We start from the raw sequence: 115,343 nt of genomic DNA on the forward strand, positions 1-115,343 counted from the left end.
GACGAGCTTCTGAGAAACGTGGTGGTGGTTGTGTGAAATGTTGTTTTGGTTCAATTTCTAAACTTTTCACTATATCCCCTTTTTCCATTGGAGGCAAAAGTTTATCTTTTTCTTCTTTTTGATCATCAGAGCCTTCAATGTAAAGTTTCATAAACCCAGGAAATTTCACATTCGAACCCGATGCTCGGAATATAATTTCGCCATTAAGTAAATCTGCTGTTACCGTGTCTAATATCGCCGGTGCCATTTGACTTGCTACAAATCGATCCCAAATTAGACGGTATAAACGCAATTGATCTCTCGATAATACAGCCTTCAATTGATCTGGATGACGCAAAGTACTAGTTGGACGAATTGCTTCATGGGCATCTTGTGCATTTTCTGATTTCTTTGCTTGTTGATTAATTAATGTTGTATATTCTTCACCATAATTTTGCTCAATGTATTCATGTGCTTCCTTTTTAGCTGTTTCAGAAATACGAGTAGAGTCTGTACGCATATATGTGATTAAACCGACTGTACCTTCTTTTCCAATATCGATACCTTCATACAACTGTTGAGCAAGCATCATTGTTTTACGTGCTCGGAAGTTTAATTTCCGAGCTGCTTCTTGTTGTAATGATGAAGTGGTAAAAGCAGGTGAAGCATTTCGTTTACGTTCACGTTTAACAACTTTTATAACTTCAAAATCTTCCCCTTTTAGCTGGTTAAGAATTTGCTGAACTTCTTGTTCATTCGATAATTTAACTTTTTCCTTTGTATTACCGTAGAAAACCGCATCAAATGGTTTGCCTTTTTGGAAGTTACCATCGATTGTCCAATATTCTTCTGGTTGGAAGTTTTTAATTTCGATTTCTCGGTCAATGATTAGACGTAATGCAACCGATTGAACTCGACCTGCTGATAAACCCTTTTTGACTTTCTTCCATAGTAATGGGCTAATGTTATACCCTACAAGACGATCTAATATTCGTCTTGCTTGTTGTGCATCTACTAAATCGATATCAATTGGACGTGGATGCTTAAATGACTCTTTTATCGCATCTTTTGTGATTTCATTGAACACTACACGACAATCTGATTCAATATCGATATTAAGTGCTGTTGCTAAGTGCCAAGCTATTGCTTCCCCTTCGCGGTCTGGATCGGCTGCGAGATAGATTTTTTTTGCTTTTTTAGCCGCTGTCTTTAAATCTTGCAATACAGGTCCTTTACCACGAATTGTAATATATCTTGGTTCGTAATTATTTTCTGTATCAATACCCATTTGACTTCTTGGAAGATCACGAACATGACCAATAGAAGCCTTTACTTTATATTTTTTTCCTAAGTATCGCTCGATTGTTTTTGCTTTTGCGGGCGATTCCACTATAACTAAATAATCCGACATTTAAGTTCCCCCTTATAGAGGTGAAGTTTCATTTTCCAAAAGAAATACCTGTTGCAAAATGTATAACAGAAATCTAAAATTTGCAACCCTTTTTCATTTAGAAAGTAAAAATCCTTCTATTTCTTCAATAATTTGATAGCCATTCCATACTGGTGTAGCGCCTTCTAAAAGTAACTTATGTGGTCCTTTAGAAAGCGGTTTCGTAATATCACCAGGTACAACGAATATATGCTTACCATTTTCTAAACCATGTTCAATTGTACTTAAAGTTCCACTTTTTTCTGCTGCTTCAGTAACAAGTATTCCTTCAGAGAGTCCGCTAATTATACGGTTTCGCATTGGAAAATACCATTTTTGAGGTTTTACATAGGGTGGATATTCGCTAATAAGTAAATGTTCTTGCTCGATTATTTCTGCAAGCTTTCGATTTTCTTTTGGATACAAGTGGAATAAGCCATGTCCTAATACCGCAATCGTTTGACCAGCATAACGAATAGCCGCTTCGTGAGCCATTCGATCAGCGCCTTTAGCTAGCCCACTGACAATGATATAATCATGCTCTATTAATGGCGGTACAACATAGTTTAATATTTTCTCAGAATAACTTGTAGCTTGTCTCGATCCGACTATAGCAATTCTACGCCAATTCTTTAAAATATCAACTAATCCTTTTGTATAAAGTACAACTGGTGGGTCGTATAATGCAAGTAATTTGTTGGGATACATTGGATGATGAAAAGGAATGGGGAAGATATTATGAGCTTCGTACGCTTGTTTTAATGGGGATATGAGCGTATTGGCATAGTTTTCTTGTAAGCGTTTTGATTTTTCGACAGATATATTCAAATATCGCGCAATTTCTTGAACTGGCATTTGCTCTAGCTTTTGCAAGTCAGGATCTGCTTCAAGCAATGGTTGTAACCTGTTTAGGGGAACAGGAAATACATAATGTAGAGCAAGTAGCCTTTCTGTAAATTTCACATCTAACATGACTTCCCTCCATTATAATAGAATGATTAATATAAAGAAAAAAAGTGCAGTACTAGTAATTAGTACTACACTTTCATTTTAATGGGTTTTACACTTGTCGTACAAGCCTTTTTCTTTTATGACACGAATAAAAGTTTCACCAATTACTGCTGGTGTTTCAGCAACTTCAATACCACACGCATTCATCGTTTTAATCTTCTCAGCTGCTGTACCTTTACCACCAGAAATAATAGCCCCTGCATGGCCCATACGTTTTCCTGGAGGCGCAGTTTGACCTCCAATGAATCCAATGACAGGTTTTGTCATATTTGTTTTAATCCATTCAGCGGCTTCTTCTTCTGCAGTTCCACCGATTTCACCAATCATAATGACACCATAAGTTTCCGGATCCGCTTCAAATTCTTTTAATACATCGATAAAATTTGTACCGTTAACAGGATCACCACCAATACCAACTGCTGTTGATTGGCCAATTCCTTCCACTGTTAATTGATGGACAGCTTCATAAGTTAATGTTCCAGAACGAGAAACAACCCCTACATGTCCTTTTGTATGAATATATCCAGGCATAATACCGATTTTACATTCATCTGAAGTAATAACACCTGGACAGTTCGGGCCAATTAAACGTGTTTTCTTGCCTTCCATATAACGTTTCACTTTTACCATATCAAGAACAGGAATATGTTCTGTAATACAAATAACCATATCTAAATCCGCATCAACTGCTTCAAGAATAGCATCTGCTGCAAATGGTGCTGGGACATAAATAACAGATACATTTGCTCCTGTTGCATTAACTGCTTCAATAACCGTGTTAAATACTGGTACACCTTCTACAAATGTACCTGCCTTTCCTGGCGTTACACCTGCTACAATTTTAGTTCCATATTCTAGCATTTGTTTTGTATGGAAAAGAGCTGTCGAACCTGTAATACCTTGTACCATTACTTTTGTATCTCTGTTGATATAAATACTCATCCCGATTCCGCCTTTCTTAACCTACAAGTTCTACAATTTTTTGAGCACCATCAGCCATTGAATCCGCAGCAACGATATTTAAGCCTGAATCGTTTAATAATTTTTTGCCTAGATCAACATTCGTACCTTCAAGTCGCACAACTAATGGCACATTTAAACCTACCTCTTTCGCAGCTACGATTACGCCTTCTGCGATTACATCACATTTCATAATGCCACCAAAAATGTTAACGAAAATACCTTTAACATTTGGATCAGAAAGTATTATTTTAAATGCTTCTGTTACTTTTTCTGCAGTTGCACCACCGCCAACGTCCAGGAAGTTAGCGGGACTACCGCCATAGTAACTAATTGTATCCATTGTAGACATAGCAAGACCAGCACCATTTACCATACAACCAATGCTACCATCCAAAGTAACATAGTTTAAATCGTATTTTGAAGCTTCAATTTCTTTTTGATCTTCTTCATCAAAATCTCGAAGTTCTACGATATCTTTATGGCGATATAATGAATTGCCATCAAAATTAAATTTTGCATCTAACGCTTGTACTTCTCCATCACCTGTAATAGCAAGTGGATTAATTTCTAGAATAGATGCATCTTTTTCTGTAAACGCTTTATATAATCCTAGCATTAGATTTGCAGTTTTATTAATCAAATTATTGGGAATATTCATATTAAAAGCAAGACGTCTTGCTTGGAATCCAGTTAAACCTAAAACTGGGTCTACTACTTCTTTAAAAATTTTCTCAGGCGTTTCTGCTGCTACCTCTTCAATATCCATGCCACCTTCTTCAGAGCCCATTACAGTTACTCTTGAAGTTGCACGGTCTACTAAAATACTAAGATAGTATTCTTTCTTGATGTCTGAACCAGCCTCTATGTATAGGCGTTTGACTTCCTTACCTTCTGGGCCTGTTTGGTGAGTGACAAGTACTTTACCCAGCAATTCTTTAGCAAAAGATCGTACTTCCTCTAAATTCTTTGCGATTTTGACACCGCCTGCTTTCCCACGACCACCTGCATGGATTTGTGCCTTTACTACCATAACTTTGGAATCTAACTCTTTCGCAACTTTAACTGCTTCTTCTGGTGAGAAAGCAACTCGACCAGTAGGAACCGATACCCCATATTGACGAAGAATTTCTTTTCCTTGATATTCATGGATATTCATCCTTGTTCCTCCCATCTTAATTTCATAATATTATGAAATACAAATATATTGTATAAAATTCACACAATAATGTCCATAGCTTACTTTATGGCATTTTTTTAATGAAAAATGCCGTATTATTCTAATATCAAAAAAAACACTAATTTTCTGTAAGAAAGATTAGTGTTTTTCATTTGGAAATTTTTCATGTAATTGATCTAGACGATAGATAAAAGCAAATACCTCTGCTACTGCTTGATATAGTTCTTCAGGAATCGATTCATTTAAATCTAATTGCCCTAATAATTGGACAAGACTTGCATCTTCTTGTATAGGTATATTATGAATCTCTGCTTGTTCCAATATATTTTCAGCAATTTGCCCTTTTCCTTTTGCAATCACTTTTGGAGCATTTGAATTTATCGGATTAAACGATAGTGCAACTGCTTCTTTTCTTGTTTGTTTTTCATCGGTCATATACGAAGATCTACTCCTTTATTTTGGTCTACAGTTGTAGTTTGAGTATTCGTTTTTAATGACACTGGTTGTTTTGAATAATTTTTTATAAATAAGCCAGATAGTTGATAATCGTGTTGTGATAATCCGTGTTTAAGAGCAGCTTTTAACGGTTCCGCTAATGCGGTTAGCCCAGCAGTTTCGTTATACAAAGTAACTGTGACCACTCTACTTTGTACTTGCATATCAATAACGGTTTCCTTCAATGAATTTAGCTGTAAATAAAATAATATACGTGCATAATCCGAATCGATTTTACCATTTTTTTTCATTCGTCCATTCCATTGCAACGTCGCCTCTGTTTTTTTGCCAAAAAACTCTAGTGGTACTTGCATAACAAGTTGATGTTGTGGACCATTTTCACCTGATAAATACTGCATGCCATTCATACGCGCCACAACTTGTTCTGCTACGCTTTTTGTCGTACTCGATACTGAATCATCTTGTAATAAGCCTAGTAGCTGCGGCTTTAATTGTTGTGCTAGTTGTTGAATATCAGAAGATTTGTCCAACAATTTTGCTTCATAGCTAAGTCCTAAATTCCCTAATGTTTGTTTGATTGCTGTTTCAAACGCTTTACTATCAAGATGTTGTGCTAGTTGTTGCTCTGTTTGCTCAAGCATTTGTTGAAGTACTGGTGAATTTGAATTCATTGCCAATTGAGTAAGCTTGCTAAATAGTTGTTCATTTGCTGATTGCCCTGCATTTAACATGAGCATCATCTGCTGTTTTGCAGATATCCCTTGTGAATCTGACTGGAAAGGCTGTAATTGTGTTGATTCACTAAAAACTTTTAATAATTGTCCTTGTAAGTCTTTTGCCAAAGCTTGAATTGACTGTGGTGTACTATTTGCTATATCAAACTTCTCCAATGTTTGGAGAAGTCCTTCTTTCTGAGTTGCAGATAATAGTGATTGACCCTGAATAGCTGATTTAAGCTGTGGTAATAATGCACTCATATCTTTTGGTGATGCTAATTGCAGACTATTCAATAATTTGGCAGGTGAATTAATAGACTGCTGTTGCATTTGAATAGCTTTTTCAATCACTTGGATGTTCTGTGCATTTGGTTGAGCAATAGCTTTTGAGATTGCTTGTTGTAACGTTATTCTTTGTGCATCTGAAAGTAGTAGGTTTTGTTGCAATGATTCTTTTACTTGTGGTAATAATGATGCAACTTCCTTTGAATTACCTACTTGAATTTGAGATGTAAGTTGCTGTAATAAGTTATTTTCGTTCGTATTTGTTGTTACACCCATATTCCAGTTAAATAAATTGGTATTCTTCGGCATGATCCCTGCGTCTTTTAAAAGCTGCAAAATAGTTAATTTATCTGCCGGTGATGATGCTGAGGCTGATAAATTATCCAGCATTTTCGCAAATAACACGCCACCCGTTTCTACAGCAAGGGGTTTACTTACCATTTGTAATTGATTTAATAGCTGTTCACGCATCGCCTGTGGAATGGATGTATCTTGTTGCAAAAGTTGTTGTAGACTTCCTAGAGTGTCTGTAAAGCCTTGTTTCATACTTCCTTGTAAAACAGCCTGGAAAGTATTTTGCTGTATAGGTAGTTTTAGTTCAATTAGCTTTTGCAAAACGTTTAGCGCTTCTTTTGTAGTGACGTTTTCTGGTAGCGACTTCATAATTTGCTCTGCTTGTTGCAATTGTTCTTTAGACAGAGGCAAATCATTTTTTAAAAAATAGGTTGCTACTTGTTTCATCTCATTAGTTTGCGGTAATTGCATAGAGTCGAGTAATTGGGTTACTTGCTGTGACATAGATGCTGATGGCGCCATAGGTCCTGATACAACTTTTAGTTGTAAATCTGGTTCTACCCCTGATACTTGGAAGTAATGAGAGTTTCCTGTTTGGAGAGGCACTTCCAGTTTCGCCATTAAGCGTTGTCCACCGATTTGAATTTCTGCCATTTGGTCTGGAAATAGTTGTTTAATGGTGCCATGAATGACTTGTCCTTGTTTTAGAGCTAATGGTTGCTGATTCATTGCTCCATTCGACTGTAGAAGTTGAACTGATGATAATGAAGGATAATTCAACTTTATTCACCCTTTCTGAAGGATCATGGATTTAATTGGTTCGAATGATGTGCGATGGATTTCTGTAGGACCGTATTGATTAAGTGCCTCTAAATGCTGTTTTGTACCATAACCTGCATGTTTTTCAAAACCATATTCCGGATATTTTTTTGCCATTTCTTCCATATAATCATCTCTCGCTGTTTTCGCTAGAATAGATGCTGCAGCGATTGCTAGACTTTTTGCGTCCCCTTTGATGACGGATTCCTGTGGTATATCAATAGGTAGCTTCATTGCGTCTGCTAACACAAAATCCGGCTTCTCAGAAAGTGATTCGATAGATGCTACCATCGATTGTTTCGTTGCTTCGTAAATATTTATCTCATCAATAACACTTGCAGGTTGAAAATGGATGGCAGTGGAAATTGCACATTGTTGGATTTTTTCAAAGTAGCTTTCTCTTACCTCTTTTGATAGTTGTTTAGAATCATTTAAGCCTACTAATGTAGGACAATCCTCTGGTAAGATTACAGCTGCTGTGACAACAGGACCTGCTAATGGACCACGTCCCGCTTCATCCGTACCTGCAATAAGCGCATGCTTAAACGTTCTATATGATTCGTCAAACTCTAGTTTTTTCTTATGCTCTGATAATAGATGGTCGTATTTTTCTTTACGATGATGCCACTGTATTAATGCATTTTTGACTCCTTGTCGCGTATCCTTTTCGAGCTCAGCCATCCAAGGTTGCCATTCTGTTTCTTTTAGTAAAGCTTGTTTCACTTCTTTGATCGTACTCACACAAATTCTTCCTTTCAATATCCTTTTTATCGGCAATCTTTTTTTAAACTCCAGAAAAAAACCTTTTTTACCGGATGGTAAAAAAGGTTGATTTTTTAAGAGGCAAAATCTTCTACGAAATCAAATGTTAGCTTACCAAGCTGTTGTCCTCTTATATCACGTACGATTAATTCGGCTACTTGGTCATAATCAACTTCTCCCCCGGAAATATAAACGCGTCGTAATTTCCCAATATGATCAAATGTCTCTACAATTTCTTCACTCAAATTAGAGACTTGATAGCGTTCTTCCATTCGGCCAGGATAATGCATGCTTAAAAATTTCAAACCAAAAATAGCTAAGTCGTCCATATTCGTAATTGTATCTTTTATAGCACCTGTTAATGCTAGTTTATAACCTACCTCTTGGTCTTCAAACTTAGGCCATAAAATCCCTGGTGTATCAAGTAGCTCTAATTCTTTTCCAACTTTTATCCATTGTTGCGATCTAGTGACACCAGGCATATTACCTGTTTTTGCAACATTTTTCTTTGCTAAACGGTTAATAAGCGTGGATTTACCTACATTCGGAATTCCTACAATCATTGCACGAATAGCACGAGTCTTTAAGCCTTTCGCTTTCATACGTTCCCATTTATCCGCTAGCAACTCTTGTGCAGCTTTCGTTACTTGTTTTAATCCTTTTCCGTCTAAAGAATTGATGGCAATTGCTTTATGACCTTGTTGTTCAAAAAAAGCTATCCATTTTTTGGTTTGTGCTTCATCTGCCATATCAGCTTTGTTTAATATTAATAATCTTGTTTTTTGATGAATGACTTCGTCAAGCATCGGATTTCTTGATGACATGGGTAGACGCGCATCAATTAATTCGAAAATAATATCGACAAACTTTAAATTTTCCGTTACTTGTCGGCGTGCCTTGGCCATATGCCCTGGAAACCATTGAATCGTCATTTTGTTCACTCCTATTTGTTAATGCACTTTGCCCATTTGATCGAGTGGCCAAAAGACAACATTTGTTTTTCCTATAATTTTATCAACAGAAACGATACCTATATGGCGGCTATCCTTACTGTAACGGCGATTATCTCCCATGACAAATACATAGCCTGGCGGAATGGTATCACCATGTACACTCGGAATATCCTTTAGCGAAAAATCTTCTGTTAAGGTACCACCATCAGTAATTTCAGCTTTGAATTTTTGTAAATATGGTTCAGCAATTGCTTTTCCATTTATATATAATTGATCATTTTTATAAACTAATTTATCGCCCGGTAAGCCAATTACTCGCTTAATATAATCCTTTTTTTCTGGTGCATGGAATACAACAATATCAAAACGATGGATATCACCTATACGGTATCCCAGCTTATTTACAATCATACGATCTCCATTTTCAAGTGTAGGCATCATCGATTCACCATCTACCACAATAGGCGTAAATAATAAGTATCGAATTCCAGCTGCAAGTGCAAATGCAATAATCAGAGCTTTCGTCCATTCCCACAACTCATTCTTTTCCTTTTTTGCTTTTTCCATAATCGATGTCCCCCTTGACTATTCTACTTATTATTGTACAAGGATTTATTGCTTCAGGCAAAAAGAAAGAGAGCTTGAAATGCAAGCTCTCTTTTCTTCCAAAATAAGCTTATCGAATTTCTTTAATACGAGCAGCTTTACCACGTAAGTTACGTAGGTAGTATAATTTAGCACGACGTACTTTACCACGACGAGTAACTTCTAATTTAGCGATTTTTGGAGTATTTACTGGGAATGTACGTTCAACTCCAACACCATAAGAGATTTTACGAACTGTGAAAGTTTCGCTAACACCGCCACCACGACGTTTGATTACTACTCCTTCGTATACTTGGATACGTTCGCGAGTACCTTCGACTACTTTAACGTCGATTTTCACTGTATCACCAGCACGGAATGCAGGGATATCAGTACGAAGTTGTTCTTTAGTGATTTCTGAAATAATGTTTGACATTGTTTTCTCTCCTTAGACAGATGTTCTTGCAGGTCACGCGGTTGCTACAGCGGAACACCGTAATACGGCATTTTCATAGAAATGCATCTCAAATATTAGCATAGATTGTTACCTGTTGCAAGTGTTTATACTTTACAGCTTTTTAAGTTTATTTAAATACTTTTGTTGTTCTGGTGTTAATTCGATATGCTCAAGTAAATCCGGTCTGCGATCAAATGTACGCTTTAGAGTTTGTTCCATGCGCCATTGTTCAATTTTCGCGTGATTTCCTGATAATAATACATCAGGAACCTTCATGCCACGAAAATCTGCCGGACGTGTGTAATGTGGATGTTCTAGTAATCCTGTAGAAAAAGAATCTAATACTGGTGAATCATCATTTCCCAGAACTCCTGGTAATAGTCGGACAACACTATCAACGATTGTCATGGCTGCTAATTCGCCACCAGTTAATACGAAATCCCCAATTGATAGCTCATCCGTCACTAAGGATTCGCGTATACGTTCATCATAGCCCTCATAATGGCCACAAACAAACACTAGATTTTCTTCTTGAGCTAATTCTTCCGCTTTAGCTTGTGTATAGCGTTCTCCTTGTGGACACATAAGAATGATGCGGGGTTTCTTTCCATCTGCTACAAGAGCTTCTACGGCGTTAAATATAGGTTCAGGTTTTAATACCATTCCCGCACCTCCACCGTACGGATAATCATCTACTTGAGCATGTTTATTATTTGAAAATTGCCTAAAATCAGTAACAGATAATTTTACTGCTTCTTTTTCTTGTGCCTTTTTTAAAATGGAGGATCCAAACACACCTGAAAACATCTCAGGGAATAAAGATAGTACGTGAATATTCATCATGATAATAAACCTTCTATTACTTCTATAACGATTTTCTTTGCATCAATATCAATTTCTTTGATAAATTCATCTACAACTGGAATGTAATGGTCTTTACCATCTATTCCTTTCACAGTCCACACATCGTTTGCAGCTGTTTCAAAAATTCCCTTTACTTGACCAATTTCTTTTCCATCTTGGTCGTAAACAGTACATCCAACAATTTCGTGATAGTAGAATTCATTATCTTGTAATTTGTCATCTTCGAGTTGTTTTTCATTTACTTTTAATATTCCGTCGCGGAAGGATTCCACATCATTAATGTTTGGATAACCTTCAAATGATAGAAGAATAAAGTTTTTATGACTACGTGAAGAAGCAATTGTAAGTAGTAAAGGCTTTTTCTCACCTTGTTTAAAAAGACCTAATTGTTGACCAACCGTATACCGTTCTTCTGGAAAATCTGTTTGAGAGATTACTCGTACTTCTCCACGAATACCATGCGTGTTGACAATTTTACCTACGTTATACCATTCCATATTGTTCACCTCTTTAAAATAGGGGCCCACAGAATGTGGGTCAAATAGTCGTTGCTCCTGCGATTACTCGTCGCAGAGAAAGATTGCTCCTGCGATTACTCATCGCAGAGAAAGATTGTCGCAGGACGCGACGCTTTTAGCTATCATCATTAATCCGAGCCGTTCCGCTTTTATTCTATCCAGGTTCAACAGCTAGACCATCGAGTCAATACCCTTTTAATTCGAAAGTCTTTGTGGTGATTTCCGGATCTGAACTAGCCGCTTCAGCTTATATATATAAAAAAGGAAGGAACGTTTGCTCCTTCCTAGTTTTAACTAATCTAGAATATCGATATAAGTCTTTTTTTTGTGATGGCTGCCTGCTGCTGAATAAACAATTGTACGAATTGCTTTTGCAACACGTCCTTGCTTGCCAATGATCTTTCCGATATCACTAGGATGTACAGAAAGTTTATAAACAATACGATTGTCGTTTTCGTCAGTAATAATTTTTACTTCGTCGGGATAATCGACTAAAGGTTTTACGATCGTCTCAATCAGCTGCTGCATAAAGCCACCTCCGATTACTTACCGATTTTAGAGTTATGGAATTTTTCCATGATTCCTTGTTCTGAGAACAAGTTACGTACTGTATCAGATGGTTTCGCACCATTTGCTAACCAAGCTAAAGCTTTAGCTTCGTCAATTTTAACTTCTTCTGGAGAAGTTAGTGGATTGAAAGTACCGATAGTTTCGATTGAGCGACCGTCACGTGGTGAACGTGAGTCTGCTACTACGATACGATAGAAAGGAGATTTTTTAGCTCCCATACGTTTTAAACGAATTTTTACTGCCATTGTTTAATTGCACCTCCGAATAGTTTCACACAAGATAGTATAATAGCAAGCTTTGGATTGTTTGTAAAGTGTTTTTTCTTAACACACTATATTTTAGCGTATTTTTTTTATTTAAACAAGGAATCTAAGCCAGGAAGTTTCATTTTCTTTTTCCCTTTTTGCGCCATACCTGTCATTTGTTTCATCATTTTTTTCATATCTTCAAATTGTTTAATTAGACGGTTTACTTCTTGAACAGATGAACCGGACCCTTTTGCAATGCGTTTTTTACGGCTTGCATTAATAATTTCAGGATTTGTTTTTTCAGCTGTAGTCATTGATAAAATAATGGCTTCTATATGGCCAATCTGTTTATCGTCGATTTTTGCATTTTCTAACCCTTTAATTTTGTTTGCACCTGGTAACATTTTCAAGATTTCATCTAATGGTCCTAGTTTTTTCACTTGTCCCATTTGTTCAAGGAAATCATCTAATGTGAAGCTTTGCGTTTTGAATTTTTCTTCTAATTCTTTCGCTTTTTCTTCATCTACTGTTGCTTGTGCTTTTTCAATTAGCGACATGACATCGCCCATGCCAAGAATTCGAGACGCCATACGTTCTGGATGGAATGGTTCAAGAGCATCCATTTTTTCACCCATACCAACAAATTTGATTGGTTTTTGGGTGACAGAACGAATAGATAATGCTGCTCCACCACGTGTATCACCATCAAGTTTTGTTAAAATTACACCTGTAATACCGACTGCTTCATCAAAGCTTTCAGCAACATTCACAGCATCTTGCCCTGTCATTGAATCGACAACTAGGAATACTTCGTCTGGTTCTTTTAATGCACGAATATCTTTTAACTCTTGCATTAATTTCTCGTCAATATGTAGACGACCAGCAGTATCGATCAATACAACATCATGATGTTCTTCTTTTGCTTGTTCTAGAGCTTGCCGTACGATTTCAACTGGTGAAATATCTGTTCCTAATGAAAATACAGGTAATGATAATTGTTTACCAAGTGTTTGTAATTGTTGTACCGCTGCTGGACGATATACGTCGGCTGCTACTAGTAATGGCTTACGGTTATATTTCTTACGTAATACATTTGCTAGTTTACCTGTAGTTGTTGTTTTACCAGCACCTTGTAAACCGACCATCATAATAACAGTAGGTGGTTTTGTAGCAAATTTAATCAGACTTTGCTCTCCGCCCATTAGTTCTGTTAACTCGTCTTTTACTATTTTAATAACTTGTTGTCCAGGTGTTAAGCTTTTCATAACTTCCTGACCTACTGCACGTTCGCTAACTTTTTTTATAAAGCTTTTTACGACTTTCAAGTTAACATCAGCCTCGATTAAAGCAAATCGAACTTCACGCATCATTTCTTTTACGTCTTGTTCGTTTACTTTCCCTTTGCCTTTAATCTTGTTAATCGTCCCTTGGAGTCGCTCCGCTAAACCTTCAAACGCCATGCATGTCGCCTCCTAATCACATTGCTTTAACTGTTCAATAAGTGCCAACTGATCTGCTTTTTCTGATTGAACATCAGTTATACTTTCTGTAAGCTTTGCAAGTATTTGCTGTCTGTTTTGGAATTTTTCAAAAAGTTGAAGTTTTTCCTCGTATTCTTCAAGCATTGTTTCTGTTCTACGAATGTTGTCATAGACTGCCTGACGAGATACATCATAGGCCTCTGCAATCTCACCTAGTGAATGATCATCTAGGTAATAGAGTTGCATATAACTACGTTGTTTTTCTGTCAATAATGCTTGATAAAAGTCAAAGAGAAAGTTCATGCGTGTTGTTTTTTCAAGTAGCATATCGAAACCTCTCCTCTTTTTTACATATTCTTCTGTATCATAAAGATAAATGCAATTTCTGTCAAGTAAAAATACTTGTCTATTTTATCAAGCGTTCTCTCTCAGATTCCTGGATCAGATTGCCATTACGACTGAGTTCACTCATCACAGAAAACATCTTCCACACGACATAGAAAACTTAGGAAAACTCCTTTCGACACGTTACAAATAAGACGCTATACTACTCTCCTTACACAAAGCACGTGAAAGCTTTGTGTAAGGTGAATGAGAGCTACCTGAGACTGAACTGTGTAAGACAACGTAGCTGGATCATGCTTTTTGTAGACTTAGCGTGATGGTACTTTCGATAAAATATCAACAGTCCCCTTAACAATAGCCCAATAAAAAAGCGATTCGTAAAAATTCTACGAATCGCCTTCTGCCTTTAATATTAGTCTTTCGAATTGGCTAATTGCTCGTCTAATGCATCAGCAAATAAGCCATATACATAACGCTCTGAATCAAATGGTTGTAAATCATCCATTTGTTCCCCAAGACCAACGAATTTCACTGGAATGTGCAATTTGTTACGAATAGCAAGCACAATACCACCTTTTGCAGTACCGTCTAATTTTGTCAAAACAATCCCTGTAACATTTGTCGCTTCTTTAAAGATTTGCGCTTGTTGTAGCGCATTTTGTCCTGTTGTTGCGTCAAGTGCTAGTAAAACTTCGTGTGGTGCCGACGGAATTTCCCGGGAAATGACACGATGGATTTTTTCAAGCTCATTCATCAAATTGACTTTATTTTGTAAACGTCCGGCTGTATCACAGATTAAAATATCTGCGTTGCGGTTTTTAGCTGCACGAATAGCGTCGTACATAACTGCCGCTGGATCTGATCCTTCTGATTGTTTAATAACTTCAACACCTACACGGTCTCCCCAAACTTGTAATTGATCGATCGCGCCAGCACGGAAAGTATCACCGGCTGCAAGTAAAACATTTTTACCTTGTTGTTTGAAACGATGTGCTAGTTTTCCTATCGTAGTTGTTTTACCTACACCATTTACACCAACAAACAAAATAACAGTTAATTCGCCTTCTTGAATATTTATCTCCGTAATATCAGCTTCGCCTTGTTCGTAAATTTCTACTAGTTTTTCAGAAATTAACGCTTGAATACCTTCTGTATCTTTAATATTTTTGCGTTGTACTTCAAAACGCAACTTTTCTGTTAGTTCCATAACCGTTTCGATACCAACGTCTGCTTGTAAAAGCAAATCTTCTAGCTCTTCAAAGAATTCTTCATCTACATGGCGATAACGAGCGACTAAATCATTCACTTTTGAAGTAAATGAATTGCGAGTTTTTGCTAAACCTGATTTGAATTTTTCTGTGATTGAAAATGCTGAGAAGCCACGTTTTGGCTTTTCCGCTTTTTCAGGCTCAACTTGTGCCTCTTCAACTTCTGGAAGTGTTTCCTCTATTTCTTCATGTTGATCTGGATGTATAGCCTCTGTAGTTGTTCCTAGTGGCGCTTCTTGTGAAGTTTCATGAACTACTTCTTCAGTAGGAGACTCTATAGTTGGCACTTCAACTTCTATTTCTTCTAGACCTTCTTTTTGTTCCTCTACCTTTTCAACTTCTTCTTCTGGCTTGGGACCACCCATTAACTTTTCTTTCATACGCTTTAAAAAGCTCATGTTATTTCGCTCCTCTGTCCTAGGATGGAACAGGTTCTTCCTGTTCTAATTTAACGGATACAAGTTTAGAGACACCTGATTCTTGCATAGTAATACCATATAAAACATCAGCGCCTTCCATCGTTCCTTTACGGTGAGTAATGACGATGAATTGTGTTTCTACACTAAACTTTTTCAAATATTGACTATAACGAGCAACATTTGATTCGTCAAGAGCTGCTTCAACTTCGTCCAAAATACAGAATGGGACTGGGCGTGTTTTTAATATCGCAAACAATAATGCAATAGCTGTTAATGCTCGTTCTCCACCTGACAATAGACTAAGTCGTTGAAGTTTTTTACCTGGAGGCTGTGCCACAATCTCAATACCTGTTTCAAGTATATTATCTGGATCGAGCAATTCTAAATCTGCATGACCACCACCAAATAATTCTCTGAATACTTTTTGGAAGTGTTCACGAATCTCAAAGAATGTCTCGCTGAAACGATTAGTCATTTCTTCATCCATTTCACGAATAGCTTCATGTAATGTTTCTTGTGCCTCCATTAAATCACTACGTTGACTAGATAAGAATGTATGTCGTTCTGAAACAGTAGCATATTCTTCAATTGCGCTGACATTGACTGTTCCTAACTCAGCAATAGATTGTTTTAACAATTTAACTTTACGTCTTGCTGTATCCACATCCATATCAAGTGAGGGTTCAAGTAACGCTTCTTCGAATGAAAGTTCATAATCTTTTTCAAGTTGCTTTGCTAAATTTTCATGCTCTACATCAAGACGATTTAGTTTCACTTCATAATTACGCAATCCATCAAGGAGACCTTGATGTACACGCTGTAATTCTTTTAATTCTAGATCTGTTGAATCAACCTTTTGCTGAACATCAGTACGATGCCCTTTTGTTTGTTCAACAGTTTGAACAAGCTCATCTCTTCTAGTTTGTAACTCTAAAATTTTAGCAACGATTTCTTCCTCAGTTGGTCCATTTAGATCGCCGCCATTCGTTAGCCATTCAATTTCTTTCGTAATGTTTGCAACATCTTCAATTGCTTGCTCAAGTTGAGAATTGGCATCTAATACAGCTAATCTAAGCTGAGAAACTTGTTCATTAAGAACTGCTAAATCAGAGCGTTTCAGAGCATACTGTTCTTGTAAAACATCACGTTCAGATTCACTTTGTTGTTTTAAAACATTTAGCTCTTCAACTGTTTGATTAATCTTAGTTAACTCTTTTGCAAGTTCTTCCTTACGGCGATTGAAATCTGCCAATTGAGCTTCTAAAGATGTTTTACGACCAGACGCATCTTGTTGTTCATCACTAAACATAGAGACACGTAATGATAAACGTTTTGTCGTTGCTTCTAACTCACGATGACGAGCACTTAACTCTACCTCTTCCGCACGGATTTCTTCACCTAGTACTCGCAATTGTTCAAGTAGTGCAGACTTTTCTGTAACTTGTTCTTTCCATTCAGCTACAACTTTTTCCGCTTTCTCAATAGAAGATTGCATTTCGGAAAGTTGTGCAGTTAAACCTTCAAGTTCTGCTTTACGGCTAAATAATGATGCTTGCTGTTTTACAGAACCCCCTGTTAATGAACCGCCCGTATTTACTACATCACCATCTAAAGTAACGACACGATAACGATAGTTACAAGCTTTTGCGATTTGAGAAGCCCCTTGTAAATCTTTTGATACAAGTACATGCCCAAGCAAGTTTTCAGCGATTGTACGGAAAGCAGGATCAAATGTTGCTAGTTCATCAGCTGTATTGATAAATGATGGGTGGTTTGCAACTGTTTGTAATACATTAGCAGGTATTTTACGAGATTTCATTACATTCTTCGGCAAAAATGTTGCTCTCCCTGCATGTTGTTGTTTCAACCATGCAATAGCCTTACGTGCATCAGCATCTGTTTCTGTGACAACATGTTGCATCGCAGCACCGAGAGCAGTTTCAACAGCTCTTGCATACTCACCATCGACATGAATTAGTTCAGCCACTGCACCATGTATACCTTGTAATTGTTGGTTCTCACGTGCAACAAGGACAGCCTTAACCCCTTGATAAAATCCTGAAAAATCAGCTTCAAGTTCAGCAAGTGTTTCCTGACGTGACTTCATCTGTTGTAAATGTTGGTAACCTTTGAATAGCATTGCTTGTTGATCATCATATTGCTTTCTAGCATGCTGTACATCTTGTTGGCACTTTTTATATTCTTCAAGTTTATGTGCAACTTGCTGTTCAACTTTTTTCAGTTTTTCAGCTACAAGTTGTTGTTCATGTTGTAATTCTTTCAGCTCTGTGATCATTTCAGTCGATTGACTTGAAATTTTCACTGAGTTTTCAGCCTGTTCAGCTAATTGCTTTGTTATATTTTTCACTTCATTTTTAACAGTTGCTTCTTCATTTAATCGGTCGATATAAGTATCTTTCCATTTATCGATTTCTGCTTCAATCTCAGAAGTTGAGCGATTTAAGTTATCTTCTAACTGTTTCACTGCTTTTTTCAAATTTTGTAGTTCATGCTGACGTTCTGATAATTGCGCTTCTTTATCTGTATTTATTTGCTGCCAGCTGTTGCGGGAAGTGATTGCTTTATCAAGTGATTGTTGAAGTTTCGTAAGTTGTGTTGTTGCATTCATGCGTTTTTCAGCCATTAACACTTTGCGACCTTCAAAACGCTCAGCTTCTGCACTCACATCTACTAATTGATGCTGAGATTCATCTAGTAAAGTATCCAAATCACTTAATTGTTTTCGAAGCATTGTAATATTAGATTCTTTTTCAGCAATTTGAGTTGCGTGAACCTGTTCTTTTGAAAAAAGTTCTTGTTTCTCTTTTACAATTTGCTCCATTGAGCGATTTAGATTTTCTATATCCTGAACTAATACAGCAATATCAATGCCTTTTAATTCATTTGTCATTTTCAAGTAATCTTCAGCCGCAGATGCTTGAATATGTAATGGTTCGATACGTTTATCTAACTCATGTAAAATATCAAGCACACGATGCAAATTATCATCAGTTTCGAATAATTTATGCTCTGCTTTTTTACGGCGTTGTTTATATTTCAAAACGCCTGCAGCTTCTTCAAATATTGTACGTCGATCATCTGGACGGCTATTTAGTATTTCGTCAACTCGTCCTTGAGAAATAATCGAGAAAGCTTCTTTTCCTAAACCTGAGTCTAAAAACAAATCTGTAATATCTTTCAACCGGCATTGCTGTTTATTGAGCAAATACTCGCTATCCCCAGAACGATAGACACGACGAGTAACGCTTACCTCGTTATATGGAATCGGTAAGCGTTCGTCTTCATTGTCTAAAATTAACGATACTTCTGCAAAGTTAAGCGGTTTGCGCGAATCACTTCCGGCAAAAATGATATCTTCCATCTTTGCACCACGAAGGGACTTAGCGGATTGTTCTCCGAGTACCCATCGAATCGCATCTGTTACGTTACTTTTGCCACTACCATTTGGGCCAACAACTGCTGTAACGCCTGGTACGAAGTCTATACCTATTCGATCGGCGAAAGATTTAAAACCAATCACTTCAAGCCGTTTAAGAAACAAAATTAACCCTCCTGATCATTCGCTAATTGTGCTTTCAACGCACGCATAGCGCATTGTGCTGCTTTTTGTTCTGCTTCTTTTTTAGATTTACCGTTACCTACTCCAAGTTCCTTGTCATTTAACATTACTTGAGAGACAAATGTACGATTATGTGCTGGGCCATTTTCTTTAATGATTTCGTATTGTAGTGTACCAGAATTATTTTGTTGTACTATTTCTTGTAATTGACTCTTGAAGTCCATAACATGTGAAAATGCACCGAGCTCAACTTTTGGGAATACAACCTTTTCCAAAAAGCAAACAACTGTTTCTAAACCTTGGTCTAAATATAAAGCACCTATAAATGCTTCAAAACAATCCGCAAGTAATGCAGGACGTTCACGACCGCCTGTAATTTCTTCCCCTTTGCCTAGCAACACGTATTCGCCAAAGTTTAACTCGTTGGCAAAAACCACTAGAGATGGCTCACAAACCATTGCTGCACGCAATTTTGTAAGTTCACCTTCACTCATTTTAGGGAATTTTAGGAATAAAAATTTAGAAACAGTTAGCTCAAGTACAGCGTCTCCTAAAAACTCAAGACGTTCATTATCTTCAAATAATTTACGACGATGCTCATTCACAAATGATGAATGTGTAAAAGCATTGTATAACAAATTTGCATTATCAAAATACAAACCTAGTCGATCCTGTAATTCAGCAAATTTAAGCCGTGCTTGCTCTGAAATTGCGCCATTTTTTTGTGAGAGTCCTTGTATTCTCATCTTTATCAACCTTCTTATTTTCCATTTGGTACATCCTCTAGTTTACCTTTTTCTTTCACATTGTGCAAAAATAAAAAGATAACTTCCTCCGCAATCATTGCAGAGGAAGTCCTAAGTATTGTATGTTATACGCTAAATTAGTCGACTTTGCTTGAGATAAAGTTAACTGCATCACCTACAGTTGCAATTTTCTCTGCATCCTCGTCATCAATTTGCATATCAAATTCTTCTTCTAATTCCATTACTAATTCTACTACGTCTAATGAATCCGCACCTAGATCATCACGGAAAGAAGCTTCTAGTTTCACTTCGCTTTCGTCAACACCTAAACGGTCAACGACAACTTTAGTTACACGTTCGATTACTGTTGCCAAATTGTTCACCTCCCCTCAATGATTATACAAAAATAATGTTTGTATTAATAGTAAAAAACTACATAACCATTCCACCGTCTACATGTAATGTTTGGCCTGTCATATAGCTTGCATCATCAGAGGCTAAAAATGCAACTACTTTTGCTACATCTTCTGGTTTACCCAATTTAGCTAATGGAATTTGAGAAAGCATTTGAGCTTTAATGTCTTCAGGTAATTCTTCTGTCATTTCAGTATCAATAAAGCCGGGAGCCACCGCATTGACGAAAATATTACGAGCAGCTAATTCTTTTGCAGCCGTTTTTGTAAGACCAATAACACCTGCTTTTGCAGCAACATAATTTGCTTGACCCGCGTTTCCTGCAACACCTACGATTGAAGCAATATTAACAATACGACCTGAACGTTGTTTCATCATTTGGCGTGAAACTGCTTTTGTACAAAGGAAGACACCTTTTAGATTAGTATTCATTACAGCATCCCAATCTTCTTCTTTCATACGCATCAATAAATTATCCCGTGTAATTCCAGCATTGTTTATTAAAATATCAAGAGAGCCATATGTTTCAACTGCTTTCTTCATAAGCATTGAAACCTCATCTGAATCAGATATATTCGCCTGAACAGCAATAGCAGCTCCTCCATTTGCTTCGATCTCAGCTACAACGGCTTCAGCTCTTGCTTGACTACCACTATAGTTTACGACTACTTTGGCTCCTAGATTGGCTAAATGTAGTGCGATTGCTCGTCCAATACCTCTTGATGCACCTGTAACGACTGCTACTTTACCTAATAAATCTGCCATTTAAGCCCACTCCTTTGCCGCTTCTAAAACTTGCTCAAATGTTGCTTCATCATATACACAGTATGTTTTCACTTTACGATCTACTTTTTTTACTAAGCCACTTAAAACTTTTCCTGGACCGCATTCAACGAAGACATCTACGCCTTCATCTAGTAATGTACGAACTGAATCTTCCCATAATACTGGTGAATATAATTGTTCAACAAGTAGATTTGGAATAGCTTCTTTTGATGTAACAGGTTGTGCATTTACATTTGCAATAACCGGTACATCTGCATCGTGCATTTCAATTTCAGCTAGCATTGCTTCGAGTTTATTTGCAGCCGGACGCATTAACTCTGAGTGGAAAGGACCACTAACAACTAAAGGAATAGCACGTTTAGCACCTGCTTCTTTTGCTTTTACAGAAGCTTCTTCTACGCCTTTAGCTGTACCAGAAATTACAATTTGACCAGGACAATTTAAGTTAGCAAGTTGGACTACTTCTCCAGTAGCCGATACTTCATCTGTTACTTGCTTTAAAGCTTCACGGTCTAAGCCTAAAATAGCAGCCATTGCACCAAGACCTGCTGGTACGGCTTCATTCATATAATTACCACGATTATGTACTGCTTGTACTCCATCTGCAAATGACATAACACCTGAAGTGACAAGTGCAGCATATTCACCTAAACTATGGCCTGCAGTAAAATCTGGTTTAATCCCTGCTTGTTTTAACTTTTCAGCAATCATCACACCTGTAGTTAATAATGCGGGTTGTGCATGGTAAGTTAATGTTAGTTCTTCTTGTGGACCTTCTAACATTAATTTTGATAATTCGATTCCTAATAGTTTGTCAGCTTCATCATAAAATTCCTTACATGTAGGTTCATTAGAAACAAATTCTTGTCCCATTCCTACAGTTTGTGAACCTTGCCCAGGAAAAACAAAAGCAATTTTCGTCATTTTTTTCATTCCCCTTTGTATAAAACAATTAATGATTTTTTATTATTGTTCATTTTGCATATCTTTGCTAATAGTTGCATCAATTGTTGGAATTACATTATGTTCAACCATTTTACGCGCTTGGCGAATTGCACTTGCAAATGCTCTAGCACTTGATGAGCCATGTGCTTTAATCACTGGTGCTTTTAAACCAAATAACGCTGCACCACCATATTCTGTGTAATCCATTTTATTTTTTAATTCTTTTAAATTATTTTTCATTAATAGCGCAGCTACTTTTGATTTTGTAGAAGCCATAAATGCTTCTTTCATCATTTTGAAGACACTACCTGCTGTACCTTCAATTGTTTTCAATACCATATTACCTGTAAAGCCATCTGTTACGACAACATCCGCAACATGATTTAATAGTTCACGTGCTTCAACATTCCCGATAAAGTTGATTGGTGCATCTTTTAATAATGTGAATGCATGTTTTGTAAGGTCATTTCCTTTTTTATCCTCAGTTCCGATGTTTAATAAACCAACTGAAGGGTTTTTAATACCTCGAACTTGTTGTGCATAAATGCTTCCCATTATTGCATATTGCACTAAATTTTCTGGTTTCGCATCGGCATTTGATCCTAGGTCTAACATATCAAAGCCACTACCATCTAAAGTAGGTAATGTTGTTGATAATGCAGGACGATCAATACCTTCAATACGATGGACAATGAATAAACCAGCTGCCATTAGTGCTCCTGTATTCCCTGCTGAAATACAAGCATCTGCTTCACCGTTTGTAACAGCTTGTGCCATTTTAACCATAGAAGCATCTTTTTTACGGCGTACAGCACGTACAGGTTCGTCTGTACCTTCGATTACTTCTTGACAATCAATAACAGTAATATGACTTAAATCTTTCAAATATGGCTCCATTTTTTCTTTTTGGCCATATAGTAAAATTTCTAAATCATTAGATGCTTCTAATGCTTGATATATTCCTTCGATAATGGCTTGTGGGGCATTGTCTCCACCCATACCATCAACTGCTAATTTCATTTATATTTCACCTTTACCTTTCGTTCGATACATTTCAAATTGCCCTGTAAAAACGGTATTACCTTCAACGGTTGAGGTAACTGTGACAAACGTACGATTCCGATCATTGTCTTTACCAGTAACAATCGCTTTTGAAACTACACGGTTTCCTGCTTTCACTGGTTTCAAAAAATGAATATCAGAATGGACAGTTAAAGCTAATTCATCGTTGATAACGGCAACTGCTAAAGAATTCGCTTGTGCAAACAAGTGATGTCCCCTAGCAATTCGGTTTCGTTGGAAAACATGTTCTTCTCCAACATCAAAGATTGATAAAGCACGTTCATCCAATTCAATATCAATTATTTCACCAATGATTTCATCTATAGGTAAAGTTTTAACTTCATTTTCAAAATTATTAGCGGCAACGTCCTTTATTCGCTCACGTAGTTCTGGAATGGACAATTCCATACGATCAAGCCTTATCGTTTGAACGCTTACATTAAACTTTGTAGCAAGCTGTTCATCCGTGACGAATGGGTTTTGTTGAATCGTTTGCTGCAATAATAGTTGTCGTTCTTTTTTAGAGTACTTCATATTATTCATCGTCGCCCCTTAATATTAGCACTTGGTACTAATATCAGTATATAAATTTAAAAAAGAGAATGCAAGTGTTGTTTTTCTAAGCACTCCTGCATCCTCTTATATTAATCGATTCTTTCCCCATCAAGAGCGCCTGATGACTGAAGATTATGTCGTAATACTTTATAATCTTCATCATGCCAAAATGTATCAGACTCGATAAGTTTAACCGCATCCTGTCTAGCCACTTCTAATACTCTATAGTCATGAACAAGATCTGCCATTTTAAATTCTGGTAAGCCACTTTGTTTTTTTCCAAAAAAATCACCAGGTCCGCGAAGTTCTAAATCTTTTTCTGCTAATCGAAAACCGTCATTTGTTTCCGTCATCGAAATCATTCTTTCTTTGCCTTCTTCACTTTTCGGATCTGCGATTAAAACACAATAAGATTGATGTTCTCCCCGTCCTACACGTCCACGTAATTGATGTAGTTGTGCTAATCCAAAACGTTCTGCATCATAAATAACCATAAATGTTGCATTTGGAACATTTACGCCTACTTCCACCACTGTCGTAGATACTAATACATCTAGCTTCCCTTCACTAAACGCACGCATTACTTCATCTTTTTCATTTGCAGGTAATCGGCCATGCATCAGTCCGACTTTGAACTTCCCTTTAAACAAAGTCGCCAACTGTTGATAAACGTCTACAGCATTTTGTACATCAAGCTTATCTGACTCTTCAATTAATGGACAAATCACGTATGCTTGACGACCAGCTACAAGTTCTTTCCCCATCCGAGAAAGCACTTGATTAAATTGTTCATTTTTCACCCAGAGCGTTTCAATTTTTTTTCGTCCTGCTGGCATTTCATCAATGATTGAGACATCCATTTCACCAAAAGCAGTTATTGATAATGTTCGTGGGATTGGCGTAGCAGTCATAAAAAGCACATCTGGACTTTCACCTTTTTCACGTAATATCCGACGTTGTTCAACGCCGAAACGATGTTGTTCATCAGTAATGACAAACCCTAATTTATGGAACGTTACATCTGGTTGAATCAATGCATGCGTTCCAATCACTACATCTATTTCACCATTAACCAATCTTTCTACTAATTCTCTTCTCGCTTTTGCTTTTATAGAGCCAGAAAGCAATGCCACTTCTACACCAAAAGGTTTTAGCCATTCATCGAGTGATGCAGCATGTTGTTCTGCCAAAATTTCTGTAGGAGCCATTAAAGCACCTTGAAATCCCGCTGTCACAGCTGAATACAATCCAATTGCCGCAACAACCGTTTTCCCTGACCCTACATCACCTTGAAGTAGTCTATTCATACGATGTGGAATTAATAAGTCCCTTGATATTTCATTAACAACGCGTTTTTGTGCATTCGTTAATTCATACGGCAAAGAAGAGATAAATTCTCGAACCTTTTGTAGATCATAGCGAATGACAATTCCTTGTTCCTCTTCACGCCGTGTTTTCCGTAATGCTTGAATTTTCAATTGGAATTGTAATAATTCCTCATAAACAAATCGACGTCTGGCCTGTTTTGCATGATTTGCATCCTTTGGAAAATGGACACCTTCTAATGCTTCCTGTAAGTTTAACAATTTATAGTCACTTCTTAGATGATTAGGCAAAGACTCAGGAAGTGCATCTTTCAACTCATCTAATGCTTGTCGCATAAATTGGCGGAATTTCTTTTGTGTTAGCTTTCCTTTTATACTATATACTGGCTCGAAATCAGCTTGATCTGTTTTTGGACCAAATGTTACATTACTTCCGTTAATCACTTGACGTCCTCTATCCCATTTACCAGTTACCGTCACTATCGCACCGGGGATAAGTTTATTACGTAAGTATCCTTGGTTGAAAAATACAAGTTTAATAAGATGACGTCCTGCTAGCATTTGCACTTGTAATCGTGATTTGTTTTTACCTAAGTATAGGACTGCTGGTTCACTTTCAATTCGTCCTTCCACTGTCACTCTTTCGTTATGCGGCGTTTCCGCTAAATCTTTTAAACGAAAATCTTCATGACGATATGGAAATGTCCAAATTAAATCATCTAGCGTTTCAATGCCCATCGTGTGCATCACTTCAGAAGATGATTTTCCTACTCCTTTTAAATCAGTTACTTTCTGCAATAAATCAGTCACGATGCAACACGGCCCCGCCGAAGATTTTCGCTTCAAGTGCCTTTCCTGTTGGTGTTGCCGCTAAGCCACCTTGTGCAGTTTCTTTTAATGCTACTGGCATCGTTTGTCCGATGCGGAACATAGCACCGATTACTTCATCAGTTGGTATTCGGCTTGTAACACCCGCTAACGCCATGTCTGCAGCAACCATTGCATTAGCAGCTCCCATTGCATTACGTTTCACACAGGGCACTTCAACCAATCCTGCTACTGGGTCACACACGAGTCCCAGCATATTTTTTAAAGAAATAGCAAAGGCATGTGAGCATTGTGCTGGTGTACCACCAGCCATTTCAACAATTGAAGCTGCAGCCATAGCGGCAGCGGAACCTACCTCTGCCTGGCAGCCACCAGCTGCCCCTGAAATTGATGCATTATTTGCTACTACAAAACCAAATGCACCAGCCGTAAATAAGTAACGAATCATTTGCTCTTTTGTTGGATTCAATTTATTTTTGACCGCAAAAAGCGTACCAGGAACAACGCCTGCAGAACCTGCTGTAGGTGTTGCGCAAATTGTACCCATAGCAGCATTAACTTCGTTTGTTGCAACAGCCTTACTTACAGCATCTAACAAAAAGTCTCCGGATAAACCTTTACCTGATTGAATATATTTTTGTAGTAAAACAGCATCTCCACCAGTTAAACCTGTAACTGAGTGTACACCGTTTAAACCTCGTTCTACAGCTTCTTCCATCACTTTAAGGTTGCGCGACATTTGTTCCATAATTTCTTCTCGGCTGCGTTCTGACATTAATATTTCTTGTTCTATCATAATTTCAGAGATTAGTTTATTTTCTCGTTCAGCACGTTCTACCAATTCTCTCACATTACGAAACAATACTTCCATCTGCTATACCTCCTAGTTTTTAATACGAGTTACCTTCGTAATATTCGGTAGAAGTTCTATTTCTTCTAAAATTGAATGGTCGATATTTTGATCAACCTCTATTACCATCAACGCCATATTACCCCGTTCTTTACGTGAAACTTCCATATGACCAATATTAATATTATGCTTAGCAAGACTATTTGCTACATTTGCTATACAACCTGCTCGATCATCGTGAACAACTAAAATAGCTGGCATACCACCTGATAAACGAAGTGGGAACCCATTTAGTTCTGTAATTTCAATCGAGCCTCCACCTATTGAAATACCAACCATCGACATTTCCATGTCATCATCCCCAATTACAATCCTTGCTGTATTCGGATGATCTGTATGGTCCGTTTCTGTAATAAATTCATATGTTAAGCCTGCATCTGCGGCATTTTTAAAAGCAGTTTTAATTCTTTCATCAAAAGTATCATAATCGAGTAGTCCTCCGATTATAGCTACATCAGTTCCATGACCTCTATACGTTTCAGCAAAAGAGCCATATAAGTGAATTTTAGCCCATTTAGGTTGTCTTCCAAATAAATCTCTAGCAACACGACCAATTCGAGCAGCACCAGCAGTATGGGACGAAGAAGGTCCAATCATAACAGGACCGATAATATCAAAGACGGATGTAAATTTCATAATTTCCCCCCACGCATTTCTAAATAATATCTACAAGTATTCTACACGATTTATATTCTAAATAAAAATAAAACAGGCTAAGAATAACAATTCTTGCCTGCCTAGACTTCCTATTAAATACTTCTTGCTTTTTTCTCTGCCTCTTTTGGAAGCGCAGTTGGTTTTACTTTGTTAAATTCTGAATAATTTCCGTCTACTTGAATCTTCATATCTACTACTTCATCTTGTATTTTTCCATTCAAAGTAAAATTAGACTTTATTTCGAGTACATCAAATGTTTGCTCATCAATAGAAATCTCATATTCTACATCTTTAAAGCTTGTATCTTCAACTGTATACCCCGGTTGATTTCCCAATGCTTCTGTTAACTGCTGATTCACTATTCCTTGTAAAAAATCATTAAACTTTTTACTTTCTTTTTTTACATAAATACGATAATAAGTCCCTTTTTCTTCCACATCAAATTCACTACTATATTTCCTTTAAATCTTTATATGGAGTCAGATACTTCTATTAATTCTCTAAGCTCTAATGACACATTAAACTTTAATACCAAATCATATATTAGTGATAAAGGGTTTTACATAAATGAGGAAAATACAAAACAATGGGTAAAGTATAATGATAGTGATTTTAAACGTATGAAAGCCCAACTATCAAAGAGTTTAGCTGATCAATTAGTAGAATATAATTGTTTCATTTTGATTTGCTTGTGCTGATTTATCTTTTGACGATTTACTAACCGTATTGCATCCAACTAACATTACAACTAAAACAATCGCCAAAAAGTATAATCTTGATTTCCCCTTCATTTTATGCCCTCCACTCTATATTCTATATTTTACAATCTAATTAATAACTTTTTAACTATATATTCACATTTATTCTAAAAAACTACTTAAGAAGCAAAAAATGTTATAACCATTCGTTGCATATTCACTATCGAAAAGCATGTCAATGACAATTTATTACTTATAAATGATATAAATAATGCATCCATATCTCTTTTGATAAAACAAAAAGCCCTAAGAAAGAATACTCTTTCTTGGGCTCCTAAAATAAGATGTTATTCGACAGAAATAATATAAGGATATAATGGTTGTTTACCATCATGAACTTCAACTTCAACTTCTGGATATTGCTCTTCGATAAATTCAATATATTCATCCACTGTTTCTTTTTCTACATCTTGACCATAAAGAACTGTAACAATTTCTGAATCTTCATCAATCATGTCACTAACAAGTAATTCAGAAGCTACTTTTAATGAAGGAGTTGCTTGAATAATACTACCATCTTTAATAGCCATGAAATCATCTTTATGAATTTCTACCCCATCGATTGAAGTGTCACGTACTGCAAATGTAATTTGCCCTGATTTCACATTGGCAAATGCATCTGTCATATGTTTTTTGTTTTCTTCAACTGAAAGTTCAGGATTGAATGCAAGAATTGCAGACAAACCTTGTGGAATCGATTTAGTTGGCACGACAGCTGCGTCAATATCTAATAATTCAGCGGCTTGTTCAGCAGCCATTACAATATTTTTGTTATTTGGTAAAATTAATACCTTTTCGGCTCCTACTTCCTTAATCGCATTAACGATATCTTCAGTAGAAGGATTCATTGTTTGACCACCTTCGATAACGTATGAAGCGCCAACACTTTCAAGTAATTTTGCAACACCTTCACCCATTGCAACTGTGACGATTGCATATGGTTGCTTTTTCACTTCTTTATTTGGAGTGTTTTTAAAGTCTTCTTTATGATGTTCTTCTCCCACAATCGCAGTGTGTTGAAGACGCATATTATCTACTTTTACTTTTACTAAGCTTCCATATTGGTGACCATAAGAAATAACTGCTCCTGGTGTTTCAGAGTGAACGTGAATTTTTACAACTTCATCATCGGAAATGACAAGTAATGAATCACCGAATCTACTCATATCTTCTCGGAACTCAGCTTCGTTAAATGGCTTTTTACCTTCTTCAAAACGGACCATGAATTCTGTGCAATATCCGAAAACGATTTCAGAAGTATCCATAAAATCTTGAACTTTATGGTGTTCTGCGTTAACTAAGTCTTCAATTGATTCTACTTTTGTAGCAGTTGGAATTTCTTCACCTTTTAATGCTGCAATAAAACCTTCATATACAAATACTAAACCTTGACCACCACTATCAACGACTCCAACTTCTTTTAATACTGGAAGTAAGTCTGGGGTTTTAGCAAGAGCTTCTTTTGCAGCATCTAATAGTTCTTCCATAACTACAACAATATCTTGCTCCGTTTTTGCAACTTCTACTGCCTTTTCAGCAGCAACTCGTGCAACTGTAAGAATTGTACCTTCAACAGGCTTCATAACCGCTTTATAGGCTGTTTCTACACCATATTGTAATGCTTGTGCAAATTTAACCGCATCTAATTCATTTTCTTTTTCGACAGCTTTACCGAATCCTCGGAATAATTGAGATAAGATAACGCCTGAGTTACCACGAGCTCCCATCAATAAACCTTTTGATAACGCTTGAGCTGTTTTACCGATACTTTCGCCCTTATTAGCAACAGTTTCTTTTGCACCTGATGTCATCGATAAATTCATATTCGTACCTGTATCACCATCCGGTACAGGGAATACGTTTAACGAATCGACATAATCTGCATTTTGAGATAAATGGCTTGATCCAGCTTGCACCATTTCCGCGAATTTAATCCCGTCTAACGACTTCATTTGAATGAGTTCCTCCTCTTACACGTTCGCTACGCGAACACCTTGCACATAGATATTAACTGAATCGACAGCCATTCCTAGTGTTTTATCTAGTGTATATTTTACTTTTGATTGGACTTGATAAGCTACTTCTGAAATTTTAGTGCCGTAACTAATCATGACATACATATCGATATGTAAACCTTCGCCTTCTTGACGTACGATTACCCCTTTTGCAAAATTTTCTTTGCGGAGTATATCTGTTAAACCGTCACGAATTTGATGCTTGCTAGCCATACCGACAATACCGTAACATTCGATTGCTGCTCCACCTGCAATTTGTGCAACAACATCATTAGAGATATCAATACGACCGAATTCGTTTTTCAATTCTACTGACATAAGAATGCCCCCTGATTTTCTTTTGACTATCTCCTATTGTACTATACAAATTTTGATTATAAAAGAAAACCTATCATTTCGTCTAGTTATAGACTGTAAAGGTTTTTTTCTTGAAAGTCTTTCAAAATCAGTTGCAATGACGAAAAGTGTGTGTTAAATTATTAAAGTATGTGAAATACCGAAGTGAAATCATGAATCTTTCAACTTCTTTATGAGGAGGGAATTAATATGCCAAAACAATGTGTCATTACTGGACGTAAAGCTGTGTCTGGTAACAACCGTTCTCACGCAATGAATGCTAACAAACGTACTTGGGGTGCTAACCTTCAAAAAGTTCGTATCTTAGTAAACGGTAAACCTAAACGTGTATGGGTTTCTGCTCGTGCATTAAAATCAGGTAAAGTTGAACGCGTTTAATTTGTTCATCTAAATAAAACGACAGGCTGACTATTGTCAACCTGTCGTTTTTTCTTTTCCCTTTTTCTTTTTTGCAGTTGCATTTTTTGGATCTGCAGGATCATTTGTAACCATTTGTAAACAAAAACGAGCAAAGCTACTAACTACTTTTGGTAATTGAAATGTGTATACTTTCACCTGGTCACTCCTTATCATCGATACTTCTTATCATTAAACATATGCCATTAGAAAATGAAATAGACGCATATTCACCTATTATTTCATTACTAGTAAAACGAGTAGTCCCTATATCAATTATTTCATCTGTTGTTTCATATTTCACATTTCGTAATGTCACATTTTTCACTGCATCACCAAATGCAAAAAAGGATAAATATTTGAAATAACGTTCTGATACTATTCTATGTTGTCCCGGCCATAAAAATTGCAAACAATTCAAATTATTTATCATTTTTATTTCAATAGATGGATGCATTTTTTGTATACGATATAAAATGTGTAAATTAGCCTCGTAATGATCAAGCCTACCACCAGTAACACCAGTTAAAATAATTTCAGTCGGTTCATAATCTAAAGCTTTTAAAATCGCTAATTCTGTATCTGTTTCGTCCTTTTCTGGAATATGGCGTTCAATTTTAGGTACGCGCTCTTGTACCAATTGCCATTCCTCATTCGTGAGTGAATCGAAATCACCGACAGCTAAATCTGGTGTAATTCCTTTGTTCAATAAGTACATTGCGCCGTGATCTGCACCGATAAATATAGCATCATCGAAAGAAAGGAGGAAATCGCTTGAAACGACTTCCTCCTCTGGACCTCCTGCACAAACAAATACGACTGTCATCGAATTGCTTGTTCTCCAGCCTCTAGAATACTTTGTAATGCTTCTTTGCGATTTTCTTTACCATAAATAGCAGATCCCGCTACAAAGATTGTAGCACCTGCTTGAGCGCATGGTACGATAGTTTCTGTATTGATGCCACCATCAATTTCTATTTCAACATTTAAGTTTTTTTCTTTAATTAATGCCGAAAGTTCTGCAATTTTTGGTACTACAGAATGAATGAACTTTTGACCACCAAAACCAGGATTCACTGTCATTAATAATACTAGGTCAACATCTTCTAATATATGTTTAATCGATTCAATCGGTGTATGTGGATTTAATACTACTCCCGGTTTTACACCAAAAGAACGTATAAGTTGAATTGTACGATGTAAATGACGACAAGCTTCTACATGTACTGTGATGTAGTTAGCACCTGCTTTTGCAAAATCTTCAATATATTGATCTGGATTTTCAATCATTAAATGGACATCTAAAGGTAGTGTTGTTTCAGGACGTAATGCTTCTACAACAATTGGTCCCATTGTTATATTTGGTACGAAATGGCCATCCATTACATCTATATGAATTAACTTCGCGCCTGCTTCTTCTACTTCTTTTACTTCTGTTGCTAATTTTGAAAAGTTAGCAGCTAAAATAGATGGTGCAATTTGAATCATAATTAGTACCTCGGCTTTCTATCAGTAATTTCTTGTAAGAATTGCAAATAATGGTCATAGCGATATTGTTCAACTGTCCTATCTTCTACTGCCTGTTTTACTGCACATTTTGGTTCTTTAAGATGCAAACATCCTCGGAATTTACATCCTTCTGATAAGGAGAACAATTCAGGGAAACATTGTGTCAATTCTTCCTTTTCTATCGTATCAAAATCAAATGAGCTAAAGCCAGGGGTATCCGCTATTAGCCCGCCTGCTAATTCAATAAGTTCCACATGGCGAGTTGTATGCTTCCCACGTCCAAGCGCCTCAGAAATAATGCCAGTTTTTAAGGCTAATGATGGCATTATTGTATTAAGTAAAGAAGATTTTCCAACACCAGATTGCCCTGCTAAAACGGTTGTTTTCCCTTTTAATAGAGGTGCCATTTTCTCCAGTATATTAGGATCTTCTTTATACGTTTCAATCACTTTATAACCAATTGCTTCGTATTCGGCTCTGTACTTTACAATTTTTTGTTTTTCTTCATCGTTCAGCAAATCTGTTTTTGTCAAACAAATAATTGGATGCACTTGAAATGATTCCAATACCACTAAAAAACGATCAAGTAAAATCGTATTAAAAGCTGGCTCTTTTGTTGAAAATACAAGAATTGCTTGATCAATATTTGCAACTGGTGGGCGCACAAGCTCATTTTGGCGTTCTAAAATGTTTGTAATTGTCCCATCATTATTTCCCTCTACTTCGTATTCTACATAATCTCCTACAAGAGGTGTTATACCTTTATTACGGAAGACGCCACGACCACGACATTGGATGAAGTGCTCACCGTCTTGGACATAATAAAAGCCACTTAATGCCTTACGAATTTGGCCTTTTGCCATGCCTTTCCTCCTTAATTTAAATCGTCATAAGATATTGTTTCATCAATAATAATTTTATCGTCTCGAACAACTCGGTAAATAGCCTTTTGTCCTTTTTCTATTTCAAATTGCAATCGTTTTTCCTGTGTTGAATACAATTGGAATTCTTGTTCAATATCAGCAATTGAATGTGTACGGTCTTGAATATAAATGCGAACTTGTTGCGGTTCACCATCTACTTCTGGTTCATATGGAATTTTAATTGATTTTACATAAGTTTTAACTGGTTTTTCCTGTACACCTTTAGATAAGACAACTTCAATTGTGCTCCCAACATTCACAGTTGCACCAGCTTTTGGAGATTGAGAAATGACTTGTCCTTTCGGAACTGTATCAGAATATTTTTCACTACTAATACGGATATTAAACCCTGAAGTTTTTGCATACGTATGTAACGCATTCTCATTATAACCAAGTAAATTTACGACAGTTGCTTGCTCGACACCTTTACTCACAGTAAACGTAATTGTCGTATCTTTTGGTATAACTTTTTCTCCCTCTTCAGGCGATTGTTTAATAATTGTTCCTTCAGTTTTTTCAGAAAAAGTCTCATCTATTTTGATATCTTTAAAACCTTGTTTTGCGAGAAGTTCTTTGACTTGATCAATACTTTGCCCTGCATAATTTGAAATATCCACCTTTTTCGGACCATCACTAACTATAAGATCTATCTCCGTCCCTTTTTTCCGCTCTCTTCCGGGATCAGGTGTTGTCGCAATAACATGATTTTCTTTTACATCTTCTGACTCTTGTTTTGTTTGGTTGCCAATGACAAATCCAGCATTTTCTAATGTACTAATTGCCTTTTCTACCTTTTGATTTGTTACATCAGGCACAACCAATTTCTTTTCATCAAATAAATCTGGGAAATAAAATAAAACAATTAAAAAAATAAATAATAAGCTCAAGAGGATTCCTACAAAAATAAGTGCTTTATTTTTCTTTTTGCCTTTTTTCTTGTCGTTTTTTTCCTCATTTTGCTCTTTATCCTTTATAGGCATTGCTTTCGTTTTCTGTAAATCCTGTTCATGTTCAACTTCTTGTTCTTTTATAACTGGTATGAGCTTTGTTACATCATCGTCAATCGGTGGTCGAAATTTTGATTCATGACTTCGTTGTTCAGACAATACAGTCTCTAAGTCCTCAGACATCTCCTCCACTGATCGATAGCGATGTTCTGGATCTTTTGCTGTAGCTTTTAATACAACATTTTCTAAGCTTTGTGGAATGGCTGGAACGATTGCACGAACTGATGGCGTTTCTGATTGCAAATGCTTTAACGCGATGGCAACTGCTGATTCTCCTGAAAATGGCAGCTTACCTGTCAATAACTCATACAGCACAATTCCTAATGAATAAATATCCGATTTTTTTGTAGCTGTACCACCACGAGCCTGTTCTGGTGATAAATAATGAACTGTACCTAACACCGAATTGGTACGTGTAAAGGAAGTGTCTTCCAATGCCATAGCAATACCGAAATCAGTAATTTTCACATTTTCTTCTTCGTCCATTAAAATATTCTGTGGTTTAATATCTCTATGAATAATTTGATTTTGATGAGCATGGGCAATTGCAGAAGTCAATTGTTTCATGATATTCACGCATTTTGTAGGTGCTAGTGGGGCATAATTTTGTATGTATTGTTTTAACGTTTGCCCTTTTACGTATTCCATTACTAAATAATGCATATCACCATCTTCACCGACATCATAAATACTGACAATATTCGGATGTGTAAGGCTAGTGGCTGACAAAGCCTCTCGCTGAAAACGCCGATGCATCTCTTGTGCATTTGAAAAATTATAATGTAAAATTTTTATCGCTACATCACGATCTAAAATCATATCATGAGCTAAGTAGACATTAGACATACCACCGCCACCAATGACGTCGAGAATTTTATAGCGTCCACTGATTCTTTTTCCAACGAGCATTCTTACACCTCCTCAGAATCTTTTGATAATAGGATGAGAGTGATATTATCTTCTCCACCGTAATCATTTGCTAATTGCACAAGTTGATTGCCTTTTTCTTCTATAGTCGATTCCTGCATTATAATATTGTGCATTTCTTTTATTGAGATTTTATTGCTTAAACCATCCGTACAAATTAACATAAAGGAACCATCTACTAATTCAACTTTATAGCTATCAGGTTCAATAGTAGATTCTGTTCCTAAGGATTTAATAATATAGTTTTTCTTCGGATGACTTGCAGCTTCTTCCTCACTAATTTCACCATTATCTACGAGAATATTGACATACGAGTGGTCTCTTGTGACTAAACGAATTTCTTCCTTGGTAACAAAATACACACGACTATCACCCACATGGCAAATGGTTGCATTATTTCCATCAAAAAGAACTGCAATAAGCGTTGTACCCATGCCTTGGCAATCCTCATGCGTTAATGAGTAATGATAAAGCGTTTTGTTGAGTTCTTTTACTGTTTCAACTAACCATTCTTCGATCGATTCATTAGACATAAAATGGGCAGCATCGGCTTGCAAAAATAACTCTTCAAAATGTGTAACGGCCATTCGACTTGCAACATCACCCGCATTATGACCACCCATACCATCTGCTACTATAGCCAGCTGGTATGAATCGTCACGGGAGATAAAAGTTGCCGAATCTTCATTTACTGCTCTTTTCTTTCCAATATCACTTACAACTGTATATCTCACAACGTATCACCTCATTAGTGGGTTGTCTCTTCTTTTCTCTCCTTCGCACGTAATTGACCACAAGCTGCATCAATATCAGAGCCGTGCTCACGACGAATTGTAGCGTTGACACCATGTTTTTTTAATGTTTTCTCGAAATCGAAAATCTTATTTCTTGGTGTACGAACATAGTCACGTTCTGGTACATAGTTTACTGGTATTAAATTGATGTGACATTTAATCCCTTTTACAAGATGGGCTAATTCTTCTGCATGTGCAACAGAGTCATTTACACCTCCAAATAAACCATATTCAAAGCTAATACGACGGCCTGTCTTTTCAGTATAATACTTTACAGCTTCTATTAATTCTGGTAATTTGTATGCTTTTGCAATAGGCATTAATTGTTGACGTAATTCTTGATTTGGTGCGTGTAATGATAATGCAAAATTAATTTGCAATTGTTCATCTGCGAATTTGTAAATTTTCGGGATAATACCACTTGTTGAGACGGTAATATGGCGAGCACCAATATTTAAGCCTTTTTCGTGGTTAATCACTTTTAAGAATCGCATCATAGAATCGTAGTTATCAAATGGTTCACCAATCCCCATAATAACAACTGAGCTTACGCGTTGCTCTTTTTCATCTAAAGCTTGTTGAACTTTCACAACTTGTTCAACGATTTCACCTGGTAAAAGGTGGCGTTTTAAACCACCTAATGTAGATGCACAGAAAGTACATCCAATCCTACATCCTACTTGAGTCGTTACACATACAGAATTACCATAATCATGGGCCATTAATACAGTTTCGATTGAATATCCATCTTGTAATTGGAATAAAAACTTGATGGTACCATCTTTTGACTCTTGTTTAACTAAAGTATTTAGTGTGCTGAATGCAAATTCTTGTTGTAATTTATCACGCAAGCCTTTTGAAAGGTTTAACATTTCATCAAAACTTGTGACGCGTTTTATATATAACCAATCAAAAATTTGAGCAGCTCTAAATGGTTTTTCACCATGTTCTTTTAGCCAATTTTGTAATTGATCAGGTAAAAGTGAATAGATTGATTCACGAAGCTGGGGTTTTTCTTTTTTTACACTTGCTGGGGTTTTTATTTCTTGATCCATTAGTTTTTGGATCCTCCTTTTTTTCTGAAAGCAGCAACAAAAAATCCGTCGCTACCAAAATCGTGTGGAAAGACTTGCATCATGCCTTCTGTTTTTAATGCTTGTAATGGTTCCGGTACTTCTTCTACTTTGGATAATTCCATATCAGGATGAGCTTGTAAAAAGGCATCTACAGTACCGTTGTTCTCCATTTTATCAATTGTACATGTACTGTAAACCATTTTGCCTTCATTTTTTAATAAAGTATATGCAGAATTTAATAATTGAAGCTGAATTTTTTGAAGTGTTTCAAAATCCTCTTCTTTTTTTGTGTATTTAATATCCGGCTTACGTCGAATAACACCTAGTCCACTACAAGGTGCATCTACCAAAATTCGATCAAACGATTCTGCATCAAATATTGAAGTTGCTTTTCTTCCATCTAAAACTTGAGGATGAATAATTGATAAACCTAGACGATCAGCATTTTGCTGAATTAGTTTTATCTTATGAGGATGTAAATCGGTTGCAATTAGTTCCCCTTCGTTATTCATCTTTTCGGCAATATGTGTTGTTTTGCCTCCTGGTGCCGCGCACATATCCAATACTCTCATACCAGGTTTAACTTCTAATGCATATGCCGGTAACATAGAGCTCTCATCTTGAATGGTAATAAGCCCTTCTTTAAAAGCTGTAGAACGGGCCACTTGTCCCTCAAGGATGTGCAAGCATTCTGGCATCACTGTACTTCGTTTTACTGAAAATTTCTCATCCCATAAACTTCGAAGGGCTTCGTCTACGGTTGCTTTCGCTGTATTTACACGAACTGTTTGCAATGGTGGTAGATTGTTTTCATACAACATATCTGTCGTTTTTTCTAATCCAAAGCCATCAATATAACGACGGACAAGCCATTCTGGGTGACTTGTTTCGATTGCTAAACGTGTTGCATTATTCTCAATTCCCGTTGTTTCTCGAATGCCGTCACGTAAAACGGAACGTAGTATCCCGTTTACAGTTGCACTAACTCCTCGATGGCGAGCACGGTGTTTTGCGATTTCAACGGCTTCATTTACAGCTGCATGGTCAGGAATCTTCGTTAAGAAAACAATTTGATATAAAGACAAACGTAATAACCATCGAACCCAATCTTCTATTCTCCCACGTACATAGGGCTCTAAATAGTAATCAAGCGTCATTTTATATTGCAATGTACCGTACGTGATTTCTGTTAGTAAGCCACGGTCTTTTGCATCAATTTTATATTTTTCAATGGTTTGATGTAACAATAAATTGCTATAAGCTTGTTGTTTATCAACAGCAAGCAGAATCGTAAGTGCTGCATCACGGACATTTCCATTCCAAATTGGTGCTACATTTTTATTTTTACTCATTCAAAATGGTCCCCAATCTGTAATTTAGAACCTACACCATTTAAGTAATTGACAGCTTCCATCCGTTTTTTACCTGCTGGTTGTAAATCTAGAATATCAATTGCTTGTCCTTCACCAGTTGCAACTGTGAAGAATTTTTTTGAAATCCCAATAACTGTTCCAGGCTTTTCGTTATGTTTAGTATTAGATTTTCTTGCCCACCAAATTTTGACGTTTTGGTCATCAAGTGTTGTATATGCGATCGGCCATGGATGTAAGCCACGGATTTGATTGTAAATATCTGTATTATTTTCTGACCAATCAATGCGTTCTTGTTCACGTGAAATATTATGAGCAAAAGAAACTTTTGCCACATCTTGTGGAATACGTTGATTTGTACCATCAATAATTGAAGGTAATGTAGTTTTTAATAAATCGCGACCAACGATGCTTAATTTATCAAATAATAGGCCAGTATAGTCCTCTGCTTCAATTGATAGTGGCTGTTGAGCGATTATATCACCTGCATCTAACTTTTCAGCCATATACATGATCGTTACGCCAGTTTCTTTTTGACCATCGATTACTGCTTGATGGATAGGAGCTCCACCACGATATGCAGGTAGTAATGAGGCATGGACATTAATACAACCAAGTCTTGGTGCATCAAGAAGTTCCTTAGGTAAAATCTGACCAAATGCTGCTGTTACGATTAAGTCAGGATTTAGGGAAATAATTTGCTGTAATTCCTCAGAACCTTTTAAACGTTCCGGTTGGATAACTTGTAAACCAAGTTCCACTGCAGCTGCTTTCACAGGAGGCGGTGTTAAAACATGTTTACGACCAACTGGACGATCTGGTTGGGTAACAACAGCTTTAATATTATAGCCTTCTTCATTTAACATTTTTAAGACGGGTACAGAGAAATCAGGGGTTCCCATGAAAACAATCGAAATCATTGTTCTTCATCCTCCTCTGCATACATTTCTTCTATTTCTTCAAGCGTGTAGATTTTTGTGATTTTTTTATCAAATAAAATGCCCTGTAGATGATCTACTTCATGTTGAATAACACGTGCATCATAATCATAAGCTTCTAGTTCATATAGTTCGCCATTACGATCCTGTGCTTGTACTTTCACATATAACGGACGCTCAACATCTCCATATAAATCCGGAAAACTTAAGCATCCTTCTATATCCACTCCTGTATCGGCAGAAACTTCAACAATAACAGGATTAACTAGTTCTAAAACTTCACGTTCTTCTCCCAGTTCTACTACTGCAGCTTGAATACTTTTATTTACTTGCGGGGCTGCAATCCCAACACCATCATTTTCAAGCATTGTTTCATACATATCATCTAGTAATTGTGCTAATTCAGCGTCAAAACTAGTGACTTCAGTTCCCTTTGTTTCTAATACTTTAGCAGGGTTTTTTACAATTTCTAATAATGCCATTTTGGACCTCTTTCCTAGTCGTACGAATTAGATGGATGAAGGGTCTAAATCAACGGTTAGTTGAATACCTTTTTTAATCCATTCCGTACGATACATCCGAATAAGTTGTTGTAATGTTTCCGTTAAATTCGGTTCTTTTTTATATTTTATCAAACATTGATAACGATATCGATTTTGGACTCGACTAATGGAAGCTGCCGTAGGTCCGATTAAACCAACTTGTGGAGATAATTTAAGTTTTAACCAATCCATTGCTTTTCCAGCATACTCAGCTGCCATCATAACATCTTCATGTGATATTTGAATAAGGACAACATAGTAATATGGCGGGTAAGCAAATTTATGTCGCATCGCCATCTCTTGCTCATAGAATGGTTCATAATGCTGTTCTTTTGATAATTGAATCGCATAGTGTTCAGGTGTATAGGTTTGGATAATTACTTCACCCGGTAGATCATGGCGACCAGCACGACCACTTACTTGTGTTAACAATTGAAAAGTTCGTTCTGCTGCACGGAAATCAGGAAGATTCAATGAAGTATCTGCACTTAATACGCCCACTAATGTGATTCTCGGAAAATCAAGTCCCTTGGCAATCATTTGAGTGCCTAGTAAAATATCTGCTTTTCCTGAACCAAAATCATCCAGTATACGTTCATGGGCACCCTTTTGTCTTGTTGTATCGACATCCATTCGTAAGACTCTTGCTTCCGGAAAGACTTTATGAATCTCTGCTTCAATTTTTTGCGTGCCCGTACCAAAAAATCGGATATATTCACTATGACATTCAGGACATTCTGTTGGAACATGTTCTTCATAGCCACAATAGTGACATTTCAACATTTCCATAGAACGATGATAGGTCATAGAGATATCACAATTTTTACATTGTACAACCGTTCCACAATCACGGCATAAAACAAAAGATGAATAGCCTCGGCGGTTTAAAAATAGAACCATTTGTTCTTTTTTCTCAAGCCTTGCTTGGATTGCATCAGCTAATGCTGTAGAAAACATGGACCGATTCCCACTATGAAGTTCTTCACGCATATCTACAACTTGAACAGAAGGTAATGATTGTTGTTTCGCTCTTTTGGATAACGTTAATAAAGCAAATACGTTTTTCTTTGCACGTGCAAAAGATTCTAGAGAAGGTGTTGCACTACCTAAAATAACCGGACAATGATGAAATTGACTACGCCAAATTGCTACATCTCTAGCATGATAGCGAGGTGTATCTTCTTGCTTATAAGTTGATTCATGTTCCTCATCTAAAATAATAAGTCCTAAATTCTTAAAAGGAGCAAAAATAGCGGATCTAGCCCCAACTGCTACTTTTACTTCACCACGACCAATCTTTCTCCATTCATCATACTTTTCACCTTTCGATAATCCACTATGCATTACCGCCACTAAATCACCAAATCGTGCACGGAAGCGTTCCGTCATTTGAGGGGTTAATGAAATCTCAGGTACTAAAACAATAGCCTCTTGTCCATTTTCAATTGCTTCTTGAATAGCTTGTAAATAAACTTCTGTTTTTCCACTTCCTGTTACACCATGTAATAAGAAGGTTGTTGCTTGCTTCGCTTTCATCGATTTTAAAATTTGTTTAAGCGATATATCTTGCTCGTCTGTTAAAGCAAGTGCTATAGACTTTTTTGCATCTTTTGCAAAAGGATCACGATATACTTCCTCTTGAAAATATTGTGCTGCTCCCTTTTCTACAACCGCATTTAATACAGCTAATGTAATGTCTAGTGTCTCACAAAGCTCTTGTGGGATGAATTCTTCTCCAGCATGTTCGACCATCCATTCTGCTACTTGTACTTGTTTTTTTGCCCGTGCGGATATAGATGTAGCAATTTGTTGCAATTTAAAAACATCATCTATTACTTTCACCTTGCGAACAGCTTTTACTTGCCCTTGTTGTTTGACAATTGTTTTTTGCTCTACGAAACCTTGCTTCATACAATATTTAAGCGGCCGTAATAAATTAGCCGCTTCAACTTTTTTATATGGAATCATTTCTTTTTGACCAAACAAAGCCTGTAGCTCAGCAGGTAAATTAGAAAGCTCTGTCGTTAGCTTAATCGATTTCTCATATTTTGCTCGTAAAGCTGATGGTAACATGACTTGTAGTGCATCGATTTCATAGCATAAAGTATGAACTGTCATCCATTTGGCAAGCTCTAGCATTTCTTCTGTTAATACGGGTTCGATGTCTAATACTTGAGCAATTGGTTTAATCTTATCGATTGGTACATCTGTTTGTTCTTTTAATGCAGTGATAAAACCAAGGACATTTCTTGGACCAAATGGAACTTTAACACGACAGCCTACTTCTACTAATTCTTGCAACTCCTCAGGAACTGTATAATCAAAAGGTCTGTCCACTGGATAAGCAGAGACATCGACAATGATTTTTGCAATCATTACTACATACCTTCTCTTTTTAAGATGGTAGTGAATAGTTCAAAAGCAAGTTCCTCTTTTGGAAGATGGACAAATGCTTGCTGGAAGTCTTCTTTACCTACTAATGTCACCGTATTTATATCAGTACCAAAACCACGATCTGATTTAGAAACATCATTAGCAACGATATAATCTGCATTCTTTTTGTCTAGTTTTCCCTTAGCATAATTCAATACATCATTTGTTTCTGCTGCAAAACCAATTAATAATTGATGTTTTTTACTTTCACCTAAAGTAAGCAGAATATCTGTTGTACGTTCAAGCTCAATACTTGAATCTCCAGCTTGCTTTTTCATTTTTTGAGAAGACTGATTTTTTGGTCGATAGTCTGCTACTGCTGCCGTTTTTATCACGATATCTGCATCGTCGTATTCTTTTAAAATAGCTTGTAACATTTCTTCGGCACTTTCCACTGGAACTACTTTTACCCCTGCTGGCGGAGTCAACGACACTGGACCTGAAACAAGAATTGTTTCTGCACCAAGCTTTTGTGCAGCAGTTGCCATTGCATATCCCATTTTCCCAGAAGAAAAGTTTGTTAAATAACGTACTGGGTCAATTCTTTCTCTCGTTGGCCCGGCAGAAATAACCACTTTCTTCCCTCGAAGTGGTAAATATTTAGGTTCAAAAAAACCTTCTACTAAAGAAACTATTTTCTCAGGTTCTTCTAATCGACCTTTACCTACATAGCCGCATGCCAAAAATCCTTCTTCCGGCTCGATAAATTCATAGCCATCTGAAGCAAGGCTTGCAATATTCCGTTTAACTGCCGGATGTTCATACATATGAACATTCATAGCTGGGGCAATCCAAACTTTAGATGTTGTAGCAAGTAAGGTTGTTGTTACCATATCATCAGCTATACCATTGGCAAGCTTCCCTATTATGTTAGCTGTAGCAGGGGCTACGATTACAAGATCTGCCCAATCCGCTAAATCAATATGTGCAATAACTGCGGAATCCTTTTCATCAAAAGTATCTATATATACATCATGTTTAGACATGACTTGAAAACTTAAAGGATTCACAAAACGGGTTGCAGATTCTGTCATCATTACTTTCACATGTGCACCTGCTTGTGTAAGCTTACTAACCAATGCAACTGCCTTATAAACTGCGATACCGCCTGATACACAAAGTAAAATGTTCTTATTTGCAATCATGTTTTTCTTCCTCTCAAAACAACACAAGCCCCCAAAGAAAGGAACTTCTCTGGGAGCTTCTGCGTCGTTAGTAAATCAATTACGCCTCTGCGTAATTGCGCCCAGATTTTAATCGAATTTGCTCGATTAATTCCTCTTAAAAATCTGTGGCTTTAATCTAATTCAACGGGAGCACTTACGCCCTCTGAATTAGATTAAACTTCATCTTCGTAAACTTTTGTTTCGTCTTGTTCTTCTTTAGTAAGAACGCCAGCAGCTACTTCTTCAAGTGCTTTCCCTACATTTTTATCAGAAACATATGAAGATAAATGTTCTGAACTACCTTCTTGCATAGCACGTGCTCTTTTAGAAGCAAGACTCACAAGTGAATATTTTGAATCAATTTTAGTTTTTAATACGTCAACAGATGGATATAACATCTATTATTCTCCTCTCAACATAGCTAAATATTGTTTTTCTACACGTTCGCGTCTACAATGTTCAGCAAGAACAATTGCATTGACACGTTCACAAGCTAATTGTACTTCATCGTTTTCCACGACATAATCGTACAAATTCATCATTTCCAATTCTTTGTTTGCAGCAGCTATACGTGTTGCAATCACGTCTTCTGTTTCAGTTCCACGACCTACTAATCGTTGTTGTAATTCAGAAAGACTAGGTGGCGCAAGGAAAATAAATAGGCCATCTGGCACTTTTTCACGAATTTGTTCTGCACCTTGAACTTCAATTTCAAGGAATACATCACGACCTGCATCTAATGTTGCATTGACATAATCAATAGGTGTTCCATAATAATTACCCACATATTGAGCATATTCAAGTAGTTTGCCTTTTTCAATTAGTGCTTCAAATTCTTCTTTACTTTTGAAGAAATAGTCTACACCATCCACTTCACCCTCACGTGGCTTACGAGTGGTCATGGAAATAGAATATTCATAATTCGTATCTGGTTGTGAGAATAATTCTTTCCGCACTGTACCTTTTCCTACACCGGAAGGACCAGATAAAACAATCAATAATCCACGTTCTCTTCTCATTAACTCTCCCTCATCGTTCCAAATAATAAATCATACAATAATTGATGCTATTATTCAATATTTTGAACTTGTTCTCGCAATTTCTCTAAGATTGTTTTTGCTTGAACGACAGCTGTGGCTGCTTCGACTGATTGGTTTTTAGAACCAATAGTATTAATCTCACGATGTATTTCTTGCATCAAAAAGTCGAGTTTCCGACCGATTGACGTATCCTCTTGTAGTGTTTCATCTAACTGTTTTAAATGACTAGTTAAGCGATCTAATTCTTCTGCGATATCTGCTTTTTCTGCAAAAATTGCTACCTCTATTATAAGGCGCTCTTCTAAATTATCTGCTTGACTAATTTCCTTTATACGTTCTACTAGTTTTTCACGATATTTTTCTACTGCTTGAGGCGAAACACTTTTAATAATGGCAATTTGCTCTTCTAAAGCCTTTTTATAGCCTTTAACTGCTTCTACTAATTCCTGACCTTCTCTTTTTCTCATTTGAATAAGAGCTGTAGCTGCCTCTTCGACCGCTTTGTCCACTGCATTTAAAATTTCTTCTTTTGGAAGTTCTTTTACTTGTAGTGTTAATGCTTGGTCAAGCTCTAAAATTTCCGACATTGACCAATGTTCATCAAGTGGAATTTGTTGTCTTAACTCTTCTCTTGCTTCTTTGTAAGCATTGACAAGAGGCCAATTGATTTGCACAACTTGTCCAAGCGGTGCTAATTCTTTCACACAGACGGATACATCTAATTTTCCTCTAGCTACTTTTGTAGAAAGTACTTTTTTTGCATATACTTCCGCTTCGGTCCAATCTTTAGGAAATTTAGTTGAAATTTCTAAAAAGCGGTGATTTACTGAACGGATTTCTACTGTTAATTGCAATTGATCCGTTGTTGTGACACCCCTGCCAAATCCAGTCATACTACGCACCAAGGTCAGTCACATCCTTCTTTGCATACTATTCATAAGTATAGCATAAGATATACGTAATTGCGTATATTGATTAACTGGTTATCTATCCATTGTACGCTAAAATTTTATTCCGTGCTGATTTTTTTTATAAAAAAAGAAGTTTTATGGTATCAAATATATCCTCTATATTATATGGAAGATGACATGAAATCCCTTTCGATTATATTGTGCGGATTGGTATTTTAGAATGTGTAAAAGACATATTCACATAAAAAAATGGTAAGATAGAACAAAACGCTTTGAAAGAGGAATTTACATATGGCATATGATGGCTTATTTACACTAGCGATGACCAAAGAATTACAACAACTTGTCACTGGTCGAATCGCTAAAGTGCATCAACCGAATGCACAGGAAATCATTTTAACAATACGAGCTAATGGCACTAATCATAAATTATTATTCTCAATTCATTCATCTTACGCACGTGTACATTTAACAGAACAGTCAGTTGAAAATCCTGCAGAACCACCAATGTTTTGTATGTTATTACGAAAACATATTGAAGGAGGTTTTATCGAATCCATCAAACAAATTGATGGTGACAGAATAATTATATTAACAATTACAAGTAAAAATGAAATTGGAGACCCGATTACTAGAGAATTACATGCTGAAATCATGGGGCGACATAGTAATCTCATTTTAGTAGAACAAGATACACAGAAAATAGTCGATAGCTTAAAACATTTACCACCTGCAATGAACAGTTATCGTACTGTTCTTCCTGGTCAAATCTATATAGCACCTCCTGCTCAGGACAAAGTAAACCCTACAAAAGTTACTGATGAAGAATTACAAACATATTTTGCTACTGAAAAGACAGCACAAGAGATCGTCCAGCATTTTACCGGCTTTTCTCCACTTCATGCCAATGAGTTTTTATATCGTGTGAGAGAAAGTAGCAAGTCTGAGATCAATCTATTCCCAGTATTCATCGAAGAATTTAACAATGGTGGTAGTCAACCAACTTTTATAGAAGTAAACGGTAAAACACAATTCTCACCAATTGCGCTATCTCATTTAGAAGGAAAGCCAACTACTTATCCAACATTAAGTACTTTGCTAGATCGAGTATTCTTTGCTAGAGCTGAACGAGACCGGGTGAAACAACAAGCTGGTGACTTAGAACGTTGGCTACAAAATGAAATTAATAAATTGAAATTAAAATTGAAGAAACTACGGAAGGATCTAGATCAAGCTTCTAAGTTAGATCAATATCAACTATTCGGTGAATTATTAATGGCAAATCTATATAATTTTGAAAAAGGTCAAAAAGAAATTACTGTTGTTAATTATTACGATGAAAATGGTGCAGTAGTGAAGATTCCATTAAGTGAACGTAAAACACCAATTGAAAATGCACAAAGCTATTACACAAAATATAATAAAGCAAAAAATGCACTGATCATGGTGCAACAACAAATCGATAAGACAAATGAAGATTTAACCTATTTTGAAATGCTTTCACAACAAGTACAACAAGCTTCACCTCATGACATTGAAGAAATTCGTGAGGAATTAGCAGAGCAAGGCTTTATGAAAATGCGTGCCTCAAAACGTCGCAAAAAACCTACAAAACCAGCTCCTGAAGAATTTATTTCTACTACAGGCACGCGTATTTCAGTAGGCAAAAATAATAAGCAAAATGATTATTTAACATTTAAAATTGCAAGAAAAGCTGAAATTTGGCTTCATACAAAGGATATCCCAGGCTCTCATGTTGTCATCCATGATTCTGAACCAGATGAACAAACTTTAAGAGAAGCTGCTACATTATCTGCTTATTTCAGTAAAGCAAGGGATTCCTCGTCAGTTCCCGTTGATTACACAGAAATTCGCCAAGTGAAAAAGCCTAGTGGTGCTAAACCTGGATTTGTGATCTATTTTGAGCAAAAAACAATCTACGTCACTCCAGACGAAGAACTGGTGATGAAGTTAAAGCAAGACTAATAAAACGATCAGATTACTTTATGGTAATCTGATCGTTTTTTGTGTTTGAATACAAAAAAGAAATGGGGGGAAAACTAACAGAATCAAATGAAAGGCGGTTTGGTCCTCATGAAGTATAAATTAGTTCGTAGCATGCTTGGTCACCCTAATAACACTGCCGATCAAAATATGACGAATACATTAGGAGATGCCTCGATTAAGAAGTTAAAGGAAGTAGCTAATCATGTAGATGACGTTCTTTTCAAGAATATCCCTACAATTGAAGGCGTCGTAACTGTTATTTACTCCACTTCGCTTGTGGAAAAAATGACAATGCAATCCATGGTATTTATTCCATTAGCTAATTATATAAATCAGATTCATCAAATTGGAGAACCGATAAAACTTGCTAATATGAAGAAGATAATTAATACGTTAAATTCTGGACAAACTCTTTTATATTTCCACGAAACCAAAACCTTGCTTCATATTGATACTTTTAGTGCTCCTGGACGAGCAATCACAAATACCGAAACTGAATCGACAGTTATTGGACCACAAGATGCCTTTACAGAATCATTAGAAACAAACATTTCCTTAATAAGAAGACGAATAAAAAATCCTCAGCTAAAAAATGAGAATCGTACAATAGGAACCGAAGTGGCTGTTAAAATTACTATTATGTACATGGAAGATATCGTGAATAAAGACTATTTAAATAGATTAAAAAAACGACTAAATGAAATTCATTTTCCAACGTTTATAGATATTTCTGAATTAAAACAGCTAATAGAAGATAATCCATATTCTCCATTTCCTCAATATTATATGACTGTACGGCCAGATAAAATTGACCACAGCCTTCTAGACGGTAGAATTATTGTTTTAATGGATAACAGTCAAGCAGCTATCGTTTGTCCTTCAACATTTTTTGAAATGTTCACTACAGTTGAGGATTATTATAACCGTTGGACGACAGCTTCCTTACTTCGTACTCTTCGGTTCTTTGGATTTTTCTTAACGATCATCATCACACCTACTTACATTTCTGCAATGACATTTCATCCAGAGGTTCTACCTTATGATCTCTTAGTAAATTTGCAGAAATCTAGAAGTAAAGTCCCTTTCAGTCCACTTTTTGAAGTATTGTTTATTGAGTTAATCATAGAAGTATTGAGAGAAGCTGGGTCACGATTACCAACAAAAGTTGGTCAAACGATCGGTATTGTTGGAGGTATTGTAATTGGTACTGCAGCAGTTCAAGCTGGATTGTTTAGCAATATTTTAATTGTATTAGTTGCAACTTCTGCATTACTTTCCTTCTTACCACCGATATTCTTAATGAGTAACGCCAGTAGATTTGTTAGATATATTTTTATCTTATCGGCAGGACTATTAGGTTTGTTTGGTCAAATGCTAGCATTTGCTTGGTTAATAGCGCATTTACTTCGTTTACAATCTTTAGGAACATCATACATGGCGCCTGTTATACCACGTAAGGCCACTGATTTGATGGATAGTGTTATTCGATTTCCAATAGCATTCTTAAAATCGAAATCAGGAATTTCTAAAGCACAAAAAAAGTAGATTGCTTTTTTCGAAAGTGAGATGTCTTAATTTGAGCACTAAAGATCAAAAACTTTTAAATAAATATCATGTAATTTTTTTGGCCCAAAGTTCAATGATTGGTACTGGTATACTCACTTTACCCCAAAAGCTAAGTTCTGTCGGTTATAGTCAAGCATTACTGCCCTTCTTTTTTGGAATCATTGCAAGTCTAACACTTGGACAGATGGTTTGGTTTATGTCAAAATATCCCAATAAAAATTTATTTGAGATTAATGAATTATTGCTAGGAAGGATATTAGGTAAAAGCATTAATGTTTTGATCGTACTTCAATTTACACTTTTTATTGCAGGTATTATTAGCGACTACATGCATCTCATACAAAGTACTGCACTACCAGAACACACAATTACGATTCCTGTACTTCTCTTCCTCTTAATACTTATATATATTACAAATGGTGGTATAACAACTATTGCACGTTTTTGTATAATGGCTTTCTTCATAACTATAGGGGTGTTTTATTTTTTGCATTGGGCAATGGAGAAAGGTGATTTAAGCCACATTTTCCCATTATTTAATTACAACAGATATGAGCTTTTTAATGCAGCAAAAAAAGGGTATTTTACAATATTAGGATATGAATTAATATTGTTTTATTTCCCCCTTATTAAAGATCAAAGAAAGGCATATAAACATGCTATGATTGGCGTTTGGATTAGTATAGCACTATATCTTCTAACTACTGTAGTAAGTGTTATGTATAACTCCGAATGGCAACTAAAACATATTGAATTTCCTGTATTGAATATCTTCAAAGCTGGTGGATTTACTTTTGTTGAAAGAATAGATATCTTCGGTATGACGCTATGGGTATTTTTGATTTTTTCTACAGCTTCAGTGTATTTATGGAGCGCAAAAAAAGGATTAGATATACTAACATCTAAAAGAAAAAATTATTATTTATATATCCTTGCCTTTGTTATTTTCCTTTTGGTGAAGATTCCATTTGATCAAGCAACCCAAAAAAAAATATTTTTAGTAAGCAATTATGGTGAATATATTTTAATTATTTGGCCGATATTTTTAGGCCTTTTATATTTTTTTAGAAAAAAGCAGGTGCAATGATGACTCGAAACAGCGTTTTTATTTCCATAGTTTTTTTATTACTTTTCATGTCAGGATGTTCTCAAGAAGAATCAAAAGTACCTTTAGAAGATGTTGCAATGGTTGGTGTCATGGCATTTGACTATATTGAAGAAAACAAAACAAAATTAACTGTAGTAATTCCACAGTATCAAAAAGCACAAAAGAATATACAAACGATTTCAGTTACTACTGATATAATTTCTAATGGCATTAGGAAAATAGGTAAGCTTTCTGATAGAAAAGTGGAATTAAATCAATTACGTGTTGTACTGATTAATGACGATTTTGCAAGACATGAAAAAGTAAAGGATATTATTGAGTATTTATACAGGAATCCTCAAGTTGGTAATAAAGTTTATATCGCTGTTGTTAAAGGGAGTGGTGAAGAATTATTAAAAGAAAAGTACCCCGATAAGCAAAGTGTTATCTATTATTTAAAAGATTTACTACAACCTAAAGTGACAACTGCCTTTAATCCAAATACTGACATTCATAGTTTTGTGTACACTTCAACAAGTCCAGTATTTGACCCAATTCTCCCTGTGTTAATCAAAAAGGGCAGTAATATTGATATTGAGAATGTCGCATTATTTAAAAACAATCATATGCATGAAACAATAACGCCAAACGAAGCACTGATTATTCAAGCTTTACAAGGAAAAAAAATCTGTCACCACTATATCTAAAGTTGAAGAATGGAGATACCGAGGAGAAAATCATGCTAAATTTAATTAAAAGTAAGGTGAAAATAAAGAGTAATAAAAACATGAATTCCCCAAGACTAACTATTACATTGAAAATTGAAGGAATTCTTAGTGAATATAAAGGAAGATTTAATAATAAATTGGAAAATGAACAAAATCTAACCATGCTTGAAAATGAAGTAGACAAACAAGTAGAAACAGATATTAAAGAATTTTTAGCGAAACTTAAAGAAATGAAAATTGATCCTATCGGTTTAAGTGAAAATTTCCGAATGTATTACAATGGAAAGTGGACAAAAGAAATGACAAAGCAAACAATTAGTAAATTAAACGTGGATGTTCATGTAGAAACTTCAATACTTAGTACTGGTACTTTAAAATAAAATAAAATAAAAGGAGTACTATCGTTCGTTGTATGTAACACTCCTTTTTATATTGACAACACTATTGTATCCCCTTTAAGAAGGCAAGACGATTACCACTTGGGTCAATAACCACAAATTTACTTTCTAACTCTTGCAAAGGTGTCCATTGTTTTACGTGATCTTTCATTTTTTCATACGCGTCTTTTGTTGGAAGTTTAAATTGAACTTCTTGTAATCCACTATGAATATCGAGTGGATGCGCAACATTACTTCCACTCCATGTATTTCCTGCAATATGGTGATGATATCCTCCCGCTGATATAAAGAACGCATCATTTAGGATAAGTTGTGATTCAAATCCTAATACTCGATTATAAAATGCTAATGTTTTTTCTATATCATCAATACGAAGATGCACATGACCAACCGATGTACCTTGTGGCAGTTTACCATCCGTATCAAATTGAGCAAGTTCCACTAGTTCTTTAAAGTTTAGTGGATTGCTACCTGCTGGATATTGATCCCACTCTTCTTTAGGGCGATCTGCATAAATTTCAATACCGTTGCCTTCAACATCAGATAGATAGAATGCCTCACTATAGCCATGATCACTTGCACTATCAAGTTTTGCTATTGGAATGATACGTTCGAAATGAGGAAAACGGTTAGCTTGTTCTAACGGACTATCTACTGTATTTTTGTTACGCAATATTTCAAAGAATTTCGTAGCAAAAGCTTCTCTACTTGGAACAAGAAATGCGATATGAAATAAGCCTGTACTTTTAGCTGGTTGTAATTTTTCAGCTGTTTTTCTTAATTCTAAAAGTACTTTTGTATCATTTTTTGCTCCTAGGTAAGCATAATCCTCTGTTTTATTAAGTACTGTTAAGCCCACAACTTGTTTATAAAAAGCGATTTGTCGTGTTAAGTCGACAACTCTTAAAACAACACGCGCTATAGATGTTTCCGCATCAATTGTATATTGCGGCAAAAATTCTTCTATTTTTTCAATCATCTATGAAAACCCCTTTTCTGTTAAATCCTTAGTTTATCAATAGGTTTTCTTTTATTTTAATACATAAATTAATAATTGACAAATTATAGAGGAAATTACTCATGAATTATTTAATTTAACACCTTTGATTTCCACTGCTAGCGGATGCTTTCCACGGGCGGGGCCTAGCCGCTTCCCTCGCTTTGCTCAGTCCAGGGTCTCGACTGTCCCACTGTTCCGGCTGGAGTCACCTCCTTCCGTTCCAATCAACTGAATACTATACGAACTATAAATTCTACTAAAACTATAGAATAATAAAAAAAAATTTAAAGACAACAAAAGAAAGATATCGCCAATCTTTTTTTATTGTAAAAGAAAAGACTGTAGGCAAACTCGAAATTCTTCGAGTTTATCTGCAGTCTTGAGATTTTCTGTATATTACAGAAAATCATTTTTTATCGATTTATTTTGTAAAGAGATATTATAATTTGCCAGCTTTTAAATCAGCATGCCATTGTAATAAGCCTGGAATATCTTCTTCTTGAATCGCACCATTTTCTTTTGCAGCTTCAACTAATGCTTCGAAGTTTGATAGACTTTTATATGATACACCAACTTGATTAAAGTTTTCTTGTGCGCGCGGTAACATGTAAGAATAGACTGAGACAACACCTAGTACTTCTGCTCCTTCACGGCGAAGTGCTTCTACTGCTGTAATACTTGAACCACCTGTTGAAATAATATCTTCCACAACGACTACTTTTTGGCCTTCGTGAAGTTTACCTTCTGTTTGATTACCACGACCGTGGTCTTTTGGTTTTGAGCGGACATATACCATTGATAAATCTAAAATATCACTCACCCAAGCTGCGTGTGGAATACCTGCTGTCGCTGTACCTGCAACAACTTCTGTTTCGGGGAAGTTTTCTTTGATTAATTCAGCAAGACCATTCGCAATTGTTTTACGTACTTTTGGATAAGAGATCGTTAGTCGAGTATCACAATAAATTGGTGATTTAATTCCTGATGCCCATGTAAATAATTCGTTAGGACTTAATTCGACTGCCCCTACTTCTAATAATCCTTTTGCTACTTCTTTTTGAATTGTCATGTTATTGTCCTCCCCATTGTGCTTGTACTGTGTGATACGCTTCTACTACATCATCCGCCTGGGTAATAGCTCGTCCTACAACGATATGTGTTGAGCCATTTTCTTTAGCAAATGCAGGTGTTGCCACACGTTTTTGATCATGTGATGCACCACCTGTTAAGCGAATCCCTGGTGTAACTTTTAAAAACTCTTTCCCACATACTTCTTCAATTGCTTTTGCTTCTAAAACCGAGCAAACAACGCCATCAAGTCCTGATTCTTTTGCAAGCTTGGCATAGTTAAGTACAGATTCTTCTAGTGTTGTTGCTATTTTTTGTTCGATTTGCATTTGCATTTCGGAAGTTGATGTAAGCTGTGTCACCGCGATTAATGCAGGACGTTTCTTGCCAGCCGGTGTCCCCTCTTGTAAACCTTCTAAAGCTGCTTTCATCATCGAACTTCCACCTGCAGCATGAACATTTACAACATCTACACCTAATTTTGCTAAACCTCTCATTGCTGATTTAACCGTATTCGGAATATCATGAAGTTTTAAATCTAGAAAAACTTCATGTCCTTGTTCTTTTATTTTTTTAATGATGGACGGACCCTCTTGTAAATAGAGTTCTAGGCCAACTTTCACAAATAATGGTTCATGAAATTGTGAGAGAAAGTTAAAGACATTCTCTTCTGATGGAAAATCTAATGCGATCATCGGCTTATTTGTCATTTATCGGTGGCTCCTTCCAATAATATCTGTTATTTTTTCACATGCTAATTCGTCTAATTTATGTGGTAGTTCATCAATGATATTTGGGCACACAAAAGGGTCTACAAAGTTTGCAGTACCAACAGCTACAGCACTTGCACCCGCAGATAAGAAATCAATAACATCCTCAGCATTTGTAATTCCACCCATACCAATTATCGGAATTTCCACTTGCTTGCTTACATCGTAAACCATACGAATGGCAACCGGTTTAACAGCTGGACCTGATAATCCTCCAGTTCCATTAGCGATAATTGGTTTTCCTGTGATAGGGTTTAGTCGCATTCCGATTAATGTATTAATCATTGTAAGACCATCCGCACCACCTGCTTCTACTGCCTTTGCAATATCTACAATATTTGTGACATTAGGTGATAGTTTTACATATACAGGAACACTTGATACAGCTTTCACAGCAGCTGTTAGTTCCCCAGCTGTTTTCGGATCTGTACCAAATTGGATACCACCACATTTCACATTTGGACAAGAGATATTTAATTCTAATGCTTTAACATTTGGTGCTGCTGAGATTTTTTCTGCGACAGCTACATAATCAGAAGTTTCTGTTCCAGCTACATTTGCAATAATCGGAACATCATATTGTTCAAGCCAAGGTAATTCATATTCCATCACATGTGCTAAACCTGGATTTTGTAATCCGATTGCATTTAACATTCCAGAAGAAGTTTCCGCTACACGAGGTGTTGGATTCCCTCTTCGTGTCTCCAAAGTTGTAGCTTTGATCATAATGGCACCTAGTTTAGATAAATCATAAAGGTTTGCATATTCTTGCCCAAAACCGAAGCAACCTGACGCAGGAATAATCGGATTTTTTAATGTTAAGCCGGGTAGTTCTACTTGTAAACGGTTCATAGTGCAACCACTCCTCTCGGGAAGACTGGGCCATCTGAACAGATCTTCAAATAATCCTGTGCAACCGCATCAGTTGTTTCGCATACACAAGCATAACAAGCACCCATACCACAGCCCATTCTTTCTTCAAAAGATAAGAATCCTTTTTTGTCTGGAAATGCTTGTTCCAACGCTTTTAACATCGGAATTGGACCACAACTATAGAAAACTTGAAAGTCTGGATTAAGCTGTGCTAATAAATCTGTTACGAACCCTTTTGAGCCGTAGCTACCATCAGCAGTGACAATATAGGTGTCACCTAGTTCAGTGAATTGTTTTTCATAAAAGACGTTATTGATTGATTGGAACCCTAACACATGTATTGTGCGAACACCTTTTGCATTAAGTTGTTTGGAAAGCTCGTATAATGGTGGTACACCAATACCCCCTCCGACAAGTAATGCTGTTTCACCATGCTCAGATTCTTCTACCGGGAAGCCATTCCCTAAAGGTCCAAGTACATCCACTTCATCTCCAGGCTGTTTTAAAGCAAGCATTTTGGTGCCACGGCCTCCAGCACGATAGAGCATCGTAAATTCCATATGTTCTGTATCAATTGAGCAAATACTTATTGGTCTTCTAAGCAACGGCTCATAACTATCTGAAACACGTAAGTGTACGAATTGCCCAGGTTGTTTCATTTCAAGGGCAAGCTGACCAATTAAGGTCAGCTCAAAAATATCGTCTGCAATTTGTTTATGACGAACAACTTTCATTCTTTCTTGTCGAATCATGCGTTCACCTCGAACTCTGCTTTTGGCATAGCAGTTGCTGTGAATGTCATAGATTCAATGACACGTAGAATTGCTTCTGCTGTATCTAGCGAAGTTAGACAAGCAACGCCATTTTCAACTGATTCACGACGAATTCTGAAACCATCACGCGCCGGTTGTTTACCTTTTGTAAGTGTATTAATTACTAATTGGGCATTACCATTTTGAATAACATCTAGCAATGTTGGACCATTAGAACCGATTTTATCCACGATTGTTGATTTGATCCCCGCTTGTGCTAAAGCTTCTGCAGTACCTGGTGTTGCCAATATTGAGTAGCCAATTTCAACAAAGCGTTTTGCAAGTGCGCTTGCTTCTTCTTTATCTTTATCTGCTACTGTCATTAATACTGCTCCGTGATCTTCAATCTTCATGCCTGCTGCTACAAAGCCTTTGTATAGCGCTTTTTCAAGTGTGCTATCTTTACCCATTACTTCACCTGTTGATTTCATTTCAGGTCCTAATGTTGTATCAACACGACGAAGTTTAGCAAAACTAAACACTGGAACTTTAACAAACACGCCATCCTTCTCTTGCGCTAATCCTGTTGGATAACCCTGCTCCGGAATTGATTGGCCAAGGATTGCTTTTGTTGCAACATTTGCCATTGGAATATTCGTAATTTTACTTAAGAAAGGTACTGTACGTGATGCACGTGGGTTCACTTCGATTACATAAACAACATCTTTTGAAATAACATATTGAATATTCATCAACCCTATAATTCCTAAACCTTTTGCAAGTCTTGTTGTGTAATCCACTAAAGTATCAATATGTTTTTGTGATAAGTTTTGCGGCGGATACACAGCTATTGAGTCACCAGAGTGAACCCCTGCACGTTCGATATGTTCCATAATCCCTGGGATCAAAACATTTTCACCATCGCAAATTGCATCGACTTCAATTTCTTTACCAGTTAAGTAACGGTCGATTAATACTGGGTGCTCAGGAGATGCTTCAACCGCATGTTCCATATAGTGTTTTAACTCATCTGTGTTATAGACAATTTCCATTGCACGCCCACCAAGTACGTATGAAGGACGAACAAGAACTGGGTAGCCGATTTCTTCTGCTATTGTGATAGCTTCTGGTGTATTGGTAGCTGTTTTACCCATTGGTTGAGGAATATCTATTTCGTGAAGTGCTTCCTCGAAACGATCACGTGATTCAGCACGGTCGATAGAATCCAGTGATGTACCTAAGATTTTCACACCACGAGCCTCTAATTTATCTGCAAGGTTGATTGCTGTTTGACCACCGAATTGAACAACAACGCCTTTTGGTTGTTCAAGGTCGATAATATGCATTACGTCTTCTATTGTTAATGGTTCAAAGTATAGTTTATCTGAGATTGAGAAATCTGTTGACACTGTTTCTGGATTTGAGTTGATAATGATTGCTTCGTATCCAGCTTCTTGAATTGCCCAAACTGAATGTACAGTTGCATAGTCAAATTCAACCCCTTGTCCGATACGGATTGGACCAGATCCAAGTACGATGACTGATTCACGATTTGAGCGAATTGATTCATTTTCATCTCCGTATGTGCCATAGAAGTATGGTGTTTCTGATTCGAATTCAGCTGCACATGTATCTACCATCTTGTAAACTGGGATGATACCGTACTCTTTTCGGAAGTCGTATACTTCTCCTTCTGTCATACCCCATAGTTTACCAATTGTTTCATCTGCAAAACCAATTTTTTTCGCATGACGTAATACTTCAATATCTCTAGGATTTTCTTTTAAAGTTGTTTCGTAATCGATGATGTTTTTAAACTTATCTAAGAAGAATAAATCGATTTTACTCCATTCATGGATTTGCTCGATTGTTACGCCTCTGCGAAGCGCTTCACCTAGGAAGAATAGACGTTCATCTCCTGCTTTTTTTACACGTTTTTCAATCCATGCATCCGATAGTTCTTCAGCATGTTTCATCTCAATATGTTTTTGTCCTATTTCTAATGAACGAACAGCTTTTAACATAGCTTCTTCAAAATTACGACCGATTGCCATAACTTCACCAGTTGCCTTCATTTGTGTACCTAAGTTACGTTTGGCAGTTTCAAATTTATCGAAAGGCCAACGTGGGATTTTCGCTACAACATAGTCAAGTGCTGGTTCAAAGCAAGCGTATGTTTTACCTGTTACAGGATTAATCATCTCGTCTAATGTTAAGCCAACTGCAATTTTGGCAGCTAGTTTGGCAATTGGATACCCTGTTGCTTTTGAAGCAAGCGCTGATGAACGAGACACACGAGGGTTTACTTCGATAATGTAGAAGTTGAAACTATCAGGATCTAGTGCTAGTTGTACGTTACAGCCACCCTCGATACCCAGGGCACGAATAATTTTTAAGGATACATTACGTAGCATGTGATATTCGCGGTCAGATAGTGTTTGAGAAGGCGCAACTACGATTGAATCACCTGTATGAATTCCTACTGGGTCAACATTTTCCATGTTACATACAACAATGGCATTATCTTTTGAGTCACGCATTACTTCGTATTCAATTTCTTTGTAACCAGCAATTGATTTTTCAAGTAAGCATTGTGTTACTGGGGAGTATTTCAAACCTGATTGTACAATTTCTTCAAGCTCTTGCTCGTTATTGCAAATACCGCCGCCTGTACCACCTAGCGTAAAGGCTGGGCGAACAATTACTGGAAAGCCAATTGTCTTTACGAAAGCTTCAGCTTCTTCTAAGTTATGAATGATTTCTGATTCTGGCGTTGGCACATCTAATTCATACATTAGGTTACGGAATAGATCGCGATCCTCAGCTTGATTAATCGCATCTAATTTTGTACCAAGAATTTCAATGTCTAGTTCATCTAGAATACCTGAGTTATGAAGCTCTATTGCCATATTTAAACCTGTTTGACCACCAAGTGTAGGTAAGATGGCATCTGGTCGTTCTTTTCGTAAAATACGTGAGACAAATTCAAGTGAGATCGGCTCGATGTAAACCTTATCTGCAATTTCAGTATCTGTCATGATTGTTGCGGGATTTGAGTTAATCAGAATAACTCGGTATCCTTCCTCTTTAAGAGATAGGCAGGCTTGAGTACCTGCATAGTCGAATTCTGCTGCTTGACCAATAACGATTGGGCCGGAACCGATTACTAAAATGGATTTGATATCGTGACGTTTAGGCATGTTGTTCTTGCTCCTCTCTAGTATTGTTATTCATTAACTCGATAAATTCGTCGAATAAGTGATTAGGATCTTCAGGTCCAGGTGAAGCTTCAGGATGATACTGCACAGTGAATACTGGGTATTTTTTATGACGTAAGCCTTCGCAAGTACCATCATTTAATGCAACATGAGTAACTTCTAAATCTGTTCCATCAAGTGAATCACTATCAATTGCATAACCATGATTTTGAGAAGTTAATTCTGTACGACCTGTGCGTAGATCTTTTACCGGGTGGTTTGCTCCGCGGTGACCAAATTTCAATTTGAATGATTTTGCTCCGCTTGCAAGTCCGAATAATTGATGTCCTAAGCAAATACCGAACATTGGCACTTTTCCTATTAGTTCTTTTACAGTTTCGATAGCCTCAGGTACATCTTGTGGGTTACCTGGACCATTAGATAACATGATGCCATCTGGGTGATAAGCTAAAATATCTTTTGCTGTTGTGTTATATGGTACAACAATGACATCACAGTCGCGCTTGTTTAACTCACGAAGAATACCATGTTTCATACCGAAGTCCATTAATACGACACGTTTTCCACGTCCTGGAGATGGGTAAGCACTTTTGGTCGAAACTTGAGCAACTTGGTCTGTCGGAAATGTAGTATTACGTAGACGATTCATTACTTCTTCAACATTTACTTCTACGCCTGCTTCTGAAAGATACCCTTTTACAGCACCTTCCTTACGAATTAAGCGAGTTAGTTTTCGTGTATCAATTCCTTCAATACCAGGAATATCTTTCAACTTGAAGTAATCATCTAATGTTCCTTCGTTACGGAAGTTTGATGGTGCTTTAGCTAATTCATGAACTACGAAACCTTTGATTGATGGTGAGATTGTTTCAAAGTCATCACGGTTAATACCGTAATTCCCTATTAATGGATATGTCATTGTAACAATTTGACCACAGAATGAGGGGTCTGAAAGTGTTTCTTGATAACCCGTCATCCCTGTTGTGAATACCACTTCACCATCTGATCCTTTGTCACTACCAAAAGCTTGTCCTTCAAATACTTCGCCTGTTTCTAAAATGAGTTTTCTTGTTGTCATTGTGCATCCTCCCATACAATATTGCCATTGTAGATTGTTAGTGCTGGCCAGCCAGTCGCTTTCCATCCGTTAAATGGTGTATTTTTTCCTTTTGATACAAATCCTTCAGCATCTACAACTTTTTCATTTTCTATGTCAATTAGCACTAGATCAGCTGCTGCTCCAACTTCTAATGTGCCATAAGGTAAATTGAAGAGTTTGGAAGGTTTAACTGTCATCCAATCAATTAGTTGTCGTAATGTCCATTTTCCTGTTTTCACAAATTGTGTATACAGTAATGGAAATGCTGTTTCAAATCCGACAATACCAAATGGTGCTCCAACCATACCGCAGCATTTTTCTTCTTTGGTATGTGGTGCGTGATCTGTTGCGATACAGTCGATTGTTCCATCTAGTAAGCCTTCATGAAGCGCTTTCCAGTCATCGTTTGCACGTAAAGGTGGATTCATCTTCCAATTGGCATCATCACTTGGAATGTCCATCTCCTCAAGTATTAAGTGGTGTGGGCAAACCTCAGCTGTCACATTAATGCCAGCCGCTTTAGCATCTCGTACAACGCGAACAGATTCTTTTGTTGATACGTGGCACACATGATAGTGAGCTCCAGCTGCTTCTGCTAAAAGCACATCACGTGCAATTTGAACAGATTCACAGATCGAAGGGATCCCTGGAAGCCCTAATTCTTTATTGCGTTTTCCATCGTGCATTACCCCATCATAGATGAGTGAGTTATCTTCACAATGGGCTACAACCGCCATGTTAATAGCAGCTGCATCCTTCATTTGTTCAAACATTGTTGAAGCTTCTTGAACGCCTACTCCATCATCTGAGAAGGCAACTGCCCCATGCTCTTTTAATGCTTTTAAATCTGTGCGAGCATCACCTGATTGCGCAACTGTTAATGAGCCATATGGCAACACGCGAATAACTGCACTTTTTTCGATTAAGCCATTAATCATATCTAGATTTTCAACTGAGTCTGGTACTGGTTTTGTGTTTGGCATTGCACAAATAGTTGTGAAACCGCCTTTTGCCGCTGATGCGGATCCTGTTGCGATTGTTTCTTTATGTTCAAACCCTGGTTCGCGTAAATGAACATGAACATCGACAAAACCTGGTGAAGCGACGTAGCCCTTACCATCGATTACTTCGTCCGCTTGCTTACCTAGGTTTTCACCGATTGCAGCAATCTTGCCGTCCTCGATGAAAATTTCTCCTACTGTCAGTTCCCCCTCTGTGGTCACTAACTGTACATTTTGAATAAGTTTTGTCATCGTTAATTTCTCTCCTTTAAGATGGTTTCAACAATAGCCATTCGTACAAATACACCGTTATGTACTTGCTTGAAGATTCGTGAACGGTCACATTCGACTAAAGATGAATCAATTTCAACTCCTCGATTCACTGGTGCTGGATGCATGATGATAGCACCGTCCTTCATTTGTTGTTCACGTTCTACCGTAAGACCGTAATGCTTGTGATAGCCTTCTGTTGTGAATCCTTCATAAGCTGCATCGCGTTCATGTTGAACACGGAGTAGCATAATGACATCACTTGTTTCGATGAGGTCATCCCACTCATGATGAGCCTCCGTATATTTCCCTTGCCACTCAGGAGGGCAAACAATATTCACATTTGCACCAAATCGACGGAGTGCTGAAATATTTGATTTTGCTACTCGGCTATGAGATACATCTCCAGCGATTGTAACATTTAACCCTTCAAATTTGCCGAACTCTTTGAATATTGTGTATAAATCCAGCATAGATTGAGAAGGATGTTGTCCAGCTCCATCTCCTGCATTGATCACTGCTACGTTAATGCCCTCTAATAATTCTTCATAATAGGCATCTTTTTTATGACGAATAACTACTGCATCCATGCCAATTGATTCTAACGTTTTTACTGTATCGTACAAGGTTTCGCCCTTAAGTGTACTAGAGAATCCTGCTTCGAATGGAATCACTGTTGCCCCTATTCGGCGTTCAGCTGTTTCAAAGCTAGTTTTTGTTCTCGTACTTGGCTCGAAGAATAGGTTTGCTACTAAGTAGTCTCGTTCTAGTTGTGGTTTTGCACCTGCTTCAAACTCGGCAGCGCGTTTTAAAATTGCTTCGATCTCTTCGTTAGATACATTTTCCATTGTCAGTAGATTTTTCATCATGTGCCTCCTAGTATTGTTGAAATAAAAAGCCTCCCTGGTAATTCAAGGAGGCGGAGGAAGGATATGACATGATAGACTTGTACTTTTCTCCCAAGTTTATCGTATCGAATCACCCTTCTGTGCCTCTCTGGGCAACCTTTAAAAGGTAAATTATATGTTTTTTAATTGTGCTGTTGTTCATTAAGTTCTTCTTTTTGAAGTTCAAGATCTGGTTGAGCTTTGCCTGGCAAGATAAGGTTTAATACTACTCCGACAATTGCCGCTAAAGCCATACCTTGAATTGAGAATGTTTCAGTGAAGATGATCTTCGCACCACCGATTCCTAGGATCAGGATGACAGAGGCAATAACTAAGTTTCGTTTATCATCGAAATCAATCTTATTTTCTACTAACATTCGCAGACCACTTGAAGCGATAATACCGAATAGTAGGATCGAAACCCCACCAAGTACTGGTGTTGGAATCGTACTAACAAGTGCCATTAACTTACCTGAGAAAGCTAAGATGATTGCACATACTGCTGCTCCACCGATCACCCAAACACTGAATACACGAGTTAGAACAAGTACTCCGATGTTTTCGCCATAAGTAGTTTTTGGTGGACCACCGATTAATGAGCTGATTAATGTACCAACACCATCACCTAGTAATGATCGATTTAAACCAGGGTCTTTAATAAAGTTACGTTTTACTACTTTACCTAATACTAATTGGTGACCAATGTGTTCTGAGATCGTTACGATAACGATAGGAACCATTGCTAGAAGTAGTGTTGATGTAATCTTAAAATCATAGTCTATTCCAGGGATTAAGAAATCCGGTGTTTGGAACCAATTCGCCTCAATGACTTTATTGAAATCGATTAAATGTGTTCCAAAAAACGCATCTGAAATAAGAGATGCAACGTAACCCACAATCATTCCGATTAAAATTGGCATTGTACTTATAACGCCTTTAAAGTAATTGTTACAAATGATTGCAGCAATTAAAGTAACTAATGCTACTGTAAAATACGGTAAACTGTATACCGCATCAGGTGTGTTGGCATTTTGATACATAGCCATGTTAACAGCTGTAACAGCCAAGCCCAATCCGATTACAATAATAACGGGTGCTACTACAATTGGTGGTAATATTTTCATTATCCATTTATATCCTGTTTTCCATATGAACAGCGATACAAGCCCGTATACTAAACCAACAGCCATTGCCCCGATCATGGCACTACCAGGTCCACCTGCCGCAGATGCTACTTGAATTGGTATAATAAATGCAAACGACGAACCTAAATAAGCTGGTACTTTAAACTTTGTTACTAATAAGAAAACTAATGTGGCAAGACCACTTGTCAACAGCGCAACAGCTGGTGATAAATTTGTTAATGTAGGTACTAGTATTGTTGAACCGAACATTGCAAACATGTGTTGTAAACTTAATGTAATCAACTGGCCAGCGCTCGGCTTGTCATTGATATCTAAAACAGCTTTTGACATATCTAAATTTCCTCCGTATTTTACACTCTTATACCTATTCGTATATTGCTACTAAATCTTGTTCATCAACTTCTACCATGTTTACTACGATGCGTTCGTGGCTAGCAGTTGGAATGTTTTTTCCAACGAAGTCGGCTCGTATTGGTAGTTCACGATGACCGCGGTCTACTAATACAGCAAGTTGAATTTGAGAAGGTCTGCCGATATCCATTACGGCATCCATTGCTGCTCGTACCGTTCTACCTGTATAAAGGACATCATCAACTAAAATCACTTTTTGATTCGTCATATCGTACGTAATATCTACTTGTTGCACGAGTGCTTCTCCATTTGTAGTTTTAACCGATAAATCATCTCGATAGAGAGAAATATCTAATTCTCCTGATCGAATTTCCTTTTTCTCAATTATATTAATTTTTTGCGCTAAGCGTTTTGCAAGAAATGCACCTCTCGTTTTAATACCTACAAGGATACATTCATCGATGCCTTCATTGCGTTCGATAATTTCATGTGCAATACGTGTTAACGCTCTGTTCATCGCTGCTTGGTCTAAAAGTTCGGCCTTTTTTGTCACAAGTTTTGCCTCCTTTCTTAACTGTTCTAGCTAAGACTGCTGATCGAGCTACGTTTCATTTTCAAATCAAAAAACCTCTTGAGCTAAGAGCCCAAGAGGATATAGGTATACTTATAGATATGTCAAATAAACTGTATAAGCGCACAGTAATCTCACATTCTTCGCATCCCTTTTCAGCCTCTCTGGACTGTCTTTAAAAGGTGAATATTAGATTTTCACTAAAATCATTATAGACTTCTATGACTTAAAGTGTCAATAGTTCTTTTTCAAATCTTCTAGTAGTTGTTGATAATCATCAGGTAAAGGGGCTTCAAATTCTAAATACTCGTTTGTTGTTGGATGTACAAATCCTAAAATCCCCGCATGTAATACTTGACCACTAAAATCGATTGTTTTCTTTGGTCCATACTTTGGATCACCCACTAAAGGATAACCAATATAATTCATATGCACACGAATTTGATGTGTACGGCCAGTTTCAAGGCGACATTCGACTAAGGTATAATCCACACCAAATCGACCAATCACTTGGAAATGTGTTACCGCATGTTTTCCATTATCGACTACACCCATTTTTTGGCGATCTTTTGTATCACGACCAATTGGCGCATCAATGGTACCCTTATCATGTGGAATATGGCCATGAACTAATGCTGTATAACGACGAGTCACAGTTTTATCTACTAATTGTTGAACAAGTGATTCATGCGCCTTATCATTTTTGGCTACCATTAATAGACCGGATGTGTCTTTGTCAATACGATGTACAATACCTGGGCGCATAATGCCATTAATTCCTGATAGATCTTTACAATGATACATTAGGCCATTTACTAAAGTGCCTGTTGTATGACCTGGTGCAGGATGCACCACCATACCTTTTGGTTTGTTGACAACAAGAACATCAGAATCTTCATAGACAATATCAAGATTCAAATCTTCTGCAATAATTTCAAGAGGTTCTGGCTCAGGAGGTGTAACAGTAATCACATCGCCTTCTTTTACTTTATATTTTTGTTTTATTGCTTGTCCGTTCACGACAACAAAACCATCCTGTACAAATCCTTGAATTTGTGTTCGTGACCAGTCTTGTTGCATTGAGGCAAGGGCTTTATCGATACGTTCGCCTTTAACCTCTGCTGTTACAGTAAATGTGGCTGACATTACTTCACCTTTTTCTTTTCTATTTTATCTTCAAATAGCATATAAATAATTAGCATTATTACTCCAAATGTTAACGATGCATCAGCAATATTGAATATTGGGAAGTCATAGTTAATAACTGGAATAATTACATGTACAAAATCGACTACTTCACCACGGAATACTCGGTCGATAAAGTTACCAATAGCACCGCCTAATAATAGCATTAGACTGACTTGGAACAATGGTTTACCTTTTCCTTCTTTATGAAAGTAATAAATAATCCCTACGATTACTACAAGTGTAACAATTGCAAATAACCAAAATTGACCTTGTAACATCCCCCATGCTGCACCACGATTTCGATGTGAATATAAGCCAAAATAAGGATCAATCAATGTGATACTTTCACCATAATTCATATTTTTGACGATGCTCCATTTTGACAGTTGATCAAGTATGATCACGAAAATAGCTATTCCATAATATTTATACACAGCAAATCCTCCGTTTACTCCCGAATCTAACTTATTTTATCATATAATGACCTGAATCGAAAAATAGACTAATTAAATGCTTAATAGAATATTTCTATCCAGCTACGGATAACAGCCTATTGGGTGTTCACATTAATTGTGCCCAAATGGATAGTGTTGATTTTTTTACAGCACCTAATTAAAAAGAGTCGTCCACTTGTAATGGACGACTCTGCTTTCAATATAATGAAATATTGTTGTCTATATTTTCGAGAGCATTTAATTATTCTACATCTGCGTAATATTTTTCAATTACAGTTGCACAGTGTTCACATAGTGTTGGGTGGTTATGGTTGTGTCCTACTGTTTTTGAAATTGTCCAGCATCGTTCACATTTTTCGCCTTCTGCTTTTTCAACAGTTATAGCGACTTTATCAGTCTTCACTGCATTTTCTGGAGCATCAGCTAATTGGCCACCTAAAGCAAATTCTGAAACGATGTTAAGTTGTGCAAAATTAATATTTGAATCGTTTAGAAGTGCCACTGCTTCTCCATCACCATAAACAGTTACTTTTGCTTCTAATGATTTACCAATTGTTTTTGCATTACGAGCTTCCTCTAAAGCTTTCAATACAATATCTCGAACGTTCATAATTTTTGTCCATTTTTCTGTTAATGCTGTAAAGTTTTCTTTTTGAACAGCCTCTGGCATATCAGTTAGTTGAACACTTTCAACGTCTTTATATTGTAAATATGACCACATTTCATCTGTAGTGTGAGGGATGATCGGTGTCATAATTTTCAATAATGCATGTAATGTGTCATACATGACAGATTGCATTGCACGACGAGCATTCGCATCTACACCTTCGATATAAACAACATCTTTTGCAATATCTAAGTAGAATGAGCTTAGTTCAGTTGCTACAAAATTATTTACAGCTTTATAAACAGTTGCAAATTCATAGTTATCATAAGCTTCACGTGCAGTTTTAATAAGGTTTTGAAGTTCCATGTACATATATTGGTCTACTTCACGAAGATCTTCATATGCTACATAGTCGTTTTCTGGATTAAAGTCGTGTAAGTTACCATGTAAGAATTTAAGTGTGTTACGGATTTTACGGTATACTTCAGAAACTTGTTTTAACATATCCATAGAAATACGAACGTCAGCTGTATAGTCAACGGATGCTACCCATAAGCGCAGGATATCTGCACCGTATTGGTTCATGACTTTACTTGGTGCAATGATATTACCTAGTGATTTACTCATTTTACGGCCATCGCCATCTAATACGAAACCGTGAGATAGTAAACCTTTGTATGGAGCATGACCATTCATCGCAACAGAAGTGATTAATGATGAGTTGAACCATCCACGATATTGGTCAGAACCTTCTAAGTATAAATCTGCTGGGTAACGTAGTTCTGGGCGTTCTTCTAATACACCTTGATGTGATGAACCTGAATCAAACCAAACGTCCATAATGTCATTTTCTTTTGTAAATTCACCATTTGGAGAACCTGGGTGTGTAAATCCTTCAGGAAGTAATTCTTTTGCTGTTTTTTGGAACCAAATATTAGAACCATGTTCACGGAATAGTGCTTGAACGTGTGCAATTGTTTCTTCCGTAATAATTTCTTCACCGTTTTCAGCGAAGAATACTGGAATCGGAACACCCCATGCTCGTTGACGAGAAATGCACCAGTCGCCACGATCACGAATCATATTATAAAGACGAGTTTCACCCCATACTGGTGTGAAGTTTGTGTCGCGAATTGCTTGTAGTAATTCTGGACGGAATTTATTAATAGATGCAAACCATTGTGGTGTTGCACGGAAAATGACAGGTTTTTTTGTACGCCAGTCATGTGGGTATGAATGCGTAAAGAATGATAGGTTTAATAATGCACCAACTTCTTCAAGTTTTTCACAGATTGGTTTGTTTGCTTTGTCATAGAACATACCAGCAAATTCGCCAGCAGCTTCAGTTAAGCAACCTTTATGATCTACTACTGAAAGAATTTCTAAGCCATAGCGTTTACCAGCTTGATAGTCATCTTCCCCGTGACCAGGTGCTGTATGAACACAACCAGTACCAGCTTCAAGTGTTACGTGGTCTCCTAGCATAACTAACGATTCACGTTCGAATAATGGATGTTGTGCTGTAACATTCTCTAGATCAGAACCAGCGATTTCACGGTCGATTTCAGGATTTTCCCACCCAATTTTTTCTGCAACTTTTTCTAGTAAACCTTTTGCTATAATGTATTTTGCACCATTTGCTTTCACAACTGCATATGTGAATTCAGGGTTTACAGAAATACCAAGGTTTGCTGGCATAGTCCAAGGTGTAGTCGTCCAGATGATGAATTTTTCATCATTATTAACGACACCTTTACCATCTTTTACGTCAAATGCTACGTAAATTGAAGGTGATTTGATATCTTGATATTCAATTTCCGCTTCAGCAAGTGCTGATTCACTTGATGGAGACCAGTAAACTGGTTTTAACCCTTTATAGATATAACCTTTTTTAGCCATTGCACCGAATACACCGATTTGACGAGCTTCGAATTCAGGTTTTAATGTGATGTATGGGTTTTTCCAGTCACCTCGGATACCGATACGCATAAATTGTTCGCGTTGACGACTTACCTGTTCATAAGCATAGTCTTTACATAATTCACGGAATTCAGCGATAGACATTTTTTTACGATCATGACCTTTGTTTGTCAAAGCTTGCTCGATTGGAAGACCATGTGTATCCCAACCAGGAACATAAGGAACAAAGTAGCCAGACATTGAACGATGACGATTAATCATGTCTTTTAATACTTTATTTAATGCATGCCCCATGTGAAGATCACCATTTGCATATGGAGGGCCATCATGAAGGATGAAAGCTGGACGGTCTTTTGTGCGTTCAAGTACTTTCGCATTGACGTCCATTTCTTCCCATTTTTCTTGCATTTTCGGTTCGTTGTTTGGAAGATTTCCACGCATAGGGAAATCTGTTTTTGGCATCAATAGGGTATTTTTGTATTCCATATTGAATAAATTCCTCCTTTAAAATTTGGTCCTATATCAAATGTTGGGATGGGGCTTCGAAATGTCTAATGAACCCATTCCAGTTCCTGCCCCTCCACTCTTCTACTACATTTCACTTAATTGTGTGAACACCCTAAACAAAATGTATAGAACCTATAGTTTTTCGATATTCAGCTTCAGTCGCTACAAGAGTATCCTTAGCTTTAAAAAATAAAAAACTCCTCATCCCAAAAAGGGACGAGGAGGAGTTATCTCGCGGTACCACCCTAGTTGCGCCGTTATAAATGACGCCTCTTAAGACACCGTAACGTGGTGTATACGAGATTGCTTACTTGATTCAGCAATCTAGTTCAGGAGTGATTTTCTTTTATAAGTGTTTCGTTTGAGCTTCCACTATCCTCAAATCGCTAGGCAGCACTTACAAGATACTGTCTCCATCATTACTTTTTATATAGATATATGATGACATTATAGAAAATCGAAGCCATAGAGTCAAGTATCTGAATTAATCTTGTGGTAAATCTAAACGTTCTAATTCTGTTGTATCGACTTCATATTCCATTAAATGATCCCAGTCATCCGATTCGATTAAATCTAGTTGAGCTTCTACAATCATTTTGAAGCGATTTCTGAATACTTTTGATTGTTTTTTCAATTCTTCAATTTCCAAAGCTATGCGGCGTGCTTTAGAAAGGGCTTCATTGACAATACGATCCGCATTTTTTTCTGCTTCTTTGACAATCAATTTCGCTTCTTTTTGGGAGTTACGACGAACTTCTTCTGCTGCTTCTTGAGCAATAACAATCGATTTTTGTAATGTTTCTTCGATTGAATTATAGTGGCCAATTTGCTCTTTGCTTGAAAGAAGTTTATCTTCTAATTCCTTTTTTTCTTTTATTACTAGTTCATAGTCTTTGATAACTTGTTCTAGAAATTCATTTACTTCATCTTCGTTGTAACCTCTAAAACCACGACTAAATTCTTTATTATGTATGTCAAGTGGCGATAATGGCATATTTTTGCACCTCTCCTTAACAGCATTTATTCATTATTATACCTTTGTCTATTAGTAAGTTCATCTAGAATTACAAAATTTTTATTAAAAATTATGATTTCCGTTCTATTCGACCAATTTTAATGCGAATTTTCTCTTTTTTTGTTCTTCCTTCAATCGTTTTTATGACTAAGCGACCATATCCTCGAATGGATAACAAATCCGATTCATGTAATTCAAAAGCCACTTGTTCACGAACTGCAAAATTTACTTTTACTTTACCCGCGTTAATAAGCATAGCAGCCTTTTGTCTGGAAATTGGATAGACTGACGCTAATACGGTATCTAATCTCATTGAACTCGTTGTGAGCATCTGATCTATCCAATGCGATTCAACGGGCAATAATGAGGTCCCTGATTGCAATTCTTTTACATGTATTTTCGCTTTACCAACGCTAACAAGATTCACTCGAATATAATCGAGTATTTCTGTAGCTACAGCAAACTGAATTGATGACTCGTCTACTCTGATATCCCCAAATTTTGAACGATCTATGCCAATTGAAAGTAAAGCACCTAGAACATCTGGGTGCTTCAACTGGATAAATTTAGAAGGGAATTGAAGTTCGCAGATTGCAATATTAAAATCGTCATCAGATGGTTGGAAATAATCTGGATAAATAAGCAATCGCTTTCGTTCAGACTCGCCGAATCGTCCATTTGCATCTACTAACACACTACCATTTTTTCCAATAATAGATGTTACGATTAATTGCTGACGGGGATCTAAGAAATCTGTCAATTTGGGTGAATAACGATCCTCAACTTCGTTTTTCCAGCCCATAGCTTGTTCAATAAAAGTTTTTTCTTCTGGTCTAAAATGTTGAAAAATTTCCTCCACCATCTATCACCCTCCTATCAAAATTCATGCGGTAGCTTTCTATCTGCTCAACGCACATTTTGTTTTAATAAAAAATCCCCACTATAGTATGTGGGGATTAGAATTTTTAAATAATAAAAGATAAAACATTTATTACACCCATATGCACTAAATTTAAAACAAATAATGCTACAATTGGTGAAATATCAATCATACCAATTGGCGGAATAAAACGTCTAAAGAAATCTAAGTAAGGATCACAAATTTTAGCCAAAAATCTACCTATTGGTGAACCATACGCTGCTGGTATCCAAGACATTAGTATATACACAATTAGCGCGATTGAATATAATTGAAATAAATAACTTACGATTGTAAAAATTGACATGGACAGTTAAACACCTCTATTGTATATCTTCATAGTAATAATCCGAAATATTACCGTCTACTTCTACATTATCAGGTGTACATAAGAATATATCCGTACCAATTCGTTTAATGTCTCCACCTAAGGCAAAAATAGTTCCGCTTAAGAAATCGATAATACGTATACCTTGATCACGATCAATACGTTGCAAATTCACTACAACAGCTCGCTTGTTTTTTAAATTATCTGCAATATCTTGTGCTTCTGCATAAACTCGTGGTTCTGATAAAATAACTTTTGATGTTTTTTGCGTTATACTTACAAGATTCGGTACATTTGAATGCTCTATATGTTTTTGACGTTCTTTTACAGTTGGTTTCTTAACGGCTGCTGGTTTACTTACCGCCGGCTTCACTTGTTGTCTTGGAACTGATGGTGCTGGTTGTTGATGAGTAGATTCTTGTTGTTCTCTACGTTCTTCAACATAGTCATCTTCTTCTTCCAAATAAAAAAAGTTTTTCAGTTTATCTTTCACCTTCATTAGAATCCCTTCTTTCATTGCCAACTAGAGCTGTGCCAATGCGGATGAAAGTTGCACCTTCTTCAATTGCAATTTCATAGTCGTTAGACATACCCATTGAAAGTTCAGTACATGGCGCATATTCATAACCTTTACTAGCAATCTCTAACTGTAATTTTTTTAGTCCTTTAAAAACACTTCGAATGAGCTCTTGATCTTCTGTGTTAGGTGCCATTGTCATCAAGCCTACCACACGAATATGTGGAAAGTTTGATAATTGTTCGATAAAGGTTAACACTTCTTCAGGTGATAGACCGTGTTTTGCTTCTTCAGCGGATACATTGACTTGTACAAAACAATTTACAGTTTGATTGGCACGTTTATCGATTTCTTCTGCTAAACTAATACGATCAAGTGAATGTAAATAATCAATTTGATCAATTACTTTACGAACTTTTCTTGTTTGCATCGAACCAATGTAATGCCAAGTTGCATGGTCTTCAATTGTTTCACGTTTTTCTAATAATCCTTCGGGACGATTTTCACCCAAATGAGTTAAGCCGGCATCTAATGCTTCAATAGCACGTTCCGTTGAAACTTGCTTTGTAACAGCAATAATTGTGATGTCTGAAACTTCTCTGCCAGCTCTTTGACAAGCCACTTGAATGTTCTTCTGAATATCTTTTAAATTATTAATAATTAATGTCATGGTAGCCTCATCTTTTCAAAGATACTTGTTACCTAATTGTACCAAGCCTAGTGCAATTTATCAATGAATACCCTTAATAGTTTAATCTAATCCTTTTACTAGGATAATATCTTTTCCTACTACAATTATATCTTCAATGGGTATTTTTAAAACCTCCTTTTGATTACCCGAGAATGCCATAAATTTTTTTGGTTCTGCTACAACAAAAGCTTCAACGTATCCTGTATCCTTGTGAACAACTGCATCTTCAACATATCCTAAAAAACGCCCACTATTTGCAGCAATAATTTCTTTACGCTGAATTTCCGAAAAGCGCATTCGCATCCCTCCTAGAGCATTTTATGTATACATATGAGAAAAAAGCATCAATCTTGTATGTAAGATTGATACTAATTTTAAAAGCAGAACACGCCAATTTAGCTTTGTCGGTCAAAAATAAATATTCTCCACTCGTTGATTATGCTTATACAGAAAGTGAATATTTAATCCGAAAAAATGACGTGTCCAGCTAGATATTTCTAAAATCGATTTGTTTATTACTTCTCACTCGCCTGTTCCTGAATCGTTTTCAAAGCACTTTTTTCTAATCTAGAAATTTGCGCTTGAGAAATCCCTAAGTCTTTCGCAATTTCTGTTTGAGTATGTCCATAATAATAACGTTTGGAAAGAATATTTTGTTGTCTTCTATCCAATTTTTGTATTTGTTCTTTAATAGATACATACGTCAACCATCTATCTTCTGAAACAGTTTGATCTTTCAGCTGATCCATCATGTAGACAGGATCTCCACCATCAGCATATATAGGCTCATGTAATGACATTGGCTCTTGGATTGCATCAAGTGCAAATAATATATCTTCCTGAGGTAAACCTGTCATACGCGCTAAATCAGTTAAGTTCGGTTCACGTAATTCTTCAGTTAAAAATTGCTCTTTTGCTTGCATAGCTTTATATGCAATATCACGTAATGATCTAGACACACGTAGTGGATGGTGATCTCTTAGGTGTCTTCTAATTTCACCTATAATCATTGGTACTGCATAGGTTGAAAATCGAACATTATGTGATAAGTCAAAATGGTCAATTGATTTTAATAGACCAATACACCCTACTTGAAATAAATCATCAGCCTGTTCGCCCCTATAAGCAAAACGGCCGACAATACTTAATACTAACCGTAAATTACCCATCACAAGTTGTTCTCTTACTTCTTCTTGTCCACTTTGTAATGCAACAAATAATTTCCGCATTTCTTCATGCTTCAAAACAGGTAACGTGGATGTATCAACACCACATATTTCAACTTTTGTTCGCATATTTTGCCCTCCGGATGCTTCATCACTGTTAGTAAATTCAGTGTGTCCGAAACGGATAATTATATGCGCGTTATTTCTCTCCAAATTCAACCATTATGACGTTAATTGATTCAAATGATTACGCAATTCTTGAATAATTTTCTTTTCTAAACGGGAAATATAAGATTGAGAAATACCTAAATGATCCGCTACTTCTTTTTGTGTCATTTCTTCTTTCCCCGCAAGTCCGAAGCGACACTCCATAATATAGCGTTCTCTCTCATCTAATTTTTGAATAGCATGGAACATATGTTGACGTTCCATCTTTTTCTCTACATCATCAGTGATTAAGTGTTCGTCTGTTCCCAATATATCCGATAGTAGTAACTCATTGCCGTCGCCATCTGAATTTAATGGTTCATCTAATGAGACTTCACCTTTCATACGGCTCGTTTTACGCAGATGCATTAATATTTCATTTTCAATACATCTTGATGCGTATGTAGCCAATTTAATTTTCTTATCAGCATTAAATGTTTCGATCGCTTTGATCAATCCAATCGAACCGATACTGATTAAATCTTCAATTGGTGTTTTAGCATTATCAAATCGTCTTGCTATATACACAACTAGTCTTAAATTATGTTCGATTAATATATCTCTTGCGTGCATATCACCATTCTTGAAAGCAGTAATCATTTCTTGCTCCTCCTCTTTTTTCAAAGGTGTAGGCAAGGATTCGTGACTACCAATATAAAATGTACCTGTCTGCCTAAAGCTTGCAATTGCTTCAACTAACCAACGCCAAAATCGACGAATCATTATTAAAACCTCCATTCATTAAATGTGATATAAAGCAGTAAAATGTAATATGGCATCTGCCTCTTGCGGAAACGGGGTGTTTTGAATTGTAATAATAAAAAATCCAGGTGAAATTGGGCGAGTATCTTCGTCCATAATAAGCCATTTATCATAACGAAGAGCTAAGCTGTATGTCTTTTTCTCTTGAACAGTTGTAATTGGAATAACAGCCACTTTTTTTCGGTATTCTTCGGGGAACATATCCAAATCATATGGCTCATTTACATCCCATCGAAACAAAGCCATTTTCAAATTTTCAGGTAAAGAGTGTTCTATTGCTTTATAACGTACAAAATGAACAGGTTTTCCAGATAACGGCTCAACTGTCGTATTTCCTGTATCTATAAAACATTTTAAAGAAATTGTGATATCTCTTAATCGCAATTCACATAATTGAACTAGACGTTGCTGCAAGGTATCACCCCTAGCAACCTGCAATCGATTTTTTAACAATAATAATCCTGCTGTTGCTACAACTCCGCTTATTATGAGTAAAGTCAATACTGATGCATTTATCCATAAAGGCTCGAATGCTGTAAATAATCCACCTGCAAACAAAGCCGCGACAAAACACATAAGCGCTCCCTTCCACAATTTGCGGATTTGCAAGCCAAAAGCAGTCGTAATCATTAAAATAAATGCAATGACCATCATGAGAAAATGGTGTCCAAATATAACGATCCAAATACCTGCAAGGAAAGCACTGATTATAAGTCGCATTCTTTTTTGTTGCATATAACAAATTGAATTGGTAAAGGAAAGAATAACATAGTTAAAAAGTGCATTAATTAAGATCATTACTTCGCCATACAATTCACCACCTCCCACATAGAAAAGGTAACATATGATAGCTTCAAAAAATGTCAAAGGGTGAATGTAGGAAGCAGAAACTTTCCGACAGAATCATTCATTTTTCTAGGTAACTTTCGTTTGCAAAAATACTTCTAATTAGCTTTAGATTATTCATAGTTTTTTCCAAATATTCGCCTTTTGTTCTACATATTAATAGGCAAAAAAACTTTTCAAATCTTTCGTTTGTAAACGGAGTGAGTAAAAACAACTATTTTTCAAATTGTCCATAATAAATCATCTTTAGACAGAAATCTATTTCTATTTTTTCTCTTTAAATAAGCACAACTGCTACAATTGTACAAATAGTTAGTTGGGGTAAAAAATATGCTAACTAAATCAATTTCATAAATCCATCTTCGGCTTTTAACATTTTAATGAATTATATTTCCAATAAAAAGGTTTGGACGTTCCGCTACAAACGGTACTTTCCACGGGCTTGGCTTCAATCTCCTCGGGCCAACACGATGTTGGTCACGAAGCCGTGGCCACAGGACGTGGCGTTCTTAGGTTTTGTTCCTTAAAAGATGTGCTCCTGCATCGCTTCGCTAGCTTCGTCGCAAGAAATTCTTTTTAGCAAAAGAATTTCTTCCTGCGGGGATTCAGCTCAAGCTTTTCCGTAGGACTCTGAATGAACCTCGAACGAAGGAAATGCGAATGCATTTTCGAGGAGTCGCCGTCTTTCGCTTCTCAATATACAAAATCGGATATCATTAAATGTTCATATATTTTGATATGAATTTTACATTATGAAATCGATTCAACTAATAAAAAAAGACTGTCTACTTAGATATACTAAGTAGATAGTCTTTTCCACTTTTACAATTTTGTATTATCGGCGTTTGTTACGGTTTCTTAAAAATGTCGGAATATCCAATCCATCGTCTTGTGAATTGGATTGATATTGTGTTGTTTGACGTGGGCTTTCTTGAATTGGTTGTACAATTTCTTCTGAACGAACTTCACGACCTGCCATTTGTTGTACAGGTGTTGGTTGTTGACGTGGTGTACCAATTCCACTGCGATTCACATTACGCCCTTCAAATTGAGGTTCATCTTCTGAAAACTCAGTCGCAATGACTGTAACCACGATTTCATCTTTTAGATTATCATTGATAACCGCACCGAAGATAATGTTTACATCTTCATCTGATGCTGATGAAACAATATCAGCTGCTTCTTGAACTTCATATAAGCTCAAATTAGAGCCACCAGTCATATTCATAAGAACACCTTTTGCACCATGAATAGATGTTTCAAGTAATGGACTTGAAATAGCTTTTTTGGCAGCTTCTACGGCACGAGTTTCACCTGAAGCAATACCGATTCCCATTAAAGCAGAGCCTTTATTAGACATAATTGTTTTTACATCTGCAAAGTCCAAGTTGATTAAACCTGGTACGGCGATTAAATCCGAAATACCTTGTACACCTTGACGTAGAACATTATCAGCTTCGCGGAATGCTTCAAGCATTGGTGTGTTTTTATCAACAATCTCTAATAATTTATCGTTTGGAATAACAATTAATGTATCAACTGCCTCTTTCATAGCAGCAGTTCCAGAAAATGCTGACTTTTGGCGTTTTTTGCCTTCAAATGTGAATGGACGCGTAACTACACCAACTGTTAATGCACCTAGATCTTTGGCAATTTGAGCAATTACAGGAGCTGCACCAGTACCTGTACCGCCACCCATACCCGCAGTAACAAAAACCATATCCGCACCACTTAGTGCTTCTTCAATCTGTTCTTTACTTTCTTCAGCAGCTTTTTTCCCCACTTCTGGGTTAGCACCTGCACCTAATCCACGAGTCGATTTCGCACCGATTTGCATTTTTACTTCAGCATTTGATAATTTTAATGCTTGTGCATCTGTATTTACGGCGATAAATTCTACACCTTGTACACCATGTTCAATCATTCGGTTAACGGCATTATTACCTCCGCCACCAACACCGATAACTTTAATTACAGCAAGTTGATCGTCATTTGTTTCAAATTCTAACATCTCTATTCCTCCTAATTTTGCTAATAATGTGTAGAGAACATCGCCCTTTTTATTCTAGAAATCTATTAAAGAAGCCCTTAACTTTCGTAAGAACACCATCTCTATGCTCTTGTGATTCAAATAGCGAAGAACTATTTTGTTGTTCTACATGATGATCTTCACGCCCTGCAGGTACCAAAGGAACATTATCTGTAACATCTCTGTTAAATTGTGATTCTTTGTATGCATAACGTATTAAATTTACAGCTGCTGTATATTCAGGATCTCTTACGCCAATGTAATCAGGCACATAAATTTTGACACTTGTTTGTAAGACATGACGTGCTAATTGAGGAAGACCTTCTAATTTTGCAACGCCACCAGTCAATACCACTCCGCCAGGCAAATCTTGAATACCCATTCGATATAATTCATCAATAATTAAATCAAAAAGTTCTTCAAGTCTAACGCCTATAATTTCGGATATGTATCTTTGACTAAATTGCTCTTTTGTATCTGCACCTATTACTGGAACTTCAAATAATTCATCATCTGAAGCATCGTCATAATATGCATGTCCAAATTCTGTTTTTATCTTTTCTGCTTGTTCTGTAGGTGTTTTTAATACAATCGATAAATCTTTTGTAATATGTTCACCGCCAACTGGAATCATCGCTGTATGCAAAAAATGACCATCTTTGAATACTGCAATTGTTGTTGAACCTCCACCAATATCGATGAATGCAGTTCCTCTATTACGATCATCTTCCGTAAGCGCAAATTCACCAGCTGCTAACGGTTGCAAATAAATTTGTTGAATTTCTAATCCAGCCTTTTCAACACAACGTAGGACATTGTGTAAAACTGTTTTTGATGTGGTAATCATAGTACCATCCATTTCTAGACGAATACCGATCATCCCTCTAGGATCATTAATCCCATCTAAACCGTCCACGATATATTGGCTTGGAACAATATTGACTAATTCACGATCTGGTGAAATAGACATAAGTTGTGCAGATTCTATTACACGATCTAAATCCACATCAGTAATTTCGCGATTCTCGCTATTAACTGCAACTACACCTTTTACATCATGAAGCTGAACTTGATTAGCAGGTATACCTAATATTACTTTATTGATAGACATACCTACCATTCTCTCAGCTTGATCGATTGCTTTTTTTATAGATTGTACAGTAGCATCAATATCTACAATGCTTCCTCTACGAATACCTGATGACTTGACATTACCAACACCAATTACATGCACAGTCTCCTCATTAACCTCTCCGATGAGGACTTTAACAGAAGAAGATCCTATATCTAAAGAAACGTATAATTCTGAATGATTCAAACTGTGGCACCTCCTTCAACAACTCTTAATGATTATTCTATTGTAAAATTATGAACTTGTCTAAATAAATTCAGGAAAACTATTTAAAATTCCTTCATATATACTGTTTTTTTTAACTTTTGATGCATTTTTTATTATTTACATAGTGTTAAAAGCTCGAAATTCTGTCTGTGTAGACTAAAAAGATTCTAAAATACTATTCCTACATGTATTTATACACTTACTTCTAACTCTAATAATCACAAATAACTATTAAGCACTTTTTATAGTTTTTCTTAGACTTATTCAATTACATTTCTGTTTAAGCTAAGATTACTATATTTATAGCCTAATTAAAACTGATTACCAGAATAAATAGAATAAATTTAGATTATTTATACAATTTTTGGACTTACAGGATACAATTACTTTTCACTTTCCCCATACTCACTTTTATAAGAACGATAAAAAGTTCCAACTTCTAAGTCAATTACCCCTTTTTCACCTTTTTTGACTTGTGAAACAATCGATGGATAATATTTCAATTTCGACGCAAGCGTAGGAATCGATGCTCTTACTTCAAATCCATCATTCATAAACATTTGAATTGCATATGGATTTGAATCATTTGGCATGGCATTCACTTGAGAGATTAAAGCGATTAATTCATCATTCAACTTGCTAAGTTGTTTAATCATTTTCATTCTCGTTTTTTCATCCTCAAAACCTACTAATATCGGCATATTCAAACTATCCGGTATTTTATTCAAATGTAAAATTGTCCCGTTGTTTAACACCAAATTATATTGGTTATTTTCCTTTAAATATGCAACTTGATCATATTCAGTCACAGAAATTGTGATATCATTCAACCATTTTCTTTTTATCGATACATTCTTTACAATTTGTTGTTCCTTTAATAATCTTTCTACTGAACTACTTTTGAATTCCCATAGAGAGTTCCCTTTTTCAAGACCACTATGCTTTATGTAATATTCTTTACTCTTTAGGTGATTTCCTTCAACTGTAATTTTTCCAATATGACTTAATGGAGATTGAAAATACAGAAGTGTCAGTAAGGTTATAACGAAAATGGCAATAAGTACGAGAAAGCGACGATTTGTTCTTTTTTTTCGACGCTCTTTTAATGTCGGAATTCGTTCTTCGATATCAATAATTTTTTCCAAACTGATCACTCCTTTCTAAAATTATCTTTCTTTCGAAAAATTCCACACAATTCCAATAGCAATCCATGTTACGACAAGGGATGTTCCCCCATAACTAATAAACGGTAAGGTCACACCGGTTACCGGCAACAACCCTGAAACAACTCCGATATTCAAAAAAGCTTGAAAACCAATCATCCCTATTAATGTTGCAATACTATATAACGAAACTTTCATACTTGATTTATACGCTAATTTAAAACCAGCGTAGATTAGTAAACCAAAAGCACAAATTATCGTTGCAGCTCCGATAAATCCCATTTCTTCTGCAATAATTGAAAAAATGAAATCATTCTGTGGTTCGGGTAAGTATAAGTACTTTTGTCGGCTATTTCCAAAGCCAAATCCATATAGGCCTGCTGGACCTATAGCAAGCAATGATTGTATTGCTTGAAAACCACTTCCAAGTGGATCTGACCAAGGATCTAAAAACGCTTCTATTCTCTTTAGACGATAAGGAGCTGAAAGTATTAACCCTACTAACCCTACAACACCAACAATGATCAGGAAAGCGTAAAAACGTATAGGATAACCAGCTATAAAGAACAGCAAAAACACAGAAACGATTAAAATAAAGGCTGATCCGAAATCAGGTTGTAACATTATTAGCGCTATTGGTAAAAATAAATATAAAAAATGCCGCCAGTGAATTTTAGATTCCGTTGCTTTTTGATTCGCCAGAATAAAGCTTAGTTTGACGATTGTAGCAATCTTGGTAAGTTCAGATGGTTGAAGACTAAGTGGTCCAAGTGCAATCCAACTTTGCGAACCATTTCGAACAACGCCAATTCCCGGAATTAATACAGCGACAAGTAAAAGTAACGACAGCCAATATAGGAGCGTCCAAGTCTTTTCCAATTGTAGCCCTTTATAACGGCTACAAATGAAAAAGGCAAATAACGCTACTCCTAAATAGATTAACTGTTTTACTAAAAAAGGTGCTGTTTGACCGTAGTGAATCTTCCCCCAGTAAGTACCGGCAGAGTAAACAAAAACAATGCCAATGACAGTCAAAAATAACGTTGCAATCATTAACCAAAGTCTCTCACGTTGTATCAGGCAAGGCATCCTTCCTATTACTTAATAATGGCAATTATTTTAAATTCATAACTGCTTCGATAAACAAGTCTCCACGTGTTTCAAAGTTTGGATATTGATCCCAACTTGCACATGCTGGTGAAAGTAAAATGACATCACCTTCATTTGATAATTCTGCTGCTTTTGGTACTGCTTCTTGAATATCCTTAGCATGGACAATTGTTTTTACACCACAAGAAGTAGCGAATTCTGCAAAACGATCTGCTGTTTGACCAGATACCACAACTACATGAACATTTGACATAAATGGTCGTAATTCTTCGAATGAATGACCACGATCTAAACCACCTGCTAGTAGTACAATTGGTTGTTTAAATGCTTCAAGTGCACTACGCGTAGCAAGTGTGTTTGTTGCTTTTGAGTCATTAAAGATTTTACGCTGTTTCCATTCACGAACAAATTGTGTGCGATGTTTAACACCAGTAAATGAATTTAATACGTGTTCCATTTTATCTTTCGGACAGCTCATAATAATAGCTGCCGCGACAGCTGCAAGAACATTCTCTAGGTTATGTTTACCAGGTAAAGCGATAATATCTCGTTTCATAAATGGTTTACCTAACCAATAAATCATTTCATCATCTGCACTAATTCCTTCTTCATTTATATGAGTCGTTGTAAATGGAATTAAGTGCGCATTTGATTTTCGAGCATATGAAGCAACGATTTTTTGGTCTGCGTTATAGATTAGATAATCTGTCTCATCTTGGTTACGTGTGATACAGAATTTGGCATCACCATACGCTTCCATTGATCCATGATAATCGATATGTGCTTCAAATAAATTCGTCCAAATGGCTATTTTCGGTTTAAACATCTCAGTTCCCATTAGTTGGAAAGAAGATAATTCTGTCACAATAATATTATCGGCTTCAGCCGTTTCTGTTACAGTACAAGCTACTGTACCAATATTCCCTGCGATTAATGGCTTCAAGCCACCTTGGTTCAAAATATGGTAAAGCAAAGTAGTTGTAGTTGTTTTACCATTTGAACCAGTAATACCAATCATAGGTGCTTCACTAATTAAGTAAGCTAATTCCACTTCTGTCCATACTGGAATTCCACGTTTTACTGCATCCGCTACAATAATATTTGTATATGGTATACCAGGGTTCTTAATAACTAATTCGAATCCGTCATCCAATAAATCTTCTGGGTGACGGCCGCAAATTACGGTAATTCCTTGTTGTAGAAGTTTTTGTGCATCCTTATTTTCTTCAAACGGTTTTGCATCATTCACTGTTACAAATGCGCCCATTTTATGAAGTAATTCTGCGGCAGCTACACCACTTTTAGCTAGACCTAATACTAATACTTTTTTGTGTTCCATCATGGCTACGTTTTTCATTATAATACCTCCGGAACCACTGCGATCAATGCCGCCACTAATGCTGTTAACCAGAACGTTAGGACAATACGCCATTCTGACCAACCTGATAGTTCAAAATGGTGATGTAGTGGACTCATTTTAAAAATTCTTTTACCTGTTAATTTGAAACTTGTTACTTGCATAATAACAGATAAAGTTTCAACGACAAAAATTATTCCGATTATTAATAATAGTAGTTCTTGGCCAACCAGGATAGATAACATAGCTAACGCACCACCTAAAGCCAGCGAACCTGTGTCGCCCATAAATACTTTTGCAGGGTTTGCATTGAAGATTAAGAAACCAAGTAAAGCACCCACAACTGCAAAGGCAAAAATGGCAACATCCAATTGATCATTTAAGAGTGCCAACACACCATAAGCTGCAAAAGCAATCGAAGCTGTTCCTGATACTAATCCGTCTAATCCATCTGTTAAATTGACTGCATTTGAAAAGCCAACTAACCAGAAGATTAAAAACAGCACATAGAATACACCTAAATGTATTGCAAAATCTGTAAACGGAATTTGAACTGTATTATGAAACGTTCCTAACTTCATTAAGAAATAGGCCGCAATCGAAATAACTATTTGTGCGATCAGTTTTTGTAAAGATGTTAATCCCAAATTACGTTTGAAAATAATTTTGAGTCCATCATCTAAAAAGCCAACTACTCCATATCCAACTAGGACAAGTATCAAAATTATAGATTGAGATGTAAATGCACCCTTTACTAAACTCATAATTACTGTTGTTACAATAATGGAAAGTAAGAAAATGACACCACCCATGGTAGGGGTACCTGCCTTTTTCATATGCGATTTTGGCCCTTCTTCTCGAATGCTTTGACCAAATTTAAAGCGTCTTAACATAGGGATAATAATTGGTCCTAATATGACCGAACTAATAAATGAAATTGCTAAAATAATTAGCATTGTTTCGATTGACATGAAAAAATTCTCCTTCTAACCTTCTTTAGTACATGTACTATCATAGTAGTTTCAGTTACATTTTTAAAGACTAACATTACTGATTTTCTAAATAAACGTGAATAGTCCCATCTTTAACAATTTGTGCGTCTGCTTTTGGAATTTGAGAAACAATTTTATCGCCTTCTCCATGCCATTCTAAACGAAACGGATACAACATTTCTGTAATCTCTTTTTTCGTTTTGCCAACTAAATCGGGAACACGAACTTTTTCAATATCTCCCCAACGATATTGTTTTTCTATCTGATCTTTACGATCCGTTATCCCTACAATCGGATGAATATCTTCAATAATTTGCCCAACAATTGGGGCCGCAATGACACCACCAAATTGAGAACCATGCTTTGGATTATCGATAGCAACATAAACCACAATTTTCGGGTCATCTGCTGGTGCAAAGCCGATAAAGGATACGATATATTCTCCATCTTTATAGCGCCCATTTTCCGCTTTTTGTGCAGTCCCTGTTTTTCCGCCAATTCTCAAATGATCTCTATAAGCACTTCTTCCTGATCCATTCGCAACAACAGATTCTAGAGCTGCTCGGACCTTCGCAGATGTTTCCGGACGAATAACTTGGCCTTTTTGAGTAGGCTCATATGACTTAAGAACTTTACCATTTTCACTATTAATAATGTTTTTGACGATATAAGGCGTCATTAGTTTTCCACCATTAACAGCTGCAGAAACCGCCTGTACTTGTTGTATAGGTGTAACGGATATTCCTTGGCCAAATGAGGTCGTCGCATGTTCAACAGGACCATAGTTCTTGGGTGAAAATAGAATACCTGTTGATTCCCCAGCCATATTAGAGCCTGTCACCTGTCCAAATCCAAAGTCACGGATATACTGTTGAAGTTTAGTTGGTCCAACACGTCTTCCTAATTCGATAAACCCTGGGTTACAAGAGTTTTCAACAACTTCAAGGAATGTTTCTTGACCATGCCCCGATCGTTTCCAACAACGTAGCTTCGCCCCTTCTACCATGGCATAACCTGGATCATAAAATTGATCGTTTTTCAAATCAACTACATTTTCTTCTAACGCTGCACTTAATGTTATGATTTTAAATGTAGATCCAGGTTCATATGTCATCCAAACAGGTAAATTTCGATTATAAATCTTCGAATCTACTTTTTGGTACTCGGCTGGATTATATGTAGGAAATGAAGCTAATCCTAGTATCTCTCCAGTGTTAGGATTCATAGCAATTCCAATTGCTTGATCCGCTTCATACTTTTCCATTGCTTGAGACAATTCTCTCTCAATAACCTTTTGAACATCCATATCGATAGTCAACTCTAACGATGCACCATCTTGCCCTTCCCTCCACCCATCTTCTACGTGGGGTAAATTAGCACCTTTGGCATCTGTAAATAAACGAATAGCTGATTCCTTACCTAATAAGAGATCATTATATTGATATTCTAACCCTGCTAGTCCTTGCATGTCACTACCAGTAAATCCTAATAATCTAGAAAGTAATTCGCCATACGGATAATCTCTAATATAATCTAAACCCGTATACAGACCTGGAATTTGTAGCTGTTGTATCTTCTCCGCTATTTCATAAGAAATATTCTTGCCTTCTGGCGCAATTTTTACGATGAAACCCGGTTTCTTTAGTTTTTCTTCTAAATCTTTTTCGTCCATTTGTAATATTGGTGCCAATTGTGCTGCAACTTTTTCAGGTTCTTTATTTTGAGCAGGCATAAAATATAGTGTAGGCGCCAATTTATTCCCCACTAAAAGTTTACCATTTCGATCAGTAATATCGCCTCGTAAACTCTTCATTGGCACTTCACGGTCCCAATTCTCTTCCGCCTTTTTTGTTAAAAACTCATGTTGTATAAATTGAACGACAATCAATTTTCCAATAAGCAAAAAACCTAAACAGATAAAAATCATCAACACAAATTTTAATCTCACACTTGCTTGTTTAGTTACCCACATTGTTCGACAAATCACACCTTTTTACATTCAAAATATGATTGTAAAAAGGTGACTATGCTTTATCTAAAATTTTCTTTTGAAACTATTTATATTGTTGTTGTGGTTTTTCCAATGTTAATACTATTTTTTTATTCCCATCATATACTGTACCTGGTTTTATATTTTGCTTTTGTACGTATCCATCACCGTTTACGTCGATCTCAATACCCGATAAAGATTGGTACGTTAATATATCACGCAATGACCACCCTTTAAAATCTGGAATTTGTATATTACCTGATGTTTTGATAAACGCATGATTTGTTGCGAATACTGATTGTCCTTTTTTCGGATATTGATCCGTTATTTTACCTTTAGATCCAATACGAATTGTTTGGATATTTTTGGATTCTAGATTTGTAATGACGTTGTCCGATTCTTGTCCTACAACATCTTCCATTAAAATAGCTTTTTCAGTAGTAGACTTGGATGGCTTGATGTTCAAATATTTTAAACTACTATCCATTACTGTATTAAATATTTTTGACGTCGGCTCTGATCCTACTTCTGTTACACCTAAATGTGGCTTTTCCACTGCAACATACATGATTAACTTTGGATCTTTGGCAGGAGCCATACCTAAAAATGAATATAGGAAATTATTCGTCCCCCAATAGTAGCCTCCATTTGGTTTAGGAATTTGTGCCGTACCTGTTTTACCTGCTACTTCGTATTCCTTACTTGCAAATTTTTGTGCTGTACCTTTTTCTGAAGTAACGGTTGTTGCTAACGTATCCCTTACTTGCTTAGCTGTTTCCGCTGAAATAGGATTTCCCTTTACAACCGGCTTATGTTCTTTAACAATTTTACCTGTGTTCGGGTCAACAACTTTATCAATTACATAAGGTTGCATCATTTTACCGTTATTAGCAATTGCCGTTTCTGCCTGAATTAATTGAATTGGTGTCACTGTAGATCCTTGACCATACGTAGTTGTTACTCGGTTAATTGGATATTCATCTAAAATCTTCCCTGTTGCTTCGTTTGGTAAATCAATACCTGTTTTTTGGCCGAAGCCAAATTTTTTCATGTATTGAATGAATGTATCATCACCAATTTTTTTCAACAGGTTTGCCATCCCAACGTTTGAGGAACGTTGAATCCCTTCTAAATATGTAATTCTACCCCATCCTACTTGGTTAGCATCTCGAATCGTACGATCGTACACTGTATATTGACCCGATTGGAACGTGTCATTCGGATTCCATTTACCTTCTTGAATTGCAGTTGCAAGTGTAAATGTCTTCATCGTCGAACCTGGTTCAATAGTTGTTTCAGTCATTTTGTTAATCCAACTGTTATCTAACCCTTCACCCGTCTGAGGATTAAATGTTGGACGTTGAGAGACTGCTAATATTTCACCTGTTTTAGGGTCTGCTACAACAGCAACCATTGATTCCGGATTATATTGCTTATACACCTTGCTCATAGAATCTTCTAAGAAATTTTGAATTGTCTTATCAATCGTTAGATAAACATTATCGCCATCTTTTGCAGGTTGGATCATTTCCTTACTATTCGGCAATAGATATCCAAATAAGTCACTTTTATACTGTACGTTACCATTCACACCTGAAAGTTCTTTATTATAAATAGCTTCTAAACCCATTTTCCCTACTGTAGGAGCTTGCGGATCTTCATCATTTTTCTTTCCTGCTATACCAATTAAGTTAGATGCAAAAGTTCCGTTAGGGTAAAATCGCTTTTTATCTTCCATGAAAATAATTCCTGGAAGGTGCTCTTTTTCAATTTCTTTCATAGTTGCATGACTAATATCACGACCTGCTGCCCCAAACTCTACTTGATAAGTGTCCTTTTTTTCTGGGGTTAGCCTTTTATATATTTCATCTTCATCCATATCAATATATTTTGCTAATACTGCAGCTGTTTTTTTAGGATTTTCAACATGCATCACTTTATTCGTTCCTTTAGATGCTTTGGGATTAACAACAGCAACTAAGCGGTAGCTAATAGCATCTTTAGCGATTACTTGCCCTTGTCTATCTAAAATATTCCCTCGATCTGCTGTAATTGTTTTTGTTTTTTCGTATCTGGCAGTTGCTTTTGCAGCCAACTTCTGTCCTTCTGCTTGTCCTGTTACTTGAATATAGAAAATTCTAAAAAACATTAAAAAAAATAGGAGCCCATAGATGATTAGCATCGTGGAGGCTCCCCATTGAAACTTACTCTTTTTCATTGTCCTGACACTACTTTCACGTTATTTTCGTTGAGTTTTAAGCCCAAAGCTTTCGCTTTTTTCCAAATACGATCATATGTTGAAAGTTCACTTACTTCCATAGACAATTCTGAGTTTTGTTTTTTCACTTCATCTATACTCATTTCAGTCTTTTGAATTTCAACTGAAGTGCTATTGATCGAAGATTGAATGTTTAAATTCATTACAGCAATCACCGCAATCGCTGCAACCATTGCAATCATCAGAACTTTTTCTGTTTTTGTAATTATACTCTTGAAAGGTTTTTTCGCAGGTTTCGGGACTAGCCCTTCAGGAGCAACTGGTTGCTGAATATATATATGATGTTCCTTCTGATCAAGTAGTGCCATGTTATCAACTCCTCTTAGTCTTTGATTCTTTCAGCAATGCGTAGTTTTGCAGATCGTGCACGGTTATTTACTTCGAGTTCTTCATCTGTTGGTAATATCGGTTTTCTTGTGATAAGTTTAATAGCTGGTGCTAATTCTGCTGGAACTACAGGTAAGCCAGGTGGTAATTCAGGTAATGATGAAGCTTCTTTGAAAATTGTTTTACATAAGCGATCTTCAAGAGAATGGAATGTAATGACACTTACTCGTCCACCCACATTAATCACATCAATCGCTTGTTGTAAAGAATCTTCAGCTGCTCCTAACTCATCATTAACAGCAATACGAATTGCTTGGAAAACACGTTTTGCAGGATGTCCCCCTTTGCGTCTTGCTGCTGCTGGAATTCCTTCCTTGATTAGATCTACTAATTCACCTGTTGTACGAATTGGCTCTTTTTCTCGTGCCTCTTCAATTTTACGTGCAATTTGTTTTGAAAATTTCTCTTCTCCATAACGGTAAAAAATTCTAACTAAATCGTTGTAATCCCACTCGTTGACAACATGATAGGCAGTAAGTTCTGCTGTTGTGTCCATTCGCATATCAAGTGGTGCATCTTGATGATAACTAAAACCTCTTTCAGCATTATCAAGCTGTGGTGACGAAACCCCCAAATCGTATAAAACTCCATCTACTTTAGAAATCCCTAAATTGGCTAGTTCTTCTTTCAAATAGCGAAAGTTTGAATGGACAAACGTTACACGATCGATATAAGGAGCTAAACGAACTTTTGCGTTGTCAATTGCAGTTAAATCTTGATCAAAACAGATGAGGCGTCCTTCATTAGATAATTGGCTAACGAGGTACTCGCTATGTCCTGCACCGCCTAAAGTACAGTCCACATAAATACCGTCAGGACGAATGTTCAATCCATCAACGGTTTCTTTCAGTAATACGGTCGTATGATTGAACAACTGAAATCCTCCTCTTTGTTGTTATATATCAAAGTCAATCATATTCTCAGCAATCTCGTTAAACGAATCCTCAGATTCTGCAAAGTATGCTTGCCAAGATTGCTGTGCCCAAATCTCAATTCTGTTGGACACGCCGAGAATGACGCATTCTTTTTCTACATGGGCATATGAGAGTAAATTCATGGGAATGTTAATACGGCCTTGCTTATCGATTTCTACCTCTGTTGCGCCTGAAAAGAAGAATCGCGTAAATGCACGTGCATCCTTTTTCGTAACAGGCAACTTTTTCAACTTTTCTTCGAGTTTCCTCCACTCTTCAATAGGATACCCAAACAAACATTGATCCAATCCTCGAGTGATGACAAAACCTTCTGCGAAGTGTTCTCTAAATTTTGCTGGTATGATTAAGCGGCCTTTTGCATCAATGTTATGTTGATATTCCCCCATGAACATGGTACTCACCCCACTATATGAAAATAGATTACCACATTCCCCCACATTCCACCACTAATTCATAAACAATTCAAAGTCAAATTATAAAAATGTGTAATTTGTACTTAAAATCTTATTCATGTTTACATTTTCAAATACTAATAGATAATTTATGCCATGAGCTCACATTATGTAGATTCTCTTTTTCTATATAACGAATCACACATTACTTTTCTCACAAAAAAAGGTTATCTCAGTGAGATAACCTTTTGATTTTTGTTATGTTTTGTATTACACAATGGTTTTATTTAACAATACTGTCGATATTTCATCAGTTTCGCTACAGGAGGACGCTTTCCGGCAGGACTATGAATAGACCTCTCTGAATTAACATCGCACGAAGGAAATGCGAATGCATTTTCGAGGACTCGCCATCTTCCGCTACATATACAATATTCTAATAGATATGGCGTATAACAATGGCACCCATTTAATTTTCGTACTTTTTATCAAATCTTTGAATTATGAAATTGATTCACTTAAAAATCCTTCAAAATTAATTCTCTTTTACTACTCGGGGCGTTACAAAAAGATTACATTATGCTTTCCATTTATTGAGAATGGTAATTCCATCATATCTTTTACTAGGTCTTCACCATATTCGTTTATAAACTGGAATGGATTGAATGTTCTTTCTTGTAAACCACCGCCCGGTAGTATGCGATCTTCAATCGTACGATATTTTCTTAACTCTACATCATGTTTGAACAAGATTTCTTGTTCAATCTTACGCATTAGAAAGTCAAGTTGTGATTCATGGATTGATAAGTTTTTATCAACTAATTTTTCCAAATGGATATTGTTTTTACTTAAATGATCTTGTAATCCATCATATTGCGATTGCAGTAATTGTTTGGTTTGTTCAAGTACTTCTTTTGCACCGGCATCATATACTTCATTTTCAAACGAAGATTTTAAAGCGGCAGTTTTTCCTGCAATGGCGTCAGCTACAGAAATTTGCAATTCATCAAGTATCGGCTGTACTTGTCGATCTACAATTGTCATATTCATGCGAGGTACAAAAACTGGCACTTTCATATTTAATGTTTCGAATGCATCTTTTAGAGTAGACCAATATGCTAGTTCACCAGGACCCCCGACAAATGCAAGCACAGGGAATACCATATCTTGCATTAATGGTCGAGTGACAACATTATTACTTAAACACGTTGGATTTTCTTTTGCTAGTTTCAACATTTCACTTTTTGTAAATTGAACATTTGCCATATGATTGATAAATTTACCATCATGGCGCTCTAATAAGAAACGTTCACCATCTTTTACATAGAAAAGATTAGCAGCTTCTTTAGTCGCACCGATTGGAGTACCATATCCGAATTCAGCTAGATCTGCTTCTCGAATTGTTACGACATCTGCAATTGTTTCTGAAAGTTGAACTAGTTTTTCAAAATAAGGCGCTTCATATTCACGTAATTTCGGATCAGAAGCATCGATAAATAATAAACCCTCTTCTTTAAACAACCCATTCATTAATTGTACAAAGAAATCTGTGTATGTTGTACTCTTTTGTAGAATAGCGTCAATGTTTGCTAATAGATTTTCGGTATAAGCTGTCTCACCATACTGCTTAAAAGTCTCGTTGATGAAATTGCGAGCCATTTCAACATCTAATGCTGTAGTAGATGCCATCGTTTTCTTTTTCGAACGTTCACCATAAATATGTTTTTCTAAACGACCATTTACTGCTGTGAAGGTATGATTAATCTCATCAATATCATGATCTTCTCCAGCAATCCAGAATACAGGCACAACAGGTATTCCTAGATTTTCGCGTTGCTCTTTTGCTAACAAAATAACGGAAATTGCTTTATGAACAGAGTATAAAGGACCAGTTAGCAATCCAGATTGTTGACCTCCAACAATGACGACCGCATTATCTTCTAATTCTTGTAAATGTTCTTCTGCCTTACTCGAGATTTCAAAAGCCTCCATAAAGTCACGAATAATTGCCACTAATTGCCCACGACGAATAGGATGATTCTGTAAATCCTCTAAACGTTGTGAAAATGATTCTGTTCTATTTGGATAATGAAAAAATGATAATATAGACGATTTCTCCTTACGATAATCATCTAGTAAAGGATTCGTTATAGGAATCTCAATTTGCTCCAATTTCATAACATTGTAAACTCCTCTATGATAGTTAACTATATTGAAGTATAGCATTTACCTTGCGTATATATAAAAAAATACGCTCAAACGGATAGAAGAATAAATATTTTTTGAACGATTGCCGTAAGTAATACTGCAATATATGTACATGATAGAACTAAAAATAGAAAACGCCATATTTTACGAAATAAAGGCATTAACTCAATTTCTTTCTTTGTTCTCCATTCAATTACTGTAAACACTATTGCAATTAGTATTGCAATAATTAAGACCGTAAAACCTATATCAAAGGACCAAAAAAATTTTACAGTTTTAGGTATTGAAAAAAACAATATAATAGTTGTTATGTCTGCCGCTTTGCTAAAGTGATTCACTGATTTCTTGGTGAACTTTTTTAACATTAGATATAGTATTCCTAAAATAAGAAACGGGCATAACACGAAAATATCCAATATAAAGGATAAAATCGCCATCAATTTCTTACACCACCTTCTTGCATCGCCTGTAATAATGAATAACAAGTTGATAGCATGTGGACTGCATAGCCTCTTTCTTGAGCTAATTCTATGATGCCACCTATAATCGTATCAATCTCCATTATTCTTCCATTCAAATAATCCGCAAACATTGAAGAAGTATTTTGTGCGGTATTTTTACATACATTTGCTACATCCTCAAATGAAAGCTCAGATTTTTGTTCAGGAAAGGCGGTCATTACTTCTTGATATAATTGGTGCAGTATTTTTTCGCTAGATGGATACTCAATCAGCGCACCATTTTTCACTCTTAGTATAGTGGTTAGAGTATTCACAAAGCAATTCAATAGTGCTTTTCGCAATAACATTTTACTGTAATCATTCATTAAAGCAACAGGAAACTCATTTGAGGCTAGTGATGAATACTTTTCAACATTGGATTGTTGACCTCTGTAATTTGCTATTTTCAAAGCACCAATACCTCGATGTATTACACTGTGGTTATCAACTTTTTCAGCCCCAAATTCCACAGATCCCATTAAAATCGTATGCTGTTTAAGATTCTTTGCAAACTCTATATGTCGAATGCCATTTTGGATAAATAATAGCTCTGTATCCTCTGATAACTGATTAAATAATGGGGTTAACTCATTAAGATGGTGATATTTCACTGCAATAATCCAGATGGCTTGTTGTTGTAAATCTCTAGCATTTGTACTCACAACAAATTTCCGAACGCTTTTCTCACCATAACAATCCGTAAATGCTACTCCTTCATTTTGAATAGCTAATCGCTGTTTTTCTGAATGAACAAGCAATTCTACTGTATGTCCAAATTGAGCGAAAGAATTAGCGATAACAAGTCCAACGGCTCCTCCACCAACGATAACAAAATGCATCTGCACACCTCTTCTTTATACTTAACCCTAAAAAAGATCCACCTTAATCGGCAAACCCTGTGGCTATCATTATTATACTGGATATACTGGATGTTTTCGATATGGTGTTAATATTTGCTACTTGGACTCTTACTAATCTAATTCTTATAAAATTCGAGTATTAGGGTAGAAACATATATTACTTCAAGAAAAAAGGAAACATCTATTCAGATGTTTCCTTTTTTAAAAATTGCGTTCCCGTCTCAACCCAATGAAGTAATTCCGAATAATTATGTTGAAGTTGATCATAGTCATCTTTCAACTCAAAATAAGCCTCTGATAATTGATCAAAACTTGTTAGCGCTTGCTTTAAATGCGTTCTCATCATTTGTTTGGGCTGAGACTTTGCATTATCTAATTCCTTTTCATGAATTTTACGTAACGTTTTATTCCATCTAAATCCACATGCTTGTTTAGTCCTACCTAAAGCTTCCCCTGCCTCTTGAAAGCCTGCTAATTGCGAGCGTCCTTCACTGACTGCCTGTAACACAATTTGTGCTAGACGGTCATCATCTTGCTGAAGCCATTGATCTTTTCGCTTTTTTAATTCCATACATATCACCTCGCATTTTTTACTACTATATGCGAGATTTTCAAGTTTAGAAGTTATTTTGTTTTTGATAGAAACTGTTTCACAGCTTTATGGTGTTCTTCGCCTTCCCATAATTTTGCACATGTTTTGACTTCATCCATAACACGGTCAAACAAATTACGTTCACGCCATTTCCTTAACTCCATTTCTTTATATGCCTTGTGGACACTTGGATGAATTTTCTTCATATCTGCTATAAATTCAGCTAAAGCTAGTTCTTTATCATTTTCAAAAACACGCATAGCAAAGCCAATTTCATAAAGTAATTCTGCTGGGTATACTTTTGCATCTACTAACATTTTCAGTGCTCGATCATGGCGTAAACCTCTTTCAAATAAGTATGTTCCTCCACCCCATCCGGAAGTAATACCTAATGTCCCTTGTATAAAGCCACATCTTGCTTCTTTTTTAACTAATCGGAAATCGCATGCAGTAGCTATCTCGCATCCTCCACCAACTGCAGCACCATTAATGAGTGCAATTGTAGGGACCGGTAATGTTGCAAGTTCATATAAAATTTCCGCCATTTTGCTTAGCATTCCAAAAGCTTGTTCTTCCGTAAAAAGATTATGAAATTCTGATAAGTCCCCCCCGGAGCAAAAAGCTTGATCCCCTTCACCTGTAATTACTAAAAAACGTACAGATTTATGATCATGTACGTATGTAATAACTTCTTTAAATCCTTCCATCACTTCATCATTAATCGCGTTACGTTTTTCCGGTCGATTAATCGTAAATGTTAATACACCATCTTGTTCTGAAAAATAATAAGCCATCAAAATATCCCCTTTGCTTAATAATTTGAAATTATCAATTATTTTACCATAAAAATCATATTTAAATATATTTAGCTTTATCATTCAAATAATAGGCTAGGCTCTGTTAAACTTTACTGATGGTTTTTACACAGTTGAAGTAGCCGCAAGTCCCCCGTCCATTAGCCACCTCTTGAAGTTTAATTAGGCAAATAAAAAAAGACCACTTGAGAGCCATGGTCTCTCTAGTAGTCTTTTTTAGAACAAATACTGAATTATTTGCTCACAACTTCTTTACCTTTGTATTGTCCACATGCTTTACATACATGGTGAGCCAATTTAAGTTCACCACAGTTTGGGCAAGCAACCATACCTGGTACAGCTAGTTTAAAATGTGTGCGACGTTGACGTTTCGCAGTTTTAGAAGTTCTTCTAAATGGTACAGCCATTGATGGCACCTCCTTACAGATCGGTTATTCGTCTGTTTGATCAAAATACTTAGCTAATGCAGCCAGTCTTGGATCCGTTTTTTGTGCGTCTTTTTCTTTTTGACTTAAAAACTCATCTTCCGTTAAATAAGACCAATTGGATTTATTTTTTGGAGCTGGATTTTCAGCACCTTCTTTGAACACTTGTAATGGAATTTCTAATAAAATTAGTTCTTCTAAAACAGGGTCAACATCGATTACTTCCCCTTCAACAGGATGAACATTATCATATTCATCTGCATTTACTTCGTCAGACCAGCTAAAAACTTCATCTGATTCAATATCAAAAGGGAACTCGACATCTTCCCAAGTTCGTGAACAAGGAAGTGTAAGTGTGCCTGTCAATTGGAAATGACAATTCATTTGACCTGCACCAAAAGTGCAGAATCCTTTTACATGAACGGGTGTAATACGGCGAATGTCCGCATTACGACGCATAAGTCCGTCCAATTGAACAATTTCGTCAATTGGCATCCCGTTTTGGCGATATTTAGATAATTGTGGGATTGCCCATTTCATACGTTTATCACCTCAAGACAACAAAGTTGATTATATAATGCTAATTTATAGATGTCAAGATATTTTCTTGTCACTAACCAAAAGTCCTCGTATAATCATATTACTAAGTATAAACGGGGTGAAGATTTGATTGCAACTGGTGTAATTGTCGAATACAATCCATTTCATAACGGACATCTCTATCATATCAAAAAATCACGCGAACATACAGATGCAGATGTAATGATCGCAGTAATGAGTGGCCATTTTTTGCAGCGGGGTGAGCCTGCCTTTGTTGATAAATGGGCTAGAACGAAAATGGCACTAGCAAGTGGAGTGGATCTAGTCATTGAACTGCCATACGTTTATGCTACGGCTCAAGCAAGTGATTTTGCTAAGGGTGGTGTCCTTTTACTAGAAGCTTTACAATGTGATTTTTTATCTTTTGGAAGTGAACAAGGAGACATTGCACCGTTTTTGCATACTTATAGCCTTTTAGAGGCCGGAAACGGTGCTTTTCAAGAAAATATCAAGAAATTAGTTAAAACCGGTTTAAGCTATCCTCAAGCTTTAAATACAGCCTACCAACAGCTTATCCCAAATAACGGGCATGCATACGCTGATTTAACAATGCCTAATAATATTCTTGGCTATCATTACGTAGAAACTGCCCAAAAATATCATACACATGTAAAGCCGATTACGATTCAACGTATACAAGCAGGGTATCATGATGCGATACAGGATGGTACGACAATCGCTAGTGCAACAGGTATTCGTCAAGCGATTCAGGAACAGCACTCCATACAAAATGTCACTTCATTTTTACCAGAGACATCTTACAGTGTATTAACAGATTGGCACAAAGAATATCACCATTTCGCAAATTGGGAACTTTTTTGGCCATATTTGAGATTTTCCATTCTACGTCTAACACCGGAACAAATTGCATCATTCGCAGAAGTTACTGAGGGGATAGAATTTTTAATCATACAAGCTGCGAAGGAATGCCAAGATTTTAATAGTTTTATGCAAAAAGTAAAATCTAAGCGCTATACTTGGACAAGAATACAACGCATGATTACGCATATTTTCACTAACTTTACATGGCAACAGCTAAAAGCGTCGAATCTTCCAAGCTATATTCGCATACTTGGTATGACCCAAAATGGGCAACGTTATTTATCTGAGCGAAAAAAACTTTTTACTTTACCTGTTATAAGTCGTGTTGCAAGCTCCACTGATGCAATGTTACTTCAAGATATTCATGCAACTGATTTATATATGCTAACTCTTGGGAAAAATAAAATGGGCATGGATTTTAAAATCCCGCCCATTCGATATTGATTATATCATTTCTTTTCTGGAATCTTTTCTAAATATTTCAAAGCGTCATCTACAGTTTTAACGGGTACGATTTTCATTTTCGTGCCCAATTTTTTTGCTTCTTTTACAGCTTCTTGGTAATTAGACTGGATTCCAGGATTCTTCTTCTTCACAATTTCAGGTAATGTGTCATTTGGCGCAAAGAAAATTTCAACGCCAGCATCATTTGCAGCAATTACTTTTTTATCAATTCCACCTATCCGACCAACTTCGCCTGTTTCGTACATTTCACCTGTACCTGCAATATTGTATCCTTTTGTTAAATCACCTTTGGTTAACTGGTCAATGATTTCTAGAGTGAACATTAATCCAGCTGATGGTCCACCAATATCTTCTGCATGAATGACAACTTTAGGGTTTGTCGTAATCGTAGTGCTATCTGCAAATGATATACCTAGACCAATCTTTCCTTGCGCTCCAGGAATCTCTTTAAGTGTAATTGATTTTTCCATTATATTATCATCGTGTTTAATTTTAACTTTTACTTGATCACCCTTTTTCTTTGTTTCTAAATAATCTACAAGTTCTGTATGTTTATGAACTTCTTTACCATCAATACCGATGACTTCATCGCCAGTATTTAGAATCCCATCTGCAGCACCTTTTTCAACCACAGAGTAAACATATACTCCATTGTAATGAACCTTATAGTCTAGACCCGCTTTTTTATAAGCTACATACTTTGCATTAAATTGAGAATCTGTCATAAGTTTAAGCTGACGGTTGTTATAATCTTTATCACTTTCATTTGGGCTTCTGACTTGGCTCGTTTTTAAAATTTCTTTTTCATCGCTAAAATGAGCTAAAGCATAAGTAAATGGGGTAGCGACAGACATTGCGACAGTCATCATATTTAACTTTCCCTTACTAGGCTCATCTGCATGTTCAACTTTTACATAGTTATCTAAATCATATGCACCGCCTGGCTGCATAATATAATAATGCATCGGATAAACAAAACCGAGGATTATTAGCGCTGTTAAAATAATTAATGCCAAAAACCTTTTTAAATTCATTTGGTACACCTCTCTTTAGTCATATCATATGACGCTACATTAGAAAATTTGTTCGCTTACACAGTTTAATTAGTTTATCACTTGTTCTCATAAAATTATAAGAATGGATGATGTTCATCGTATTACACTACAGCAATATATTGATATGCTGGCTTTTTATTCTTTTATTACTTTTACAACCTGGACTAGCCCACGAAGGTGCCGATACAGGTATGGAACTCTTTATTGACCATTTATTTCCATACTTACTACCGTATCTTATACTGACTCAATGGCTTTTACGATTAACAAATGTCTCCAGTATACCACAGCATTCAAAATGGAAATTTTATTTACAAGTTTATTTTCTTAGTGCATTAGGAGGCTTTCCTACTGGTGCAGCGACTATTAGCTTTTTATATAAACAACAGCAAGTCACAAAAAAAGAAGCCCCATTGCTATTAGCAATTTGCCATGCTCCAAGTCCTCTTTTTGTTGTTGGCTTTGTCGGTGTTGAAATACTAAAAAACCCCAATAGCGGCTGGTATATGCTCGCATTAATTCATTTAGTTAATATTGTCTTGCTCGCTATTTTTATTCTTAAATTCCGAAAAAAAAATACCCATCCGATTGTTTCGCAACAACCAGATACCATCACATCACCACTTATTGAAAGCATCAAAAATAGCTTACCCACGGTTCTACTAGTAGCTGCTACAGTTATTTTTTTTACAACTATAAGTTTTGTATTGACTGAAACTTTGTTACGATTTGTCCATCAATTACCTAATGCCATTATGCTTTCACTCTACAGTCTTCTTGAAATGACATCTGGCTTAGACGCTTCACAAAACTTATTCGCAAATTCTAAGTGGTTAGAATTGATAGTAATTACTATCTTATCGATGCAAGGTTTAAGTATTCATTTACAAGTTGCAGTTCTTGCCAAAGAGGCAAGAATATCCATGAAACCTTATGTATATACAAGAGTTTTCCAAACATTATTGATTCCTTTTTTATATTGGTTAATTTTTATCTCTCATTAGGCTTACTAAGATATCCCATCTTTATAGAGTAGGGTTATGTGTGAAGTTTCTCTTTGAATCAATTTCATAAATACTTTTCTAGCCAAAAAACACGAATATTATCTAAATGTACAATCCAATAATTCAAATTATACTTCAAATATACTATTTGTTTAACATGCCGCTACAGATGGCGCTTTCCGCGGGCGAGCGTTGAGCCTCCTCGCTCACTTCGTTCCCTGCGGGGTCTCACCTGTCTCGCTTTCCCGCAGGAGTCACCATCTTCCGCTACTAGACAATATTCTAATAGATATAGCACAAACATTTCCCTTATTTAATGTTCGTGTTTTATATCAAAACATCGAATTATGAAATTGACTATTTATATAAAAAAGTTACCACGCATTAATACGTGGTAACCTTTCATTATTTTCCAATAGATTTTTGTTTGAATTTTTCTATCAATGCTTCTTCGACAATAGCAGGAACTAAGTCATGAATATCTCCACCATACTGTGAAACTTCCTTCACTATACTAGAACTTAAAAAAGAATATTTGTTTTGAGTCATGATAAAAAAGGTTTCAATTTGTTTATCTAAAAAACGGTTCATCGAAGTAATTTGCATTTCATATTCAAAGTCAGATACTGCACGTAAACCACGTACGATTGCATTCGCATTTTTAGACTTCGCATAGTTAATTAGTAACCCCGATGAAGAGTCAATTTTAACATTTGGCATATTCTCTGTAACTCTTGCAATTAAATCCATCCGTTCATCGACATTAAATAACGGATTTTTGCTTGAATTATTCATAACAGCTACATATACAATATCAAAAATATCTGCAGCACGTTTAATAATATCCAAATGACCATTAGTGATCGGGTCAAAACTTCCAGGTACTACAGCGATTTTATCCAACGTAATCTCCTTCTCCCTCTGCTAGACGATAGAATGAAATAATCGTACCACCATATTTTTCTTCTCGGACTTTATGAAAATTTAAAAACTCATCTGGTAAATTCGTTTCCGTATCATGTTCACAGACAATTGTCCCACCATCTGATATCACACCGTTCGATACGATGTCTTCTACCATTTTATAATATTGACTCTTTTTATATGGTGGATCTAAAAAAATCAAATCTGCACAAAATTCTTTTTTTATCAAAATTTTTAACGCGCGTGTTGCATCATTACGATACATCTCTGTGCACTCTTCATAGCGGCACTTTTCAATATTGGCTTTTAAATTTTGGAAAGCACGTCCATCTTTTTCTATGAAAACGGCCTTGTTCATTCCTCTACTTAATGCTTCGATACCTAAGCCACCACTACCTGCAAATAAATCAAGTACGATTCCTCCATCGAAATATGGGCCTAAAATATTGAATAAGGATTCCTTTACTTTATCTGTTGTTGGTCGTGTCGTCATACCATTAACTGCTTTTAATGGCATTCCTTTACGTTCACCTGAAATTACTCTCATCATTCACCAAACCTTTGTGCCTATAAATATGGCGTATCTTATTGCCCATCCTTGCTAGTAATAATATCAATGCGTTTATCTGATTTTTCGACATTTACGAGGAATAATCGGACTAGCCAAGCTTCTTCTACGTAATAATCATTACCATATTTTTCTATCGGTTGCGATATAAAATCATAACGATGATTATTATATACGTAGAATGGTTCATCCATAGGGAATCTAAATGAGCGTGAATCGCTCTTTACATAGAATCCATTGGTTCCTACTTTTGAAGTATATCCAAGGTTCTTTAATATTGGCTTTACTGAATATAGAATACGTCCATCTTTAAATATAACTTGCATATTTTTTTGTTGCAATTCATTTATATAAACTGGACGTTTATCTTCAAATAATAATGGTGCTATTTTCTCCCCATTATTAGCATTCATATCAAAGAATGATGTTTTTAATTGTAGAGATTCAGATAACAAATGATCAAGGGAAGTTGTTGTTACTTCTTTACCTTCCATTTTTTCTAAACCTTTTTTCCATATTGCCAATTGATCCTGATTCATATAATTTTTCAACACAGCAATCATTTTCTTTGCCTTATCAGACCCCATTGTGCGATCTGATAAAAATGATGCTACAATTGCTGGTGCCCATGATGGAGAAGTATCAAATTTATATTTTTGATGAATTTGAGATAAGATTACTTTTTGTTCTAATGTTTTTTCGTTCAGTTCAGATGTAAATAAAATACGCCCTGCAGATTTTCTCTTTTTATTTGTTTCAATAACTGCTACATGTTCAAAATTCTCTAAGTTTAAACCCTTTAGAGATTTCGCTAAATCACCTGTGATGTCATTCATACCGTAAAGCGTTAGTTGATCATTCGTAAACACTTTTTTCATTTTACTTTTTTGCCAATATAGAGATGTTACAGGACCATTTCCACTAAACATTGTATATTGGACAAGCTTCAATGATTTACTATTCACTTCGGGTAATCCGGTAATCCATTGTCCACCTGAACGAGTTTCATCAGTAATATGTACAGTTGTATGTACAGGTGTCCCTTTTTGTAAAGTTAAAAAAACATCCTGCAGAACCTGCCCTGATTTTAGCCCCTTTTTAGATACAGGGATTACATAAGCTACAGTTTGTTCTTCTGTTTTTCCTTTTCGTAATCCGGTTAGCGTTTTGTTTAACCTACTACAGTTGTTTTTATCCTTTGAAGAACAAGCTTTCTTTATACTTTTTGCTGGCCATTTAAACTTCATGTTTTCATTTGGGAGTGAACTTAGGTGATGATTAATAATTAGTTTTCCTTTCCGATAAACAACGTCGATATCTTGATTATAGTGAAAGGCCTTGTCTTCTTCATTCAATTGATCAGAATAGACATGGTACTGAAAAGTCAACATAATACCATTTATAAATAACAGTATGGAAAATAAACTGGCTGCAAATTTCATGTGCTAATCCTCCAAATCATGATACTATGTGTTAAGAAAGGACGTGTATAATATATGATTCAACAATTCATAGAACTGGGAGAAGGCTACGGGGACATTTACGAGCTTTGTGAACTAATGAAAACAAATAAGCATCGTATTAGTCGTACATTTATATTTACTGCAACCGATGGTGATAAAAAAGTAGCATCAATCGCTTCTGTATTTGAACCTGTTGGTGACAGTAAATTTACACCGATCTATATTTGCCGAGAAGGAATTCCTTATTCGACTGAAAAGCCTTCAAAACGTTTAGAAATTTTCGAGGAGACTGTAAAAGAAGTGGATCAATTACTGATTACTTTAGATGTAAAGCATTCCTCTATTTATGCTGAAAAAGAGCTATATTATCAATACTTGATTGGTATACTACGCCTTTATCACTACATCCCATCATTGCACTAATTGCTTATTTTAGTAGCGAAACTACATTGCCACTAGATAGATTTTACTATCATTGTTCTATATCGACAGAGATTGTTAATCCTTTATAGACCCGTTTTGTAATCATACTCTTTTGCTTTATCTGGTTTGGCATTTTCAAACTTCGTAGAGACAAATGGACGATAAGACGGTAAGACTTCTCTCACATAAGGGAGACGGGTCAATTTAGCTATAGTACTTTCAATTTCTTCTTGATTGCAATATAAAACGACATATTTTAGTCTTCTTGAAATATAATGTACATGCCCATATCTACGCATTGATTTAGCCTGTTTTAGGTGATGTACATATACGATTAAGCCTTGTCGATCTCTCATTTGGATTCCCTCTTTTCTTACCATCAAGAATACCATAGCTTTGAATTTTCACGCAACCAAGTTTAGCTGACAGGATAGAGGTAAATCCGTTATAATAGAAAAATAAGTCTGCATTTTGAGGAGGACTAATATGGGAAAGAAAACGAAAGTAGCAATCGCAATTGCTGCGGCAAGTGCAGCGGCTTGGGCAGGGTCTAAAGCTCTTTCTAAACCACAAAAACGGGAAAGTAAAGATGCATTAACTTATGAGCATCCAGTAGTTTTAGCACATCGTGGCGGATCACATTTAGCACCAGAGCATACAATGGCAGCATTTCGTAAAGCCGACAATCTTGGTGTAGATGGATTTGAGATTGATATTCGTCTTACGAAAGATGAAGAAATCGTCGTATTTCACGATGATTATGTCGATCGTACTTGTGATGGTACTGGACGCGTGGCTGACCTAACATTAGATGAATTACGTAAGTATAATTTTGGATATAATTTTGTTGATTTAGATGGTTATCTCTCTTTCCGTGATGAATTTGAATCGATTGTTACTCTACGTGAATTATTGACTGAGTTCCCGGATAAGTTCGTAAATATTGATATGAAAGATGCGCCTGATACATATGAAGGTGGCCTTATGCCTTCTAAGCTATGGCGTTTAATCGAAGAACTTGATGCAGCAAATCGTGTAGTAGTTACTAGTTTTTACGATGAACAAATCGACCGTTTTAACCTCTATGCTCAAAGCAAAGTAGCATTAGGCGCAGGGCAGGCTGAAGTAAGAAAAGCTTATACTTCTTTCACAAGTCAATTTGGACATTTATATCATCCTAAAGTTGATGTGTTCCAGATTCCAGAAAAACATGGCGTTTTTGCATTAGATAATCAAAGCTTCATACAATTTTTAAACGACTTAAATATTCCAGTTCATTATTGGACCGTCAATGATGCATTATCAATGAGAAAATTAGTCAATATTGGGGCAAGAGGAATTGTCACAGATCGCCCTGATTTAGCAGTCAAAGTTGTCAATCTATAAAAAGACATTAAATGTATTCATCCAAAAAGAGGTTTCTACTAAAAGTAGAAACCTCTTTTTATTTTAATAAGCTAAACGCACCCTAATTAAAGCTAAATACACTGCTAACTGTGACAAATGTTGTCTGCGACGAAGCAAGCAACGCGATAGAGGCGCAGCAAATATCGGATATAAAACCAATGGACTCTCGCTGGGCTGGTACGTGAAGCTGGATAGATTTAATAATTATTAAATTCATTTATTTTCTTACGCAGAACAAGAACAGCTACCACCTGAACCACACCCTCCGCTACTACAAGAGGAACCAGATTGGAAGAATGGATTACTTACAGGTACTTTAACAGCTTCAGAGACTGTTTTTCCAATTAGTAAACTAATTTCATCCAATAAATTCTGGTATTCATTTTCTGCAATTCTAAGTGCAGAAACTTTATCATTAACATCAAGTTCACGTTTTTTCACACGAATTGATTTCATAATTGTTTGATAATCTGGATGGTATTTTCCAAATCGTTGTACGTCCTCGTACTGCTCTTTCATCCGCTGAAAATCATTAATTTCACGAACAAGTCCGGCATCTGAATAAACCGCCTCATGCGCCCTTTGAAGGCTCGCAAATTGTTCGGAGGAACGGATCATAGTGTTCAGTACTTCTACTTCTTCAAGAATTAACGCCCAATCAGAAGTCATTATCATCTTTATTTCCCCCAATCTACTCCTATCATAACAGATTTAACATTGACTTGTATGATTAGAGGATTATAACTATTAGCTATTTTTATTTTTTTCTAACATAGCAAGAATTTCTTTCACAACTTTTTCATCAGAAAAAGGTAAAATTTCCCCCGCTACAATTTGACCTTCTTCATGACCTTTTCCCGCAATGATTAATATATCACCTTTTTTGCAGCTATTAATGGCATTCTGAATGGCCTTTTTCCGATTAGGTTGCATTCGATATGGCTTCATGTGAATTCCTTTTACAATAGAATTCAAGATATCACTGGATGATTCGCCTCTTGGATTATCATCTGTAAGCCAAATATAATCTGCATACTCATCAGCTATTTCTCCCATTTCAACCCTTTTCCCTTGATCTCGATCGCCTCCACAACCAAAGACAACCACTAATCGCTTTATCGTTTGCAAACGAAGTGCACTTAATAGGGCTTCTAATGCAGTAGGGGTATGTGCGTAGTCTATAATAATTCGGAATCCTAGTGTATTTGAAACTTCTTGCATTCTTCCTGCTGGTAATGTTAATTTACCTGTATGTTTGGCAACTTCCTCTAAGGAAAATCCTAATTCTGTTATTGTTGTAATTGCTGCAAGTACATTATATTGTAAATACTCACCTTGAAAAGGAATCATTATATCAACTGGTATATCATGATCCTGAATGAGCAATTGCATTCCTTCTTCCATAATCTGTTCATGGATAATACTACAATCTGCCAATAAACTCTTACCGAAACTTTTAACAATTGGATGTTCCATTCTTAGTTGTTTACAGAATGGGTCATCAATGTTAACTATAATTTGCTCAGAAAATAGACATAATCTTTTTTTAGCTGCTAGGTAATATTTTTCTCCACCATGTTCTTCATAGTGGTCTCGGCTTACATTCAAATACACGCCTATATCAATATTACAATCATCAAGACGATGTTCTGATAATGCAAGCGATGAAGCCTCCATGACAAGATGTGTTACGTCTTGACTTACACAATAAGCGAAAATTCTATACAACTCTGTTGCTAATGGCGTTGTTAATGGTTCCAATTTAACTGTTTGTTTCTTACCATTTATAAATAACCCAACAGTTCCAAGGACCGCTACCTTGACATTCAAAGACTGCAATAATTGACCGATAAAATGAGTTACGGTAGTTTTTCCATTCGTTCCCGTTACTGCAATGATTGTAAGTTGTTCATCATAAGCACCGTAAAGTTTTTTACTTGCATACGATAAAAAAGTTGAGCAATTAGGGACCCAAATAACTGGAATTTGTAGATTGACTTTCGCTTCGTATCGATTATGTACGATAGCTACAGCTCCATTTTGAATTGCGAGTTCTTTATAATCCCAGCCATCAAATTTTTTCCCTTTTCTTGCAACAAATATGTCACCAGGTTTCACGTCACTTGCTCTATCAGTAATACCTTTAATTTCAGTACGTATTGAACCACATTCCAATTCACATGGCCATTCTTTTAACAATTCTGCCAAGATCAACTATGTTCCTCCTGCACGTTTTATTAACATATGAATACATTACTATAACCCCTTCACCACTTATATGGTATGAAAATCATGCAGAATATGTCACGAGGAGATAGGAGTCACAAAATGATTATTCAAAAATTTGGCGGAATTGCTATGCAATCAAAAGCTTCACGTAAGCATTGCCTTCTCCATATTAAAAGAGCTATAAAAGAACACGGTAAAACAATTGTCGTTGTGTCTGCAATGGGCAGATTTGGTGATGCTTATGCTACTGATACTTTATTGAATATTACAGATGCATTAAGTACTTCAACAAAAGCGAAAGATTTAGTTGCCGCATGTGGGGAGCTTATTGCCGCTGCTGTTCTATCATCAGAACTAAAGCAGTCTGGAATAGATAACCTGTTACTCTATGGTGCTCAACTTGGAATAACAACGACCAATAATTTTGGAGATGCTGAAATTATTGATATTAGCGAAGAAACTCTCTTATCCGCCCTAAATAACTATGATTGTATTGTTGTTCCTGGCTTTCAAGGAATTACGGATGAAGGTGAGATTGCCACTCTTGGTAGAGGTGGTAGCGATTTAACGGCTGCCGTTTTAGGTGCAACTTTACCAAATGTATTAATTGAGTATTATAAGGATGTACCTGGTGTCATGACAGGTGATCCCCATCTGGAAGATGATGCAGAACTTATTAGAGAGCTTCCCTATTCAGAGTTTTTGACATTATTAAATAGTGTTCATCCTTTAATTCAAAAAAAGGCAGCGGAAATGGCACAACAGCACCATCTCACGCTGCATATTAGAAATGTCTTTTCTTTAGAATCTGGAACAGTTGTATATCCCGATGAAGATTAATCATTTTGCTGATCTCGTTGGATGAACACTTGTGTAAAGTGTTTACCAAAAGCACCTGTACCTATTTGATTAAAATCCTTATTCAATAAGGTGTCACGATGTTTTTCTGAATTTAAAAGTCCATTAATTGCTTCTGGCGCATCCAAATAATCCTCTGTAATATTTTCTCCAGCAGAATCAAATTGTATCTCCGCATTTTTTAATCTATCTTTAAATGCATTACTTTCTTGTTCTTCTTGAGAGATTTTATTGACCGCAAGTTTTTCACTATGCGCCATTGCCAACTTATTTAAATCTTCCTCAGACAATAGTGCTGGCAATCCTTTTTGGAGTCTATACACATTCGTTAATTCAAATAATTGTTTTTGATTTTCTTGGTCTATTTCTTCTTGCTTATATGAAGATGGAACAGTTGGTGTAATCAAATCCCCCACATAAGTCATGTCATATGGGTGTTGTTTAACAAGCGTTTCTCCATCAATATATCGAACTGCTTCTAACGTTTTATCTATTGCATCAAAATATAACTGTGCATACACTCCATCATACATGACTAAAATGCGAGACTGCAAATCCTCTTCATTTAAGATAAATGTATAAACATTATCTTTAATTTTTACGTTTACTTCCGTATCTGTAATTGTATTGCGATACAATTCATCTATTCCTTGACCGATTTTAAAAGGAGTTGCATTAGAATCAGCACCGGTAGTATAAACTTGTTTTACTTTATGATCTTCAACACCTACAAGAATATAGTTACTTTGTGACTTTTGATATACCCACCAATCGAAATCATATGCAGAAGGGCTCTTTCGATCTGGAGCTCCTAATTTTTCTTTTAGCTTTTTAGTTGAAAGACCAACTAATGTTGATAGCCCTTTAGTTGGTCTTTCAACTGTAGAATTATTCATGTCTGGTGCTTGTTTTTGAGGAATCACCTTGCCATTTGAATTAGGCGCTAATGGCTCATTTTCTTTAACCGGCTGATTTATATAGAAATAAACGACTAACAGTGCCGCCAAAATAATTAATACTCTAAAAAAAACTTTCAATTTGATCTCTCCAATTTTTTAGTAAATTCATTATACCAATTACATAGATGGATTCACAATGTTGTCATTGCAACCAGTGTCATTTTGCTCTATTATAAAATTGAACGTATATTGTACAAAAGTGTCGAAGGAGGATATTAGAATGTATTTTGAAAATACTGGACTTGAGAACAAAATTGCACATATTACATTATTTGATGACCTAATGAGTCAACATGGTTTAATCCGAGCTACTGGTTGGGATTACGAACGTATTACTTGGGATCGAAAATTTGTTGTTCAAGATGGTACTTACTATCTACGAATATTTGGTTACACAAATGATGGTGACAACGGTTCAAATGATTCCAACATCACTTTATTAAAGCCGGTTCTTGGAAAACACTATTTCCCACATGGCATTGAATATGGTGAAGATGAAATCTTCCCTGCTAATTTAGTAAAAACATGTCAAGATGTCTTAGCCTCACTTTCAAAAGAACTAGATCAATTTAAAATTCAATCATAATGCAATTATTCATTCAGAAGCCGTACAAAATGTTCAATTTATTACATTTTGTACGGATTTTTTATTTTTAGACTATGGTAATGGATACTGTTGATGTTTTATCCAAGTATTTTTTCAAATATCCTCAATCAAATTTTACAACACTTATTTAAGTGTTAGAGGCATATGTTTTTACTAAAGCGAAAAACAATTGAAAAAGCTCTTTCTTTTAGCATGATTTTCAAAAAACTCCTCATACTATCACTGTCAAATATATATGGGTGATCAGGATGATACAGCACATATTCACAAAATTCTTTCCATGGTTCATTTTTGGTTTAAGTTTTCTATTTTCAATATTCTATGCACAGCCAATTCTATTAGCATTTTTGACAGCACTTTGTTTTAACCCACTAATTATTAAATACGAAATCCAGTGGAATAGATCTCGTCGCTTTATAGTTTTTGTTTTTTTCTCGATTTTCAGCATTATTGTGCTAGTATGTTGTTACTTATTATATACTTTAATCATTTTAAAATTTGTTGGATTTTCTCAATGGATTCCACAATTTTTAGACACAATCAATGAAAGATGGATCTATTTTCAATTCAAGCTAACAAACATCATGCATGATTTACCACGCCCTATCATACTCTCCATACAACAATGGATTGAGCAAATGTTGAGTAGTTTACAAAAAAATGTAACTACATATATTCAGGCAGATCGACTACTCAATTTAGTTCAAAGAGTTCCTTCAATAGTATTTAAGCTATTCATTTATTTCTTAGCACTATATTACTCAATGTTAGAGATACCGAACATTCTCAAATCCTTTAGTAAGTGGTTACATCTTGAAGGAAATTCTTCAGCGAAAGTTTTTATTCAACACCTAAAAAAAGGTACACTTGATTTTTTAAAAGCACAATTGATAGTGAGTGTTGTGATTTTTTGCGTTACATTATGTACTTTATTATGGATTACACCTCGTTATGCAATTCCTATGACAGTCCTTGTTTGGTTTGTCGATTTGCTGCCAGTATTAGGTGGAATGATGGTTTTAGTTCCGTGGTCTATTATTTGTTGGATTAATGGACAGACCTTTGAGGGAACTGTTCTATTTATTTTAGCAATTGTTGTCCTAGTACTACGTCAAATACTTGAAACAAAAGTAACTAGTAGTCACCTTGGCCTTCCACCTCTAACCACCCTAATTTGTATGTATGTTGGATTTGAAATGTTTGGATTTGTTGGTTTTCTTATAGGTCCATTTGTAGCCATTTTAATCGTTGTGATCGAACAATTTAGAAAAAGTTGGAGACTCGCCAATAAAAAAGACTAATTTCTTTTCGTACAAGAAATTAGTCTTTTATTACGTTTATTGATTATTTAATATCGCTTTAATAACAGAGGTTGTAGGACCACCACTATAGAAAACATAAAGTAATAAGTAAACAATAACGCCGGTAATCGCAACAAAGAACCAAATAACACTTGTGATTGGTGCAATTTTACGGTGACGTTCTAGTTTGTTTGAAAATCCTGCGATTAACGTAATAATACCAAATACCGCACCTGTAGTTGCTAAAGTAATATGGAACACTAAGAAGATTGTATAATATATTCTCAAATGTTCAGGACCACCAAAAGCAGTATTACCGAGAAATACCGTTCTTGAAATATAAATAATAAAGAATAATAATGCTGAAATTGCAGCAGCAATCATTGTTTTTTTATGTGCTTCAATTTTCTTTTGTTTAATAAGCACCCAACCGATCGCAATTAGTATTGCACTAAGAACGATGAAAGAAGTACTAATCGTTGGTAATATAGGTAAACTCATTTTTTTACTCCTAACAATCTAATTTAATTAATGGTATTGATTTGCATACAAACGTTGTCTTTCTTTTAATGCCTCTTCTGTCATTTGATCTGCATTTTTTTGATCGTTTCTATACCATACAATAAAAACTCGTCCAAGAATACATGCGAAAATAATTTCTTGGATAATCTTCATGATTACACCACCAAGTTGTTGGTCTTCAACCGGTGACATACTTGTAAATAATTCAGGGCCAGATAATGATAGTCCTTGTAAAGTTGAACTTGGTACACAAAGCGCCATTGCTTTCATCCATGTTTCTCCATCTGTATAAGTTGCATAGAACGCGGTAGTTGAGAAAATGATTAAAGCACATGCTGGTGTAATTAAAATTGCATTCCCTATTATATAGAAAAATTTATTCAAATCTTTCATGCGAGGTTCACCATCAACAGTATTCAGTAATGGCCAATACATAAACAATGCTGACATAAATAGTATTAACGTATAAATACCATGCAATGTTTCATCTAATTTAATATAATCAAACACCGCAGGTAAGTGGTAAAACGAGAATAAAAAAACAAAAGTGAAAATTGCAATCATCGGTTTTGTCAAAAAATGAAATACTGGTTTTATATAAGGTAAGTTAATTGTACTTTTCCATAACCAGTTTGGAATACCAATGATAAAGAAAATAGGAATAAACAATAGTAAGAAAGCCATTTGAACCATATGCATTGTAAAAATAATATGTGCCATTAAATCAATTGGAGATCCGATAATGACATATAACATTACCATTGCAAATACAAATGATACAGCTTCTCCTTTTTTTAAAGGCTTACTATATTTAAAGTCTTTTCTCCATTTTGTGGTCACTAAGAAATATAGCACAGTAAAGAACACCAATACACCAATTAATGTCGGGCTCCACATAGCTCGAAATCCAAAAATACTCAAAGGCATCGAAGTTCGCTCCTTTACATTCAATACCTTCATTATAAAGTGCTTACATTAAAACAGCAATGAACGAATATTGACAATTTCTTCTGGAAATTCAATATATCTATTACATATTATTAATCAAATAATCTGCATTTTCATTCTTTATTCCTCTCAAATTCAAAAAAAGACCGAGTCTATTTAATTATAGACTCAGTCTTTAAGTGTAGCTACTAGATCCAAATGATTGTTATAAAAGTAAGAATCATTGGGAAGACAATAAGTACAGCTGAATAAATAAAGAATTGAATAATCCCTGTACCTTTTTCGCTTAAGTGCATAAAGTAATACAATTGAAGTCCGACTTGAACACCAGCGAATAATAAAATAATAGGTATTACTAGATATACTGAAAATCCAGCTTGAACTGCAGCAAATGCAATAAAAGTCAAGAATATCATTATCGCAAAAACAGTTACTTGATTACGCATCGCTTGACCAGCTTTACGGCGATATTGCTTGTAAGCTGCCTCGCTTCTAGCTTCTACGTGTACGTCATGTGCCATTATTTCATCACTCCCATCAAGTAAACTACAGTGAAGATGAATACCCAAACAACATCAATAAAGTGCCAATATAGTGATGCAATGAAATACTTAGGTGCATTATAAAGGTTTAATCCACGTTTTGAATTACGGATCATTAATAAGATAAACCATCCTAAACCGATAACAACATGCAATCCGTGAGTACCTACTAATGTATAGAATGCAGACCCGAAAGCGCTTTGAGTAAATGTAAATCCTAAGTGTACATAGTGATTAAATTCATAGATTTCAAAACCTAAGAATCCAAGACCTAAAACAACTGTAATAGCTAACCAAGCTTGCATTGCTTTGAAATTATAGTTTTTCATATGATACATTGCATACACACTTGTTAAAGAAGAAGTTAGCAGTAACATTGTCATAATGAATGCTAATGGTAATTCAAATAGGGTTTGAGAAGTAAACTCCATGCCACTTGGCCCTTTGTCTTTAAGAGCTAAGAATGTTGCGAATAAGGTTGCAAATAGAACTGCATCACTACCAATGTAGATCCAAAAACCCAGGAATTTATTTTTCCCTTCAACAGTTGATTGTTCTGGATGTTCTGGCCAAGATTGTGGGGTAAATTTAGTTTTCAAATCCATTAATTATTACCCCCTTTTTCATTCAATAATTCTTCTTTATGAATATGGTAACCTAAGTCATCTTTAAGTGAACGATATGCCATTGAAAGAACAGTTATTGCTAAACCAATGATTAATAATGCTAAAGACCATGGTTTATCAGCATCTGGATGATAAAGTGCACCGAAGCCTGCTATGAATAATCCAAGTGTCATTACAAATGGAGTGAAAGAATTATTTGGCATATGAATATCTGAAATAGGTTCAGCATATGACATACCTTCTTTGTTTCCTTCCATTTTTTCAATCCAGTAAGTATCTAATCCACGGACAAGTGGAGTTTGTTTGAAGTTATAGAATGGTACTGGTTGTGGAATTGCCCATTCAAGGGTACGTCCATCACGCCATGGATCACGACCACATGGTTCTGCTTTAATAGTTGTGATAATAACGTTAAGAACTAAGATTATTACACCAATTGCCATTAGGAATGCGCCAATTGTTGAAATATAGTTAAATGTATCCAAACCTTGATTTGGTAGGTAAGTGAATACACGACGAGGCATACCCATTAAACCTAAGAAATGTTGTAAAAAGAATGTACAATGGAAACCAACAAAGAAGAATACAAAAGTAATTTTACCTAAAGTTTCATTTAACATTCTGTTAAACATTATAGGCCAGTAGTAATGTGTTGCTGCTAATAAAGCTAATACAACACCACCAACGATAACGTAGTGGAAGTGAGCTACGATAAAGTATGAATCATGTAATTGATAGTCAAGAGGAGCTGCTGCTTGCATTACCCCTGTAACCCCACCTGCTACGAATGATGGAATAAAACCAAGTGCATATAGCATTGGCGTTGTCACTTTAATTGAACCGCCCCACATAGTACATAACCAGTTAAAGATTTTCATACCAGTTGGTACTGCAATTGCCATTGTTGCAACAGCGAAGATTGCATTAGCAGTTGCTCCAAGACCTACAGTGAACATATGGTGAGCCCATACCATGAACCCAAGGAAACCGATTAAGATTGTCGCAAATACCATTGATGAATAACCAAATAGGCGTTTACGAGAGAATGTTGCAAATATTTCAGAGAAAATACCAAATGCAGGAAGTATAAGTATATATACTTCAGGGTGACCGAAAATCCAGAATAAGTGTTCCCAGATGATTGTGTTACCACCCATAGTATGGTCAAAGAAATTTGCTCCAAACATACGATCAAAGATCATAAAGAATATTCCAATAGTAAGTGGAGGGAATGCGAATAGAATTAAAGCACTTGCTACGAAAGTAGTCCAAGTGAATAATGGCATACGCATAAATGTCATACCTGGAGCACGCATATTAATAATTGTTACAAGGAAGTTAATCCCTGAGATTAATGTACCTGCACCAGAAATTTGCAAACCAACAGCATAAAAGTCAATACCATGCCCTGGAGATGCTAAAGATAATGATGCATAAGAAGTCCAACCAGCATCAGGGGCTCCACCAAGGAACCATGAAAGGTTTAAGAAAAGACCTCCGAATACGAATAACCAGAAACCTAAAGAGTTTAGGAATGGAAATGCAACGTCACGTGCACCAATTTGTAATGGTACAACAGCGTTCATAAATGCGAATAGCAATGGCATAGCAGCAAGGAAAATCATTGTTGTACCATGCATTGTCATAATTTCATTAAAGAGACCCGCACTTACAAAATCATTATTAGGTTTTGCAAGTTGGATACGAATGAGCATTGCTTCAATACCACCGATTACGAAGAAAAGCGTACCGGCTATTAGGTATAAAATGGCGATTTTTTTATGGTCTACTGTAGTTAGGTAGTCCCAAATAGTTGCGCCAAAGCCCTTTTTCTTTGCAGTTGAGCTCACAACCTTAACCTCCTTCAAAATGTTTCAAATAGAATTCCACATTATTTTTCTACAGATAAGCCCATTAAGTAGGCAGCTAAAGCATCAAGCTCTTGATCTGTGAATTTTTTACCTTTATTAATTTTTTCAGGTTGAGGCATAGTATTACCTGGTTTAACGGATTGTGGATCATCAATCCATTTTTTTATGTTCTCAGTATTGTGATCTAATACACCTGCAACACGGTTACGATCGCCAAATGTAGCAAGGTTAGGTGCAATACCAGTTCCTTTTCCTACACCAGAAGTAGCGTGACATGTGATACAGCTAGTTTTAAATAATGCTTCACCTTGTTTTTCAAGATCGCCTGTAGCTACTTGCTTATCAGAAGCTTTCATTTCTTTGACCCAATTGTCGAAATCTGCTCTGCTTAAAGATTTTACTTTAAAGTCCATTAATGCATGTGAAGGACCACACAGTTCAGCACATTTACCGTAGAATACACCTGTTTCAAGGTCTTTTGATTGTTTATCGAATTCTAAGTAAAATTTGTTGACGTTATCAACATTTGTATCCATTTTACCCCCGATAGAAGGAACCCAGAATGAGTGTTTTACGTCTCCTGAAGTGAGGTTGAAGTAAACTTTTTCACCTGTTGGTACTACTAATTCTTGAGAAGTAACAATTCCTTCGTTAGGATACTCAAATTGCCACCAATATAATTTTGCAGTTACGTTGACAGTAACAGCTTTTGCATGACCAGCAGCATCTTTTGCATCCATCGCTTTTGTATCAGCGAGTTTATAAGTAAGAGCAACTGTTGGCACAGCTAAAATTAGAAGTAATATAATTGGAATAGCAGTCCAAATAACTTCTAGAGTAGTACTACCTTCTACTTGCTTAGGAATAACATTTTCTCCAACTTTTTTGCGTCGGAATCTAATAAGTGCAAGTACATAGATTACTACTACTACTAAGATAACGAGCGTCATAATTGCAGTTGATAAAAGCATTAGATTATGTTGATCTTTGGCTACTTCACCTGCTGGAGATAAAGTTGATAAATAATCTTTACCACAACCAGAAAGGAAAACAATAAGTGCAGTTAACATTGCAAAAAGACGCCACTTTTTAAGCCCTTTCATCATAGCTTAATTAAACCCCTCTTTCTTTGTTGTATTTCATGTGTAACCAGGACTGTGGTTGTTCTATATGAATTCTTATAAAGAAAGAATTCCAACGTTAGCTAAAGACGGAAAAGATAATCATTGAAACAAATAAAATAGTCATATAGTTCAAAGAATAGATGAACATTTTGTTTGCCCATTTCA

At 36.1% G+C, this 115,343-nt stretch carries 115 protein-coding genes, 1 pseudogene and 1 other annotated feature (2 of these 117 only partly in view); of the genes and pseudogenes, 14 read left to right on the forward strand and 102 right to left on the reverse strand.

Features of this window, described 5'->3' with window-relative positions:
- The 28 genes and pseudogenes from topA to ACIQ4I_RS06380 form a co-directional block, all read right to left on the reverse strand.
- On the reverse strand, nt 1–1,390 hold the 5' portion of the coding sequence (gene topA / locus ACIQ4I_RS06245; protein WP_403094093.1) for a type I DNA topoisomerase. 683 nt of this gene lie to the left of the window's left edge; 1,390 of the gene's 2,073 nt are visible here — the first part of the coding sequence; it begins with the start codon at nt 1,388–1,390; its stop codon lies beyond the left edge, outside the window.
- 93 nt (nt 1,391–1,483) lie between these two features.
- Complete coding sequence (gene dprA / locus ACIQ4I_RS06250; RefSeq protein WP_403094095.1) at nt 1,484–2,380, reverse strand: DNA-processing protein DprA; 897 nt, start codon at nt 2,378–2,380, stop codon at nt 1,484–1,486.
- A 78-nt stretch (nt 2,381–2,458) separates the two neighbouring features.
- Nucleotides 2,459–3,361: a succinate--CoA ligase subunit alpha gene (gene sucD, locus ACIQ4I_RS06255; RefSeq protein ID WP_403094098.1), complete on the reverse strand. Its 903-nt coding sequence runs from the start codon at nt 3,359–3,361 to the stop codon at nt 2,459–2,461.
- A 16-nt stretch (nt 3,362–3,377) separates the two neighbouring features.
- Complete coding sequence (gene sucC, locus ACIQ4I_RS06260) at nt 3,378–4,538, reverse strand: ADP-forming succinate--CoA ligase subunit beta (protein WP_403094101.1); 1,161 nt, start codon at nt 4,536–4,538, stop codon at nt 3,378–3,380.
- 159 nt (nt 4,539–4,697) lie between these two features.
- A complete protein-coding gene (locus ACIQ4I_RS06265; RefSeq protein WP_403094102.1) occupies nt 4,698–4,994 on the reverse strand; it encodes an EscU/YscU/HrcU family type III secretion system export apparatus switch protein in 297 nt (98 codons plus the stop codon).
- The gene (locus ACIQ4I_RS06270) at nt 4,991–7,090 is read right to left on the reverse strand and encodes a hypothetical protein (protein ID WP_403094104.1); all 2,100 of its coding nucleotides are present in this window, start codon (nt 7,088–7,090) and stop codon (nt 4,991–4,993) included. The genes ACIQ4I_RS06265 and ACIQ4I_RS06270 overlap by 4 nt, the downstream gene beginning before the upstream one ends.
- Nucleotides 7,091–7,096: 6 nt before the next feature.
- Nucleotides 7,097–7,870, reverse strand: coding sequence for a ribonuclease HII (locus ACIQ4I_RS06275; protein ID WP_403094106.1), 774 nt, complete (start codon nt 7,868–7,870; stop codon nt 7,097–7,099).
- Nucleotides 7,871–7,965: 95 nt separating this feature from the next.
- Entirely contained in the window at nt 7,966–8,823 is an 858-nt protein-coding gene (ylqF, locus tag ACIQ4I_RS06280) for a ribosome biogenesis GTPase YlqF (protein WP_397537493.1), read from the reverse strand.
- A gap of 18 nt (nt 8,824–8,841) precedes the next feature.
- Nucleotides 8,842–9,411: a signal peptidase I gene (gene lepB, locus ACIQ4I_RS06285; protein WP_403094109.1), complete on the reverse strand. Its 570-nt coding sequence runs from the start codon at nt 9,409–9,411 to the stop codon at nt 8,842–8,844.
- Nucleotides 9,412–9,520: 109 nt separating this feature from the next.
- Nucleotides 9,521–9,865 carry a 50S ribosomal protein L19 gene (gene rplS / locus ACIQ4I_RS06290; protein WP_403094112.1) on the reverse strand — a complete coding sequence of 115 codons (345 nt, stop codon included), beginning with the start codon at nt 9,863–9,865 and terminating at the stop codon, nt 9,521–9,523.
- A gap of 132 nt (nt 9,866–9,997) precedes the next feature.
- Nucleotides 9,998–10,726: a tRNA (guanosine(37)-N1)-methyltransferase TrmD gene (gene trmD, locus ACIQ4I_RS06295; protein ID WP_403095091.1), complete on the reverse strand. Its 729-nt coding sequence runs from the start codon at nt 10,724–10,726 to the stop codon at nt 9,998–10,000.
- Nucleotides 10,726–11,247, reverse strand: coding sequence for a ribosome maturation factor RimM (rimM, locus tag ACIQ4I_RS06300; protein WP_403094114.1), 522 nt, complete (start codon nt 11,245–11,247; stop codon nt 10,726–10,728). Before rimM ends, trmD begins: the two co-directional genes overlap by 1 nt.
- 315 nt (nt 11,248–11,562) lie before the next feature.
- On the reverse strand, nt 11,563–11,796 hold the full coding sequence (locus tag ACIQ4I_RS06305; protein WP_397537489.1) for a KH domain-containing protein: 234 nt from the start codon (nt 11,794–11,796) through the stop codon (nt 11,563–11,565).
- Nucleotides 11,797–11,810: 14 nt separating this feature from the next.
- Nucleotides 11,811–12,083, reverse strand: coding sequence for a 30S ribosomal protein S16 (gene rpsP, locus ACIQ4I_RS06310; protein ID WP_102692688.1), 273 nt, complete (start codon nt 12,081–12,083; stop codon nt 11,811–11,813).
- A 107-nt stretch (nt 12,084–12,190) separates the two neighbouring features.
- Complete coding sequence (gene ffh, locus ACIQ4I_RS06315; RefSeq protein WP_403094119.1) at nt 12,191–13,546, reverse strand: signal recognition particle protein; 1,356 nt, start codon at nt 13,544–13,546, stop codon at nt 12,191–12,193.
- Between the two features lie 12 nt (nt 13,547–13,558).
- On the reverse strand, nt 13,559–13,894 hold the full coding sequence (locus ACIQ4I_RS06320) for a putative DNA-binding protein (RefSeq protein WP_397537487.1): 336 nt from the start codon (nt 13,892–13,894) through the stop codon (nt 13,559–13,561).
- A 430-nt stretch (nt 13,895–14,324) separates the two neighbouring features.
- A complete protein-coding gene (ftsY, locus tag ACIQ4I_RS06325) occupies nt 14,325–15,578 on the reverse strand; it encodes a signal recognition particle-docking protein FtsY (protein WP_403094121.1) in 1,254 nt (417 codons plus the stop codon).
- Nucleotides 15,579–15,597: 19 nt separating this feature from the next.
- Nucleotides 15,598–19,161: a chromosome segregation protein SMC gene (smc, locus tag ACIQ4I_RS06330; RefSeq protein ID WP_403094124.1), complete on the reverse strand. Its 3,564-nt coding sequence runs from the start codon at nt 19,159–19,161 to the stop codon at nt 15,598–15,600.
- A gap of 2 nt (nt 19,162–19,163) precedes the next feature.
- A complete protein-coding gene (gene rnc, locus ACIQ4I_RS06335; RefSeq protein ID WP_403094126.1) occupies nt 19,164–19,925 on the reverse strand; it encodes a ribonuclease III in 762 nt (253 codons plus the stop codon).
- A 137-nt stretch (nt 19,926–20,062) separates the two neighbouring features.
- Nucleotides 20,063–20,299, reverse strand: coding sequence for an acyl carrier protein (gene acpP / locus ACIQ4I_RS06340; protein WP_397537483.1), 237 nt, complete (start codon nt 20,297–20,299; stop codon nt 20,063–20,065).
- Between the two features lie 58 nt (nt 20,300–20,357).
- Complete coding sequence (gene fabG / locus ACIQ4I_RS06345; protein ID WP_403094130.1) at nt 20,358–21,104, reverse strand: 3-oxoacyl-[acyl-carrier-protein] reductase; 747 nt, start codon at nt 21,102–21,104, stop codon at nt 20,358–20,360.
- Nucleotides 21,105–22,049: an ACP S-malonyltransferase gene (fabD, locus tag ACIQ4I_RS06350; protein WP_403094133.1), complete on the reverse strand. Its 945-nt coding sequence runs from the start codon at nt 22,047–22,049 to the stop codon at nt 21,105–21,107.
- Nucleotides 22,050–22,091: 42 nt separating this feature from the next.
- On the reverse strand, nt 22,092–23,090 hold the full coding sequence (gene plsX, locus ACIQ4I_RS06355; protein WP_403094136.1) for a phosphate acyltransferase PlsX: 999 nt from the start codon (nt 23,088–23,090) through the stop codon (nt 22,092–22,094).
- Nucleotides 23,091–23,666, reverse strand: coding sequence for a transcription factor FapR (gene fapR, locus ACIQ4I_RS06360; RefSeq protein ID WP_403095094.1), 576 nt, complete (start codon nt 23,664–23,666; stop codon nt 23,091–23,093). It lies immediately after the preceding gene.
- Nucleotides 23,667–23,776: 110 nt separating this feature from the next.
- Nucleotides 23,777–25,822, reverse strand: coding sequence for an ATP-dependent DNA helicase RecG (gene recG, locus ACIQ4I_RS06365; RefSeq protein ID WP_403094139.1), 2,046 nt, complete (start codon nt 25,820–25,822; stop codon nt 23,777–23,779).
- Nucleotides 25,815–26,711: an L-serine ammonia-lyase, iron-sulfur-dependent, subunit alpha gene (gene sdaAA / locus ACIQ4I_RS06370; RefSeq protein ID WP_403094142.1), complete on the reverse strand. Its 897-nt coding sequence runs from the start codon at nt 26,709–26,711 to the stop codon at nt 25,815–25,817. The genes recG and sdaAA overlap by 8 nt, the downstream gene beginning before the upstream one ends.
- 12 nt (nt 26,712–26,723) lie before the next feature.
- Nucleotides 26,724–27,386, reverse strand: a complete 663-nt coding sequence (gene sdaAB, locus ACIQ4I_RS06375) for an L-serine ammonia-lyase, iron-sulfur-dependent subunit beta (RefSeq protein ID WP_397537477.1) — start codon at nt 27,384–27,386, stop codon at nt 26,724–26,726.
- A gap of 113 nt (nt 27,387–27,499) precedes the next feature.
- Nucleotides 27,500–27,853, reverse strand: a pseudogene (locus tag ACIQ4I_RS06380) (DUF6612 family protein); the annotation flags it as partial.
- Between the two features lie 6 nt (nt 27,854–27,859).
- Here ACIQ4I_RS06380 and ACIQ4I_RS06385 point away from each other — a divergent pair.
- Nucleotides 27,860–28,105, forward strand: a complete 246-nt coding sequence (locus tag ACIQ4I_RS06385; protein ID WP_403095097.1) for a DUF6612 family protein — start codon at nt 27,860–27,862, stop codon at nt 28,103–28,105.
- Here ACIQ4I_RS06385 and ACIQ4I_RS06390 read toward each other — a convergent pair.
- From ACIQ4I_RS06390 to ACIQ4I_RS06400, 3 genes are all read right to left on the reverse strand, one after another.
- Nucleotides 28,064–28,198: a hypothetical protein gene (locus tag ACIQ4I_RS06390; RefSeq protein WP_403094146.1), complete on the reverse strand. Its 135-nt coding sequence runs from the start codon at nt 28,196–28,198 to the stop codon at nt 28,064–28,066. The genes ACIQ4I_RS06385 and ACIQ4I_RS06390 overlap by 42 nt on opposite strands.
- A gap of 254 nt (nt 28,199–28,452) precedes the next feature.
- The gene (locus ACIQ4I_RS06395) at nt 28,453–30,117 is read right to left on the reverse strand and encodes a DAK2 domain-containing protein (RefSeq protein WP_403094149.1); all 1,665 of its coding nucleotides are present in this window, start codon (nt 30,115–30,117) and stop codon (nt 28,453–28,455) included.
- 18 nt (nt 30,118–30,135) lie between these two features.
- A complete protein-coding gene (locus ACIQ4I_RS06400; RefSeq protein WP_397537475.1) occupies nt 30,136–30,498 on the reverse strand; it encodes an Asp23/Gls24 family envelope stress response protein in 363 nt (120 codons plus the stop codon).
- A gap of 228 nt (nt 30,499–30,726) precedes the next feature.
- Between ACIQ4I_RS06400 and rpmB the strand changes: the two genes are divergently transcribed.
- Nucleotides 30,727–30,915 carry a 50S ribosomal protein L28 gene (rpmB, locus tag ACIQ4I_RS06405; protein WP_397537474.1) on the forward strand — a complete coding sequence of 63 codons (189 nt, stop codon included), beginning with the start codon at nt 30,727–30,729 and terminating at the stop codon, nt 30,913–30,915.
- Nucleotides 30,916–30,951: 36 nt separating this feature from the next.
- Here the strand turns inward: rpmB and spoVM are convergent, their stop codons facing one another.
- The 15 genes from spoVM to ACIQ4I_RS06480 form a co-directional block, all read right to left on the reverse strand.
- On the reverse strand, nt 30,952–31,092 hold the full coding sequence (gene spoVM, locus ACIQ4I_RS06410; protein WP_397537473.1) for a stage V sporulation protein SpoVM: 141 nt from the start codon (nt 31,090–31,092) through the stop codon (nt 30,952–30,954).
- Nucleotides 31,093–31,096: 4 nt separating this feature from the next.
- Nucleotides 31,097–31,759 (reverse strand): thiamine diphosphokinase, encoded by a 663-nt coding sequence (locus ACIQ4I_RS06415; protein ID WP_403094152.1) that lies wholly within the window; start codon nt 31,757–31,759, stop codon nt 31,097–31,099.
- Nucleotides 31,756–32,421, reverse strand: a complete 666-nt coding sequence (gene rpe, locus ACIQ4I_RS06420; protein WP_403094155.1) for a ribulose-phosphate 3-epimerase — start codon at nt 32,419–32,421, stop codon at nt 31,756–31,758. The genes ACIQ4I_RS06415 and rpe overlap by 4 nt, the downstream gene beginning before the upstream one ends.
- Before the next feature lie 2 nt (nt 32,422–32,423).
- Nucleotides 32,424–33,305: a ribosome small subunit-dependent GTPase A gene (rsgA, locus tag ACIQ4I_RS06425; RefSeq protein WP_403094158.1), complete on the reverse strand. Its 882-nt coding sequence runs from the start codon at nt 33,303–33,305 to the stop codon at nt 32,424–32,426.
- A gap of 11 nt (nt 33,306–33,316) precedes the next feature.
- Entirely contained in the window at nt 33,317–35,281 is a 1,965-nt protein-coding gene (gene pknB, locus ACIQ4I_RS06430; RefSeq protein ID WP_403094160.1) for a Stk1 family PASTA domain-containing Ser/Thr kinase, read from the reverse strand.
- Between the two features lie 2 nt (nt 35,282–35,283).
- Entirely contained in the window at nt 35,284–36,033 is a 750-nt protein-coding gene (locus tag ACIQ4I_RS06435; protein WP_403094163.1) for a Stp1/IreP family PP2C-type Ser/Thr phosphatase, read from the reverse strand.
- A gap of 14 nt (nt 36,034–36,047) precedes the next feature.
- The gene (rlmN, locus tag ACIQ4I_RS06440; protein WP_403094165.1) at nt 36,048–37,148 is read right to left on the reverse strand and encodes a dual-specificity RNA methyltransferase RlmN; all 1,101 of its coding nucleotides are present in this window, start codon (nt 37,146–37,148) and stop codon (nt 36,048–36,050) included.
- The gene (rsmB, locus tag ACIQ4I_RS06445; protein WP_403094168.1) at nt 37,148–38,521 is read right to left on the reverse strand and encodes a 16S rRNA (cytosine(967)-C(5))-methyltransferase RsmB; all 1,374 of its coding nucleotides are present in this window, start codon (nt 38,519–38,521) and stop codon (nt 37,148–37,150) included. The genes rlmN and rsmB overlap by 1 nt, the downstream gene beginning before the upstream one ends.
- The gene (gene fmt / locus ACIQ4I_RS06450; RefSeq protein WP_403094171.1) at nt 38,518–39,459 is read right to left on the reverse strand and encodes a methionyl-tRNA formyltransferase; all 942 of its coding nucleotides are present in this window, start codon (nt 39,457–39,459) and stop codon (nt 38,518–38,520) included. The genes rsmB and fmt overlap by 4 nt, the downstream gene beginning before the upstream one ends.
- The gene (gene def / locus ACIQ4I_RS06455; RefSeq protein ID WP_403094173.1) at nt 39,456–39,959 is read right to left on the reverse strand and encodes a peptide deformylase; all 504 of its coding nucleotides are present in this window, start codon (nt 39,957–39,959) and stop codon (nt 39,456–39,458) included. The genes fmt and def overlap by 4 nt, the downstream gene beginning before the upstream one ends.
- A gap of 27 nt (nt 39,960–39,986) precedes the next feature.
- Nucleotides 39,987–42,395: a primosomal protein N' gene (gene priA, locus ACIQ4I_RS06460; protein ID WP_403094176.1), complete on the reverse strand. Its 2,409-nt coding sequence runs from the start codon at nt 42,393–42,395 to the stop codon at nt 39,987–39,989.
- Nucleotides 42,396–42,397: 2 nt separating this feature from the next.
- Complete coding sequence (gene coaBC / locus ACIQ4I_RS06465; RefSeq protein ID WP_403094179.1) at nt 42,398–43,597, reverse strand: bifunctional phosphopantothenoylcysteine decarboxylase/phosphopantothenate--cysteine ligase CoaBC; 1,200 nt, start codon at nt 43,595–43,597, stop codon at nt 42,398–42,400.
- A gap of 194 nt (nt 43,598–43,791) precedes the next feature.
- Nucleotides 43,792–44,016, reverse strand: coding sequence for a DNA-directed RNA polymerase subunit omega (rpoZ, locus tag ACIQ4I_RS06470; RefSeq protein WP_403094182.1), 225 nt, complete (start codon nt 44,014–44,016; stop codon nt 43,792–43,794).
- A 3-nt stretch (nt 44,017–44,019) separates the two neighbouring features.
- On the reverse strand, nt 44,020–44,637 hold the full coding sequence (gmk, locus tag ACIQ4I_RS06475; protein WP_403094185.1) for a guanylate kinase: 618 nt from the start codon (nt 44,635–44,637) through the stop codon (nt 44,020–44,022).
- Nucleotides 44,638–44,687: 50 nt separating this feature from the next.
- A complete protein-coding gene (locus ACIQ4I_RS06480) occupies nt 44,688–45,563 on the reverse strand; it encodes a YicC/YloC family endoribonuclease (protein ID WP_403094188.1) in 876 nt (291 codons plus the stop codon).
- 297 nt (nt 45,564–45,860) lie between these two features.
- On the opposite strand from ACIQ4I_RS06480, the gene ACIQ4I_RS06485 reads away from it, so the two are divergent.
- From ACIQ4I_RS06485 to ACIQ4I_RS06505, 5 genes are all read left to right on the forward strand, one after another.
- The gene (locus tag ACIQ4I_RS06485) at nt 45,861–47,555 is read left to right on the forward strand and encodes an Rqc2 family fibronectin-binding protein (RefSeq protein WP_403094191.1); all 1,695 of its coding nucleotides are present in this window, start codon (nt 45,861–45,863) and stop codon (nt 47,553–47,555) included.
- Between the two features lie 108 nt (nt 47,556–47,663).
- Nucleotides 47,664–49,121 carry a spore germination protein gene (locus tag ACIQ4I_RS06490; protein WP_403094194.1) on the forward strand — a complete coding sequence of 486 codons (1,458 nt, stop codon included), beginning with the start codon at nt 47,664–47,666 and terminating at the stop codon, nt 49,119–49,121.
- Nucleotides 49,122–49,152: 31 nt separating this feature from the next.
- Complete coding sequence (locus ACIQ4I_RS06495; protein WP_403094196.1) at nt 49,153–50,229, forward strand: GerAB/ArcD/ProY family transporter; 1,077 nt, start codon at nt 49,153–49,155, stop codon at nt 50,227–50,229.
- Nucleotides 50,229–50,936: a Ger(x)C family spore germination protein gene (locus ACIQ4I_RS06500; protein WP_403094199.1), complete on the forward strand. Its 708-nt coding sequence runs from the start codon at nt 50,229–50,231 to the stop codon at nt 50,934–50,936. The genes ACIQ4I_RS06495 and ACIQ4I_RS06500 overlap by 1 nt, the downstream gene beginning before the upstream one ends.
- A 2-nt stretch (nt 50,937–50,938) precedes the next feature.
- On the forward strand, nt 50,939–51,337 hold the full coding sequence (locus ACIQ4I_RS06505) for a Ger(x)C family spore germination C-terminal domain-containing protein (protein ID WP_403094200.1): 399 nt from the start codon (nt 50,939–50,941) through the stop codon (nt 51,335–51,337).
- A gap of 61 nt (nt 51,338–51,398) precedes the next feature.
- Here the strand turns inward: ACIQ4I_RS06505 and ACIQ4I_RS06510 are convergent, their stop codons facing one another.
- The 41 genes from ACIQ4I_RS06510 to ACIQ4I_RS06710 all read right to left on the reverse strand — a co-directional run bounded on the left by ACIQ4I_RS06510 (nt 51,399) and on the right by ACIQ4I_RS06710 (nt 95,400).
- Nucleotides 51,399–52,334 carry a VOC family protein gene (locus ACIQ4I_RS06510; protein WP_403094203.1) on the reverse strand — a complete coding sequence of 312 codons (936 nt, stop codon included), beginning with the start codon at nt 52,332–52,334 and terminating at the stop codon, nt 51,399–51,401.
- A gap of 460 nt (nt 52,335–52,794) precedes the next feature.
- Complete coding sequence (gene pyrE / locus ACIQ4I_RS06515; RefSeq protein ID WP_403094204.1) at nt 52,795–53,424, reverse strand: orotate phosphoribosyltransferase; 630 nt, start codon at nt 53,422–53,424, stop codon at nt 52,795–52,797.
- A gap of 1 nt (nt 53,425) precedes the next feature.
- Nucleotides 53,426–54,133: an orotidine-5'-phosphate decarboxylase gene (gene pyrF / locus ACIQ4I_RS06520; RefSeq protein WP_403094206.1), complete on the reverse strand. Its 708-nt coding sequence runs from the start codon at nt 54,131–54,133 to the stop codon at nt 53,426–53,428.
- Nucleotides 54,134–55,045, reverse strand: a complete 912-nt coding sequence (locus tag ACIQ4I_RS06525) for a dihydroorotate dehydrogenase (protein WP_403094209.1) — start codon at nt 55,043–55,045, stop codon at nt 54,134–54,136. It lies immediately after the preceding gene.
- Nucleotides 55,042–55,818: a dihydroorotate dehydrogenase electron transfer subunit gene (locus tag ACIQ4I_RS06530; protein WP_403094212.1), complete on the reverse strand. Its 777-nt coding sequence runs from the start codon at nt 55,816–55,818 to the stop codon at nt 55,042–55,044. The genes ACIQ4I_RS06525 and ACIQ4I_RS06530 overlap by 4 nt, the downstream gene beginning before the upstream one ends.
- Nucleotides 55,815–59,018, reverse strand: a complete 3,204-nt coding sequence (gene carB, locus ACIQ4I_RS06535) for a carbamoyl-phosphate synthase large subunit (protein WP_403094215.1) — start codon at nt 59,016–59,018, stop codon at nt 55,815–55,817. The genes ACIQ4I_RS06530 and carB overlap by 4 nt, the downstream gene beginning before the upstream one ends.
- A complete protein-coding gene (locus tag ACIQ4I_RS06540) occupies nt 59,011–60,114 on the reverse strand; it encodes a carbamoyl phosphate synthase small subunit (protein WP_403094217.1) in 1,104 nt (367 codons plus the stop codon). Before ACIQ4I_RS06540 ends, carB begins: the two co-directional genes overlap by 8 nt.
- Complete coding sequence (locus tag ACIQ4I_RS06545; RefSeq protein ID WP_403094220.1) at nt 60,111–61,388, reverse strand: dihydroorotase; 1,278 nt, start codon at nt 61,386–61,388, stop codon at nt 60,111–60,113. Before ACIQ4I_RS06545 ends, ACIQ4I_RS06540 begins: the two co-directional genes overlap by 4 nt.
- 2 nt (nt 61,389–61,390) lie before the next feature.
- Nucleotides 61,391–62,272, reverse strand: a complete 882-nt coding sequence (locus tag ACIQ4I_RS06550) for an aspartate carbamoyltransferase catalytic subunit (RefSeq protein WP_403094222.1) — start codon at nt 62,270–62,272, stop codon at nt 61,391–61,393.
- Nucleotides 62,273–62,436: 164 nt separating this feature from the next.
- Complete coding sequence (locus tag ACIQ4I_RS06555; RefSeq protein ID WP_403094225.1) at nt 62,437–63,768, reverse strand: uracil-xanthine permease family protein; 1,332 nt, start codon at nt 63,766–63,768, stop codon at nt 62,437–62,439.
- Between the two features lie 34 nt (nt 63,769–63,802).
- A complete protein-coding gene (gene pyrR, locus ACIQ4I_RS06560; protein ID WP_403094227.1) occupies nt 63,803–64,342 on the reverse strand; it encodes a bifunctional pyr operon transcriptional regulator/uracil phosphoribosyltransferase PyrR in 540 nt (179 codons plus the stop codon).
- 252 nt (nt 64,343–64,594) lie between these two features.
- The gene (locus tag ACIQ4I_RS06565; RefSeq protein ID WP_403094230.1) at nt 64,595–65,506 is read right to left on the reverse strand and encodes an RluA family pseudouridine synthase; all 912 of its coding nucleotides are present in this window, start codon (nt 65,504–65,506) and stop codon (nt 64,595–64,597) included.
- A complete protein-coding gene (gene lspA / locus ACIQ4I_RS06570; RefSeq protein ID WP_403094232.1) occupies nt 65,506–65,982 on the reverse strand; it encodes a signal peptidase II in 477 nt (158 codons plus the stop codon). Before lspA ends, ACIQ4I_RS06565 begins: the two co-directional genes overlap by 1 nt.
- Before the next feature lie 262 nt (nt 65,983–66,244).
- Nucleotides 66,245–69,016, reverse strand: a complete 2,772-nt coding sequence (gene ileS / locus ACIQ4I_RS06575) for an isoleucine--tRNA ligase (RefSeq protein ID WP_403094235.1) — start codon at nt 69,014–69,016, stop codon at nt 66,245–66,247.
- Nucleotides 69,017–69,246: 230 nt separating this feature from the next.
- Nucleotides 69,247–69,466: a binding site (T-box leader), on the reverse strand.
- A gap of 55 nt (nt 69,467–69,521) precedes the next feature.
- Nucleotides 69,522–70,031: a DivIVA domain-containing protein gene (locus tag ACIQ4I_RS06580; protein WP_397537440.1), complete on the reverse strand. Its 510-nt coding sequence runs from the start codon at nt 70,029–70,031 to the stop codon at nt 69,522–69,524.
- A gap of 91 nt (nt 70,032–70,122) precedes the next feature.
- A complete protein-coding gene (locus tag ACIQ4I_RS06585) occupies nt 70,123–70,911 on the reverse strand; it encodes a YlmH family RNA-binding protein (protein ID WP_403095099.1) in 789 nt (262 codons plus the stop codon).
- 106 nt (nt 70,912–71,017) lie between these two features.
- On the reverse strand, nt 71,018–71,278 hold the full coding sequence (locus tag ACIQ4I_RS06590; protein ID WP_403094237.1) for a YggT family protein: 261 nt from the start codon (nt 71,276–71,278) through the stop codon (nt 71,018–71,020).
- 16 nt (nt 71,279–71,294) lie between these two features.
- Nucleotides 71,295–71,798: a cell division protein SepF gene (locus tag ACIQ4I_RS06595; protein ID WP_403094239.1), complete on the reverse strand. Its 504-nt coding sequence runs from the start codon at nt 71,796–71,798 to the stop codon at nt 71,295–71,297.
- A complete protein-coding gene (locus tag ACIQ4I_RS06600; RefSeq protein ID WP_403094242.1) occupies nt 71,782–72,486 on the reverse strand; it encodes a YggS family pyridoxal phosphate-dependent enzyme in 705 nt (234 codons plus the stop codon). Before ACIQ4I_RS06600 ends, ACIQ4I_RS06595 begins: the two co-directional genes overlap by 17 nt.
- An 81-nt stretch (nt 72,487–72,567) precedes the next feature.
- A complete protein-coding gene (locus ACIQ4I_RS06605; protein ID WP_403094245.1) occupies nt 72,568–72,804 on the reverse strand; it encodes a PRC-barrel domain-containing protein in 237 nt (78 codons plus the stop codon).
- A gap of 218 nt (nt 72,805–73,022) precedes the next feature.
- Nucleotides 73,023–73,802, reverse strand: coding sequence for an RNA polymerase sporulation sigma factor SigG (gene sigG, locus ACIQ4I_RS06610; RefSeq protein ID WP_397537435.1), 780 nt, complete (start codon nt 73,800–73,802; stop codon nt 73,023–73,025).
- Nucleotides 73,803–73,895: 93 nt separating this feature from the next.
- Entirely contained in the window at nt 73,896–74,603 is a 708-nt protein-coding gene (gene sigE, locus ACIQ4I_RS06615) for an RNA polymerase sporulation sigma factor SigE (RefSeq protein WP_102692744.1), read from the reverse strand.
- Between the two features lie 18 nt (nt 74,604–74,621).
- Nucleotides 74,622–75,455 carry a sigma-E processing peptidase SpoIIGA gene (locus ACIQ4I_RS06620; protein ID WP_403094249.1) on the reverse strand — a complete coding sequence of 278 codons (834 nt, stop codon included), beginning with the start codon at nt 75,453–75,455 and terminating at the stop codon, nt 74,622–74,624.
- Nucleotides 75,456–76,323: 868 nt separating this feature from the next.
- Entirely contained in the window at nt 76,324–77,499 is a 1,176-nt protein-coding gene (gene ftsZ, locus ACIQ4I_RS06625; RefSeq protein WP_403094252.1) for a cell division protein FtsZ, read from the reverse strand.
- Nucleotides 77,500–77,548: 49 nt separating this feature from the next.
- Nucleotides 77,549–78,835, reverse strand: coding sequence for a cell division protein FtsA (gene ftsA, locus ACIQ4I_RS06630; RefSeq protein WP_397537432.1), 1,287 nt, complete (start codon nt 78,833–78,835; stop codon nt 77,549–77,551).
- A gap of 404 nt (nt 78,836–79,239) precedes the next feature.
- Nucleotides 79,240–80,001 (reverse strand): cell division protein FtsQ/DivIB, encoded by a 762-nt coding sequence (locus tag ACIQ4I_RS06635; RefSeq protein WP_403094254.1) that lies wholly within the window; start codon nt 79,999–80,001, stop codon nt 79,240–79,242.
- Between the two features lie 21 nt (nt 80,002–80,022).
- Nucleotides 80,023–81,108 (reverse strand): putative lipid II flippase FtsW, encoded by a 1,086-nt coding sequence (ftsW, locus tag ACIQ4I_RS06640; RefSeq protein WP_403094257.1) that lies wholly within the window; start codon nt 81,106–81,108, stop codon nt 80,023–80,025.
- A gap of 25 nt (nt 81,109–81,133) precedes the next feature.
- On the reverse strand, nt 81,134–82,486 hold the full coding sequence (gene murD / locus ACIQ4I_RS06645) for a UDP-N-acetylmuramoyl-L-alanine--D-glutamate ligase (RefSeq protein WP_403094260.1): 1,353 nt from the start codon (nt 82,484–82,486) through the stop codon (nt 81,134–81,136).
- The gene (gene mraY, locus ACIQ4I_RS06650; RefSeq protein WP_403094263.1) at nt 82,486–83,457 is read right to left on the reverse strand and encodes a phospho-N-acetylmuramoyl-pentapeptide-transferase; all 972 of its coding nucleotides are present in this window, start codon (nt 83,455–83,457) and stop codon (nt 82,486–82,488) included. Before mraY ends, murD begins: the two co-directional genes overlap by 1 nt.
- Nucleotides 83,458–83,533: 76 nt before the next feature.
- The gene (locus tag ACIQ4I_RS06655; RefSeq protein WP_403094265.1) at nt 83,534–85,450 is read right to left on the reverse strand and encodes a stage V sporulation protein D; all 1,917 of its coding nucleotides are present in this window, start codon (nt 85,448–85,450) and stop codon (nt 83,534–83,536) included.
- An 82-nt stretch (nt 85,451–85,532) separates the two neighbouring features.
- On the reverse strand, nt 85,533–87,650 hold the full coding sequence (locus tag ACIQ4I_RS06660; RefSeq protein ID WP_403094268.1) for a penicillin-binding transpeptidase domain-containing protein: 2,118 nt from the start codon (nt 87,648–87,650) through the stop codon (nt 85,533–85,535).
- A gap of 32 nt (nt 87,651–87,682) precedes the next feature.
- Nucleotides 87,683–88,054: a cell division protein FtsL gene (gene ftsL / locus ACIQ4I_RS06665; protein WP_403094271.1), complete on the reverse strand. Its 372-nt coding sequence runs from the start codon at nt 88,052–88,054 to the stop codon at nt 87,683–87,685.
- A gap of 14 nt (nt 88,055–88,068) precedes the next feature.
- Entirely contained in the window at nt 88,069–89,007 is a 939-nt protein-coding gene (gene rsmH, locus ACIQ4I_RS06670) for a 16S rRNA (cytosine(1402)-N(4))-methyltransferase RsmH (RefSeq protein WP_403094274.1), read from the reverse strand.
- A 21-nt stretch (nt 89,008–89,028) separates the two neighbouring features.
- Entirely contained in the window at nt 89,029–89,460 is a 432-nt protein-coding gene (gene mraZ, locus ACIQ4I_RS06675; RefSeq protein ID WP_397537423.1) for a division/cell wall cluster transcriptional repressor MraZ, read from the reverse strand.
- Between the two features lie 561 nt (nt 89,461–90,021).
- Complete coding sequence (gene bshC, locus ACIQ4I_RS06680; protein ID WP_403094276.1) at nt 90,022–91,638, reverse strand: bacillithiol biosynthesis cysteine-adding enzyme BshC; 1,617 nt, start codon at nt 91,636–91,638, stop codon at nt 90,022–90,024.
- 77 nt (nt 91,639–91,715) lie between these two features.
- On the reverse strand, nt 91,716–92,105 hold the full coding sequence (locus tag ACIQ4I_RS06685; protein ID WP_403095101.1) for a DUF3397 domain-containing protein: 390 nt from the start codon (nt 92,103–92,105) through the stop codon (nt 91,716–91,718).
- Complete coding sequence (locus ACIQ4I_RS06690; protein WP_403094278.1) at nt 92,105–93,007, reverse strand: ketopantoate reductase family protein; 903 nt, start codon at nt 93,005–93,007, stop codon at nt 92,105–92,107. Before ACIQ4I_RS06690 ends, ACIQ4I_RS06685 begins: the two co-directional genes overlap by 1 nt.
- A 202-nt stretch (nt 93,008–93,209) precedes the next feature.
- Nucleotides 93,210–93,599: a transcriptional regulator gene (locus ACIQ4I_RS06695; RefSeq protein WP_403094281.1), complete on the reverse strand. Its 390-nt coding sequence runs from the start codon at nt 93,597–93,599 to the stop codon at nt 93,210–93,212.
- A gap of 53 nt (nt 93,600–93,652) precedes the next feature.
- Complete coding sequence (locus tag ACIQ4I_RS06700) at nt 93,653–94,414, reverse strand: enoyl-CoA hydratase/isomerase family protein (RefSeq protein WP_403094283.1); 762 nt, start codon at nt 94,412–94,414, stop codon at nt 93,653–93,655.
- Nucleotides 94,415–94,668: 254 nt separating this feature from the next.
- Entirely contained in the window at nt 94,669–94,842 is a 174-nt protein-coding gene (gene rpmF / locus ACIQ4I_RS06705; RefSeq protein WP_102692762.1) for a 50S ribosomal protein L32, read from the reverse strand.
- A 24-nt stretch (nt 94,843–94,866) separates the two neighbouring features.
- Nucleotides 94,867–95,400 (reverse strand): YceD family protein, encoded by a 534-nt coding sequence (locus ACIQ4I_RS06710; protein WP_403094286.1) that lies wholly within the window; start codon nt 95,398–95,400, stop codon nt 94,867–94,869.
- Nucleotides 95,401–95,526: 126 nt separating this feature from the next.
- On the opposite strand from ACIQ4I_RS06710, the gene ACIQ4I_RS06715 reads away from it, so the two are divergent.
- Nucleotides 95,527–96,726, forward strand: coding sequence for a nucleotidyltransferase (locus ACIQ4I_RS06715; protein ID WP_403094288.1), 1,200 nt, complete (start codon nt 95,527–95,529; stop codon nt 96,724–96,726).
- Nucleotides 96,727–96,731: 5 nt separating this feature from the next.
- On the opposite strand, the gene ACIQ4I_RS06720 is transcribed toward ACIQ4I_RS06715, so the two are convergent.
- Complete coding sequence (locus tag ACIQ4I_RS06720; RefSeq protein WP_403094290.1) at nt 96,732–97,781, reverse strand: SepM family pheromone-processing serine protease; 1,050 nt, start codon at nt 97,779–97,781, stop codon at nt 96,732–96,734.
- 110 nt (nt 97,782–97,891) lie between these two features.
- Between ACIQ4I_RS06720 and ACIQ4I_RS06725 the strand changes: the two genes are divergently transcribed.
- Nucleotides 97,892–98,806, forward strand: coding sequence for a hypothetical protein (locus tag ACIQ4I_RS06725; protein WP_403094293.1), 915 nt, complete (start codon nt 97,892–97,894; stop codon nt 98,804–98,806).
- A gap of 405 nt (nt 98,807–99,211) precedes the next feature.
- On the opposite strand, the gene coaD is transcribed toward ACIQ4I_RS06725, so the two are convergent.
- From coaD to ACIQ4I_RS06740, 3 genes are read right to left on the reverse strand one after another with little or no spacing between them, the layout of a single operon-like run.
- Nucleotides 99,212–99,709: a pantetheine-phosphate adenylyltransferase gene (gene coaD / locus ACIQ4I_RS06730; protein ID WP_403094295.1), complete on the reverse strand. Its 498-nt coding sequence runs from the start codon at nt 99,707–99,709 to the stop codon at nt 99,212–99,214.
- Entirely contained in the window at nt 99,702–100,277 is a 576-nt protein-coding gene (gene rsmD / locus ACIQ4I_RS06735) for a 16S rRNA (guanine(966)-N(2))-methyltransferase RsmD (protein ID WP_403095104.1), read from the reverse strand. The genes coaD and rsmD overlap by 8 nt, the downstream gene beginning before the upstream one ends.
- A gap of 38 nt (nt 100,278–100,315) precedes the next feature.
- Nucleotides 100,316–101,740: a hypothetical protein gene (locus ACIQ4I_RS06740; RefSeq protein ID WP_403094297.1), complete on the reverse strand. Its 1,425-nt coding sequence runs from the start codon at nt 101,738–101,740 to the stop codon at nt 100,316–100,318.
- Nucleotides 101,741–101,794: 54 nt separating this feature from the next.
- Here ACIQ4I_RS06740 and ACIQ4I_RS06745 point away from each other — a divergent pair, with 54 nt between their 5' ends.
- On the forward strand, nt 101,795–102,184 hold the full coding sequence (locus ACIQ4I_RS06745; RefSeq protein ID WP_403094300.1) for a DUF7147 family protein: 390 nt from the start codon (nt 101,795–101,797) through the stop codon (nt 102,182–102,184).
- A gap of 83 nt (nt 102,185–102,267) precedes the next feature.
- On the opposite strand, the gene ACIQ4I_RS06750 is transcribed toward ACIQ4I_RS06745, so the two are convergent.
- Complete coding sequence (locus ACIQ4I_RS06750; protein ID WP_397537411.1) at nt 102,268–102,540, reverse strand: YlbG family protein; 273 nt, start codon at nt 102,538–102,540, stop codon at nt 102,268–102,270.
- A 130-nt stretch (nt 102,541–102,670) separates the two neighbouring features.
- Between ACIQ4I_RS06750 and ACIQ4I_RS06755 the strand changes: the two genes are divergently transcribed.
- Complete coding sequence (locus ACIQ4I_RS06755; protein WP_403094303.1) at nt 102,671–103,570, forward strand: glycerophosphodiester phosphodiesterase family protein; 900 nt, start codon at nt 102,671–102,673, stop codon at nt 103,568–103,570.
- A gap of 246 nt (nt 103,571–103,816) precedes the next feature.
- Here ACIQ4I_RS06755 and ACIQ4I_RS06760 read toward each other — a convergent pair whose 3' ends face one another.
- Together ACIQ4I_RS06760 and ACIQ4I_RS06765 are read right to left on the reverse strand one after the other, a co-directional pair.
- Nucleotides 103,817–104,266 (reverse strand): YlbF/YmcA family competence regulator, encoded by a 450-nt coding sequence (locus ACIQ4I_RS06760; protein WP_397537409.1) that lies wholly within the window; start codon nt 104,264–104,266, stop codon nt 103,817–103,819.
- 72 nt (nt 104,267–104,338) lie between these two features.
- Nucleotides 104,339–105,805, reverse strand: a complete 1,467-nt coding sequence (locus tag ACIQ4I_RS06765) for a UDP-N-acetylmuramoyl-L-alanyl-D-glutamate--2,6-diaminopimelate ligase (protein ID WP_403094306.1) — start codon at nt 105,803–105,805, stop codon at nt 104,339–104,341.
- A gap of 78 nt (nt 105,806–105,883) precedes the next feature.
- On the opposite strand from ACIQ4I_RS06765, the gene ACIQ4I_RS06770 reads away from it, so the two are divergent.
- Nucleotides 105,884–106,660, forward strand: coding sequence for an amino acid kinase family protein (locus tag ACIQ4I_RS06770; RefSeq protein ID WP_403094309.1), 777 nt, complete (start codon nt 105,884–105,886; stop codon nt 106,658–106,660).
- Here the strand turns inward: ACIQ4I_RS06770 and ACIQ4I_RS06775 are convergent.
- Nucleotides 106,657–107,715 (reverse strand): CAP domain-containing protein, encoded by a 1,059-nt coding sequence (locus ACIQ4I_RS06775; protein ID WP_403094312.1) that lies wholly within the window; start codon nt 107,713–107,715, stop codon nt 106,657–106,659. The two genes, ACIQ4I_RS06770 and ACIQ4I_RS06775, sit on opposite strands and share 4 nt — an antisense overlap.
- 142 nt (nt 107,716–107,857) lie before the next feature.
- Here ACIQ4I_RS06775 and ACIQ4I_RS06780 point away from each other — a divergent pair, with 142 nt between their 5' ends.
- Together ACIQ4I_RS06780 and ytvI are read left to right on the forward strand one after the other, a co-directional pair.
- Complete coding sequence (locus tag ACIQ4I_RS06780; RefSeq protein ID WP_403094314.1) at nt 107,858–108,223, forward strand: YugN family protein; 366 nt, start codon at nt 107,858–107,860, stop codon at nt 108,221–108,223.
- A 269-nt stretch (nt 108,224–108,492) separates the two neighbouring features.
- Nucleotides 108,493–109,545 carry a sporulation integral membrane protein YtvI gene (gene ytvI, locus ACIQ4I_RS06785; RefSeq protein ID WP_403094317.1) on the forward strand — a complete coding sequence of 351 codons (1,053 nt, stop codon included), beginning with the start codon at nt 108,493–108,495 and terminating at the stop codon, nt 109,543–109,545.
- A 36-nt stretch (nt 109,546–109,581) separates the two neighbouring features.
- Here the strand turns inward: ytvI and ACIQ4I_RS06790 are convergent, their stop codons facing one another.
- The 7 genes from ACIQ4I_RS06790 to cyoE form a co-directional block, all read right to left on the reverse strand.
- A complete protein-coding gene (locus tag ACIQ4I_RS06790) occupies nt 109,582–110,046 on the reverse strand; it encodes a DUF420 domain-containing protein (protein WP_403094320.1) in 465 nt (154 codons plus the stop codon).
- Between the two features lie 27 nt (nt 110,047–110,073).
- Nucleotides 110,074–110,994 (reverse strand): cytochrome c oxidase assembly factor CtaG, encoded by a 921-nt coding sequence (gene ctaG, locus ACIQ4I_RS06795; RefSeq protein ID WP_403094323.1) that lies wholly within the window; start codon nt 110,992–110,994, stop codon nt 110,074–110,076.
- Between the two features lie 209 nt (nt 110,995–111,203).
- On the reverse strand, nt 111,204–111,536 hold the full coding sequence (locus tag ACIQ4I_RS06800; RefSeq protein ID WP_403094326.1) for a cytochrome C oxidase subunit IV family protein: 333 nt from the start codon (nt 111,534–111,536) through the stop codon (nt 111,204–111,206).
- The gene (locus ACIQ4I_RS06805; RefSeq protein WP_403094329.1) at nt 111,536–112,162 is read right to left on the reverse strand and encodes a cytochrome (ubi)quinol oxidase subunit III; all 627 of its coding nucleotides are present in this window, start codon (nt 112,160–112,162) and stop codon (nt 111,536–111,538) included. The genes ACIQ4I_RS06800 and ACIQ4I_RS06805 overlap by 1 nt, the downstream gene beginning before the upstream one ends.
- Nucleotides 112,162–114,033: a cytochrome c oxidase subunit I gene (gene ctaD, locus ACIQ4I_RS06810; protein WP_403094332.1), complete on the reverse strand. Its 1,872-nt coding sequence runs from the start codon at nt 114,031–114,033 to the stop codon at nt 112,162–112,164. Before ctaD ends, ACIQ4I_RS06805 begins: the two co-directional genes overlap by 1 nt.
- A 41-nt stretch (nt 114,034–114,074) precedes the next feature.
- Nucleotides 114,075–115,160 carry a cytochrome c oxidase subunit II gene (gene coxB / locus ACIQ4I_RS06815; protein ID WP_403094335.1) on the reverse strand — a complete coding sequence of 362 codons (1,086 nt, stop codon included), beginning with the start codon at nt 115,158–115,160 and terminating at the stop codon, nt 114,075–114,077.
- A gap of 94 nt (nt 115,161–115,254) precedes the next feature.
- A protein-coding gene (cyoE, locus tag ACIQ4I_RS06820; RefSeq protein ID WP_403094337.1) for a heme o synthase crosses the window boundary here: on the reverse strand, nt 115,255–115,343 show its 3' portion. 829 nt of this gene lie beyond the right edge of the window; the window shows 89 of its 918 coding nt (coding positions 830–918); the start codon falls outside the window, past its right edge — the gene reads right to left on this strand; the stop codon is at nt 115,255–115,257.

Source organism: Rummeliibacillus sp. NPDC094406 (genome assembly GCF_044763875.1).
GTDB lineage: Bacteria > Bacillota > Bacilli > Bacillales_A > Planococcaceae > Rummeliibacillus.

Excerpts from the sequence above, each read along its gene's own strand:
- ACIQ4I_RS06800 (WP_403094326.1), bottom strand. The coding sequence starts at position 111,536 with ATGGCACATGACGTACACGTAGAAGCTAGAAGCGAGGCAGCTTACAAG.
- sdaAA (WP_403094142.1), bottom strand. The coding sequence starts at position 26,711 with ATGGAAGTATTGTTTCGTAATGTGAGAGAATTGGTAGAACGTGCTGAA.
- fabD (WP_403094133.1), bottom strand. The coding sequence starts at position 22,049 with ATGACGAAAATTGCTTTTGTTTTTCCTGGGCAAGGTTCACAAACTGTA.
- ACIQ4I_RS06485 (WP_403094191.1), top strand. The coding sequence starts at position 45,861 with ATGGCATATGATGGCTTATTTACACTAGCGATGACCAAAGAATTACAA.
- ACIQ4I_RS06600 (WP_403094242.1), bottom strand. The coding sequence starts at position 72,486 with ATGACATTAATTATTAATAATTTAAAAGATATTCAGAAGAACATTCAA.
- ftsW (WP_403094257.1), bottom strand. The coding sequence starts at position 81,108 with ATGCCTTGCCTGATACAACGTGAGAGACTTTGGTTAATGATTGCAACG.
- ACIQ4I_RS06710 (WP_403094286.1), bottom strand. The coding sequence starts at position 95,400 with ATGAAATGGGCAATCCCACAATTATCTAAATATCGCCAAAACGGGATG.
- ACIQ4I_RS06725 (WP_403094293.1), top strand. The coding sequence starts at position 97,892 with ATGTTCATCGTATTACACTACAGCAATATATTGATATGCTGGCTTTTT.
- ftsY (WP_403094121.1), bottom strand. The coding sequence starts at position 15,578 with ATGAGCTTTTTAAAGCGTATGAAAGAAAAGTTAATGGGTGGTCCCAAG.
- ACIQ4I_RS06595 (WP_403094239.1), bottom strand. The coding sequence starts at position 71,798 with ATGAAGGTGAAAGATAAACTGAAAAACTTTTTTTATTTGGAAGAAGAA.
- ACIQ4I_RS06685 (WP_403095101.1), bottom strand. The coding sequence starts at position 92,105 with ATGGCGATTTTATCCTTTATATTGGATATTTTCGTGTTATGCCCGTTT.
- dprA (WP_403094095.1), bottom strand. The coding sequence starts at position 2,380 with ATGTTAGATGTGAAATTTACAGAAAGGCTACTTGCTCTACATTATGTA.
- ACIQ4I_RS06545 (WP_403094220.1), bottom strand. The coding sequence starts at position 61,388 with ATGACAAAACTTATTCAAAATGTACAGTTAGTGACCACAGAGGGGGAA.
- ACIQ4I_RS06540 (WP_403094217.1), bottom strand. The coding sequence starts at position 60,114 with ATGACAACAAGAAAACTCATTTTAGAAACAGGCGAAGTATTTGAAGGA.
- ACIQ4I_RS06400 (WP_397537475.1), bottom strand. The coding sequence starts at position 30,498 with ATGTCAGTAGAATTGAAAAACGAATTCGGTCGTATTGATATCTCTAAT.
- rpmF (WP_102692762.1), bottom strand. The coding sequence starts at position 94,842 with ATGGCTGTACCATTTAGAAGAACTTCTAAAACTGCGAAACGTCAACGT.
- ACIQ4I_RS06490 (WP_403094194.1), top strand. The coding sequence starts at position 47,664 with ATGAAGTATAAATTAGTTCGTAGCATGCTTGGTCACCCTAATAACACT.
- ACIQ4I_RS06415 (WP_403094152.1), bottom strand. The coding sequence starts at position 31,759 with ATGACAGTCGTATTTGTTTGTGCAGGAGGTCCAGAGGAGGAAGTCGTT.
- ytvI (WP_403094317.1), top strand. The coding sequence starts at position 108,493 with ATGATACAGCACATATTCACAAAATTCTTTCCATGGTTCATTTTTGGT.
- priA (WP_403094176.1), bottom strand. The coding sequence starts at position 42,395 with ATGATTGCAAAAATCATTGTCGATGTCTCTGCTTATCCAGTGGACAGA.
- ACIQ4I_RS06740 (WP_403094297.1), bottom strand. The coding sequence starts at position 101,740 with ATGAAATTTGCAGCCAGTTTATTTTCCATACTGTTATTTATAAATGGT.
- fapR (WP_403095094.1), bottom strand. The coding sequence starts at position 23,666 with ATGAAGTACTCTAAAAAAGAACGACAACTATTATTGCAGCAAACGATT.
- bshC (WP_403094276.1), bottom strand. The coding sequence starts at position 91,638 with ATGAAATTGGAGCAAATTGAGATTCCTATAACGAATCCTTTACTAGAT.
- ACIQ4I_RS06265 (WP_403094102.1), bottom strand. The coding sequence starts at position 4,994 with ATGACCGATGAAAAACAAACAAGAAAAGAAGCAGTTGCACTATCGTTT.
- ACIQ4I_RS06700 (WP_403094283.1), bottom strand. The coding sequence starts at position 94,414 with ATGGCTTATTATTTTTCAGAACAAGATGGTGTATTAACATTTACGATT.
- mraY (WP_403094263.1), bottom strand. The coding sequence starts at position 83,457 with ATGTCAATCGAAACAATGCTAATTATTTTAGCAATTTCATTTATTAGT.
- ACIQ4I_RS06755 (WP_403094303.1), top strand. The coding sequence starts at position 102,671 with ATGGGAAAGAAAACGAAAGTAGCAATCGCAATTGCTGCGGCAAGTGCA.
- rsmD (WP_403095104.1), bottom strand. The coding sequence starts at position 100,277 with ATGAGAGTAATTTCAGGTGAACGTAAAGGAATGCCATTAAAAGCAGTT.
- trmD (WP_403095091.1), bottom strand. The coding sequence starts at position 10,726 with ATGAATATTCACGTACTATCTTTATTCCCTGAGATGTTTTCAGGTGTG.
- ACIQ4I_RS06780 (WP_403094314.1), top strand. The coding sequence starts at position 107,858 with ATGTATTTTGAAAATACTGGACTTGAGAACAAAATTGCACATATTACA.
- rpe (WP_403094155.1), bottom strand. The coding sequence starts at position 32,421 with ATGATTCAAATTGCACCATCTATTTTAGCTGCTAACTTTTCAAAATTA.
- ACIQ4I_RS06790 (WP_403094320.1), bottom strand. The coding sequence starts at position 110,046 with ATGAGTTTACCTATATTACCAACGATTAGTACTTCTTTCATCGTTCTT.
- rpmB (WP_397537474.1), top strand. The coding sequence starts at position 30,727 with ATGCCAAAACAATGTGTCATTACTGGACGTAAAGCTGTGTCTGGTAAC.
- sigE (WP_102692744.1), bottom strand. The coding sequence starts at position 74,603 with ATGATTCGTCGATTTTGGCGTTGGTTAGTTGAAGCAATTGCAAGCTTT.
- ACIQ4I_RS06555 (WP_403094225.1), bottom strand. The coding sequence starts at position 63,768 with ATGTCAAAAGCTGTTTTAGATATCAATGACAAGCCGAGCGCTGGCCAG.
- rpoZ (WP_403094182.1), bottom strand. The coding sequence starts at position 44,016 with ATGTTATATCCATCTGTTGACGTATTAAAAACTAAAATTGATTCAAAA.
- pyrE (WP_403094204.1), bottom strand. The coding sequence starts at position 53,424 with ATGACAATTCAAAAAGAAGTAGCAAAAGGATTATTAGAAGTAGGGGCA.
- def (WP_403094173.1), bottom strand. The coding sequence starts at position 39,959 with ATGGCATTATTAGAAATTGTAAAAAACCCTGCTAAAGTATTAGAAACA.
- ACIQ4I_RS06320 (WP_397537487.1), bottom strand. The coding sequence starts at position 13,894 with ATGCTACTTGAAAAAACAACACGCATGAACTTTCTCTTTGACTTTTAT.
- ACIQ4I_RS06580 (WP_397537440.1), bottom strand. The coding sequence starts at position 70,031 with ATGCCATTATCGCCACTTGACATACATAATAAAGAATTTAGTCGTGGT.
- sucD (WP_403094098.1), bottom strand. The coding sequence starts at position 3,361 with ATGAGTATTTATATCAACAGAGATACAAAAGTAATGGTACAAGGTATT.
- carB (WP_403094215.1), bottom strand. The coding sequence starts at position 59,018 with ATGCCTAAACGTCACGATATCAAATCCATTTTAGTAATCGGTTCCGGC.
- ACIQ4I_RS06390 (WP_403094146.1), bottom strand. The coding sequence starts at position 28,198 with ATGAAGGGGAAATCAAGATTATACTTTTTGGCGATTGTTTTAGTTGTA.
- pyrF (WP_403094206.1), bottom strand. The coding sequence starts at position 54,133 with ATGACAAATAAGCCGATGATCGCATTAGATTTTCCATCAGAAGAGAAT.
- coxB (WP_403094335.1), bottom strand. The coding sequence starts at position 115,160 with ATGATGAAAGGGCTTAAAAAGTGGCGTCTTTTTGCAATGTTAACTGCA.
- ACIQ4I_RS06750 (WP_397537411.1), bottom strand. The coding sequence starts at position 102,540 with ATGAGAGATCGACAAGGCTTAATCGTATATGTACATCACCTAAAACAG.
- ftsL (WP_403094271.1), bottom strand. The coding sequence starts at position 88,054 with ATGGCACTACTTGATCAGAAGGAACATCATATATATATTCAGCAACCA.
- rnc (WP_403094126.1), bottom strand. The coding sequence starts at position 19,925 with ATGAGAATACAAGGACTCTCACAAAAAAATGGCGCAATTTCAGAGCAA.
- plsX (WP_403094136.1), bottom strand. The coding sequence starts at position 23,090 with ATGAAATTAGCAGTTGATGGTATGGGTGGAGACAATGCCCCACAAGCC.
- coaBC (WP_403094179.1), bottom strand. The coding sequence starts at position 43,597 with ATGATTGCAAATAAGAACATTTTACTTTGTGTATCAGGCGGTATCGCA.
- ACIQ4I_RS06745 (WP_403094300.1), top strand. The coding sequence starts at position 101,795 with ATGATTCAACAATTCATAGAACTGGGAGAAGGCTACGGGGACATTTAC.
- ACIQ4I_RS06305 (WP_397537489.1), bottom strand. The coding sequence starts at position 11,796 with ATGCAGCAGCTGATTGAGACGATCGTAAAACCTTTAGTCGATTATCCC.
- ACIQ4I_RS06565 (WP_403094230.1), bottom strand. The coding sequence starts at position 65,506 with ATGTCAGCCACATTTACTGTAACAGCAGAGGTTAAAGGCGAACGTATC.
- mraZ (WP_397537423.1), bottom strand. The coding sequence starts at position 89,460 with ATGTTCATGGGGGAATATCAACATAACATTGATGCAAAAGGCCGCTTA.
- rplS (WP_403094112.1), bottom strand. The coding sequence starts at position 9,865 with ATGTCAAACATTATTTCAGAAATCACTAAAGAACAACTTCGTACTGAT.
- ACIQ4I_RS06655 (WP_403094265.1), bottom strand. The coding sequence starts at position 85,450 with ATGTGGGTAACTAAACAAGCAAGTGTGAGATTAAAATTTGTGTTGATG.
- rsmB (WP_403094168.1), bottom strand. The coding sequence starts at position 38,521 with ATGAGTAAAAATAAAAATGTAGCACCAATTTGGAATGGAAATGTCCGT.
- ACIQ4I_RS06550 (WP_403094222.1), bottom strand. The coding sequence starts at position 62,272 with ATGAAAAATCTACTGACAATGGAAAATGTATCTAACGAAGAGATCGAA.
- rlmN (WP_403094165.1), bottom strand. The coding sequence starts at position 37,148 with ATGGATCAAGAAATAAAAACCCCAGCAAGTGTAAAAAAAGAAAAACCC.
- gmk (WP_403094185.1), bottom strand. The coding sequence starts at position 44,637 with ATGAGAAGAGAACGTGGATTATTGATTGTTTTATCTGGTCCTTCCGGT.
- ffh (WP_403094119.1), bottom strand. The coding sequence starts at position 13,546 with ATGGCGTTTGAAGGTTTAGCGGAGCGACTCCAAGGGACGATTAACAAG.
- ACIQ4I_RS06660 (WP_403094268.1), bottom strand. The coding sequence starts at position 87,650 with ATGCTAATCATCTATGGGCTCCTATTTTTTTTAATGTTTTTTAGAATT.
- ctaG (WP_403094323.1), bottom strand. The coding sequence starts at position 110,994 with ATGCCTTTGAGTATTTTTGGATTTCGAGCTATGTGGAGCCCGACATTA.
- ACIQ4I_RS06720 (WP_403094290.1), bottom strand. The coding sequence starts at position 97,781 with ATGAATTTAAAAAGGTTTTTGGCATTAATTATTTTAACAGCGCTAATA.
- ACIQ4I_RS06805 (WP_403094329.1), bottom strand. The coding sequence starts at position 112,162 with ATGGATTTGAAAACTAAATTTACCCCACAATCTTGGCCAGAACATCCA.
- ACIQ4I_RS06760 (WP_397537409.1), bottom strand. The coding sequence starts at position 104,266 with ATGATAATGACTTCTGATTGGGCGTTAATTCTTGAAGAAGTAGAAGTA.
- rimM (WP_403094114.1), bottom strand. The coding sequence starts at position 11,247 with ATGGAATGGTATAACGTAGGTAAAATTGTCAACACGCATGGTATTCGT.
- lepB (WP_403094109.1), bottom strand. The coding sequence starts at position 9,411 with ATGGAAAAAGCAAAAAAGGAAAAGAATGAGTTGTGGGAATGGACGAAA.
- ACIQ4I_RS06395 (WP_403094149.1), bottom strand. The coding sequence starts at position 30,117 with ATGAAGTCGTTAGACGGGATTAAATTCGCGGAAATGGTGCAAGCTGGA.
- ACIQ4I_RS06690 (WP_403094278.1), bottom strand. The coding sequence starts at position 93,007 with ATGCATTTTGTTATCGTTGGTGGAGGAGCCGTTGGACTTGTTATCGCT.
- sigG (WP_397537435.1), bottom strand. The coding sequence starts at position 73,802 with ATGCGAACAAAAGTTGAAATATGTGGTGTTGATACATCCACGTTACCT.
- ACIQ4I_RS06530 (WP_403094212.1), bottom strand. The coding sequence starts at position 55,818 with ATGATTCGACAAGAAAGAATGAAAGTTGTTCGTCATAAACAAATTGCA.
- murD (WP_403094260.1), bottom strand. The coding sequence starts at position 82,486 with ATGAAAAACGTAGCCATGATGGAACACAAAAAAGTATTAGTATTAGGT.
- ylqF (WP_397537493.1), bottom strand. The coding sequence starts at position 8,823 with ATGACGATTCAATGGTTTCCAGGGCATATGGCCAAGGCACGCCGACAA.
- sdaAB (WP_397537477.1), bottom strand. The coding sequence starts at position 27,386 with ATGAAATTTACATCCGTCTTTGATATTATCGGTCCTGTTATGATTGGA.
- ACIQ4I_RS06605 (WP_403094245.1), bottom strand. The coding sequence starts at position 72,804 with ATGCGCTTTTCGGAAATTCAGCGTAAAGAAATTATTGCTGCAAATAGT.
- ACIQ4I_RS06695 (WP_403094281.1), bottom strand. The coding sequence starts at position 93,599 with ATGGAATTAAAAAAGCGAAAAGATCAATGGCTTCAGCAAGATGATGAC.
- fabG (WP_403094130.1), bottom strand. The coding sequence starts at position 21,104 with ATGGCAGATTTATTAGGTAAAGTAGCAGTCGTTACAGGTGCATCAAGA.
- ACIQ4I_RS06770 (WP_403094309.1), top strand. The coding sequence starts at position 105,884 with ATGCAGAATATGTCACGAGGAGATAGGAGTCACAAAATGATTATTCAA.
- ftsZ (WP_403094252.1), bottom strand. The coding sequence starts at position 77,499 with ATGTTAGAATTTGAAACAAATGACGATCAACTTGCTGTAATTAAAGTT.
- ACIQ4I_RS06590 (WP_403094237.1), bottom strand. The coding sequence starts at position 71,278 with ATGTCAATTTTTACAATCGTAAGTTATTTATTTCAATTATATTCAATC.
- ileS (WP_403094235.1), bottom strand. The coding sequence starts at position 69,016 with ATGGAATACAAAAATACCCTATTGATGCCAAAAACAGATTTCCCTATG.
- rsgA (WP_403094158.1), bottom strand. The coding sequence starts at position 33,305 with ATGGCAAAAGGCCAAATTCGTAAGGCATTAAGTGGCTTTTATTATGTC.
- fmt (WP_403094171.1), bottom strand. The coding sequence starts at position 39,459 with ATGATTTCGATTGTTTTCATGGGAACCCCTGATTTCTCTGTACCCGTC.
- ACIQ4I_RS06500 (WP_403094199.1), top strand. The coding sequence starts at position 50,229 with ATGACTCGAAACAGCGTTTTTATTTCCATAGTTTTTTTATTACTTTTC.
- ACIQ4I_RS06525 (WP_403094209.1), bottom strand. The coding sequence starts at position 55,045 with ATGAACCGTTTACAAGTAGAACTACCCGGCTTAACATTAAAAAATCCG.
- pknB (WP_403094160.1), bottom strand. The coding sequence starts at position 35,281 with ATGCTCGTTGGAAAAAGAATCAGTGGACGCTATAAAATTCTCGACGTC.
- ACIQ4I_RS06510 (WP_403094203.1), bottom strand. The coding sequence starts at position 52,334 with ATGATTGAAAAAATAGAAGAATTTTTGCCGCAATATACAATTGATGCG.
- sucC (WP_403094101.1), bottom strand. The coding sequence starts at position 4,538 with ATGAATATCCATGAATATCAAGGAAAAGAAATTCTTCGTCAATATGGG.
- rpsP (WP_102692688.1), bottom strand. The coding sequence starts at position 12,083 with ATGGCAGTAAAAATTCGTTTAAAACGTATGGGAGCTAAAAAATCTCCT.